Here is a 115,343-nt window from a genome sequence, read left to right as displayed (position 1 = left end):
CCGACCGCCTCCTCGACCTGATCATCAACAACGAGGTCACCCCCGCGGTCAACCAGATCGAGACCCACCCGTTCTTCCAGCGCGCCGACTACCAGGAGCTCATGCGCGAGCACGGTGTACAGATCCAGTCCTGGGGCGGCTTCGCCGAAGGAAAGAACGACCTGTTCACCAACCCGCTGCTCACCGAGATCGGCAAGGAGCACGGCAAGTCCGTCGCGCAGGTCGTCCTGCGCTGGCTCACACAGCGCGGCGTCGTCGCCATCCCCAAGTCCGTGCGGGCCGAGCGGATGGCGGAGAACCTGGACGTCCTCGACTTCGAGCTCACCGACGAGCAGATGGCGCGGATCGCCACCCTGGACACCGGCGCCTCGCTCTTCTTCGACCACCACGACCCGGAGATCGTCGCCTGGATCTCGGGGCGCCGCCTCGAAGCGTGAGCACCGGGCCGCGGCTCAGGCGGGCAGCCGGTCGAGCAGCGCCGTGAAGTCGGTGCCGGGCGGCAGCGTGCCGAAGGCCAGACCCTGGTCGCCGGCGAGGCGCGACGCGCAGAACGCGTCGGCGACCGCCGCCGGGGCGTGCCGTACGAGCAGCGAGCCCTGCAGGACGAGAGCCGCGCGCTCGATCACGCGCCGGGCGCGCAGCGGGGCGTCCTCGGTCAGCACGAGCTGGTCGCTCAACTCCCGCCAGGCGGCGTCCAGTCGGGGGTCGGCACCGGACGCCGCCTCGATCTCCGTGCGGAACGCCGCCAGGGACTCGGGTTCGCGGGCCAGCGCCCGGAGCATGTCCAGGGCGTTGACGTTCCCCGAGCCCTCCCAGATGCCGTTGAGCGGGGCCTCCCGGTACAGGCGCGGCATGCCGGACGCCTCGTCGTACCCGTTGCCGCCGAGGCATTCAAGGGTCTCGGCGACCACGGCGGGCTGCCGCTTGCACACCCAGTACTTGGAGACGGCCGTGGCCAGGCGCAGGAAGGCCCGTTCGGCCGCGTCCCCGCGCTGGGCCCGGTCGACGGCACCGGCCAGGCGCAGGCCGAGGGTGGTCGCGGCCTCCGACTCCAGGGCGAGGTCACCGAGCACGTTGCGCATCAGCGGCTGGTCGATGAGCTTGGCGCCGAACACCGCGCGGTGCCGGGTGTGGTGCGCGGCCTGCGCGAGCGCCTCGCGGACGTGGCCCGCGGAGCCGAGGACGCAGTCGAGCCGCGTCATCGTCACCATGTCGATGATGGTGCGCACGCCCTTGCCCTCGTCGCCGACCAGCCAGGCGACCGTGTCGTCGAACTCGGGCTCGCTGGAGGCGTTGGAGCGGTTGCCGAGCTTGTCCTTGAGGCGCTGGATGCGGAAGGTGTTGCGGCTCCCGTCCGGCAGGACGCGCGGCACCAGGAAGCAGGAGAGCCCGCCGGGCGCCTGCGCGAGCACGAGGAAGAGGTCGTTCATGGGGGCGCTGGTGAACCACTTGTGGCCCCTCAACCGCCAGGTCCCGTCGGCCTGTTCGACCGCGGCCGTGGTGTTGGCGCGCACGTCGGTGCCGCCCTGCTTCTCCGTCATGCCCATCCCGGCGAGCAGCCCGCGCTTGTCGGCGGGCGTGCGCAGACCGGGGTCGTAGACCGTGCTGGTGAGCAGCGGCTCGTACGTCTTGGCGAGCTCGGGGGCGCGGCGCAGCGCGGGCACGACGGCGTACGTCATGGAGACCGGGCACATGTGGCCCTGTTCCATCATGGTTGCCACCATGAACGTGGCGGCGCGCGCCACGTGCGCCCCCGGCCGCGCGTCGGCCCACGCGGAACCGGCGGCGCCCGCACCGACGGTGGCGGTCATCAGGGAGTGGTACGCCGGGTGGAAGTCGACCTCGTCGATGCGGTTGCCGTACCGGTCGTGCGTGCGCAGTTCGGGCTCGAAGCGGTTGGCCTGATCCGCCCAGGTGCGGGCCTCCTCGCTGCCGGCGAAGCGCCCGAAGCCGTGCAGGTCGTCGAGGTGCCAGGCGGCGCCCTCGCGGCGCACCCCCTCGATCAGCACCGGGTCGTCGGCGGCGTCGTGACCGGTCAACGGCGGTGCCTGGTTGGTCACTTCATGGGTGACGAAGCCGGTGCCTGACATGGGGCCTCCTTGCGGGGGAGAGGTGGGTGCATCAGTCGGTGGGGGCGCCCGCGCAGCGCAGCGCGGCGGCGGTGAGCTCGGTCAGGAGCCCGTCGGTGGCGTACTCGTCCGTGCCGCCGAGCGGGTCGACGAGGACCTCGCCGACCGCACCGGTGAGCGCGGCCGCGGTGATCTCGCCGTCCTGCGGCGGCAGTTGGCCCGCCGCCATGCCCTCGCGCACGACCTCGGCGAACAGGGCGCGGTAGCGGCGGCGGAAGTCGAGCCGCTCGGCGCCGACCGCGGGCTCGGCGGGCGCGGCGAGCAGGGCGTACGCGAGGCCCCGGTTCTCCAGGGCGCGGCGGGCGAAGACCTCGACGCCGCGGGTGAGGCGCTCGACGGGGTCGCCCGGGCCGTGGAGGACCTCGCCGAGGACCTCCACCTCGTGGCCCGCGGCGCGCCGGAAGACCTCCACGGCGAGCGCGGCCTTGGACGGGAAGTGCTGGTAGACCGAACCGGCCGCGATCCCGGCCGAGTCGGCGACAGCGGTCACGGATGCCTGGGACCAGCCCACTTCGGCGACGACCGAGGTGGCGCAGGCGACGAGGTGTTCGCGGGCGGCTTCGAGACGGCGGATCTCGGCGGGGGTCTTGCGGTAGGCCATCCAAGCAGTGAACCACTATTCAGAACTTCGCACCATGGCCGGTCGCGACGAACCGGCCGACGAACCGTCCGGCGAACAGGTCAACGGGGCGGTCGACGGGCGGTCGATGTGCCGGTCGGCGAACCGGTCAACTGGTCGGCGCGCGCGAAGTGTTGACAGGCCTGGGGGGCTTCCTATCATCGAGCCTGTCCGTAATCGCGACCCTTGTTCGAAACTCCGAACGTTATGCATGTCATGTGCATGACTTGTCGCATTCAATCCGGGAGCCCGCTCATGTCAGTGAGACCGGTTCGTTCCACGGCGGCCAGGCCGCTCGCTCTGTTGGCGCTCGTCCTGGCCATGGCCGCGGCCCTGCTCGGCGGTCAGGTGTCCGCCGGTGGCAGGGCCACGGCCGCCGGGTCGCTGCCCTGTGACCTGTACGCCGCCGGGGGCACGCCCTGCGTGGCCGCGCACAGCACGACCCGCGCCCTGTACTCCGCCTACGGCGGCCGCCTCTATCAGGTCAAGCGCGCCTCGGACGGTGCCACGCGCGACATCGGCGCCCTCGCCGCGGGCGGCTACGCGGACGCCGCCGCGCAGGACGCCTTCTGCGCCGGGACGAGCTGCCTCATCACCGTCCTCTACGACCAGTCGGGACGCGGCAACCACCTCACCCAGGCGCCGCCCGGCGGGTTCTCGGGGCCCGCGGCCGGCGGATACGACAACCTCGCGGAAGCCTCCGCCGCGCCCGTCACCGTCGGCGGCCACAAGGCGTACGGCGTCTTCATCGCCCCCGGGACCGGCTACCGCAACAACAGCACCCACGGCATCGCGACCGGCGACCAGCCGGAAGGCATGTACGCCATCCTCGACGGCACGCACTACAACGGCGGTTGCTGCTTCGACTACGGCAACGCCGAGACCAACAGCCGGGACAACGGCAACGGCACCATGGAGGCCATCTACTTCGGCAACATCAAGGTCTGGGGCTACGGGACGGGCAACGGCCCCTGGGTCATGGCGGACCTCGAGAACGGCCTGTTCTCCGGGGTCAACCCCGGCTACAACGCGAACGACCCCAGCGTCGGCCACCGGTTCCTCACCTCGATCGTCAAGGGCGGCGCGAACCACTGGGCGATCCGGGGCGGCGATGCCCGGTCCGGCGGCCTGTCCACGTTCTACGACGGCCCGCGCCCCAACGCCTCCGGCTACAACCCGATGAAGAAGGAAGGGGCCATCATCCTCGGCATCGGCGGTGACAACAGCAACGGCTCCGCCGGCACCTTCTACGAGGGCGTCATGACCTCCGGCTATCCGACGGACGCCACCGAGAACGCCGTACAGGCGAACATCAACGCCGCCGGATACACCACGGCCCCGGTGGCGGGCGCCCCCGCCGTGGGCTCCCGGATCTCGCTGCGCGCCACCACCGGGTGCTGCACGAGCGACTACCTGCGCCACAACACCGCGGACACCAACGCCGTCATCGCGGCGACCTCCTCGTCCAGTTCGGCCGCCGACAGGGCCGCCGCCACCTGGATCGTGCGCGCGGGCCTGGGCGACGCGTCGTGCGTGTCCTTCGAGTCCGCCGACAAGCCCGGGCAGTACCTGCGCCACTACGACTTCCGGCTGCGCGTGGAGACCATCGCCAACAGCGCGGTGGCCCGGCAGGACGCCACGTTCTGCCCCCAGGCCGGGCACAACGGGCAGGGCGTCGCGCTCCGGTCCGCCAACTATCCCAGCGACTTCGTCCGCCACTACAACTACGGTGCCTACGTCGCCGCGGACGGCGGCGCGAACGCCTGGGACAGCGCCACCTCCTGGGCCGACGACACGAGTTGGGTCGTGACCTCACCCTGGGCCTGAGGCTCATCAGCGCCCCCTGAGCGGCGCCCGGCCCGGCCCGAGCCGCGGCCGGGCGCCGCGAGCGCGCGGGAGGCGCCGCGGCAGCCGTATAGCCTGGGACGATGCTTGCCGATCTCGCAGCGACCCGCTACGTCGCCCCCCTGCGCGAGGGGGGATCCCTGCCAGGACTCGTCGAGGCGGACGACCTGCGCGCGTACGTCATGAAGTTCACCGGCGCAGGCCAGGGCCGCAAGACGCTCGTCGCCGAGGTGATCTGCGGGCAGCTCGCGCGGGCGCTCGGGTTCCGGGTGCCGGAGCTCGTCGCGCTCGACCTGGACCCGGTCATCGGGCTCGGCGAACCGGACCCGGAGGTGCAGGAGCTGCTGAAGTCGAGCGGCGGCACGAACCTGGGCATGCGGTTCCTGTCGGGCGCGCTCGGCTTCGACCCGCTCGCGTACGCCGTCACCTCGCGCGAGGCGGGCCGGATCGTCTGGTTCGACGCGCTGATCAACAACGTCGACCGGTCCTGGCGCAACCCCAACATGCTGGTCCACCGCGGCGAGTTGTGGCTGATCGACCACGGCGCCAGCATGATCTGGCACCACAACTGGCGCGGGGCCGCCGCCTGGGCGAACAAGCCGTACGACGCGACCGGCCACGCCCTCGCCCTGTCCGGGCCCGACGTCGCGGCGGCCGCGGCCGAGCTCGCGCCGCGCGTCACCGAGGAGGTGCTGGCGACGGCCGCCGCCGACGTGCCCGACGCCTGGCTCGTCGACGAGCCGGGGTTCGACGACCCCGACGCGGTGCGGCGCGCGTACGTGGAGACCCTGCTCGACCGCGCGGCCTCCGTCCATGAACGCATCGCGCTGCCGGAGGGCGGCGCGGACCCGGCCGGGCGCACCCCGGGCTGGATCGTCGAGGGAGCAGGCCGGTGAGCGAGCGCCACGTCTTCGAATACGCGCTGTTGCGGGTCGTGCCCCGCATCGAGCGCGGCGAGCAGATCAACGCCGGGGTCGTCGTGTACTGCCGCGCCAAGTCCTACGTCGGCGCGCTCACGCACCTCGACGAGGCACGGCTGCTCGCGCTCGACCCGGAGGCCGACGTGGTGGGCGTACGGGCCCTGCTGGGGGCCGTCGAGCGGCACTGCGGCGGTGGTGCGGGGGCCGGGCAGGCCGCGGCCGACGACGCCGGGCGGCGCTACCGCTGGCTGATCGCGCCGCGCTCGACGGTGGTGCAGCCGGGCCCCGTGCACACCGGTCTGACGGCGGATCCGGCTGCCGAGGCGGAGCGGTTGCTCGCGCTTTTGGTGCGCTGAGTGATCAGGGGCACCCGGTGGGTACGTTGACACCGGGTGCCAGGGCTTCTAGCGTCACCCGCACAGGGTACTAAGCGGTCGCTCACCCGCACCGGAGCGAAGCGGCCGCCCTCTAGGGCGAGGAGACTCAAGAGCATGTCCACCACTGAGCAGCGCGTAGCCATCGTCACGGGAGCCGCGCGCGGCATCGGCGCCGCGACCGCGATCCGTCTGGCCGCTGAGGGCCGCGCCGTCGCCGTGATCGACCTCGACGAGGCCGCCTGCAAGGACACCGTCGAGCAGATCACCGCCGCCGGTGGCAAGGCCCTTGCCGTCGGCTGCGACGTCGCCGACGAGGCGCAGGTCGAGGCGGCCGTCGCGCGCATCGCCGAGGAGCTCGGCGCGCCGACGATCCTCGTGAACAACGCGGGCGTGCTCCGCGACAACCTGCTGTTCAAGATGAGCGCCCTGGACTGGGACACCGTCATGAACGTGCACCTGCGCGGTGCGTTCCTGATGGCCAAGGCCGTCCAGAAGCACATGGTGGACGCGGGGTTCGGCCGCATCGTCAACCTGTCGTCGTCCTCGGCGCTCGGCAACCGCGGCCAGGCCAACTACGCCACCGCCAAGGCCGGTCTGCAGGGCTTCACCAAGACCCTGGCCAAGGAGCTCGGCAAGTTCGGCATCACCGCCAACGCCGTCGCCCCCGGCTTCATCGTCACCGAGATGACCAAGGCCACCGCCGAGCGCGTCGGCATGGGCTTCGAGGAGTTCCAGGCCGCGGCCGCCACCCAGATCCCGGTGCAGCGCGTGGGCCGCCCCGACGACATCGCCAACACCATCGCCTTCTTCACGGGCGAAGCGGCCGGCTTCGTCTCCGGCCAGGTCATGTACGTGGCCGGCGGACCGCTCAACTAGGGCCGGGGGACACGGACATGAGCACCACGGAACTCCCGCCCCTCTCCGGCAACGTCGCCCTCGTCACCGGCGCCAGCCGCGGCATCGGCTACGGCATCGCCGAGGCCCTCGTCGCGCGCGGCGACCGCGTCTGCATCACCGGACGCGGCGAGGACGCCCTCAAGGAGGCCGTCGAGAGCCTCGGCTCCGAGCGCGTCATCCACGTAGCGGGCAAGGCGCACGACGAGGCGCACCAGGCCGCCGCGGTCGAGCGCACCATGGAGGCCTTCGGACGCGTCGACTTCCTGGTCAACAACGCCGGTACGAACCCGGTGTTCGGCCCGATCGCCGAGCTCGACCTGAACGTGGCGCGCAAGGTCTTCGAGACCAACGTCGTCTCCGCGCTCGGCTTCGCGCAGCAGACGTACAAGGCGTGGCAGAAGGAGAACGGCGGCGCGATCGTCAACATCGCCTCCGTCGCCGGCGTCTCCGCCTCGCCGTTCATCGGCGCGTACGGCATGAGCAAGGCCGCCATGGTCAACCTCACGCTGCAGCTCGCGCACGAGTTCGCGCCGAAGGTGCGGGTCAACTCGATCGCCCCGGCGGTCGTGAAGACCAAGTTCGCGCAGGCCCTGTACGAGGGCCGCGAGGCCGAGGCCGCGGCCGCCTACCCGCTGGGCCGGCTCGGGGTGCCCGAGGACATCGGCGGTGCCGCAGCCTTCCTCACCTCGCACCAGGCCGACTGGATCACCGGGCAGACGCTCGTCGTCGACGGCGGCATCTTCCTCAACGCGGGCGTCGGGTGACGGACGAAATTCCGGGCGTCGTCTGACAAACGCCTCGCGCTTCAAATGCCCCGCCGGATCAGCCAGTTGACCCGGCGGGGCACTGCGATAAGGTCTGCCGATCCCTGGCATGGCCGATCGAGGAGCGTGCGCGTGTTCAGACGGTTGCTTGCCCCGCGGGCGTTGGCGGCGACTGCGGCCATAGCCCTGCTCGCCGGGTGCGGCCTGGTGTCGTCCGGCGACCCGGGGGACGAGAAGGCGATCGTGGTCGGCACCACCAGTGCGCCGAGCACCCTCGACCCGGCGGCCTCCTGGGACGGCTCCTGGGAGCTGTTCCGCAACGTGTACCAGACCCTCGTCGCCTTCCCCTCCGGCGCGGCGGAGCCCGAGGCGGACGCCGCCACCTGCTCCTTCAAGGACACGGCCAACCGCGTCTACCACTGCGAGCTGCGCGAGGACATGAAGTTCTCCGACGGGGACACGCTCGACGCCAAGGCCGTGAAGTACTCGATCGACCGGATCCGGAAGATCGCCGTCAAGGGCGGTCCGGCCGGACTCCTCGGCAGCCTCGACCGGGTGAGCGCCGACAGTGACCGGGACGTCACGTTCCACCTGAAGAAGCCCGACGCCACGTTCCCGTTCGTGCTCGCGACCCCGGCGATGTCGATCGTCGACCCGGACGACTACCCGGCGGACAAGCTGCGCACGGACGCGACGGTCACCGGCTCCGGGCCGTACGCACTGCAGGCCTACGAGGACGGCGACCGGGCCGAACTCGTCGGGAACACGCACTACAAGGGGTTCGCGGACCGCAAGAACAGTGCCGTGACGATTCGCTACTTCTCCTCGTCCTCCGAGATGGTCGCCGCCCTGAAGGCGAAGCAGATCGACGCGACCTTCCGGGGGCTCGCGGCCGAGGATGTCGTCCACCTGCAGGGCAAGGACGACAGCGAGGGCCTGCAGCTCGTCGAGGGCGCGGGCACCGAGATCAGCTACCTGGTGTTCAATCCGAAGGACCCCTGGGCGGGCAAGCGCTCCGTGCGCAGGGCCGTCGCCCAGGTCGTGGACCGCGGGGCCATCGCCCACGAGGTCTACAAGGACACCGTCGAACCGCTGTACTCGATGGTCCCCAAGGGGCTCGTCGGGCACACCACGGACTTCTTCGACGACTTCGGGGAGCCGAGCGCCGCGAAGGCCGCCGAGATCCTCTCCAAGGACGGCGTGACCGCCCCCGTACCGCTCACCCTCTGGTACACCACCGACCGCTACGGCTCGGCGACGGAACCCGAATTCGCCGCCCTCAAGCGGCAGTTGGAGGCCTCGAAGCTGTTCAGGGTGACGCTCAAGAGCCGGCCCTGGAAGACGTACGAACAGGGGTACCGCAAGGGCGAGTACCCGGTCTTCGGACGCGGCTGGTTCCCCGACTTCCCGGACGCCGACAACTTCATCGCGCCCTTCGTCGGCAAGGAGAACGCGGTGAGCACGCCCTATCTGTCGCCGGAGATCACCGACCGGCTGCTGCCGCAGTCGCGCCGGGAGGACGACCGGGGCACCGTGGTCCGGCAGTTCGAGCGGGCCCAGCAGATCATGACGGACGACGCACGGCTGCTGCCGCTGTGGCAGGGCAAGCAGTACATCGCGGCGAGCGAGGAGATCTCGGGCGGCGAACGCGCCCTCGACCCGTCGACGATCATGATGATGTGGGAGCTGCACCGCAAGACCAGCTGGTGAGGGGCCGGGCGGCGCGGTCCGTGGCGTCGATTGTCAGTGGCCGCCGGTAGGTTCTTGGGTGTCGAAGCGGCCGTGCTTCTTTCCGAAGGGGAGCGCGGCCGTGCAAGTGCCCGTACCCCGGAGGTTGTTGACGTGACCGACACCGCGATGCTGCCCGAGTCCTGGCGCGGCGTCCTCGGCGAGGAGCTGGACAAGCCCTACTTCAAGGAGCTCACCGAGTTCGTCGAGGAGGAGCGCGCCAAGGGTCCCGTCTATCCGCCGCGCGAGCAGGTCTTCGCCGCGCTCGAGGCGACGCCGTACGACAAGGTCAAGGTCCTCGTCCTCGGCCAGGACCCGTACCACGGCGAGGGCCAGGGGCACGGCCTGTGCTTCTCGGTGCGGCCGGGCGTGAAGACGCCGCCGTCGCTGCGCAACATCTACAAGGAGATGCAGGCCGAGCTCGGCACGCCGATCCCGGACAACGGGTACCTGATGCCGTGGGCCGAGCAGGGTGTGCTGCTGCTGAACGCGGTGCTGACGGTGCGCGCGGGCGAGGCCAACTCGCACAAGGGCAAGGGCTGGGAGAAGTTCACGGACGCCGTGATCCGCGCCGTCGCCGACCGTCCCGACCCGGCGGTCTTCGTCCTGTGGGGCAACTACGCGCAGAAGAAGCTGCCCCTCATCGACGAGGAGCGGCACACGGTGGTCAAGGGCGCGCACCCCTCGCCGCTGTCCGCGCGCAAGTTCTTCGGCTCGCAGCCGTTCACGCAGATCGACGCGGCCGTCGCGGCGCAGGGGCACGAGGCGATCGACTGGCGCATCCCGGATCTGGGCTGAGCCGTGCCTGACCCGGTTTGTCCCCGGCGGCCGTTAGCGTCGTCGGTGGCCGACCGGTCGGTGAGCTTGGAGGAGCCAGTGGCACAGCAGCGCGAACAGGCGGCGGACGACGCCATGATGACCCGCATCGGGCAGGTGGTCATGCTGGCGCACGCCGGGGACCGTGAGGAGGCGCAGAGCCGTTTCCTCGGTCTGTGGTCGGAGATCGGCGAGGACGGGGACCCGCTGCATCGCTGCACGCTCGCGCACTACATGGCCGACACCCAGGACGACCCCGACGACGAGTTGGCCTGGGACCTTCGGGCGCTGTCCGCCGCCGACGGCCTGACGGGGGAGCGGCTCGCCGCGCACGAGGAGTCCCTCGCGCTGCGGGCCCTGTACCCCTCGCTGCACCTCAACCTCGCCGCGGACTACGTGAAACTGGGCCGCCCCGGTGCGGCCCGCACGCATCTGACGCGGGCCCGCGCGGCCGTCGGAGCCCTCGGGGACGACGGGTACGGGGACGGGGTGCGGGCCGCGCTCACCCGGCTCGAGCAGCGGGTCGCAGGACTGCCGGGCGGAGCCGATGACGGGGACCCGGGCGGGGGCGGCCACCCGGGGGGCGAGCCGCTCGGACCGCCGCGGCGCAGCTCCTGAGGCCAGGACGGCGAGACCGGGACGGGGAGACCAGGACGGCGGGACCGGGACGGGGAGACCAGGACGGCGGGACCGGGGCGGGGAGGCCGGGGCGCGGGCTCAACTCCCGTACGCGCCCCGGCAGATGACGGCCTGCGGGCTGTCCGGGTCCCAGCCCCCGTACTGGCGGCCCAGCGCGCAGACATCGGTCTGGGCCGGGACCTCGGGGGCCACGGACGGCGCGCGGCGCGGCGCGGCGGTGCGGGGCTCGGAGTGCTGCGCCGCACGGCGGGGCGGCACCGCCTCGCGCGGGGCCGGAGGCTGCGCGGCCCGGCTGCGCGCGACGGAGGGTGCGGAAGGGGTAGAGGAGGCGGAGGAGGCGGAGCGCGGCGAGGGCCCGGTGCGTTCCAGGGCCTCGCGGGCCGGACCCTGGACCAGCGGGCGGTCGGCATGACCGTCCGGGCGGGGGTGCGGGGCACCGGCGGACGGCGAGGACACCGCCGGGGCTGCCGGGGTGTGGACGCTGACGCATCCGGTCCCGGTGACGGCGCCGACGGCGGCGGCCGCCGTCAGCAGGAGCGCGGCTGAGCTGGACTTTCTGGGCACCCGGGCCACTCTGGCGGATGCGGCGGCCGACTGGGAACCGTAGCGCGGGAGGTTGCCCCGCACGGGTGACGGCGCAGGGTCAGGAGCGGCCCGTGCCGAGCATCCCGTGCAGCAACTCCCCGTACCCCTTGCGCAGTTCCGCGAGACTCGGCACCGCCGTGTGGAACGAGCCCGCCACGCACGAGAACATCATTCCCTCGGTCCACGCCACCAGCGTCAGGGTGTGCCGCTCGGGGTCCTGCGAGCCCGCTGCCCGCAGGAGTGCGGTGAGCGGGCGGTGGAACTGCCGCCCCGTCTCGTCGAAGAACGCCCGCAGCTCGGGGCGGCGCGTCGCCTCCAGCGCCAATTCGTAGCGGCTGACGAGCAGTTGGGGGTTGAGCGTGAGGTAGCGGTGCAGGGCGAGCGCCATGCCGTCGACGAGCGCGGGCAGATCGCCCGTGGGGCGCGGCAGTTCATCCATCGCGAGCACGCTGCTCTCGCGCACCGCGAGCCGCCGCACCGCCGCTTCCAGCAGGGCGAGCCGCGTGCGGGCGTGGTTCGACGTCGAGCCCTGCGGCAGATGGGCGGCCTCGTCGACCGCGCGATGCGTCAGGCCGCGCATGCCGCGCTCGGCGAGCAGCACGAGGGCGGCGTCGGCGATCCGGTCGGGGCGGGAAACGGCGGGGGCGTCGGTGCGAGCGGTGTGACCCATGGGGGCAATCTATCGCGGCTACTACAGGCGTAGTGACAGGCGCACTACGCCTGTAGTACGTTCTTCTCGTTCGAGCACTACAGATGTAGTAACTCAGTGATCTGTGTTGTGTTCTGTGTGCTCTGTGTCCTGTGTTCTGTGTTCCAGGGAGGCGTCATGGCATCGGCCGCGCACACGCACCAGCCCAGGGCCGTCGTGGTCGGCGGCGGGATCGGCGGGCTCACCGCCGCTCTCGCGTTGCAGCTGCGCGGCTGGCGGGTCACCGTCCTCGAGCGGGCGCGCGAGCTGAAGCCCGTCGGAGCCGGGATCTCCCTCGCGCCGAACGCCCAGCGCGCCCTCGACGTGGTCGGACTCGGTGACGAGATCCGCTCCCTCGCCGCCTGGGAGGGCGACGGCGGGCTGCTCACGCCGCGGGGCCGCTGGCTGTCCCGGGCGAATCCGCGGCTCGCGACCGAGCGGTTCGGCGACTCCCTCGTCCTGCTGCACCGCGCGACCCTGGTCGACCTGCTCGCCGGCCGGCTCGTCGGCGACGTCGTGCGGACGGCGTCCGACGCGCGTCTGACCGACCCCGGCGATCCCTCGGACCCGGCCCGCCCCGCCCGGGTCACCACCCCGGAGGGCGAACTGGAGGCGGAGCTCGTCGTCGGCGCCGACGGGATCCGCTCGGCGGTGCGCGGTGCGCTGTTTCCCGAGCACCCCGGCACCGCGTACTCCGGCTTCACCACCTGGCGCGTCCTCGTGCCGCCGCTCGACCGCCCCTTCACGCAGCACGAGACGTGGGGTCCCGGACACCTGTGGGGCACGCACCCCTTCGCCGACGGCACGATCTACGCGTACGCGGCGGCCATGACCCCGGCAGGGGGCCGGGCTCCGGACGGCGACGAGAAGGCGGAACTCCTTCGCCGGTACGGGAGTTGGCACGACCCGATCCCCGCGATCCTCGACGCGGTCCGGCCCGGGCAGGTGCTGCGGCACGACGTCCACCACATCGCCGAACCGCTGCCCGCCTTCCACCGGGGCCGCGTCGCGCTCCTCGGTGACGCCGCCCACGCCATGGCCCCGACCCTCGGCCAGGGCGGCAACCAGGCCGTCGAGGACGCGATCGTCCTCGCCCACCACGCGGCCCCCGACGCCCCGCTCGACCTGGCCGGATACACCGGCGTACGACAGCCTCGTACGACGATGGTCGCGCGCAGGGCGATGGCGGTGAGCCGCATGAACATGCTCGGCAACCGGCCGGGGATCGCCTTGCGCAACACCGCGATCCGCGCCGTCGGCCTCCTCGGGCCCGCGCTCCTGCTGCGCGGCATGGACGGCATCGCGGACTGGCACCCGCCGCAGCCGCACCCGTACGCGGAGCAGGTCGAGCAGGTGTAGCCGCCGGGCCCGTATGCTGCCCGGACGCGACGGGGGCTCGGCAACAGAGGAGTACAGGAACGTGAAGGTCGGCTGCATCGGACTCGGGGACATCGCGCAGAAGGCGTACCTGCCCGTCCTCACCACGCAGGCGGAGGTCGAGCTGCACCTGCAGACGCGGACGCCCGCGACGCTCGACCGGGTCGCCGAGCAGTTCCACATCCCGCGGGCGCAGCGCCACACCGACCTCGACGCGCTGCTCGCGCAGGGGCTCGACGCGGCGTTCGTGCACGCGCCGACCGCCGTGCACCCCGAGATCGTCACGCGTCTGCTCGAGGCGGGCGTCGCCACGTACGTCGACAAGCCGCTCGCCTATGAACTCGCCGACTCCGAGCGGCTGGTGAGCCTCGCCGAGGAGCGCGGCGTGAGCCTCGCCGTCGGCTTCAACCGGCGGTTCGCGCCCGGCTACGCGCAGTGCGTCGAGCATCCGCGCGAGCTGATCCTCATGCAGAAGAACCGGGTCGGGCTGCCCGAGGAGCCGCGCTCGATGATCCTCGACGACTTCATCCACGTCGTCGACACCCTGCGCTTCCTCGCGCCCGCCGCGATCGACGACGTCACCGTCCGCGCCCGCGTCCAGGACGGCCTGCTGCACCACGTCGTGCTCCAGCTCGCCGGTGACGGTTTCACCGCGCTCGGCGTCATGAACCGGCTCAGCGGTTCGACCGAGGAGATCCTGGAGATCTCCGGGCAGGACACCAAGCGGCAGGTGGTCAACCTCGCCGACGTCATCGACCACAAGGGCCAGCCGACCGTGCGCCGCCGCGGCGACTGGGTCCCCGTCGCCCGCCAGCGCGGCATCGAGCAGGTCGTGCTCGCGTTCCTCGACGCGGTGCGGGCGGGGAAGGTGGTCGGTGCGCGGGACGCGCTGGCCACGCACGAGCTGTGCGAGCGGGTCGTGCGGGAGGTTGTGCGGGGCAGGGTCTGAGCGGTCGCACCGTTGCCGGTCGGGGTTCGTCTCCGAGTGTCGGCCGGCGGGGCTGTATCAGGTCGCGCCCATGCCGTCAGGGGCGCGGAGAACTGCGCGGCCAGCCCCCACCGGTGTGCACATGCCCGGCGACCGCCCTGCGCCGCAGCCACCGCAGCGTCTCCGCCGCCGCAAGGACCACCAGCACGCCGAAGGCCGTATGCACCGGCCAGTCGCCGAAGCGGACGTACAGCGTGGTGCCGTGGGCCGTCGGTACGTCGTACACGCGGGCCGCGCTCGCCGACGTACCGAGCCAGGAACCCGCGCGGGCGCCGTCCGGGCCGTACACCGCCGACACCCCGGTCAGCGTCGCGTGCACCATCGGCCGGCCCGTCTCCGCGGCGCGCACCGCGGCGAGCGACGCGTGCTGCTCGGGGGCCCAGGTGTGCTGGAACGTCGACGTCGAGGACTGCGCGAGCAGCACCCGCGCCCCGTCCCGCGTCAGCTTCCGCGTCATGTCGGGGAACGCCGACTCGAAGCACACCAGCGGCCCGACGCGCAGGTCCTCGCCTTCATGGCGTACGTCCATGACGACCTGCCGCGTGCCGCGCATCCGGTCCTCGCCCGCCGCCTTGCCGACCGACGTCGCCCAGCCGAGCAGTGAGCGCGCGGGCACGTACTCGCCGAAGGGGACCAGGCGCATCTTGTCGTAGCGCGGGCCCGTCGGTCCTGTCGGGCCGATCAGCACGGAGCTCTTGTAGATGCCCTGCCCGCCGCCGTCGGAGGCGGGGCGGCGCGCGTCCACGTTCACCAGGACGTCCGCGCCGACCGCGGCCGAGAGCGCGGCGATCCGCCGGGTCAGGTCCGGGCGCTCGGCGAGGTCGAAGCCGACGCTGCTCTCGCCCCAGACCACGAGATCGACGTCCTGCCCCGCCAGTTCACGGGTCAGCGCCTCCTCGCGGGCGAAGCGCCGCATCCCGCTGTCGTCGCCGTCGATCACCCCCGGCTGCACCGCGGCGATGCGCACCTGCCCGTCCGTCTGGGGGCGCGGCGCCCACGCCCAGGCCGCGCCGGTCACCGCGAGGGTCGCGACGAGGCAGGCCACCGCGGGCGTACGGGCGCCGCGCGCGACCACGAGGAGCGTGAACCCCGTGTTCACCGCGACCACCAGCAGGCTCACCAGCCACACCCCGCCCACCGACGCGAGCCGCAGCGCGGGCACCACCTGCCACTGGCTGGACCCGAGCAGCCCCCACGGGCCGCCCAACCCCTGCCAGGAACGGACCAGTTCGACCATCAGCCAGGCCGAGGGCACCGCCACGAGCGCGGCCACCGCCTGGCCCGCCGACGGCACGCCGTGCAGCAGCCGGCGCAGCAGCCACCCCCACGGCGCCCACAGCGCACCGAGCAGCGCCGCGATGACCACGGTGAACACGTGCAGGCTCGGCAGCAGCCAGTGGTGCACCGCCAGCATGAAACCGAGGCCGCCGAGCCAGCCGTCGAGGGCCGCGCGGCGCGGCGTACCCGCCGAGCGCGCGAGGAGCATCCACGGCACGAGGGCGACGTACGCGAACCACCACAGGGACGGCGCCGGGAACGCGAGCGCGGGCAGCGCGCCTGCGCCGACCGCCGCGGCGCCCCGCCACCACGGCGACGAGTCGAGCCGCTGCCGCCATCGCTCCATGCCCTCAGTGTGCGCGCCGGAAGCGATCAACGACAGTGGGCACTGGGCGGGATGGGGGAGTGGAGTGCCGTGCGCGCCACCCCTGCCACCCGCGTCATGCCTCGGCCGGTGCCTTCTGCGGCGTGCGCCGCCACTTTTCGTGCACGGTCACCCGGTGCAGCCGCCAGCCACCGGGCGTGCGGACGAGGGAGAAGGCGTACCGGCCGCCGCACACGAAGTCCGGTGCCGTGCCCTCGCCCGCGAAGCGCATCGGATTGACGTAGTCGGCCTGGACCTGGGCCGTGTCGCCGACCTCCCGGTCGACGGAGTCGAACCGCACCAGCCGGTTCACGATCAGATGCTGGCGCATCGGGAACAGCTCCATCGTGGAGGACATCCAGCTGGTGATCTCGTCCGCGCTGCCCTCCACACCGCCCGCCGCGCGGTAGTCGGCGCGGCCGCCGGGCGCGAACAGGGCGCGGTACGCCGCCCAGTCGCCGTCGTCCACGGCCACCGCGTACCCGGTCACCAACTCGTCCACCGCGAGCCGGTCCAGGACGGTCGCGAGTTCCACACGCTGCGTCATCGGCTCAGTGTCGAGCCCCCGGTGCGCACAGCCAAGAGGCGTGCGCGACCTTGCTGCACGCGCGTACCATGCGGCTGTCGAACAATCGGTCAACTCCCCCTGATTCGGAGGCTGTTGGTGAAGAACGCCGATCGCAGGGCCGCGTACGAGCGGCAGACCGACCGCAAGGAACTGACACCGCGCCAGCGGCGCAGGCTCGCCAAGAAGGCGGGTCAGGGCAAGGGCTGAGCGGCGGGGCGAAATTCCCGGGGCGGCCGGACCGATCGCTGTTACGGTCGCCCCATGTCGTCTTCCTCGCTCTCCGTATCAGCAGATCAGAGCCCCGGCCCGGTCACCGGCGACGACGTCGCGCAGGCGGTCGACGTGGCCGTGGCCGCGTTGCGCCCCGCCGTGGACGCCGACTGGGACGTCCCCGCCGGATCGCTGGAGTGGACGTGCTGGGAGACCGGCGAGCACCTCGCCGACGACCTGTTCTGGTACGCCGCGCACATCGGGACGCTCCGCGAGAAGACCGAGGGCGACCTGCCGTTCGGATACGCCAGTCGCCGCCCCCAGGGCCCGGCGAACACCGTCACCGCCGACCGCGACGCGGGACCGCTCGCGCTGTTCGAGGTGATGGAGGCCTGCGGCGGGATCCTCGCCGCCGTCGTGCGCGCGACCCCGCCCACCGCCCGCGGCCATCACGTGTACGGCGTCTCCGACCCCGAGGGCTTCGCGGCGATGGGCATCGTCGAGACGCTGCTGCACGCCCACGACATCGCGCTCGGCGTCGGCGTGGACTTCGAGGCGCCCGCCGACCTGTGCGCCCGCGTCCTGCACCGCCTCTTCCCCGACGCCCCCGACGACGCCGCGCCCTGGCCCGCCCTGCTGTGGGTGAGCGGCCGCGGCGACCTCCCCGGACGTGAGCGCGTCGGGAAATGGCGCTGGTACGGTGCCCCTCGCGCGACATGATCACCGTCCGGGAGGACACTTGACCCGCCCCATCACGCTCGTCACCGGCGGCAGCCGAGGCATCGGCGCCGCGACCGCGCTGCGCCTCGCACGCGACGGACACGACATCGCGCTCTCCTACGTCCATGACGCGGACGCCGCGATCCGCACCGCCGAGGCCGTCGTCGCGGCGGGTGCCCGCTGCGTCGTGCTGCGGGCCGACACCTCCCAAGAGGCCGACGTGGAGGCGATGTTCGACGCGGCACAGGAGCAACTCGGGCCGCTCACCGGCCTGGTGAACAACGGGGGCGTCACCTCCGCGCTCGGCCCGCTCGCCGAGACGAGCACCGAGGACCTGCGCCGCGTCGTCGACGTCAACGTCCTCGGGGTCCTGCTCTGCTGCCGCCGCGCCGCCCGCGACATGACCGCGGGCGGCGCGGGCGCCATCGTCAACCTGTCCTCGGCCGCGGCCAGCCTCGGCAGCCCCGGCGACTACGTCCACTACGCAGCCTCCAAGGCCGCCGTCGACACCCTCACCCTGGGGCTCGCCAAGGAACTCGGCCCGGCGGGCGTGCGGGTCAACGCCGTGGCGCCCGGCATCATCGACACCGAGATCCACGCGGCGAGCGGCGCGCCCGACCGGGCCGCACGGCTCGGCCCCGGCGTTCCGCTGGGACGCCCCGGCACCGCCGACGAGGTGGCCGCGGCGATCGCCTGGCTGCTGTCGGACGACGCCGCGTACACGACGGGCACGGTCCTGCGGGTGGCGGGCGGGCGCTGAACCCGCCCTGATCCAGGGCCTGTCGAGCGTGGTCTCAGGCCGCTTCGACGACCTCGGCGCGGACCGCGTCGGCCCACTCCGTCACCAACAGCTCGTACTGCGCGCGCTGCTCGGCGGTGAGCCGCCCGCCCGCGCGCAGCCACAGGCCCCGGATCTGCTCGTTCACCTCGTCGGCAGACCGCGCGGAACCAGACATCACAGGCGGCATGCGCCAAGGCTACGGGCGCGACGACCGGTTGGGAACCCTGAGCGAGCGACCGGCTGCACCAAGTGATCGATTCTGTAAGGGAATTGAGGCCGGGCCTGCTCACGGGGCCCGGGTCAGCGCGGGGACCGTGGTGGTGGCCAGCAGGGTCAGCCGGTCCGCGTCCGGCGTGCCGGGCTCGGCCGTGTAGACCATGAAGCGCAGATCGTCGCCCGCGACCGTGAGGATGTCGCAGTCGAGCGCGAGCGGGCCGACGTCGGGGTGGTCCACCGTCTTGCGCGCGGCCTCGTGGTGCCCGACGGCCCCGGACTCCCACAGCTCGGCGAACCGGGGGCTGTCGGCGCGCAGTTCGGCCACCAGCTCGCGCAGCCGGGCGTCCGCCGGGTAGCGGCCCGCGGTCGTGCGCAGATCGCCGACCAGGGCCGCCTCCATCGCGCGCCGCGCCTCGGCGCTCTGGCGCACCCGCCCCGGCGGGCCGAGGAACGTCCACCACACGCCGTTGCGGCCGTGGCCCCGCCAGTCCGGGCGTTCCCCCATCAGCGCCGTGTACAGCGGGTTCGCCAGGAGCAGCGTCCACGCCGCGTCGAACACGGCGACGGGGGTGCCGGCCAGCCGGTCGAGGAGGCGGTGGACGCTCGGCGTGAGCGCGGCGGGCACCGTGTCGCGGCCCGGCGGCGCGAGACCGGCGAGCCGGAACAGGTGCGCGCGCTCGGCCGCGGACAGCCGCAGGGCCCGCGCGAGCGCCTCCACCACCTGGTCCGAGGGGTGCGTGGCTCGGCCCTGCTCGAGCCGCGTGACGTAGTCCGCCGAGATGCCCGCGAGCAGCGCCAGCTCCTCGCGGCGCAGGCCCGCCGCGCGCCGGGGCCCGATCGAACTGAGCCCCGCCGCCTCGGGCGGGACCCGGTCCCGCCAGCGCCGTACCGCGTCTGCGAAGGAACCGAAGCCGCCGGGAGATCCGGATTCCGTGCTCACCATGCCCCCACTGTGCCCGCTCCCGTACGGATCTTCCTGGTACCGGCAGTCCCAGGAAGACGGGACGCCTGGCTGCTCCCGCATTCCGGAAGGAACCTGGACACATGACCACCACACTGATCACCGGGGCCAACAAGGGCCTCGGCCGCGAAACCGCCCGCCGCCTCGTCGGGGCCGGCCACACCGTCTACCTCGGCAGCCGCGATGCCGAGCGCGGCCGCCGCGCCGCCGAGGAGCTCGGCGCCCGGCACGTCGTCATCGACGTCACCGACGAGGCGTCCGTCGCCGCCGCGGCGGCCGTCATCGAGGCCGACGGCGGCCTGGACGTCCTCGTCAACAACGCCGGCATCGAGGGCCGCGCCGCGGGCAACGGCATCGTCGCCCCCGCCGACGAGACCGTCGACACCCTGCGCCCGCTCTTCGAGACGAACGTCTTCGGCACGCTGCGCGTCACCCACGCGTTCCTGCCCCTGCTCAGCCGCTCCGCCGCGCCCGTCATCGTCAACGTCAGCAGCGGCCTCGGCTCGATGGCCCTGGTCACCGACCCGACGGCCCCGGCGTACGGCTACCCCGGCATCGCCTACCCGGCCTCGAAGACCGCGGTGAACATGCTCACCGTGCAGTACGCGAAGGCGTTCCCGGCGTTCCGGATCAACTCCGTGGAGCCGGGCTTCACCAAGACCGACCTCAACGGCAACACCGGCGTCCAGACCGTCGAGGAGGGCGCCGAGATCATCGTGCGGATGGCGCAGATCGGACCCGACGGGCCGACCGGCGGCTACTTCTCCGCCGAGGGTCCCCTCGGCTGGTGACGCCGGGCCCGGCGGGGATGATGGGCGGTATGCGCATCCGCATCGAGGCGACCGACCTCCCGGGCCGTACCTGCGCCGCGCCCGCAGCCGAGGGCGTCACCGCGTACCCGAACGTCCACGTGGGCGTGCAACGCCGGGGGCGCCCGGGCGAGTTGCTCGGGCTGCAACCCGGCGACGCCCCGGCCGCGACCTGGACCCTGGACACCACGGCGGAGCAGACCCCGGCCGGCACGGACGTGCGCGGGCCCTACGTCCAGGGCGGCCCCGGCAGACGCTTCGTCCACCTTTCGTGGGGCTCGGTCGACGACGCCGGTGCCTTCGCCGTGTTCCGCCGGGCGAAGCTGCTGCTCGACGCGGTGCCCGCCGACGTGCTCGCCGCCGCGGCCCGCACGGGGCTGCTGGTGGGCCGCCTGGGTCTGACCGATGCGCGCGGTATGCCGCTGTGCGCACGGGTCGTACCGCCGGTCGTCACGTGGACGGCCGGGGCCGACCGGTGACGCAGGGGCCGGCTGCTATCCGGCCGACTCCGCCGCGTGCGGGCTCAGCACGCCCACCGTCACCAGCACGATCAGCGCGACGCCGAGCGCGATCCGGTAGTAGACGAACGGCATGAAGCTCTTGCTGGAGATGTACTTCATGAGCCAGGCGATGACCGCGTAGCCCACACCGAACGCGATCAGCGTCGCGAAGACCGTCGGCCCCCACGACACGTGGCCGCCCTCGGTCGCGTCCTTGAGCTCGAAGACGCCGGAGGCGAGGACCGCGGGGATGGCCAGCAGGAACGAGTAACGGGCCGCCGATTCACGGGTGTAGCCGAGGAAGAGGCCGCCGCTGATCGTCGCGCCGGACCGGGAGACGCCGGGGATCAGGGCCAGCGCCTGGCACAGACCGTAGATCAGACCGTCCTTGACGGAGAGGTCCTTGAGTTCCTTGCGGGAGCGGACCGCGCGGTGCCTGCCGCCCAGTTCGTCACGGGCCGCGCGGCGGTCGGCGATGCCGAGGACCACGCCCATCACGATGAGCGTCGTCGCCGTGAGACGCAGATCGCGGAACGGGCCCTCGATCTGGTCCTTGAAGGCGACCCCGAGCACGCCGATCGGGATCGAACCCACGATGACGAGCCAGCCCATCTGGGCGTCGTGGTCGCCGCGCATCGTCTTGTCCGTCAGCGACCGGAACCACGCCGAGATGATCCGCGCGATGTCCTTGCGGAAGAAGATCACCACCGCGGTCTCGGTACCGAGCTGGGTGATCGCGGTGAAGGCGGCCCCCGGGTCGTTCCACCCCGCGAAGGCGGCGGTCAGGCGGAGGTGGGCGCTCGACGAGATCGGGAGGAACTCCGTCAGTCCCTGGACGAGTCCGAGAATGAATGATTCGAACCAAGACATGGGGAGATTCGCGATCCAGGATGCGGGCGGAACCGGCCGCGAACGCGTCCGGACAGGGGTCTGCGCACCCTCGGGGTGTGGCCCCGGGGGCGTGCGTGGGCAGCGTAGCGCCCGAAAGTGACGAGGCGGCCACGGGGGTTCGATGACCGGCTCTCAGGACCCGGGTTCCCGCTGCGCCGCCAGGAGGGTGTCCGCGGCGGGCGTCCGGTAATAGAGGACCGAGCGGCCCGCGCGGCGGCGCCGGACGAGACGCGCGTCGAGCAGCACCCTCAGGTGGCGTCCCACGGAACCGAGCCCCTGGCCCGTCAACGCCACCAACTGCGTGGTCGTCAGCGGCTGTTCGAGGAGCGTGAGGACCTGTGCCCGGGCCGTGCCGAGCAGCGTCGCGAGGCCCGCGGGCGGCGCGGCGCCGCCGGTGTCCGCGAGGGCGCCCGCGCAGGGGTAGACCACCGCGTACCGGTCCGCGGGCTCCGGCCAGGACACCCAGCCCTGCTCGGGGGTGACGGGCACGAAGAGGAGTGCGGCCCCGGAGATGTCCCGCGGCGGGTAGTCGTGCGCGTTGATCCGTAACTGCCCGTCGCCGAGCCAGCGCATCGCCGGCCGCATCCCGCCGAAGGCCGCCGCCCAGCCCCCGACCGTCAACTCCCGCGTCCGCGCGACGACATCGGCCTCGAGGACCCGGCGCCGCCGCGCCCAGTCGGGGCGCACGGTCTCCTGCCACGTCCACTCCAGCAGGGCCGCGGTGCGCTCGGCGAGGTCGTCGGCGCGGGCCAGGGGCGCGGGGAGCGGGCCGGGGGAGGCGACGGCGAGGTGGGCGCGCACGGCGTCCGGGGGCGTGGCGCGGACGAGGGCGAGACCGTCGGCCAGGTCGAGTTCGTGCTCCCCGGTAGGAGTGGGCGTGACGAAGTCGGCGATCCAGGACGCCCCGAACGCGGTGTCCACCAGCAGCGCCGTCACCGGCTCCGCGGCGAGAAGCGCACGATAGGCGGGCAGATACGCGTCCAGCCAACGCCGCTCTCCGGGATGCGCGGCCCTCGGATCCGCCAGCTTCTTCAGGCTCGCCGTCGTCTCGGCGAGCTGCGACACGATGAAGCGGCTGCCCGCGAGGGTGTCCGCGTCGACCTGCCAGATGCCCACGGGTCCCCTTCGCCGAGTTTCGCCGGTCCGCGAAACATTAACGGCCGGGCCCGTGGACCCCGCAGCCTCCCCGCATGCGTACCTACCGCGATCTGTTCCGCGCTCCGGAATACCCGCCCTTCTTCCTCGCCTGCTCCCTCCAGATCGCGGCGCAGACGGTCGCGGGACTCGCCCTCGGCTCGCTCGTCTACGCCTCGACGGGCTCGGCGCTGCTCTCGGCCCTCGCGATGTTCGGGCCCTCGCTGGCCCAAGTGGTGGGCGCGTTCACGCTGTTGTCGGCCGCGGACCGGCTGCCGCCCCGCGCCGCCCTCGCCGCGCTCGCGCTCTTCGCCGCCCTCGTCAGCGCCGTGCAGGCCGCCCCCGGGCTGCCCACCGCGGCCGCGCTCGCCCTCGTCCTCGCGCAGGGCGTGCCCGCGGCGCTCGGCGGCGGCGTCCGCTACGGCCTGCTCACCGACATCCTCGACAAGGACGGCTTCCTGCTCGGCCGGTCCGTCCTCAACATGAGCACCGGCACCTGCCAGATCCTCGGATACGCGGTCGGCGGCGTCCTCGTCCAGGCGTTGTCGCCGCGCGGCACCCTGCTCATCGCCGCGGGCCTGTCCGTACTGGCGGCGGCCGCGGCCCGCTTCGGCCTCGCCCGCCGGGCACCGCGCGCCACGGGCAGGGTGTCGGTCGCCGAGACGCTGCGGGGCAACGCCGCGTTGTGGTCGTCGCCCGCACGCCGCACCGTCTATCTCGCCCTGTGGGTGCCGAACGGACTGATCGTCGGCTGCGAAGCACTCTTCATCCCCTACGCTCCCGAACGCGCGGGCCTGCTGCTGGCCGCGGCCGCGCTCGGCATGCTCGCGGGCGACACACTCGCCGGCCGCTTCGTGCCACCCCGCTGGCGCACCCGCCTGGGCGCCCCCCTGCGGTTGCTGCTGGCCGCGCCCTACCTGCTGTTCGCGATGGGCCCGGCGGTGCCCCTGGCCGCCGTCGTGGTAGCCGTCGCCTCCGTCGGGTACGCGGCGAGCCTGTTCCTGCAAGAGCAACTCGTGGCGCTCACCCCGGACGAACTCGGCGGCCACGCCCTGGGGTTGCACACGGCCGGGATGCTGACGATGCAGGGGGTGGGGGCGCTGGTGGCCGGAGCGCTGGCCCAGGTCACGTCACCGGGGGCGGCGATGGTGGTGTTGGCGGGGGCGTCGCTGGCGGTGACGCTGCGGCTGGGGCCGGGACTCAGGTACGCGGGCGGGGTTTGCGGATGATGCGGTCGGGCGGGAAGTGTTCGGCGCCGGTGACTTCGCGCGCGTCCGAGATCTCGACGGTGAGGTCGGGGAGGTGGCGGACGGGGGTCAGATCGACGTGCCTGGTCTTCGACTGGCAGACGATCTGAAGGCGGGTGAGGCCCGGACAGGCCGCGGCGACGTGGGCGAGGTCGTCGTCGCCGTCCACCGTTCCCAGCCACAGACGCCGGACGGTGGGCAAGGGAGGAACGTTCGCCAGCATGTGGGCTCCGGCACCGAGTTGAAGGACCAGGTCGTCGAGGTTCGGCAGGGTGGCAGCCGGCGACAGGTCGTCGAAGTGGCCGTACAGGTTGAGCGTGGTCAGGCTGGGCCACCGTTCGACCCCGGCCAGCGAGGTGAGTTCCCTACTGGCCCCGGAGCCGAGAGTGAGGCCTCGCAAGGTGGCATCCAGGTGCAGGGTGGTGAACTCCCGGGCTGAGAGCGGTCGGTGAAGCCCCAGGTGCGTCAGCCCGGTGTGGTGCCGCAGGCCCTCAAGACGTGCCTGCGCGTCGTACAGATGAAGGTTCGTGACGGCGCTCTCGGCCAGACAGGTGAGGTCGACGACGCCGGGGCAGTTCCGGAGACCAAGGTAGGACAGGCGCTTCCAGGACGTGAGGAAATCCAGACGGTCGAGCGTCGTGTTGTCGTTCAGGTCCAGCGATCGTACGGAGGACGTATCGACGGCGTGGGCGATCGCGTGCACGCCGTGATCGCCGTACAGCACAAGAGCATCGGGCGTCGGTAGGCCGGCCACGAGGTCCAACTGCTCAGGCGTACGCACAATGAGACGGGACGACCCGGCACGGTACAGGATCTCGCGAGCGTAGTCGGAGGCGTCGAACCTGTCCCAACTCACATGCATCGCCCATGCCACGCTGGGCTCGGGGTGCCCCAGGAACCGCTTCATCACCGTGAGCGCCGCATCCCCGCCCACGAACCCGGCTGTACGTACCACCGCCTGCGCCTCATCGTCCTCCAGCCTCTCAGGCCCAGGCAGCAGATCCAGAATGACCGGCCCCACCGCCGCCAGCGCACGTGCCTCATCCACGCTGCGCGGCGGCAACAACGCCGCGGCCCGGCCCTCGACCTCCTCCCTGACGGCAGGATCCAGCTCCGTCGCGTGTTCCAGGCACGCCGTCGCCAGCAGGTGCAGCCGCGTACGGTGCCGGGCCGTGCGGTCGCCGCGGGCGATGAGGCGCCGCAGGAGTCCGGCCCGCTCGGCCGGGCGCGCATGGGCCACGGCCATGCGGATCACGTCCTCCCACTGGTCGTCGTGGGCATTGCGCACGAGCAGCGGGATGTCGCGGGCCTCGACGGCGGCCTTGGCCCCCAAGTAGTCCTGGAACGTGCGGTGGACGAAGTCGATCGTCTCTGCCGTGGGCTGCCGCAACAGCCCGCAGCGCGCGAGGAGATGAGTGAGGACGGCGTCGGCATCCGCGTCGGCCTGCCGTGCGACCTGGGGCATGGCAGGCAGCGCGTCCTCGACCAGATCCCGTGCCATGGCGTACTCGAGCTCCGTCTGTCCGTTGCGGACCAACCAGTACGCGAGGCGCTGCAGCAGCTGGACGCTGTGGTGCGTGGACAGGGCGATGCCCTCGGGGGTGCCGATGTCGCGCTCCTGGTCCCTGCGGTGCAGCAGCATGGACAGGGCCGCCTCGTACAACTCCATCCGGCCGTGCGGCAGATGGCCGCGGCGGTCGCGGTGCAGTGCGCAGACCAGGGCGCAGAGCAGGGGAGTGGTGGCCAGCTGGGCCAGGTCCCGCTGCGAGCGCACCGTGTCCTGCAACGCCTCTTGCAGGACGGGGAGTTGATCCTGATCCTGTGCGGTTCCGGCGAGCGCGGCGGCTCTGTGCCACCGCTCGACGAACACCGCCACGTCCCTGGCGCCCATGGGCCGCACGGCCAGTTCGGTGAAGCCGCCGTCCGCGAGCCAGCCCTCCGGGACCGCTGAGGGACGCGTTGTGATCACGTAGGAGGCGTCGGGGTAGGCGGCGAGCAGCTCGCGCAACCACTCGCCGGTCCTGGCGCGTTGAGCCTGGGGCACCTCGTCGAGGCCGTCCACCAGGAGCAGGGCGCGCCCCTCCGTGAGGGCCCGGTCCGCCCAGCCGTCCGGCTGGGCGCCCGCCCGAGGGCAGCCCGCCGCGGCCAGGAAGTCCTGCGCCGCGGGCAGTTCCCCGCGGCGGACCAGGGTCCGCAGCGGCAGCACGAACGGCACGCAGTCGGCGAGATGGGCCAGCTCGGCCGGGAGGCGACGGCGGGCCGTGGCCACGGCGAGCCACTGCAGCAGGGTGGTCTTGCCGCTGCCGGCCAGACCCCGGATCAGCATGCGCCGCCGCCCGGCGAGCGCCTGCTCGGCCCGCTCCACCCGCACCTGCGGCCCTGCGTCGGGGCCGCCCTCCGGGGCGATCCCGTGGGCGGCCGTCGAGAATTCCAGGCTCAGATAGGCGGCGTCCAGCGGCCAGCAGGCGCGGTCGGGCCGGGACAGGTCAAGGCCGATCACGGACAACCGCCCGTGACGCTCCTCGACGTACTTGCGGTACCAGGCGTCGAAGGGCTCCTGCGGCCCGGCGCCGGGGGCGCGAGCGGACGGGGGCAGCGCCTCCGCCCGCAGTCGCAGGAGCGGTCCGGCATCGACGCCCAGGGCCCGGGCGAGCGCCGCCACGGTCGCCTCGCTGGGCAGCCCCGTGCCGTTGAGGGCCTGGCTGACCGTGGTCCGGCTGAGGCCCGCCCGCGCTGCCAGACCCGCCATCGAAAGGCGCCGCTTGAGCCGCAGGGCCCTTAATCGAGCCGCCACTTCGACCAATTGAGCCGCCGCTTCGACGAACGACTGCTGCCTGTTCCGATCCGTCACCGCGGGTTCCCCGTCTCCGGTCCGCCGCCCCGGCGTGACCCTGTTCAGTCCCGTTCATCTTGGGCCAACTGAACACCGCTGTACGCGACTTCGGTGAACCTCGGCCGCATGCCGACACCGCTGCTCGTCCTCGTTCTGGCCCTCGTCCTCGTCGTCATCGGACTCGTCTCCGTACTCGGCGCCGTCCTCGCCGTTCTGCTCGCGCGGTGGGACGGCGCCACCCTGCCCGCCGCCCTGCTGCGCGGGGGCGTCTGCTGCGGCTCCACGGCCACGGTCCTGACGGCCGTGCTGGCGCTGACCGTCAGCGTGCTCACGTGAGAGAACTCCGTGGCGACGCCCTGTTGACCCCCTCGCCCCCGCCCGCTTAGCGTCACCCGGGGGAAAGCGCTTGCTATGGCCTGGCCGTGGCGGCGCCGCCCCCACCCGGCCCCGTCACCGCACCCCGATGGAGTGTTGATCGCGCCCATGCGCACCGCACCCGCCCCCGACCGCTCGGGACCCCGTACCCACCGCCTCAGGGCCGCCCTCGTCGGCACCGGCGCCATCGCCGCCGGCGGGCACCTGCCTGCCCTTCAACGGCTCGTCGCCGAAGGGGAGTTGGAGATCGCCGCGGCCGTCGACATCGACGACGACGCCGTGCGGCGCTTCTGCGCCGAGCACGGCATCCCGCAGCCGTACACCGATCTCGCCCGCATGCTCGACGAGCAGCGGCCCGACCTCGTCAGCATCTGTACGCCGCCGACGCTGCACCGCGAACAGACCGTCGCCGCCCTGGAGTCGGGCGCCTGGGTGTGGTGCGAGAAGCCGCCGTGTCCGTCCCTGGAGGAGTTCGACTCCATCGAGGCGGCGGAGGGGAAGGACGGCGGGCCGTACGCGGCCGTCGTGTTCCAGCACCGGTTCGGGTCCGGGGCGCGGCACGTGCGCGAGCTGCTTGCCGAGGGCGGCCTCGGGCGGCCGCTCGTCGCCCACTGCCAGACCACCTGGTACCGGGACACCGCCTACTACTCCGTGCCCTGGCGCGGGCGTTGGGCCACCGAGGGCGGCGGTCCGGCCATGGGGCACGGCATCCACCAGATGGATCTGCTGCTCGACATCCTCGGGCCGTGGACCGAGGTGCGCGCCATGGCGGGGCGTCTCGTGCACGACGTGGAGACCGAGGACGTGTCGACCGCCCTCGTGCGGTTCGCGAGCGGGGCGATGGCCACCGTCGTCAACAGCGTCCTCAGCCCCGACGAAGTCAGTCGCATCCGCATCGACTGCGAGCGCGCGACCCTCGAACTGACCCACCTGTACGGGTACGGGAACGGGGACTGGGCGATCACCCCCGCCCGCGACGTCCCCGCCGAACTGGCCGACAGGTGGCGGGACTTCGGGCCCGACGTGCCCAGCTCCCACCTCGCCCAGCTGCGTGAGCTCGTCGCCTCGATGCGCGCGGGCGAGCGGCCGCGCGCCAGCGGTCCCGACGGGCGCACCAGCCTCGAGCTGATCGCCGCGCTGTACAAGTCCGCGTTCGCCGACGTCACCGTCCGCGCCGGGGAGATCGGCCCCGGCGACCCGTACTACACCGCCCTGCACGGGGGCGCTCCCGGCTGGGCGCCCCGCCAGGAGGCCGGCGCATGAGCGACCTGCGGATCGTCCACACCCACGGCGACCGGATCACCGTCGTCGAACCCGTCACGGGCGTCGAGTTGGTCGCGTACGTCTACCGGCCCGAGGCCGCCTGGGAGGCCCCGAAGCCGTATCTGCACCCGATCAGGACCCTCGCCGGAGACGTCGTCACCGACTACCGGCCGAACGACCACCGCTGGCACAAGGGCCTGCAGATGACCGCCTCGCACCTGTCGGGGCAGAACCTGTGGGGCGGCAACTCCTATGTCCACGGCGAGGGTTACCTGGCGCTGCCCGAGCGCGTCGGCTCCATGGCGCACCTCGGCTTCGACCTCGTCCGCGCGGACGGCGGGGGCGTGATCATCGCCGAGCGCCTCAGCTGGCACCCGTACGACGGGGAGCTGTGGGCCGACGAGCAGCGCCGCATCGAGGTCCGTGACGTCGACCAGGACACCGGCGCCTGGACGCTGACCTGGACCAGCGCGATCACCAACCGGCGCGCCGAGCCCCTGCGCTTCGGCAGCCCCACCACGCACGGCCGTGAACTCGCGGGCTACACCGGCCTGTTCTGGCGCGGCCCGCGCGCCTTCCGCGACGGCCGCATCCAGACCGCCGACGACGAGGGCCCGGGGATCATGGGCACGCAGGCACCCTGGCTCGCGTACAGCGGCGAGCACGACGGCGCCGACGGGCATGCCACCCTCGTCTTCGAGCACGCCCCGGAGAACGACCACTCGGGGGAGGCGGGGAGTCATCCGGCCCACTGGTTCGTGCGCAACGAGCCGTTCGCCGCGGTCGCCCCCTCCTTCGCGTACTACGACGAGCTCGTCCTGGCGCCCGGCGCCACGCTCACCCGCCGCTACCGCGTCGTCGTCGCCGACGGCGCCTGGGAGCGCGAACGCATCGCCAAGTACCTTGCGGAGCACCCGTGGTGAGTCCGTACGCGGGCCTGCCCGGCGGGGTCGCCGTCTCGCACCTGTCGGTGTACGACTGGCCCGCCGCGGACGGCCTGTGCGGCGGCACCCCGCACATGCACCTCACCTGCAGCGAGGGCTACGTCGTGACGGCGGGCCGCGGCGCCGTCCAGACGCTGACGGCCGCCGGGTTCGCGCACACGCCCCTGGAGCCGGGCACCGTCGCCTGGTTCACGCCGGGCACCATTCATCGCCTCGTCAACGAGGACGGGGCCCTGCGCATCGTCGTGCTGATGCAGAACAGCGGGCTGCCCGAGGCCGGTGACGCCGTGCTCACGCTGCCGCCCGCGCACCTGACCGACCCCGACACCTACGCGGCGGCCACGGCGATCCCCGCCGACGCCCCGGAGGAGGAGCAGGAACGGGTGGCACGGGCCCGTCGCGACCTCGCTGTCCAGGGCTATCTGCGGCTGCGCGAGGAGCCGGAGGAACTCGCCGCCTTCCACGAGGCGGCGGCCGCGCTCGTACGCCATCGGCTCGACGCCTGGCGCACCCGCTGGGAGCGGGGTGCGGCCGCCGCGGCCGCCGCGACCGGGCGCCAGCTCGACCGGCTCGCGGCCGGGGACGCCGGGCATCTCGCGGAGGCGGTGGTGCAGTCCGAAGTCCCTTCCGCGTACGGGAAGTTCGGGATGTGCGGCCGCTTGGACGTGTACCGGACCGACAGGCCCCAGGGCATCCTCCCCTCCGTGCTCCCACCGTCTTGACACAAGGGTGAGTGTTCACTCACCCTTGGTGTGAGCAGGGGTGAGTGAGTACTCACCAACCTGTCTTGTCCATCATGCCTTCATCATGCCGAACGTGTCGCGAGGGGAAGTTCCGAAGATGGCCGACTTGCAGAGCCTGGACCCGAATACGCCGATGTTCGCCCAGTTCAAGGAGGAGACCGGGCCCGTCGTCCTGGCCAACACCTTTGTCGTTCCGAAGGCGAGGACCGAATCGTTCCTGGCTCTCTTCCGCAGGCAGGCCGAGTTCATGAGGGTCCAACCGGGCTTCGTCTCCCTGCAGTTGCACCAGGGAACGGCAGGCAGTGAGCTTCTGATGAACGTCGCGGTCTGGGAGTCTACGGAGGCGCTCGCCGCGGCGTTCGGCAACCCGGAGTTCCAGCGTGTGGCTGCCGAGTTCGGGGACGACATCGTGTCGTACCCGCACATCTTCGAGCGGATCGACGTGTGACGCCGCGGCTGCAGCCCTGAGGAGGAGTCACCATGACCGTGGAACTGAACCACACCATCGTGCCCGCCCGTGACCCGCAGGCCTCGGCGCGGTTCCTGGCCGACATCCTCGGCCTGAGTGTCGATCCGCCGGTGGCGCACTTCACGCCGGTCACGCTGAACAACCACGTCAGCCTGGACTATGACCAGGTGGACGACTTCGAGCCGCACCACTACGCGTTCATGGTCGGCGAGGAGGAGTTCGACGCCGCCTTCGCCCGCATCCAGAGCGGTGGAATCACCTACTACGGCGATCCCGCCTGTCGGGAGATCGGGCAGATCTACCACAGCAAGCACGTCGAAGGGCGCAGGGGCACCTACTTCCGCGACCCCAGCGGACACCTCATGGAAATACTCACCGCGGGGCGCCGGGACTAAGGCCTGTCCTCGGGTCCCGCCGTCGTCCAGCCCGGGGCCTGGGGGTGGGCCGTGAGGTCCGAGTGGTGCACTTCCTCGCCGCAGGCGCCGCAGGTCACCACGGGCCGCAGATCGTGCCCGCACTTGTGCTCGACCACCATGGGGCGGTCGCCGTCGCGCAGATGGCGGTCGCCCCAGGCCATGAGCGTCATCAGGACCGGTTCGAGTTCGAGGCCCGCTCGCGTCGGCCGGTACTCGAAGCGCTGCGGCCGGTCCTGGTAGGCGACCTTCTCCAGGATTCCCGCCTCCACGAGGCGCTTCAGCCGGGTCGCCAGGATGTCGCGCGGCGCCCCGATGTTGCGCACGAGCCGGTCGAAGCGGCCGTTGCCCAGGCACACCTCGCGCAGCACGAGCAGCGAGTACTTCTCCCCGACGACGGCCAGGGTGTCGGCGATCGAGCAGGGGCGCGGGTCCTTGGCGGCAGCGGGCATGCGCCCAGTGTAGGGGCCTGATCAGGAGAGGGTTTGTTTTTCCAATGCGCGGAGCTATGGTGAGTTTGAAATTCCTACTCGTGCGTAACCCTCACCTGCCCCGGAGGCCGGAGCCATGCGTGACGCCGTCGTCGTCGAAGCCGTACGCACCCCCGTCGGGAAGGGCAAGCCGAACGGCGCCCTAGCCCAGGTCCATCCCGTCCAGCTCCTCGCGCACACGCTGCGCACCCTCGTCGACCGGGCCGGCGTCGACCCCGGGCTCGTCGACGACGTGATCGGCGGCACCGTCGACCAGGTCGGCGAGCAGGCCATGAACACCACGCGGTACGCGGTCCTGTCCGCCGGGTTCCCCGAGTCCGTGCCCGCGACCACCATCGACCGGCAGTGCGGCTCCTCGCAGCAGGCCGTGCACTTCGCGGCGCAGGGCGTCATCTCCGGCGCGTACGACATGGTCGTCGCCTGCGGGGTCGAGTCGATGAGCCGCGTCCCGATGTGGTCCAACGTGCCCGAGGGCAAGGACCCGTTCGGGCCCGGCATCGCCGAGCGCTACCCCGAGGGCCTCGCGCCGCAGGGCGTCAGCGCCGAACTCATCGCCGCCAAGTGGTCGCTCACCCGCGAGCAGATGGACACGTACGCCGTCGGCTCGCACCGCAAGGCCGCGGCCGCCTGGGACGCCGGGCTCTTCGGCGCGGAGGTCGCCCCGCTGGAAGGACTGACCCGGGACGAGTCGGTGCGGCCCGGCACGTCCCTGGAGGTGCTCGGCGGGCTCAAGTCGGCGTACTACGACGCGGGATTCGCCGAGCGCTTCCCTCAGATCGAGTGGAACGTGACCGCGGGCAACGCGAGCCCCGTCAACGACGGCGCCTCCGCCGTGCTCATCACCACCAGCGAGAACGCGGCCCGCCTCGGCCTGCGCCCGCTGGCCCGGCTGCACTCCTTCGCCGTCACCGGGTCCGATCCGCTGCTCATGCTGACAGGCGTGATCCCCGCGACCGAGAAGGTCCTGCGGCGGGCCGGTCTCTCGCTCGGTGACATCGACCTGTTCGAGGTCAACGAGGCGTTCGCCTCCGTGGTGCTGGCCTGGCTGCAGGAGACCGGCGCGGACCCGTCCCGGGTGAACGTCCACGGTGGGGCCATCGCGCTCGGGCATCCGCTCGGGGCGAGCGGGACGCGGCTGATGACGACACTGGTGCACGCGATGCGCGAACGCGGCGCCCGCTACGGGCTGCAGACCATGTGCGAGGCGGGCGGACTGGCGAACGCGACGGTTCTCGAAGCGATGTGAAACTCCCGCAGGTCGGTCCGAGCGGATCGGGCCGAGCGGGGCGCGGTGTCAGGCGTGGCCGCGGAGCTTGTGCCGCTTCAGCCACGCCACCGCCGCGCCCGCCACCCCCGTGACCGCGATGAACCCCATCGCGATCAGGAACGCCGGGGACGTCGGTGTCGAGGCACGCGCGCCGGCCACCACGTACGCCGCCGTGTTCGGGATCGAGCCGAGCGCCGTCGCCAGCAGGAACGGGGCCCAGCCCATGCGGGAGATGGACGCGCAGTAGTTCGCCGCCCAGAACGGGACGCCGGGGAAGAGGCGGGCCGCCAGCATCGAGCGGAAGCCGTGCCTGCTCAGCTGGCCGTCCGCCGCCTTCAGCCAGCGGCCGCGCAGCAGCGGGCGCAGCGCGTCCTGGCCTAGCAGCCGGCCCAGGCCGAAGGCGATGCCGGCGCCGAGGACCGTGCCGACGAACGCCCCGAGCAGGCCGAGCTGGGAGCCGAAGAGCGCCCCCGCCGCCAGATTGAGCAGCGGTCTCGGCACGAACGCCACCGTGCAGACCCCGTACGCCACCGCGAACAGCACCACCGCGGCCGCGCCGCCCACCTCGGGCGGCCACCCGTCGGAGAGGATCCGCTGCGGCTCGAAGAGCAGGACGGACGTCGCGCCCGCGGCCAGCAGCAGGACCAGCAGCGACAGCCGGGACCAGGGCGACAGCAGGGCCCTGGTGCAGCGCGCGGCGAGGCCTGCGGGGCGGGCGGCGACGGGTTCGAACATCCGGGGAGACTAACCGACTGATACGTAAGATCGCCGTAGGTTGTGTCTCACTTTCCCTGCTGTTCGCCTCACTTTCCCGCAGGAAGCCCCGCCGGGGTTCCGTAGCGAGTTCCATAACGCGTTACGGAACGCGTTCCGTAGCGAGTTCCGTAACGAGGAGGGTCACGTGCCCGTCATCGCGCCGCCGCCCAGCGCACTCGCCGACACCGTCCTCTCCCGGCTCCCCGCCGTCTACGGCGCCGCGGCCGACCCGGAGCGGGCCGCGGCGATGCGCGCCTACATGAAGGACGTCGCCCCCTTCCTCGGGCTTCCCTCGCCCGTCCGCAAGGAGCTGACCAAGGCCGTCCTCGACGGGACACCGCGGCCCGACGAGGCCGACCTGACCGCCGTCGCGCTGCGCTGCTGGGCGCTGCCCGAGCGCGAGTACGCGTACTTCGCCGTCGACTACCTGCGCCGACACGTGCGCCGCCTGTCGTCCGGCTTCCTGCCCGTCGCCCGGCACCTGGTCACGACCGGGCCCTGGTGGGACACCGTCGACCTGCTCGCCGCACACGTGGTGGGCGGGCTCGTCGCCGCCGATCCGAAGCTGACGGCGGACATGGACGCCTGGATCGAGGACCCCGACCTGTGGGTCGCCCGCACCGCGCTCCTTCACCAGCTGCGCCACAAGGACGCGACGGACGAGCAGCGGCTGTTCGCGTACTGCCTGCGGCAGGCCGGGCACCAGGACTTCTTCGTCCGCAAGGCGATCGGCTGGGCCCTGCGCGAGTACGCCAAGACCGATCCCGCCGCCGTACGTGCCTTCGTCGCCGGCCACCGGGACGTGCTCGCGCCGCTCTCGGTGCGCGAGGCCCTGAAGAACGTAGGACCGTGAACGGCTGAGCAGGCCGGTCAGCTGCCGTGCGGGGCGCGGAAAACCATTCGACGTGCCGCGGTGCGTCGGCGATGATCTGCCTCATGTTCCGGCACGCCTTCCTCGCAGCTCCGTCCGCAGTCGCGGACGCTGCTCAGGCTGCCGTTTTCCTCGCCGCAGCCGCTGACGGCGCGCGAAGCTGACCCTCTCCGGACATTCCGGCAGACCCCGCAGGGGGAGGGTCGGTACCGCTCAGGGGTCCCCGCCTCCCGAAGGAGGCCACCACTTGTTCTGACGTTCCGGAAGGGACCACCCAGCCATGCCCAAGACGGCATACGTGCGCACCAAGCCGCACCTCAACATCGGCACCATGGGCCACGTCGACCACGGCAAGACGACCCTGACCGCCGCCATCACCAAGGTCCTCGCCGCGCGCGGGGCGAGCAGTTTCGTGCCGTTCGACCGGATCGACAAGGCGCCCGAGGAGGCGCAGCGCGGCATCACCATCAACATCGCGCACGTCGAGTACGAGACCGACACCCGGCACTACGCCCACGTGGACATGCCGGGTCACGCCGACTACGTGAAGAACATGGTCACGGGCGCGGCCCAGCTCGACGGGGCGATCCTCGTCGTCTCCGCGCTCGACGGGATCATGCCGCAGACCGCCGAGCACGTGCTGCTCGCGCGGCAGGTCGGCGTCGACCACATCGTCGTCGCGCTCAACAAGGCCGACGCCGGTGACGAGGAACTCACCGACCTCGTCGAGCTCGAGGTGCGCGAGCTGCTCTCCGCGCACGGCTACGGAGGCGACTCCGTACCCGTGGTGCGGGTGTCCGGGCTCAAGGCCCTTGAGGGGGACCCGCGTTGGGAGGCGGCCGTCGAGGCGCTGCTCGACGCGGTGGACACCTACGTCCCGATGCCGGAGCGGTACGTGGACGCGCCGTTCCTGTTGTCGGTCGAGAACGTCATGACCATCAGCGGCCGCGGCACCGTCGTCACCGGCGCCGTCGAGCGCGGGCGGATCCGGGTCGGAGACCGGGTGCGTGTGTACGGGGTCGCCGAGGACGGCAAGGACGCCGAGACTGTCGTGACCGGGCTCGAGACCTTCGGCAAGCCGATGGACGAGGCGCAGGCCGGGGACAACGTGGCGCTGCTGCTGCGCGGCGTCCCCCGTGACGCGGTGCGCCGCGGGCACGTCGTCGCCGAGCCCGGCAGCGTACGGCCCGCGCGGCGCTTCACCGCGCAGGTGTACGTCCTGTCGGCGGCGGAGGGCGGCCGCAGCACACCGGTCGCCACCGGGTACCGGCCACAGTTCTACCTGCGCACCGCGGACGTCGTCGGCGACGTCGACCTCGGCGCCGCCGCCGTCGCCCGGCCGGGCGACACCGTCACCATGACGGTCGAGCTCGGCCGTGACGTGCCGCTGGAGTCGGGGCTCGGCTTCGCGATCCGCGAGGGCGGGCGGACCGTCGGCGCGGGCACGGTGACGTCGGTGGAATGAGCAAGTCGTGTGGCCGGGACCCCGGGGTCCCGGCCACACGGGCGTACGCCACACTGAGCCCCGACACGACGTACTCGACGGAGGTCGCGGTGACGGGCAGAGCACTCGTACTCGGTGGCGGCGGCCTCGCCGGCATCGGCTGGATCTCCGGGATCCTGCACGGCCTCGCCGAGGCCGGCGCCGACCTGTGGGACGCCGACACCGTCATCGGCACCTCGGCGGGCGCGGTCGTCGGCGCCCAGCTCACCTCGGGCAAGCTGACGCCCCTGAGTCTCTACGAGCGTCAACTCGCCGCGCCAGTGAAGGAGTTGACCGCATCCTTCGGGGCGAGCGCCACCTTCCGCTACGCGCGCGCCGCCCTGTCCTCGCGCTCCATCGAGGCGTACGGGCGCAAGCTCGGGCGGATGGCGCTCGCCGCCCGCACCCCCGACGAGGCGGAGCGGCGCGCGGTGATCGCGGGCCGGCTCGTCTCGCACGACTGGCCGTCGCGACGGCTGCTGGTCACCGCGGTGCAGGCGAGCACGGGGGAGTTCCGCGTCTTCGACGGCAGCTGCGGCGTCGGCCTCGTGGACGCCGTCGCGGCGAGCTGCGCGGTGCCCGGTGTCTGGCCGCCGGTGACCATCGACGGTGTCCGCTGGATCGACGGCGGCACCCGTTCCCCGGCCAACGCCCAGCTCGCCGAGGGACACGAGCGGATCGTCGTCGTCGCGCCCATCGCGGCGGGCGGCGGCGTCCTGCACGCGGCCCGTACCCAGGCGGCCCGGCTCGCCGCCGACGGCGCCCACGTCACCCTCATCACCCCGGACCGGGCCGCCCGCCGTGCGTTCGGCGGCAACAGCCTCGACCCCGAGCGCCGCGCACCCGCCGCCCGCGCGGGCCTGGAGCAGGCCGCGGCGTGCGCGCAGGCGGTGGCCCGCACCTGGGCGCGGCCCTGACCGGCCCCGGCACAATGGCGTACGTGAACACACCCGACCCCGAGCCGATACCGGTCACCCGCACCGTCGACCACGGCACCGCCAAACTCCTGCCCGACGTCGACCGACGGCGGGCCTGGCTGCTCACCGTCGACGGGGCACCCCAGTCGTACGTCGACCTCGACGAGCCGACCCACCTGGAGTTCGAGTACGCCCGGCGGCTCGGGCACGTCCTGGACTGCGTGGCCCCCGACGGGCGGCCCCTGGACGTGCTGCACCTCGGCGGCGGCGCACTGATGCTGCCCCGGTACGTCGCGGCGACGCGGCCCGGGTCCCGGCAGGACGTCGTCGAGGCGGACCGCGGGCTGCTGGCCCTGGTCGCCGAACACCTGCCGCTGCCCGGCGGCGCGGGTGTCGCGGTGCACGGCGGCGACGCCCGGCAGTGGCTGGAGGCGGCGCCCGACGACGCGGTGGACGTCCTCGTGGCCGATGTGTTCGGCGGGTCGAGGGTGCCCGCGCACCTGACGACCGAGGCGTACGCGCGTGAGGCGGACCGGGTCCTGCGGCCCGGCGGCACCTACGCGGCGAACCTCGCGGACGGCGCCCCCTTCACGTTCCTGCGCTCCCAACTGGCCACGTTCCGCGAGGTGTTCGCCGAGGTCGCCCTGATCGCCGAGCCCGCGGTGCTGCGCGGACGCCGCTTCGGCAACGCGGTGCTGGTCGCCTCGCAGAGCGCGCTCGACGTGGCGGAGTTCGCCCGGCGCACCGCCCGCGACGCGTTCCCCGCACGGGTCGAGCACGGCGAGGGGCTGCGCCGCTTCATCGGCGACGCGAAGAGCGTCACGGACGCGGACGCGGTGCCTTCGCCGCAGCCGCCCGGGGGTTCGTTCAGCGTCGGCTGAGGCACCGCTACTCGGCCGGGGTGCGCCCGAGCACAGGTGTTTCGGCCAGGGGGCTGGGCGCCGGGACCGGCTCCGGGGACTCCGCGACCTGCACCGCTTCCTTGCGGCGCAGATTGCGTACGTCCGGGACGAACAGCACCGCGGACGTGGCCAGGACGACGAGCGCCGCACAGCCCCACAGCGCCGGGGTCCGGCCGAACGCCGACTCCGCCGGACCGGCGAGCGCCGTGGCCAGCGGCACCATCGCCACCGAGCCGAACCAGTCGTAGGCCGAGACGCGCGAGAGCTTCTCCTCGGGGATCTCCTGGTGCAGCGCGGTGATCCAGGAGACGCCGAATATCTCGATCGTGACGCCGCTGACGAACATCACGGCGACCAGGACCGGCAGCGCCACGGGGATCGCGAGCGCGGCCGACGGCAGGGCCAGCGAGAACACCGAGAGGGTCGCCGCGAAGAGCAGCCGCCGCGGTTTCCAGCGCATCATCAGCAGGCCGCCGAGGATCGTGCCGACGCCGAACGCGCCGAGGGCGAGCCCCCAGGGCCCCGCGCCGCCGAGCTCGTCGCGCGCGACCAGCGGCCCGAACACCGACTCGGCGGCGCCCACCACGGCGACCACCACCGAGAACTGGGCGACGATCGTCCACAGCCACGGGCGTCCGATGAACTCCCGCCAGCCGTCGCGCATGTCGGACAGCAGCCCGCCGCCGGGCTCGCGCGGTGCGATGTGGCTCACGTCGAGGAACGAGCGCAGGGCGCCGGCCACCGCGAACGCCGCCGCGTCCACCGCGAGGACCCAGCCGGGGCCGATCGCCGCGACCATCGCCCCGCCGAGCGCGGCCCCGCCCACCGCGGCGCCTGACATGCCCATCCGGAACATCGCGAAGGCGCGGCTCGCCTGCTCACCGGAGACCGAGGACATGAGCATGCCCTCGGCGGCCGGATTGAAGAACGCCTGACCCGTGCCGCCCAGGGCGCTGAGCGCCATCATCTGCCACAGCTTCGGCTCGCCCTGCAGGACGAGGAGCGCGAAGGCGCCCTGCGAAAGGAAGTTGAGGGCGTTGGCCGCGACCATCACGCGGTGGCGCGGCAGCCGGTCGGCGACCGCGCCGCCGACCAGCAGGAAGATCACCAGGAACAGGGTGCGGGCCGCGGCCACCAGGCCCACGTCGCCGCCGGAGCCGCCCGCGTCGAGGACGGCGAACGCGGACGCGATGAGCGCACCGTGTGCCCCGAGCGTCGTGATGAACGCCGCCACGGCGAGGAGGGTGTAGTTGCGTCCGGCCCACGCGGGCCTGCGGCGTGGGCGTATCGGTGACGGGGAGGCGGCGGCTGAGTTCACCGGGGAACTATCCGCCGCCGCACGCCCGTTTGCCAAACCGTTTACTCGCTCACCCGGTCAGGACGCGGTCGGGTCCTTGTAGTAGCGGACCGAGCTGAGGATCTTGTTGATCGTCGCGTCGTCCAGCTCGTCCTTGACGCCCTTGGCGCCCCACAGGTCCCAGGACACGAAGTCCCCGGCCTCGTTCTGGAACGCGAAGACGACTGCCTTGCCGTCGCTCGCGCACTTGCCCTTCTGCGGCGTCTTCACCGAGTTCGCCTTGATGAGGCTGCCCGAGACGCCCTGCGCGTTGGTGAAGTTCGTGGGCTTGCCGACCTTCACCGACTTGATGTCGGGCTCGGTGTAGCCGCCGTAGATCCACCACGGCACCCGGTTCTCCGCGGCCTCCGCCGCGGTCTTGGCGCCGTCCTCGCCGCGCGTGCCGACACCGGCGAGCGAGGTGTCCTCCTTGCGCCCGTCCTTGTCGTTGTCGTCCGTGCACCACTTGGACTTGTACTCGGCAGGAGCGGACACGGTCGTCATGCCGTGTGTCTTCTTGCCCTTCTTGTCCTTGTAGTCGTACTCGAACCCGATGATCTGGTCCGAGCCGCCCGTGCTGACCTCCCAGCCCTGCGGCACGTCGAACACCGTCTTGTGCTTGACGTTGACCACCGGCTGCCAGCCCGCGATGACGGGCTTGACCGCGTTCTCGTCGCCGCGCGGGTTGGCGCCGGTCGACGCGGAGGCGCTCGGCTTCTCGCTCGCGGACTGCGAGGCGGCGGGGGACTTCTTGTCGCCGCCCTTCGCGTCGTCGTCCTTGTCCCCGCCGAGCACGAGGAATCCGGTCACCCCGGCCGCGACGACGACGGCGGACGCCGCGACGATCGCGACGATCTTCGTCCGGTTGTCCCCGCCGCCCTTGTTCGGCGCCTGCGGAGGGCCGAGCGGCGTCGTCGGCGGCGTGTTCCAACCAGGCTGCTGCTGATACGGGTTCGGCTGCTGGTACCCCGGCTGCTGGTAGGGGTTCGGCTGCTGGTAGCCCGGCTGCTGGTACGGATTCGGCGTCGGCGGATTGTTCGGGTAGTTGGGGTTGTTCGGGTCCTGCGGGTTCTGCTCGCCCCCGGGCGGCTGCTGTCCTGGCCACATGGCCGTAAACGATAGAGGGTCGTGGGGTCTCCGGGATCCCCGCCCTGTACCGGACGTGCAACGGTTCCGCTCCTGGGGCGAGGATGGCCAAGTTTGCTACTCGCGGGTAACGTGCGGTTCATGAGCGCAGACCAGATGTCGATCGGCGAGATGCTCGCCGCCACGGTGCCGATGGCCCGGACCCTGAACCTCGAGTTCCTCGAGACCACCGCCGACAAGGCGGTCGTCGCACTGCCGGACCAGGCCGAGTACCACAACCACGTCGGCGGCCCGCACGCCGGCGCGATGTTCACGCTCGCCGAGTCCGCGAGCGGCGCCATCGTGCTCGCCGCCTTCGGCGACCAGCTCTCCCGCGCCGTGCCGCTCGCCGTGAGCGCCGAGATCGCGTACAAGAAGCTGGCCATGGGCCCCGTCACGGCCACGGCGACGCTCGGCCGCCCGGCCGCCGACGTGGTCGCGCAGCTGGACGCGGGGGAGCGCCCCGAGTTCCCGGTGGCCATCGAGATCCGGCGCGAGGACGGCGCCGTCACCGGCGAGATGACGGTGGTGTGGACCCTGCGGCCCAACGGCTGACGGGTTCCCGCGTACGCAGGGGCGGATGCCGCCGACCGGTCGGGTCGGCGGCATCCGCCTTTCTTTGTTCAAGGCGTTGACACGAGTCAACGACGGTCATAGTTTCCGGTTCGATTCCGCAGTGTCTAACGGTGTGTCAAGTCCGGTTTGTCGCATAGTGCGTTCACGTGTCGAACAAAGGAAGTGACAGTCCATGCCCGACGGGATGTCCAGAAGATCGGCCCTGCGGCGGATGGGCGGCGCTGTCGTGGTCGCCGCTGCCGCCACCACCGGCCTGCCCTCTCTCGCCCACGCGGCCCCGCCCGTCGCGGCCGTCCGGGGCGCCGGGCGCCGGGTCGAGTCCCTGCTCGGCAGGCTCACCCTCGACGAGAAGCTCACCTTCCTGCACGGCGCCACCGACCCCAAGGCCCTCGGCCAGGCCGGATACGTTCCCGGTGTGCCGCGCCTGAACATTCCCGAGCTGCGCCTCGCCGACGGCCCGGCAGGCGTCCGCGTCACCGCCCGCGCCACCGCGCTGCCCGCCCCCGTCCTGCTCGCCTCCGCCTTCGACCCGGACCTCGCCCGCCGCTACGGCCGCGTCATCGGCCACGAGGGCCGCGCCCTCGGCCAGGACGTCCTGCTCTCCCCGATGGTCAACCTGATCCGCACCCCGTACGCGGGCCGCAACTTCGAGACGTTCTCCGAGGACCCCCTGCTCGCCTCCGACCTCGTCGCCGAGGAGATCAAGGGCATCCAGGGCGAGGGCCTGATCGCCACCGTCAAGCACTTCGCGCTCAACAACCAGGAGCAGGACCGCATGTCGATCGACGTGCGGGCCGACGAGCAGACCATGCACGAGCTGGAGCTGCGCGGCTTCCGCGCCGCCGTCCGGGCCGGTGCCGGATCGGTCATGGGCTCGTACAACAAGGTCAACGGCACCTTCGCCTGCGAGAACAAGGCGCTGCTCACCGACATACTCCGCGATCAGTGGCACTTCACCGGCTGGGTGATGACCGACTGGTTCGCCGTGCACACCACCGTCACCGGGATCGCCGCCGGGCTCGACATGGAGATGCCGGGCGAGCTCGCGTTCGGCGCCGCGCTGAAGAAGGCCGTGCAGGACGGCACGGTGCCCGAGGCGCACGTCGACCGCGCCGTGCGCCGCATCCTCTCCGTGATGGACCGGTTCGACCTGCTCGGCGGGAAGGTGCCCGCACGGCCCGCGCGCGACGCGAAGGCCGGGGCCGCGGTGGCGCTCGAGGTCGCCAAGGCCGGGGCCACGCTGCTGCACAACGCGCACGGCACACTGCCCCTGCGCGCGCACCGCTCCGTCGCCGTCGTCGGCCCCACCGGGCGCGTCCCGTTCGTCAGCGGCGGCGGCAGCGCCCATGTGATCCCCGACCACGCCGACAGTCCGTACGACGCCATCAAGTCCCGGGCAGGGCACGGCAGTTCGGTCAGCTACGCGCTCGGCGAGGACATCTACGGCAAGGCGCTGCCCGCGAAGGCGCTCACCCCGGCCGTCGACCTGGAGGAGTGCAAGGTCGGCGCCGGACAGACCTGGACCTACGAGGGCACCCTGGCCGTCGACCCAGAAGAAGGGGACGACGACTGGACCTTCGTCATCCACTACTCCGGCACCCGCCCCAAGGTCGTGCTCGACGGCGTCGAACTCTTCCCGGTGCTGCCCGGCTTCGGCGAGTACTTCACGGGCGGCCTGCTCTCCGCCGCGCCCGACGGGCTGCTCCTGCGGCACAAGTCCCTCGGCCTGAAAGCCGGTTCGCACACGCTGCAGATCACGGCGAAGGGCGGCGGCACGGGCCAGACGTTCCGGCTGCGGCGCGTCACCGGCGCCACCCGCGCGGCCGACGTCGCCGAGGCGGTGCGCGCGGCGAAGGCCGCGGACAGCGTCGTCCTGTTCGCGTACGAGGACGCGACCGAAGGCATGGACCGCACGTCGCTCGCGCTGCCCGGGCACCAGGAGGCGCTGATCGCGGCCGTGGCACAGGCCAATCCCCGTACGGCAGTTGTCCTCAACACGTCGTCCGCGACGACCATGCCGTGGCTCGACCGGGTAGGCGCCGTGCTCCAGATGTACTACCCCGGTCAGGAGGGCGCGGCCGCCACCGCCGCCGTCCTGTACGGCGACTGCGACCCCGGCGGCCGGCTCACCCAGTCCTTCCCGACGTCCGAGGCCACCCACCCGATGTCCGGCGACCCGCGCCGCTACCCCGGCGTGAACGGGGTCGAGGAGTACTCGGAGGGCATCCACCTCGGCTACCGCTGGTACGACGACCGACGCGTCGCGCCGCTCTTCCCGTTCGGGCACGGCCTGTCGTACACCACGTTCGCCTACGAGGGCCTGTCGGTGCGCTGGACCGGGCGCGAGGCCGAGGTCTCCTTCACCGTGCGCAACACGGGCAAGAGGGCCGGGATCGACGTGGCCCAGGTCTATGTCGGCAAGTCCCCTGATCTCCAAGCCGACCAGTCCGTACGGGTGTTGGGCGGCTACCGGCGGGTGAAGCTGCGTGCGGGGGAGCGGCGCCGGGTCACCGTCGCCGTCGCGCGCGAGACCCTCTCCTCCTGGGACACCGGGCGCCACGGCTTCGTGCTCGGCACCGGACGCCGCACCGTCTGGGTGGGCTCCAGTGCACGCGACCTGAAGCTGCACCGCGACCTCGTCGTCGGGGGTCACTGACATGAGGACTGAGCGCAGCGAACGAAGCGGGCGAATACGCACCCTCGTCGCCGCCGCGGTGACGACTCTGGCCGCCGCCCTGCTCCCTGCCGCGGCCGCCCACGCGACCCCGCACCACGACACCCTGGTCCGCACCGGATCGGGGTGGGTGCGGGGTCAACAGACCGACGAGGGGCGGCAGTTCCTCGGCATTCCCTACGCGCAGCCGCCCGTCGGCGCCCTGCGCTGGCGCGAACCCCGCCCCGCGCAGGCCTGGCACGGGGTGCGTGACGCCACGGACTTCGGCAACAGGTGCGTCCAGACCGCGAGTTGGGACCCGGGGTACGAGGATCCGACGTACACCGAGGACTGCCTGGACCTGAACGTGTACGCGCCCGACGGATCCGCCGGGCGGCCCGTCCTCGTCTGGCTGCACGGCGGCGGGCTCACCGCGGGCGCGGGCGCCGACATCGTCCCCGACACCTTCGCCCGCACCACCGGCACGGTCGTCGTCACCGTCAACTACCGCCTCGGCGCGATGGGGTTCCTCGCCGCGGCCGGTCTCGACCGGGAGGCCGGATCAGGAGGGGACGGCGTTTCCGGCAACTTCGGCCTCCAGGACCAGCAGCTGGCGCTGCGCTGGGTGCGGGCCAACGTCGGGCGGTTCGGCGGCGACCCGTCCCGCGTCACCATCGCGGGCGAGTCCGCCGGCGGCCGCTCGGTGTGCACCCAGCTCGCCTCGCCGACCGGGCGCGGCCTGTTCCGCGCCGGGATCATCGAGTCGGGCGCGTACGGGGACTGCGCGGCCCGCGCCCACGGTGACGCGGCCGCCTCGGGCGCGGCCTTCGCGCGGAAGCTCGGCTGCACGTCGGGCGACGTGGTGGGCTGTCTGCGGCGCAAGTCCGCCAAGGAGGTCCTCGAGGCGCAGTCCGGGTTCGACTGGGCACCGGTCGTGGGCGGCGCGTTCCTGCCGGAGCAGCCGTCGGCCGCGATCGCCGCGGGGCGCTCCGCGCGCGTGCCCGTGCTGAACGGGGCCAACGAGGACGAGGGGCGCCTGTTCGCGTACGGCGCGTACGACGGACAGGGCAAGCCGCTCACCGCGGCCGCGTACCCGAAGGCGCTGACGGACGCGTTCGGCGAGGAGGCGGGGCGGCGCGCACGCGCCGCGTACCCGCTGCGCGACTACCGCTCCCCGACGTACGCGTACGCCACCGCGGTCGGTGACCAGCTGATGGCCTGCTCCGCGCTGCGCCTGGACCGGACGCTCGCGCGCAGCGGACTGCCCGTGTACGCCTACGAGTTCGCCGACCGCACCTCGCCGCCGTTCGCGTCGATCAGGGAAGCGGGGAAGACCTTCGACTTCGGGGCCACTCACGTGAACGAAGTGCAGTACCTGTTCAAGCACTTCGGGCTCGTCACGCCGCTCGACGCGGAGCAGCGCGTGCTGGCCCGGCAGATGGTGCAGTACTGGGGCTCGTTCGTGCACGGCTCGGCGCCGCGTGCGGACGGGGTGCCCGCGATGCCGGACCAGCGGGTGTCGAACGGGCAGGTGCTGTCCCTGCGTACCGCCTCCGTGGGCGGGATCACGCTCTCTCCGGCAATTCACCGGGACCACCGATGCACCTTGTGGGACGCGGCGGCGTCATAGGGAGCAGGTAGGCTGCCCGGCGTGCGCGCGCAGAGGGGGAGCGCACGCCGGGCACACGGATGTATTGGGTACGGGAGGCGACCGCGTTGCACGTCCAGGAATGGCTCGACACGATTCCGGCGGTCGCCATCTATGCCTTGGTGGCCGGGGTCATCGGCCTCGAGAGCCTCGGCATTCCGCTGCCCGGCGAGGTCGTCCTCATCTCGGCCGCGCTGCTCGCCTCCCAGCACGGTGACATCAACCCGGTCGTGCTCGGGGTGTGCGCCACCGCCGGTGCGGTGATCGGTGACTCCATCGGGTACGCGATCGGGCGCAAGGGCGGGCGGACGCTGCTCGCCAAGATGGGGCGGAAGTTCCCACGGCACTTCGGGCCCGCGCACGTCGCCACGGCGGAGCGGTCGTTCGAGAAGTGGGGCATGTGGGCCGTCTTCTTCGGGCGGTTCATCGCGCTGCTGCGGATCTTCGCGGGGCCGCTCGCGGGTGTGCTGCACATGCCGTACTGGAAGTTCCTCACCGCGAACTTCCTCGGCGGTGTGGTGTGGGCCGGCGGCACGACCGCCGTCATCTACTACGTCGGGGTCGTCGCCGAGGACTGGCTGAAGAGGTTCTCGTACATCGGGCTCGGGGCGGCGGTGCTGATCGGGCTCGCGTCGATGCTCTTCGTGAAGCGGCGGGCGGCGAAGGCCGCGGCCGCGCATGAGGCCGAGCCGGAAGGTGCGGTCGCGGCGGAGTAGGGCTCGGGTCTGTTCGGCCGCTCTTTCGCCGTAACTCCGGTGCGTTTCCGGGCGACCGCGGGCCGGTGGGGCTTCTCGCGCCCCGCGGCGGAGCCGCATATCGGCACAGCCCCGCGCCCCTGAAGGCACGCGGGGAACTGCGCGAGAAGCCCCGCTCGCGCGAGCCCGCCGACGATACGCGCAGCCCTACGGCGAGACAGTCACTGATGCGCCTCGCGGTGCGTGCGGGCCAGGTCGACGTAGACCGTGCCGTTCAGGGTGACCCCGGCCCGCTCCTCCTCCGTCAGTTCGCGCCGCACCTTCGCGGGGACGCCCGCCACCAGGGAGCCGGGCGGGACCACCATGCCCTGCGGGACCAGGGCCTGGGCCGCGACCAGGGAACCCGCGCCGATCACCGCGCCGTTGAGGACCGTCGCGCCCATGCCGATCAGGCAGTCGTCCTCGATGGTGCAGCCGTGCAGGACCGCGTTGTGGCCGACCGAGACGCGCTCGCCGATCGTCACGGGGAAACCGAGGTCGACGTGCACGGTGCAGTTGTCCTGGATGTTGCTGTCGGCGCCGAGCACGATCGGCTCGAACTCGGCGCGCAGCACCGCCCCGTACCAAAGGCTCGCGCCCGCGTGCAGCGTCACGTCGCCGATCGCCACCGACATGGGTGCCACGAAGGCCTCCGGGTCGATCTTGGGTTCCTTGCCGCCGATGCCGGTGACGAGTGCCTCGTGAGCCATGGGTCCTTGCTCCCTACGTTCGTGCGTCGTGGCCGCGCTCGAGCGAACCGTACCTGTGGGGTGAAGATCACAGGCCACCGAGGTGGGGGCGGACGGTACGCGTGGGTAACGTGGCGCCGTGCCGATGAACTGGAACGTGTTCTCGCCGGGTGGGCGGTCCGTGAAGGGCCCGCTCGCCCATCGCGTCGTGCAGTGGGGCTGGCGCCGGGTGCAGCGGGCGGGCGCGGTCACCGCGGAGCAGCCCGGCGGGCACCGGTTCGGCGCGATCGGCCCCGGGACGAAGCTCGCGTTCCCGCAGGGGACCGTGTTCGGGGAGCCGTGGATCCGGCTCGGTGAGCACTGCATCATCGGCGAGCAGGTGACGCTGACGGCGGGCATGATGCCGGATCTGGACCTGGGGTCCGAGCCGATCCTGACCATCGGGGACGGCGTCGTCATCGGCCGCGGCAGCCATGTCATCGCCGACACGACCGTGCGCATCGGGCGCGACGTGTACATGGGTCCGTACGTCTACATCACCTCGACCAATCACTCGTACGACGATCCGCACCAGCCCATCGGCAAGCAGTGGCCCCGGATGGAGCCCGTCGAGATCGGGCCCGGGTGCTGGATCGGCACGGGCGCGGTGATCCTTCCCGGGGCCAGGATCGGGCGGAACGTCGTCGTCGCCGCCGGGGCCGTCGTGCGCGGCGAGGTGCCGGACCACGCGGTCGTGGCCGGGGCGCCGGCCCGCGTCGTACGGACCTGGGACGCGCAGGCGGGCTGGCAGCCACCGCTGCGCACCCCGGCCCCGCAGCCCATTCCCGAGGACATCACGCCCGAACAGCTCCTTGCCCTGGCCGAGTTTGAAGACACGCCCTAGTCGCGCAGCGCGTCGGCGGCCGTCTCGATCACCGCGTCCGCCACCGCCGCGAGCGCGGGGGAGTCGAGCTTCCACTGCTGCCAGTACAGCGGGACGTCGACGGGGCGATCCGGGGCGAGGGCGACGAGGCGGCCCGCGCGCAGCAGGGGTCCTGCCTGCGACTCGGGCACCATGCCCCAGCCGAGGCCGAGCACGATGGACTCGACGAAGCCCTCCGACGTCGGGACCGCGTGCCGGACCGCGCTCGCTCGTGCGCGGCCGCGGGTCAACTTCCTCACGAACGCGTCCTGATGGTCGTCACTGCGGTCGAAGGTCAGGACCGGCGCGTGCGCGAGCACGTCCTCGAGGGGGCCGCCGAGGTGGCGTTCGGCGAAGGCGGGGCTCGCCATCGCCTCGTAGCGCAGCTTGCCGAGCCTGCGCACCGAGCAGCCCGCCACGGCGTCCGGCGACGAGGTCACCGCCGCCATCACCAGACCCTCGCGCAGCAGGCTCGCCGTGCGCGTCTCGTCCTCGCGGCGCAACTCGAAGCAGATGCGCGGCTGTTGGGAGACCTTGGCGAGCGCGCCGAGGAGCCAGGTCGCCAGCGAGTCCGCGTTCACGGCGACCGACACCCTGGTCGCCCCGTCGTCCGGGCTCATGCCCAACTCGGCCTGCGCGTCCCGCTCGAGGCGGCCGAGCTGGCGGGCGAAGCGCACGACGACCTCGCCGGACTCGGTCGGCCGCACCGGCTTCGTGCGGACGAGGAGCACGCGGCCCGTGCGCTGCTCCAGGGCCTTCACGCGCTGGCTGACCGCGGACGGCGTCACGTGCAGCGCGGCGGCGGCCGCGTCGAAGGTGCCCTCGTCGACCACCGCGAGGAGGGTCCGTACGAGGTCGAGGGGCAGCTCGGGGAGTGCGGGAATCTTCACGAGCGCTAAGGATACGTAAAAATCTTTAGCTGTACTCCTGTCGATCTTGTCCTTAGCGTCGAGGACATGACTGCTGCACTCGCCTCCGCTGCCACGGGCTTCGGCACCGGCCTCTCGCTCATCGTCGCCATCGGCGCCCAGAACGCCTTCGTCCTGCGCCAGGGCGCCCGACGCCAGGCCGTGCTCGCCGTCGTCGGCATCTGCGCGCTGTCCGATGCCCTGCTCATCGCGCTCGGCGTCGGCGGGCTCGGCGCCGTGGTGGTGGCGTGGCCGGGTGCGCTCACCGCGGTCGGCTGGATCGGCGGCGCCTTCCTGATCGGTTACGGCGTGCTCGCCGCGCGCCGGGTGGCCAGGCCTGCCGGGGCCCTGCGTGCGACGGGCGAGGCGACCGGGTCACGGCGGCGGGCGGTGCTCACCTGCCTGGCCATGACGTGGCTGAACCCGCACGTCTACCTCGACACCGTCTTCCTGCTCGGCTCCGTCGCCGCCGGACAGGGCTCGCTGCGCTGGACGTTCGGGCTCGGCGCGATGCTCGCCAGCCTGTGCTGGTTCACCGCGCTCGGCTTCGGCGCCCGGCTGCTCGGGCGCTTCCTCGCCGAGCCGGGTGCCTGGCGGGTCCTCGACGGACTGGTCGCGGCCACCATGATCGTGATGGGGATCCTGCTGATCACGGGCAGTTGACGCCGGTCGTCGGCGGGCTGAGATAGTGAACCCCGGCCCCGATAGATGTAGCGAGCAACCAGGAAGACCGTGGACACGAGCGACACGAGCGATACGAGTGAGAGCAGCAGCGGTACCGGTACTGGTACCAGTACCGAGCCCGCGCCGGCGGTGAGCGAACCGCGGCGCGGCTGGCGCCGGTTCGCGATGGACACCCGTCCGCTGCGCATCCCGGCGTACCGCCGCCTGTGGTCCTCGACCATCGTCACGGCCGTGGGCAGCCAGCTCACCGCGGTCGCCGTGCCCAAGCAGATCTACGACATCACCGGGTCCTCCGCGTGGGTCGGCGCCGCGAGCATGGCGGGTCTGGTGCCGCTGATCGTGTTCGCGCTGTGGGGCGGTGCGGTCGCCGACACGATGGACCGGCGCAAGCTGCTGCTCATCACCAACTGCGGCATCGCCGTGACCTCGGTGCTGTTCTGGCTGCAGGCCGTCGGCGGGCTCGACTCGGTGGCCGTCCTGATGATCCTGCTCGCGCTGCAACAGGCGTTCTGGGGTCTCAACGCGCCCGCGCGCAACGCCTCCATCGCCCGCCTGGTGCCCGAGGGCGAGCTGGCCGCCGCCAACGCGCTCGGCTCGACAGTGATGCAGACCGGCCAGGTCGTCGGGCCGCTCCTCGCCGGTGTCCTCATCCCGGTCATCGGACTGCCCGAGCTGTATCTGATCGACGCCCTGGCGCTGTGCGTCACGGTCTGGGCGGTGTACCGGCTGCCCGCACTGCCGCCGCTCGGCGCCGCCCTGAAGCGGCGGGCCGGGGTGCGCGAGATCGCGGCCGGGTTCCGCTACATCTCCGCGCACAAGGTGCTGCTCCTGTCCTTCCTGGCCGACATCATCGCCATGGTGTTCGGCATGCCCCGCGCCCTGTTCCCGCAGCTCGCCGCCGAGACGTACGCGCCGTACGGCGAAGGGCTCGCCCTGGGGCTGCTGTTCGCGGCGATCCCCATCGGGGCGGTGCTCGGCGGGCTGTTCTCGGGGACGTTCTCGCGGGCGCGGCGGCACGGCTGGATGGTGATCGGGGCGGTCGTCGCGTGGGGCGCGGCGATCACCGGCTTCGGACTGAGCGGCAGCCTCTGGCTCGCCGTGGTGTTCCTCGCCCTCGCCGGGGTCGCCGACATGGTCTCGATGGTCTTCCGCGGGGCGATCCTGCTGTCGGCGGCGACCGACGAGATGCGCGGCCGGATGCAGGGCGTGTTCACGGTGGTCGTCGCGGGCGGGCCGCGCCTGGCCGACGTGCTGCACGGGTCGGCGGGCTCGGCCCTCGGCCCGCGAACGGCCGTGGCCGGCGGGGGACTTCTGGTAGTCGCCCTCATGCTGGGCCTCGCGTTCACGGTGCCCGCGCTGCGCCGCTACCGCATCTGAGGTTCCGTGCGGGCCCCGCTCTCAGCCCGTCGCCAGCAACACCGTGCCGACCAGGGCGAGTCCGGCGCCCGCGGCCTGGAGGCCGCGGAGCCGTTCGCTGAGCAGGCCGCGCGCGGCCACCGCCGTGATCACCGGGTAGAGGGACGCGAGGACCGCGGCCACCGTCACCGGCCCGTGCTGCACGGCCATCGAGTACGTTCCGTTGGCCGCGACATCGGCGAGGCCGACGAAGGCGAGAGCGGGCAGCGACACCCGGATCAGGCGCAGGCCGCCCTCCCACGGCAGCATCGGCGCACCGTTCTTCGCGGAGACCGCGAGGGCGGCGCCGCCCACCGCCACGTTCGTGACCCGCTGCACGAAGAGCGCGAGGAAGAGCCCGGTGAGGGTGGTCGACGCCTCGGCGATCAGGGTCATCACCGCGCCGAAGCCGAACGCCGCGACGACGGTGAGCAGGATCGCCTGCCGCTGCACGGGCGCGCCCCGGAACTGCGGGCCGCCGGCCAGGACCACACCCGCCACCGCGACGAGGATGCCGGTGACCTGGAGCAGACCGGGCCGTTCACCGAGGGCGAGGCCGACGCCCACCGGTACGGCGACGCCGAGCGAGCCGAGCGGGGAGACGACGCCCATCGGGCCGAGGGCGAGGGCCTTGTAGAAGAAGAGCATGGCCGCCGGGCCCACCACGCCCGCGGCGACGGCGAACCACAGCCGGGGTCCGGTCTCGCTCCAGGCGCCCGTCGCCACGACGATCACGCCGAGCACGGCCACGGCGATCGACTGCGAGACGACCACGACCGTGAGGGCCGGGATACGTCGGGCCAGCAGTCCGCCGCCGAAGTCGGACAGGCCGATGAGCAGGCTGGTGGCCAGGGCGAAGAGTGCTGTCACGACGGACCTCGCAGTACAGTTCGGTGAACATTGCCATGCAGTGCACCGCACCGTAGTGCAATGTATTGAATGGTGTCCTCCAAAATATTGCACCGTGCTGGATCTCCGCTGCGCTCGGCGCCCTCACCGATGGACGGAATGTGTCGGATCTCGACCTGTTGACCCAGTCGCTCGCACGCAACGTCAAACACTGGCGCACCGAGCGCGGCTTCACCCTGGACGTGCTCGCCACCCGCGCCGGTGTCAGCCGCGGCATGCTCATCCAGATCGAGCAGGCCCGGACGAACCCGAGCATCGGCACGATCGTGAAGATCGGTGACGCGCTCGGCGTCAGCATCACCACGCTGCTCGACTACGAGCAGGGGCCCACGGTGCGGATCGTGCCCGCGGAGCAGGCCGTGCGGCTGTGGTCGACGGACGCGGGCAGCTACCACCGGCTGCTGGCCGGGACCGAGGCGCCGGGCCCGCTGGAGATGTGGGACTGGTACCTGCAGCCCGGCGAGGGCAGCACGTCCGACCCCCACCCGCCGGGCACCGTGGAGCTCCTCCACGTCACCGAGGGCGAGCTGACCCTCGTCGTGGACGGCATCCCGCACCAGGTGCCCGAGGGGGCGAGCGTCACCTTCGAGGCGGACGCGGCGCACGAGTACCGCAACCACGGGGACGTGCCGACCCGGATCGTCATGGCCGTCTCGGTGCCGTTCGAACGCTGAGACGGCCAACGGGGCTGCGCGCGGCGGCTGTTAGCGTGCCGTCATGCGCGCACCCCTCGGCACCTTCGACCACGTCCTGCCCGCCCCCGAAGCCCTCGAGCTGCTCACCCGCCCCGTCGCCGACGCCGTACGGCACTGGGGCGGCACGGTGCCCGCGCAGGACCTCGTCCACGTCGACACCGACCCGGAGTGGGCGGACACGTCGACGTTCCTCGAGCACTACGGGCCCGAGCTGCTCAACCAGTCGGCGAACTGCGTGGTCGTCGCCGGCAAGCGCGGCGGTGAGTCCACGCTCGCCGCATGCGTCGTCCTGTCCGCGACCAGGGTCGACGTGAACGGTGTCGCCCGCCGCCAACTCGGCGCCCGCAAGGCCTCGTTCGCCTCGATGGACACCGCCACGGGGGAGAGCGGCATGGAGTACGGCGGCATCACCCCGATCGGCCTGCCCGCCGACTGGCCGGTCCTCGTGGACGCGGCCGTCGCCGATCTGCCGTACGTCCTCATCGGTAGCGGCACCCGCCGCGGCAAACTGATCGTCCCGGGCAAGGCCCTGGCGGAACTGCCGGGCGCCGTGGTGCTCGAAGGGCTCGGGGTCGCGGTCTGAGGGCGAGCGCGGACCGGCTCCGTCGCGGCGGTCACGCGCAGCACGCCGGGTTTCCCGGCCGGGCCCAACTGGGCGTGCTCCTCGGTGACTTGGGCGTCGGCGCGAGCGTCATGCCGTTCCGCCGCACCGTCTGCGGAGAGCGCCTCGCCCACGCCTGCGCCTCCGTCGACGCGGGCCGGCGGGGGCCTCGCACGGGCTACCCCCGAGGCGCGGGCCCCGTGCTCTCCCGCACCACGAGCCGCGTCGGCACCAGCGTCGTCCCCCGCTCGCTCTCGCCCTGCCGCACCTGCCGCAGCGCGCTCTCGACGCAGCGGCGGCCGACCTCCGCGAAGTCCTGGTGGACCGTCGTCAGCGGCGGGAGGAACGAACCGGACTCGGGGATGTCGTCGAAGCCGATCACCGAGACGTCCTCGGGGACGCGGCGGCCGCGCTGGTGCAGGGCGCGCAGCAGGCCGAGGGCCATCTGGTCGTTCGCCGCGAACACCGCGGTGCACTCCGGCCGTTCGGCGAGCTCCAGGCCCGCGCGGTAGCCCGACTCGGCCGACCAGTCGCCGCGGACCAGGGCGGGCACCGGCCGACCCGCCTCCTCAAGTGCCGTGCGCCAGGCGTCCGTTCGGCGCTGGGCCGCGTACGAGTCCGAGGGGCCGGCCAGGTGCCAGACCGTCTCGTGGCCGAGGCCGAGCAGATGGCGGACCGCGTCGCGGGTGCCGCCCGCCTGGTCCGTGTCGACGACCGCGAAGCGGTCCCCGGCGTCCGAGTCCACGACCACCACCTGGACGTGCGGCGGCAGCGTGAGGCGCCCGGAGTCGAGGAGGTGGACCTCCATGATGACGATCACCGCGTCGACCGCGAGCTCGCCGAGCCGTGAGAACGCGCCGCGCACCTCGTCCTGCGTGGGCACCGCCACCGGCAGCAGCGTGACCGCGTACCCCTCCTGGGCGGCCGAGGTCGCGATGCCCTCCAGGGTGCGGACGTTGCCCGTCGTCGACAGCGTGAACGTGATCACGCCGATGGTGTGGAACTTCCCGCGCTTGAGGGCCCGCGCCGCGCTGTTGGGCCGGTAGTCGAGCTCCTTCATGGCAGCCAGGACCCGCACCCGGGTCTCCTCGTTGACGCCGGGGAAGCCGTTCGAGACGCGCGAGACCGTCTGCGAGGAGACCCCCGCGACCCGGGCGACGTCCGCCATCGACGCGTTCTGCCTGCGGCGCCGACTGCCGGTCCCGCCGTGCGCCGCGGCGCTGTCCGTTGCTCCCACCGTCTTCCTCACCAGCCGTGTCGTTCGCCGTCGTTCGGTCGCCGGACGACTCTTGACCGTCCTCCGCAGGGCAGTGTAGACATGCCGCCACCGAATGTTTACGTAAACATAACAGCCGCCGCAGCCTCTTCGCTCGTCGTGATGTTTACGCAAACATCTCGGGGCACCGCACGCGAGGACGTACGAGCGAGGGACGCGAGATGACGACGCTTCAACCGTCGGCCGCCAGGGGCCGGCGCCCAGCCCGGCCACCGGCGCGCCGGACGCGCCGATCGTGGACGGGGTGGGGGTTCATCGGCCCCTTCGTGCTCGTCTTCGCGCTGGTCTTCCTGGCGCCGCTCGCGTACTCGGTCTATCTGAGCCTGTTCCGTACGCAACTCATCGGCGGCACCCACTTCGTGGGGTTCGACAACTACCAACAGGCCCTGCAGGACCACCAGTTCTGGGACGGCGTCACCCGCGTCGGGCTCTTCCTGCTCGTCCAGGTGCCGATCATGCTGGGCATCGCCCTGCTGGTCGCCCTCGCGATCGACAGCGGCCGCCTGTACGGCAAGGACTTCTTCCGGATATCCGTCTTCCTGCCCTACGCCGTGCCCGCCGTCGTCGCCACCCTGATGTGGGGCTTCATGTACGGGCCGCGCTTCGGCCTGGTCGGCGACATCAACGACGCGTTCGGCATCTCGCTGCCCGACCCGCTCTCCTCTGACCTCATCCTGGCGTCCATCGGCAACATCGTGACCTGGGAGTTCGTCGGCTACAACATGCTGATCTTCTACTCCGCGCTGCGCGTCATCCCGCACTCCCTGTACGAGGCCGCGGAGATCGACGGCGCGGGCCAGTGGCGCGTCATCTCGGCGATCAAGCTCCCCGCGATCCGGGGCGCGTTGGTCATCGCCACGATCTTCTCGATCATCGGCAGCTTCCAGCTCTTCAACGAGCCCGCGATCCTCCAGAAGCTCGCGCCGAACGCGATCACCACCGACTACACCCCGAACTACTACACGTACTCGCTGTCCTTCTCCGGCCAGCAGCACAACTACTCCGCGACGGTCGCCATCGTCATGGGCGTGATCACCATGGTCGTCGCCTACGTCGTCCAGCTGCGCGGCATGCGCAAGGGAGCGTGACCGACATGAGCACCACCGCCTCGCGGCCCGCGACGCCCCCGAAGTCCGCCGCCCCGCGCCTGCGTTCACCGCGCCGCCCGCACACCCCGAGCCGCCCGCGGCGCAGCGTCCTGCTGACCGTGCTCACCGGCGTCGCGCTCCTGTACTCGCTGCTGCCGCTGCTGTGGCTGGTGATCAGCGCCACCAAGTCGCAGGAAGGACTTGCCCGTTCGTTCGGGCTCTGGTTCGACCGCGACTTCGACCTGTGGCACAACATCAGCGAGACCTTCACCTACCAGGACGGCGTCTTCGTCCGCTGGCTGCTCAACACCCTGATGTACGTGGTGGTGGGCGCGGGCGGCGCGACCTTCCTGGCCGTGCTCGGCGGGTACGCGCTCGCCAAGTTCCAATTCCCGGGCAAGCGGGCCGTGTTCGCGGTCGTCATCGGGGCGGTCGCGGTGCCGACGACGGCGCTCGCCGTGCCCACCTTCCTGATGTTCAGCAAGATGGGCCTGACCGACACGCCCTGGGCCGTCATCATCCCCTCGCTGATCTCGCCCTTCGGCCTGTACCTGATGTGGGTCTTCGCCACCGAGGCGATCCCGGCCGAGCTGATGGAGGCCGCCCGCATCGACGGCGCGAGCGAGCTGCGCACCTTCTTCCAGGTCGCGCTCCCGCTGCTCGCCCCCGGCACGGTCACCGTGCTGCTCTTCACCACGGTCGCGACGTGGAACAACTACTTCCTGCCGCTGATCATGCTGAAGGACCCCGACTGGTACCCGCTGACCCTCGGCCTCGACGCCTGGAACAAGCAGGCCCAGACCGCCGGCGGCGAGGCCGTCTTCAACCTGGTCGTCACCGGTTCGCTGCTCACCATCGTGCCGCTGATCGCCGCGTTCCTCTCGCTCCAGAAGTACTGGCAGTCGGGCCTGTCCGCCGGAAGCGTCAAGGAGTAGGAGCCACCCCGCAGTTCAGTACGGCCCTCGTACGACAACCCTCCGTAGAACCACGACGAAGTGGAAGCATCACCATGCCCAAGCACACCCGCCGCCTGCTGCGCGGCATAGGCCTCGTCGCCGCTCTCACGCTCGGCGCGACCGCCTGTGGCGGCTCCGACGACGACGGCGGCTCCCAGAAGCCGGTCGGTGCCGCCGACATCCAGGCAGCCTTGAAGAAGGGCGGCACGGTCACCGTGTGGGCGTGGGACCCCACGGTGAAGGACGTCGCCGCCCAGTTCGAGAAGAAGTACCCGAACGTCACCGTCAAGGTGGTCAACGCGGGCACCGGCAACGACCAGTACAAGGCCCTGACGAACGCCATCTCGGCGAAGAAGGGCGTGCCCGACGTCGCACAGGTCGAGTACTACGCGATCGGCCAGTACGCGCTCACCAAGGGCATCACGGACCTCAAGGCCTACGGCGCGGACAAGCTGGACGGCAGTTACTCGCCCGGGCCGTGGAACTCGGTGCAGTCCGGCGGCGGCATCTACGGCCTGCCGATGGACTCGGGCCCGATGGCGCTCTTCTACAACAAGAAGGTCTTCGACAAGTACAAGATCGCCGTGCCGACGACGTGGGAGGAGTACGTCGAGGCCGGGCGCAAGCTGCACAAGGCGAACCCCAAGGCGTACATCTCCAGCGACGTCGGCGACGCGGGCCTGACCACCAGCCTGCTGTGGCAGGCGGGTTCGCGCCCGTACAAGGTCGACGGCACGAAGGTCGGCATCGACTTCTCCGACGCGGGGGCCAAGAAGTACACCGACACCTGGCAGAAGCTGATCGACGAGAAGCTGTTCGCGCCCGTCACCCCCTGGACCGACGACTGGTACAAGGGCCTCGGCGACGGCACGATCGCCGCGCTGCCCACCGGCGCGTGGATGCCTAACAACTTCGTCACCGGCGTCAAGAACGCCTCCGGTGACTGGCGCGTCGCCCCCATGCCGCAGTGGGAGAAAGGCGCGAACGTCAGCGCCGAGAACGGCGGCAGCTCGCTCGCGATGCCCACGCTCGGCAAGAACAAGGAACTGGCCTACGCCTTCACCGAGTTCACCGCCGCGGGTGCGGGCGTGCAGACCCGCATCGGCAAGGGGGCGTTCCCCGCGACCGTGAAGGACCTGAACTCCCCGAAGTTCCAGGACACGCCCTTCCCGTACTTCGGCGGCCAGAAGGCCAACAAGATCTTCGCCGCGTCCGCGAAGAGCGTGCCCACCGACTGGAAGTACCTGCCCTACCAGGTGTACGCGAACTCGATCTTCAACGACACCGTCGGCAAGGCCTACATCTCCGGCACGAAGCTCACCGACGGCCTGAAGTCGTGGCAGGACGCCTCCGTCAAGTACGGCAACGAGCAGGGCTTCACCGTCGAGAAGTAGCCCGCCGCGCACGGACCACACCGCATCACCGGAAGGACCTTGATGACCTCCCCCCGCACCACCCGCTTCCCGTACGCGAAGGGCTCCGACGGCGGCCGTCGCCTCGGCTACGGCGCCGACTACAACCCCGAGCAGTGGCCGCGGGAGGTGTGGGATGAGGACATCAGGCTGATGCGCGCGGCCGGGGTGAACGTCGTCTCCCTGGCGATCTTCTCCTGGGCCCGGCTCCAACCCACCGCGGACACCTGGGACTTCGGCTGGCTCGACGAGGTGATGGACCTGTTGCACGCGGGCGGCATCGGCGTCGACCTCGCCACCGCCACCGCGTCCCCGCCGCCGTGGCTGACCACCGCGCACCCCGAGATCCTGCCGGTCACCGCGACCGGCGAGACGCTGTGGCCCGGCGCGCGCCAGCACTGGCGGCCCACGTCGCCCGTCTTCCGCGAGCACGCGCTGCGCCTGGTACGGGAGTTGGCGACGCGCTACGCCGGCCACCCGGCCCTCGTCGCCTGGCACGTCAACAACGAGCTGGGCTGTCACAACGTCTACGACTACTCCGACGACGCCGCCCGCGCCTTCCGCACCTGGCTGCGCCGCCGCTACACCACGCTCGACGCCCTCAACCACGCCTGGGGCACGGCGTTCTGGTCCCAGCGCTACAGCGACTTCGAGCAGATCCTGCCGCCCCGACTTGCCGCCTCGCACCCCAATCCGACGCAGCAGCTCGACTTCAAGCGGTTCTCCTCGGACGCCCTGAAGGACCATCTGCTCGCCGAGCGCGCGGTGCTGCGCGAGCTGACCCCTGACGTGCCGGTCACCACCAACTTCATGGTGATGGGCGGCACCAAGGGCATGGACTACGCGGACTGGGCCGCCGAGGTGGACTTCGTCGCCAACGACCACTACGTGATCCCGGGCCCGCAGGACCGCGACGAGCTCTCCTTCTCCGCCAACCTCACGAGCGGCATCGCGGGTCACCGGCCGTGGTTCCTGATGGAGCACTCGACGAGCGCCGTGAACTGGCAGCCCGTCAACCTGGCCAAGAAAACGGGGGAGTTGGCGCGCGACTCGCTGCTGCACGTGGCGCACGGCGCCGACGCCGTCTGCTTCTTCCAGTGGCGCCAGTCCGCGGCGGGCGCCGAGAAGTACCACTCGGCGATGGTGCCGCACGCGGGCGAGGACAGTGAACTCTTCCGCGGCGTCGTGCAGTTGGGCCGCACCCTGGAAGCCCTCGCACCGCTCGCCGGGACCGCACGTGAAGCCGCCCGCGTGGCCATCCTGTTCGACTGGAACTCCTGGTGGACCAGCGAGCACGACTCCCATCCCACCGCGCGCCTCGACTACCACCGCGAGGCCCTCGACTGGTACTCCGCGCTGCTCCGCCTCGGCGTCCGCGCCGACATCGTGCCCGTCGGCGGCACCGACCTGTCCGCGTACGACGTCGTGATCGCGCCCGTCCTGCACGTGGTGCCGCAGCCGCTCGCCAAGGAGCTGACGCGGTACGTCGAATGCGGCGGCCACCTCGTGACCACGTACTTCTCGGCGATCGTCGACGAGAACGACCACATCCACCTCGGTGGGTACCCGGGTGCGCTGCGCGACCTGCTCGGCATCCGCATCGAGGAGTTCGGGCCGCTGCTCGACGGTGTCGCCGTCGACCTCGACAACGGCACGTCCGGCAGTCTGTGGACCGACCGGATCGCCGTCGCGGGACCCGACGTCGAGGTGCTCGCCCGCTACCGGACCGGCGCGTACGCCGCACGCCCCGCCGTCACCCGCCGCGGCTCCGGCCGGGGTTCGGCCGCGTACGTCTCCACGCGCCTCGGCGTCGACGGCCTCGCCGCGCTGCTGCCGGAGCTCCTCGCACCCGCCGGTGTGACCAGTGAACTCCCGCAAGGGGCACGGGGGTTGGTGGAGCTGGCCGTACGCCGGGACGCGGACAGCCGCTATCTGTTCCTGGTCAACCGGAGCGAGCAGGCCGTGCCGCTGCCCGGCCTCTCCGGCGACGTGCTCGTCGGCCCGGACGGCCCGGACGGCGCGTTCGACGGACTCGTGCTCCCGCCGCGCGAGGTCGCCGTGCTGCGCGTACCCGCCACCTGAGCCGCACCACCGCACCACACCCCGCACCATCACTCCACCTCAACGCACCACCCACACAACGACGTTGGGAGCACACGTTGGCGCGCTTCACCCGCAGGCGGTTCATCGGGTTCGTCGGGGCCACGGCCGTGGTCGCAGGGACGGAGCTGTCCGCCGCGCAGCTCGTCCAGGCCGCGACCTCGACGGTCACGGTCACCCCCGATCCGTCCTACCTGCACGAGGAGTTCGAGGGCTGGGGCACCAGCCTCGTCTGGTTCGCGAACGCCACGGGCCACTACCCGGACGAGATCCGCGAGAAGATAGCCGACCTCGTCTTCGGCCGCGACGGGCTCCGCCTGAACATCGCCCGCTACAACATCGGCGGCGGCAACGCCCCTGGCGTGAAGGACTACTTGAGGGCGGGCGGCGCCGTCGAGGGCTGGTGGAAGGCGCCCGCGGGCACCACACGGAACGACACCGGCTGGTGGGACCCGGACAACAAGGACCACTGGAACGACGACGCCGACGCCACGCAGCGCTGGTGGGTCGACCGGATCAAGAAGGACATCACCCACTGGGAGACGTTCAGCAACTCGCCGCCGTACTTCATGACGGTCAGCGGCTACGTCTCCGGCGGCTTCGACGCCTCCAAGGACCAGCTGAAGACCGAGTCCATCGAGGACTTCGCCGCCTACCTGGCGGGCGCGACGAAACGCCTCGAAAGGGCGCACGGCATCAGGGTCGACACGGTCGACCCGTTCAACGAGCCCAACACCACCTACTGGAAGACCACGCTCGGCGCCGACGGCGAACCGACCGGCGGCCGCCAGGAGGGCGCCCACATCGGCCCCGAGCTCCAGCGGCAGGTCGTCCCGGTGCTCGCCGACGCCCTGCGCAAGGTCCGGACCGGCGCCCGTGTCGCGGCGATGGACGAGACCAACCCGACCACGTTCGCCACGGACTGGGCCGCCTACCCCGACGACGTCCGCCGCATCGTCGGGCAGATGAACGTCCACACGTACGGCACGGGCGGCCGCACCACCGTGCGCGACCTCGCCAAGGCGGCCGACAAGCCGCTGTGGATGAGCGAGGTCGAGGGCGACTGGGGCGACGGCCAGTCCTTCACCGACATGCGCCCGGGGCTCGGACTCGCCCAGCAGATCGTCGACGACCTGCGCGAACTCGAGCCCACCGCCTGGGTGTTCTGGCAGCCGGTCGAGGACAACGACAACATGAAGCCCGGCGGTGAGTCGGCCAAGGGCGGCAACTGGGGCGAGATCCAGGTCTCGTTCAGCGCCACCGCCGAGGACACCCTCGAGACCTGCCCCGTGTACACCAACACGAAGTTCGACACCGCCCGGAACTTCACGCACCACATCCGGCCGGGCGACCGCCTGATCAAGGTCGACGACACCAGCAGCGCGGCGGCCGTCTCGCAGTCCGGCGACGGCGCCACCGTCGTGCACGTCAACCGCACCACGGACGCCCGCGCGCTGACGCTCGACCTGTCGAAGTTCGGCCACGTGCGCCGCGGCGCGACCGTCACACCGATCGTGACCAGCGCCGACGGCAAGCTGGCCGAGCAGGACGCCGTCCCCGTCAGCGACCGGCAGGCCACCGTCACGGTGCCCGCGCAGTCGGTGACGACGTTCGTGATCAAGGGCGTGTCGGGGGTCGCCGACGACGCCGCGGCCGTGCGGGAAGGACGTACGTACCAGGTGACCGGCGTGCAGAGCGGCAAGGACCTGACCGCCGCCGACGACGGCGGGACGCTCGTCATCAGGGCGGGCGCGGGCGCGGCGGGACAGCGCTGGCATCTGCGGCGGGCCGGGGGAGACGGCAACCGTGCGCGGTACGTGGTCACGAGCGCGGCGAGCGGTCTGCGCCTGGCCGTACGGGACGGCGCGGCGGTCCTCGAAGCCGCCGGCGGGCGGCGCGACGCCGCCGCCCAGTGGATCCTGTCGACCACGGGCAACGGCACGTACACGCTCGTCAACGCCGGGACCGGCAGGCTCCTGGAGGTCGGCGGGCAGGCCACGAACGACGGCGCCGCGGTCACCACGTGGCCGCCCAACTCCGGAGCTAACCAGCGCTGGAGGGTCACCGATGTGACCGCGTAGTGCGCGGTTGCGGACGTCACGCCCCCACGGAGACGATCCGTGGGGGCGTCATGCGCGTCACGTTCCCGCCGCCCGCCGCCTGCCGGACCTGATCGACACTGCCGTGCCCTCTCGTGGACGTGCTGGTGCGCCTGCTGAACCCCTGATCCACCGAGGGGCGCGGGCGCGGCCCGGCGGCCGTATTCTGTGCGCGATCACGCCAGGGGGGGAGCGCGATTCTTCTCTGCGTGCAGCCACGTGCCCGCACGGAACGGAGAACCGGACATGTCCGAACAAGCCGCCGCCCCCCTCGCATTGACGCACGATCAGATCGACGACACCTCCCACGGGTACGACGCCCCGCTGCTGCGCGTCACGCTGCCGCAGACGCAGACCCCGGTGTGGCTCGCCACCCGCTACGACGTCGTCAAAGCGGTGCTCGCCGACAGCCGGTTCGTCCGGGACCTCGCCAAGGTGCCGGGCTCCGAGGGCGGTGGCATCGGAGCCGAACTGCTCGACGACGCGGGCCTGCCGCCCGAGTACCGGCTGTACCTCGAGATCCTGGTCATGGTCGACGGCCCTGAGCACACCCGGCTGCGCTCCCACGTGCTGCGCGCCTTCGCGCCGCGCCGGATCGCCGCGCTGCGGCCGCGCATCGAGCGCCGCGTGGCCGAACTCGCCGACGAACTCACTGCCAAGGGCGAGGAGTTCGAGTTCCTGAGCGCCTTCGCCTACCCGGTCATGACCGACGTCATCTGCGACATCATCGGCGTCGACGAGGACGACCGGGACAAGGTCGCCGGCTGGATCCGCGACTACGAGTCCGGCGAACCGGACCGCTTCCTGCCCGGCATCGACCACCTCGCCTCCTACATCGACGCGCTCCTCGACCGCCGCGCACAGGCCCCCGCCGAGGACCTCGCCTCGGACCTGCTGCGTGCGGACGCCGAGGCCGCCGAGGGGCAGCGGCTGACCCGGCGCGAGATGATCGCGCTCGTCTTCCTCCTGATCAACACCGGGATCGCACCGCCCGCCCTGTTCAACACCGACGCCGTGCTCACGCTGCTCGACCACCCCGACCAGACGGCCCTGCTGCGCGCCGAACCTGCCCTACTGCCGCGCGCCGTACAGGAGTTGCTGCGCCACGTCTCCGCCGTGCACGTCGGCGCGACGATGTACGCCACCGAGGACGTGGAACTCGGCGGAGTCCTGGTGCGCCGCGGCGAGGGCGTCACGAGCGGGCTGCTCGCCGCCAACCGCGACCCCGGCACGTTCCCCGAGCCCGCCCGTCTCGACCTCACCCGCGAGGCGGCCCGCGGCGCCGGACACATCGCGTACGGGCACGGCGCCCACCGCTGCATCGGCGCCGCCCTCGCCAATCTGCAGACCGAGGTGCTCGTCGAGGAACTGTTCCTCAAGCGAGACGGGCTCACCCTCGCGGGCGGCCGGGACGCACTGCAGCGCATCGGGTTCGCCGGGGACGGCACGTATCTGGTGGGGCTGCCGGTGCGGTTCTGAGGGTGGGGCAGATGAGATGAGTGGAGCGGGTCGAGCGGGCGGCGCAGTGAGGCCGGGTGGCGCGGGCGTGGGCGGTGCGCGTCAGGCCTGTGGCGGGCGGCGCACATAATCGCGGGCGGGAGCGCGACGGGGCCCGTAGCGTGTCGCGGATGACCGATCCGACGTACCAGACGGCTCGCCCCGACCACGAGCGCGACCGACTGCGCCGCACGTTCACCCAGGACGCCGAACTCTACGACCGCATGCGCCCCGGCTATCCGGCGCGGATGTACGACGACCTCGCGGCACACGCCGGGGTCGGACCGGGCTGCCGGGTCCTCGAAGTGGGGCCCGGCACCGGGCAGGCGACCGTGCCGCTCGCCGAACGGGGCTGCCGGATCGTCGCCGTCGAACTCGGCGCGGAACAGGCGCAGGTGGCCCGGCGACGGCTCGCGGACCACCCCGGCGTAGACGTGGTCGTCGCCGACTTCGAACAGTGGCCGCTGCCGCCCGAGCCGTTCGACCTGCTGCTTGCGGCGACGTCCTGGCACTGGATCGACCCGCACGCCCGCGTGGCCAGGGCCGCCGCCGCCCTGCGCCCCGGCGGCACCCTCGCCACCGTGTTCACGCACCACATCAAGGGCGGCACCGAGGAGTTCTTCGCCGCGTCCCAGGCCTGCTACGAGCGCTACGACCCGACGACCCCGCCCGGCATCACCCTGCGACCGGCCTCCGAAATCCCTTACGACGGTACAGAGTTGGCGGCGTCGGCCGCCTTCGGTGCCCCCACCTTCCACCGCTACGAGTGGGACGCGACCTACACCACCGACCAGTACCTCGACCTGATCTCCACCTACTCCGGGCACCGCGACCTCGACGCCGTTGCCCGCGCCGCGCTGTACGACTGCCTCGCCGCACTCATCGACCACCGGCACGGCGGCCGCATCACCAAGCGCCATCTCACCGAGCTCAGGCTGGCCCGCCGCCTCGGCTGAGCCCTCGGCCCGTCCCGCGTCTAAGATCAACAACCAACAGCCCCACCAGGAGAGTTGACGCAACCATGAGTGACAAGCCGACGGTCAGTGTCCTCGGGACCGGAATCATGGGCGCGGCGATGGCCAGGAACATCGCCCGGGCCGGACACTCCGTCCGCGCCTGGAACCGCAGCCGCGCCAAGGCCGAACCGCTGGCCGCGGACGGCGTGCAGATCGCCGACACCCCGGCCGAGGCCGTGGCGGAGGCCGATGTCGTCGTGACCATGCTGTACGACGGCCCCGCCGCCCTCGACGTCATGCGACAGGCCGCCGACGGGCTGCGCCCCGGCACCGCCTGGGTGCAGTCGACCACCGCGGGCCTCGACGGCCTCGGCGAACTGGCCGCCTTCGCCGCCGCCCACGACCTGGTGCTCTTCGACGCGCCCGTGCTCGGCACCCGCCAGCCCGCCGAAGCCGGGCAACTGCTGGTCCTCGCCGCGGGTCCTGCCGCCCACCGCGACACCGTCACGCCCGTCCTCGACGCGGTCGGGGCGCGCACCGTGTGGACCGGGGAGGACGCGGCGGCGGGCTCCGCGACCCGGCTCAAGCTCGTCGCCAACAGCTGGGTGCTGGCCACCACGAACGCGGCCGGCGAGGTGCTCGCCCTGTCCCAGGCACTCGGCGTCGACCCCCAGCTCTTCTTCGACGCCATCGCGGGAGGCGGCCTCGACCTGCCCTACCTGCGCCTGAAGGCGGGCCTCGTCCTGGAGGACCGGCTGACCCCGGCCCAGTTCGCCGTGGACACCGCGGTGAAGGACGCCCGCCTCATCGTCGAGGCAGGACGGCAGCACGGGGTGCGCCTCGACGTGGCCGAGGCAAGCGCGGCCCGCCTCGCCCGCGCCGCCGAACAGGGCCACGGCGACGAGGACATGGCGGCCGCCTACTTCGCGTCCTTCGACGAGCCCGCGACCTGATCCCGCCCCGTGAACTGCCTCTAAGCTAAGGGCAGTTGATCAGAACGCAGGACAGAGGAGCACAGCGTGGGACAGGACGGTTTCCGAGCCGGGGAGATCGACACCAGCAAGCCGCACCCCGCCCGCGTCTACGACTACCTCCTGGGCGGCAAGGACAACTACGCGGTGGACCGCGAGGCCGGCGAGGCGCTGGCCGCCGCGGCCCCCGAGGCCCGTATCGGCGTACGCGCCAACCGCGCCTTCCTGCAGCGCGCCGTCCGCCACGTCGTCGCCGCCGGCGTCCGCCAGATCCTCGACATCGGCACCGGACTGCCCACGCCGCCGAACGTCCACGACACGGCCCGCACGATCGCGCCCGACGTGCGCGTCGCGTACGTGGACAACGACCCGATCGTCAGCGCACACGCCGACGCCCTCCTCGGTCACTCGGGCGCGACCGGCGTCGCCCTGGCCGACCTGCGCGACCCGCAGGCGGTACTCGACCACCCCGAGGTCCGCCGGGTCATCGACTTCGACCGGCCGGTCGCGCTGCTCCTGGTCGCCGTCCTGCACTTCCTCACCGACGCGGAGGACCCCGGCGGCATCGTCGCCACCCTGCGCGACGCGCTGCCCGACGGCAGCTACCTGGTCCTCACGCACGCCACGGACGACTTCGCCGACCGCAGCGCGGCCCGCGCCGTCTACTCCAAGGCCACCGCGACACTGAACCTGCGCTCCCGCCCCGAGATAGAACGCTTCTTCACCGGCTTCGACCTCATCGAACCGGGCCTGTCGCAGGTCCCGTTCTGGCACCCCGACACCCCGCCTCCGCCGGGCTCGGACGAGATCGGCTTCTACGGGGGAGTGGGGCGCAAGGGGTAGGGCCTGACGCTGGGCTCAGCCGAGGCGGGGGATCTCGATGGCCGGGCACCGGAGGTATAAACCCCTATGTCGACGTGGGCACGGTAACGACCCGGCTGACGTGGGCATATAGGGGACTGTCGCCCGACCCGCGAAGCGGAACCCGATTCGTGGGCGGTGCACATGAAGCGCGCAGATGACGCGGCACTCCAACAACTCGGCCTCTCGGAGGCGGAACGTGCGGAGCTCGGGCTGGAGGACCCAGCACCCGGCGCCCCGGAGGACCTTGTCGATGTCTACATCCGCAGGTCCAAGAAGAGGGAGGACCTGACCACCCTCCGCGCCCACCTCAGGGACATCGCACGCTGGGCCGTCGCGCACGAGCTCAGGATTCGGCATGTCTGGTTCGAGCAGCTCAGCGCCAGCAAATCCTTCGTGCGCCGCGATGAGTTCGAGAAGGCCAAGGACGCCGTGCTGCAGGGCAAGTCGAAGACCCTCGCGGTCTGGAAGACGGACCGGCTCGACCGGCGGGGCATGGGGGCCGTAGGCGCGCTCTTGGACGAGCTCGGACGACGCAGAGCGCGCCTCGTCTCCGTACACGAAGGGCTGGACAGCAGCCGCGGCGGCAGGATCGTCTTCGCGATCCTGTCCGAGCGGGCGCGGGACGAGGCGAAGGACATCTCTGAACGAGTACAGATCGGCCTGGACTCGCACCGGGCCCAGGGACGTGCTCCCGGCGGACGACCACCGTTCGGAGTCATGCACGGCGCCGACGGCAAGGTCGTCCCGGACCCTGACGAGTATCCGCTGGCGAGGCGCATCGCGGAGGCGCTGCTCAAAGGGGAGGCGTCGACGACACTGGCCCATCGCCTCACTGCGGAGGGAGCCCGTACGCGCACCGGGCGGCACTGGTCGGCCAACGCGATCTGCCGCATGGTGCACTCGCCGCTGTGGGCGGGACTCGTTCCCCACCGGCAGCGGCACACAGACGAGTTCGGCAACCCGATCGACAAGTGGGGCTGGCGCGCCGAGCCCTTGATCGGGGCCGATGGGGCGCCGGTCTCGTGCGGCGCAGGCGTCGTGTCCCCGGCCGAGTGGTACGTGATCAAGGGCAAGCTGGCCGAACGAACAACCAGGTCCTTCGGCCAGAAGCACGGGCATCGAAGGGTGCAGAACCTGCTCACGGGAATTCTGCGCTGCGGCATCTGCGAAGTCCCGATGGTCACCGCGGGCGTCTCCGGAGGGAAACGCTCGTATCGGTGCCGTACGCGTAGCGAGGGAGGTCTGACGGCCTGTCCTGGAGTGCGTACGTGGGCGGAGAGGGCCGAGGACGCCGTCGCCGACCGGTGGATCCACCATGTGTCGAGCCTGGAACCGGGAGACCCGGTCTTGCGCGAGATCGCACGCCGGTGGCTCTCGTATCAAGACCCCGAACGCGATGAGCGCTTGAGGCACGTCACCGCAGCGGAAGAGGGTGCGCGGCGCAGGCGGGGCGAACTGGAGGACGCCTACTTCGTCCACGGCACGATGCAGAGGGAGCGCTATGAGCAACTCGCCGCTGCGCTGCGGGACCAACTGGCCGCGATGGGAGAGGAACTGACCCAGCTGCAGCGCGGCTCGGACCTCACCCCGCTGCTTGATGGCGTGCTGCTGCAGGAGGCATGGCAGGGCGCCGATCTGGCCGACCGGCAGATGCTGCTCCGCTGCGCGCTGCGACGAGTCACGATCACGCCCGCCAAGCGACGCGGGGACCGTACTCCGATCATGGACCGGCTGCGATTCGAGTGGGTTGGTGCGGAGGCGGGCGGTGACGAGGAGTGTTGAGAACCCATCTCTGCGCCTCAGTTGACCTCGTACACACACCTCCGCCATGGGCACCTCGTTCGGAGGCGGAACCACGGCACCCTCGCCCCTGCGTCCTGCCACGGCCGAACGCGCTGATAGAACGCCGTCATGACGTACCGATTCACTGCTCGTGTCGCCACAACCGAGATCGACCCTGACGGCTACTTCACCGAAGCTGCTCTTGCCGAGTGCGAGGACGGAAGCGGATTCGTCTTGATGTTCATGGCGGGCGAGGACGACTCACGGGCCGCGTCCTCCGCGTCTCGCTCCGCCCTGAAGCACTGGAGGACCTGCGGCTGAGCGATGGCGAGATCGAGGCGGTCATTGAAGCGCCGGCCGAGGACGTCGTCCTGTTCCGCGAAGTCCTCGCCCGGGTGCTCGCCTACGGACGGGCGGACGCAGCGCCCACTCGTGTGGCCCTCTGAGCGGGCCGCCATCTCGTACGTGACCTGGTTGCCGAGTTCGCTCTCAACCCTGCTGGTGCCGTTGACCAGGGTCGTGAGAACGCCGCCAACTCCGTTGGAGAAGGCCCCGCATAGGGTGGCTCCTTGATCACCGGAAGAAATATCCGGAGTGCACTCAGTGATGGTGGGGGTCGAGATGCCCTGGTGGAACAGGATGCCCGCAGAGCGGGCTCAGTGGGTGCTTGATCCCCTGGCCGGGGTGGGACCGTTGCGGTTCGGGATGAACTCGGACCAGGTGGCAGCAGCGCTGGACGGAGCGGTCGCCCACGTCTCCCAGGGGCTGGGAGAAGGGATGGGCTGGGGCACTTACAGCGAGTGGGGCGTGACCGGGATCTATGGGGCGGATGCGGGCCTTGTCGCGGTGGCAATCGATCCCATGGAAGGGCCCCTGGTGCGGCTGAGGGGCATCGAGCTCATTGCCCGGGTTCCCTCCGAGGTGCGCGCGGATCTTCAGGACCTCGCCCGCCGCGAAGGGGCTACCGTGCGGGTGAACTGGAGCGGTGATCCGGAGATTGAGGCGTGGGGCGTGTCCATGGGCGCCGGACAAGAAATTGATCTGTCGCCCGGTGCGCATGGGCAGCGGCAGAACACGGTGATCACCAAGGCGCTGTTCGTCAGCGGTGAGCTGGCACAGGATCCGTACCGGTCTGAGCCGGTCGTCCACTGGCACGACATCAGCATGGAGCGGCCGAATCCGGGTGCATGGCCCGTGAAAGCGGAGCAGGACCGCCCGTACTGGGACTGGACACCGGTGCAGAGCATCGGTCCTCTCCGGTTCGGAATGGGCCCGCACGAGGTGGCGCGTGCGCTGGGTGAGAAGCCGGCGGCCCGTCTCGGCCGGTATCCCCTCGGACCGCCGTGGGAAGGGCCCGGGGAGTGGCTCCTGCGTCACGACTGGTTCGACCGGACCGGCGTGACCGCCCACTACGAAAGCGGCAACGGCCACCTTCCCGCCCTCGGTGCCGTCACCGTTGACGGATGCACCGGGCCACAGGTGGAGTTCGACGGCATCCCGCTGATCGGCAGACCGGTCGAGACCGTGGACACGTCCGTGATCCAGCATGTGGAGAAGCACGGTATGGGCCTGATCTTCGGCCTCGGAGGAGGTCCAGGTCCGCCGGACCTCAGCATGTACGTAGAAGCGACCCGAGCCGGTGACACCATGATCAGCGGGGCCCTGTTCGGTCAAGCGGAGTGGGGCATGCACGGCTGACCGTGCCGACGCTTGGGCATCCTGGACGGATTGGGGTACGGAGTCTGCGTGGGGGTGCGGACGGCCCTTTCGCGGGGTTGTGCGCCTTCCGCATTCCGGCGCGTGGCGGCTCGTCGCTCCTCCTGCCCCTCTCATGGAATTGCCTGCGCCCTTCAGTCGGGGACCGACCTCTGTCATGCCTCTGGACGTGGGCGCCATCGTTCCCGCGAACGTTGCTGCAAACATGCCGAAGGTGGTCGCCGGGGCATCGGTGACCCGTCCGACAGGCGGTTTTCTATCACCCGAGATCGCCCTTGGCAAAAGCACTACGCCGCGTCGCCGGTGCGTCTAAGGTCCCTGCCCTGTAAGGAAGTTGGGCCTTGGCCCCACTCTGTAAGGAGCAAGGTGAAACACGTAGTCATAGCCTTCATTGCGGTCGGAACCCTCGTGACCGCGGGCCTCTGCGCTGCCCCGATCGGTCCCGGGCAGTGGATGTGGAGCACGTCAGCCGGGTCGGGCGCAGCCGTCGACGTCTGACCCGGCCGGGGTCCTGGCCGCGCCGCAGCCGGCGCGGTGTGGTCAGGACCCCGTCACCCCGTGGTCGCGCGCTCGTTCCGCGCGTGCCAGCCCGTCCAGGGCCTGGGTCGGGGACAGGCCCACCTCCTGGGCCACCGCCAGCGCTGTCGCGTACAGGCGTTGCGCGGGTTGGCGACGGCCCGCCGTCAGCTGAACGTCCGCCATGGCGAGCAGGGCCCGTTGTCGCTCGTAGGAGTTGCCGATGGATCGCGCCGCCTGCTCGGCCCGGGTGAGATGAAGCAGCGCTTCGCCCCGGCGTCCGGTCGCCGCGTATGCGGTGCCCATGCTGATCAATACGTTGACCTCGCCGAGGGTGTCGCCCGAGTCCTGGTGGCAGGCCAGGGCTCTGCGGAAGTAGTCCAGTGCGGTTTCGGGGCGGCCGGTCGCCTGGTGCACGGCGCCCAGATTGGTGTCGAGGATGCTGAGATCTTGACGGCCGCCGTGGAGCCGTGCCAGGCAGAGGGCGCGCTCGTAGTGGTGCCGCGCCTCGTCGAACCGCCCCTGGAGGAAGCTCAGTTCGCCCAGGTTGTTCCAGGCCCGCATGCTGCCGTGGCCGTCGCCCAGTTCGTCGTACAGGCTCAGGACGTCGGTCACCGCGTGGAGCGCAGGGGCGTGGCGGCCCGCGTAGTGATGGGCGAGCCCTTGGACGTTGCGGCAGGCCGCCTGTCCGGCCCGGTCGTCGATCGCGCGGTAGAGGGCCAGGGCCTCGTCCAGGTCGGTGAGTGCGGTGTCCGCCCGGCCCGCTGCCAGATGGGCGCGGCCCGACTGCAACAGGGCGTCGGCGCGTCCGTGCGTGTCGCCGAGTCCCGTGAACAGGGAGAGCGACTCCTCGGCGAGTCGTAGCGCCCGATGGTGGTCCTTCTGGGCCCAGACGTCGGCGAGTTCGACCAAGGTGTGCGCAAGGAGCGCGGGGTCATCTGCCCGGCCGCGCAGGGCGTCGGCGGCGGCGTCGTACAGCTCGACCGCGGTCTCCCGCAGCCCCCACAGCTTCAGGGACGGGCCAAGCGCATGGGGCAGAAGGAGGGCCTGCTCGTGGGCTGAGGCGGGCACCGTGCACGAGGCTGCGGCCGTGCGGGCCAGGGCCAGAAGATTGGCGCGTTCCAGGGACAGCCAGGGTGCCGCCTCGTCCGGGCCGGCGAAGTGGGGTGCATGGGGGCAGGTGCGCCGGGGCGGCAGGGGCAGGGGGTGTCGGTGCGGGTGCAGCGACCGGTCGGCGCGGTGCGCGGCAGTCAGGTAGTGGTCGAGGAGCCGGTCGAGTGCCGCACGACTGGACTCGGGAGTGTCCTCCCGGTGTCCGGCCAGGAGGCTGAAGGCGCGGGTGAGGTCGTGCAAGCGGTAGCGGTCGCGCGCGGACTCTTCGAGGAGGTTGCGGTCGAGCAGTTCCTCCAGGCTGCGACGGACGTGGCGTACGTGCTCGTCCGAGGAGATTCCCGGTGCGCGACGGGCGAGTGCGGCGGCCGCGTCGGTCGTGATGTCGGGCCCTGGATGCAGGGCGATCGTACGCAGCAACTCCCTTTGTCCGAGGTCGAGTTCGTTGTACGAGAGTTGGAACGACACGGTGAGTGCGGGGTCGAACGAGTGGGGAGTGCGGCGGAGCCGGGCGAGATGATCCGCGAGGTCGTCCAAGGCCCAGGCGGTCCGGTGGCGCAGGTGTCCCGCGAGCAGATGCAGGGCGAGAGGATGGCGGCCGCAGGCGTCCACGATGCGTGCGAGGGCGCCATCGGCGTCTGCCGGGCGGCCGGGGCCAAGCACACGCTGGAACAGCGTCGTGGCTTCGGTCGCAGACAGGACGTCGAGGTGGAGCGGTACCGCGCCGCCGAGGTCGGCGATGCGGTGCCGGCTGGTCACCAGGACCCGGCACGTGGCCGAGCCCGGCAGCAACGGGCCTACCTGTGTGGCGTCGCGCGCGTTGTCGAGGACGACCAGGACGCGGCGCCGGGCGGTCCACTCGCGCCAGCGGGCGGCTCGTTCGTCGGCTGTCCCGGGCAGCGGGTCAGGAATCCCGGCCGTGTGCAGAAGGGCGCCGAGTGCCTCAGGGGTGGTGCTGGGCGGTTGCCCACTGTAGCCGCGCAGATCCAGGTGGAACGCCCCGTCGGGATAGGCCTCGCGCAACTGGTGTGCGGCGTGCACCACCAGGGCCGTTTTCCCTACGCCCGGCATGCCGTGCACGACGGTCACGGGCAAGGCATCCTTGCGGGGCGGGGTCAGCAGGATGCGTAACTCGGCTGTGCGGCCGGTGAATTCTCCGATGTCGCGGGGGAGAGTGTCCGGTGCCGCGCGGGCGGGTTCTCGCGGCGCGGGCGTCCTGGTGGCCACTGGCGGGAGCAGAAGTCCGGGGTCCTGACCCAGGATGCGGTGGTGCAGCGCGCGGAGCTCGGTCCCGGGCTCGATGCCCTGGGATTCCTGCAGTCGGCGGCGTGCGGTGCGGTACACCGCCAAGGCTTCGTCGTGCCGTCCGCAGCGGTAGAGCGCCAGCATCAGCGAGGCGAGTGCCGTCTGTGCCAGTGGGTTGCGCGCCACCAATTCGCGTAGCTCGCCCAGGACATCGGCGTGCCGCCCGGCCTCGAGCTCCAGGCGGATCCGTTCCTCCCGCACCCGCCGGTGGTCCTCGACGAGCCGGTCGCGCAGGGACGCGGTCCACGAGCCCGTGAACTCCGCGAGCGGATCTCCGCGCCACAGTGCCTCGGCGGTGTGCAGCAGCCCGATCGCCAGATCGGCACGTCCCTCGTCGAGTGCTCGCGCCGCGTCCTCGCGCAGCCGGGCGAGGCGCAGCAGGTCGAGGTCCTCGGGGTCCATGCGCAGTCGGTACGCGCGAGGCGAAGGCCGTTCCACCAGGATCTGGCTGCCTACCGCACGCTTCAGGTGCCCGCGCAGCCGCGACAGGTAACTGTGCAGCGTGTCCAGGGCGGTGCGCGGCGGCTCGCCGTCCCAGACCCGGTCCATGAGGGTCTCGGCGGTGACCGTTCCGCCGCGAGCGTGGACCAGTACGGCCAGTACACAGCGCTCTTTGACGGAGCCGAGGTCGTGCTGGCGCCCGTCCTGCCACAGTTCCAGAGGTCCCAGAGCAAGAAGTTCCACGATCGCCCCGTCCGGGTGCGCTTCTTGTCGCCGCAGTTGGCATCTCCCGTACATCTGTACGGAATTGGAGGTGCGGGCGCCACGGGTGCGCAGGGGGCGGAAAGGGGCGCAACGGAGCGAGAAGGGCGCGCGGGGGCGCGTTCAGCGAGGCGTACAGGAACCGCGCACGGAATGCAGGCTTCCTGCAAGCTCCGTGTCAGGAGTAGGGGACATGTCCTCGGTTCACCCACCCGACCGAGAACCATGACGACGGGGGACCGACCTTGATGAGCGAGACCGAACTGAACCCGCACAATCCGCCCGTACCGGTGCGCCTGGACGCCGACCGATGGGCCAGCCGCACCATCCGCAAGCGCATCCTGGCCGTGGTGCACACCGTGACCAGCGGGCAGCGGCTGATGGAGGCCGTCCGGCTACTGGAGGGCGACGCTCGCGTCCAGGTGTGCTTCACGGCGGCGCCGGACGTCTTCGGCCACGGCGTCGACGCCTTCCTGGAGGGGATCGACGGGCTGGTGCTGCCGTGGGACAGGGCCGTGCAGACACCGTTCGACTTGGCGCTCGCCGCCGCGTACGGCGGACTGCACGAACTGCACGCACCCGTGGTCGTACTGCCGCACGGGGCAGGCCACAACAAGGTCGTCTCCCGAGCCCGCCCAGGACACCTGCGTGCGAACCCCGCCGCCTACGGCCTCAACCGACAGACCCTGCTCCACGACGGCGCGGTCGTGCCGCGCGCCATCGTCCTCGCCCACCACGACGAACTGACCCGCCTGGGGCGAGAATGCCCGGAGGCTCTGCCGGCGGCCGAGGTTGTGGGGGACCCGGTGTGCGATCGCGTCGCGGCCAGCCTGTCCTGCCGCGCCCTGTACCGCAAAGCACTGGGTGCCCGCCCCGGACAGCAGCTCGTGCTCGTCACGTCCACCTGGGGGCCCCACTCACTCGTCGCCCACGACTGGGACCTGCTGGCGCGCCTGCTCACCGAACTGCCTCGCGAGGAGTACCGCGTCGCGCTCACCCTGCACCCCAACGTCTGGAACGCGCACGGCAGTTGGCAGATCCGCAGCTGGCTCGCCGGCCTGGCCCGCGCGGGCCTTGTTCTCGTGGACCAGCACGCGCAGTGGGAGGGCGCCCTGGTGGCCGCGGACCACATCGTCGGCGACCACGGATCGGTGACGCTCTACGGCGTTCTGACCGGGGCGCCCGTCTTGTTCGCCGGAGCTGCCGACGCGGTCCTGGACCCCGCCTCGCCGCTGGCCGAACTCCGAGCCGTCGCACCGGGGTTGCGTGCCGGACGCCCTCTGCGGGCCCAGTTGCGTCGAGCCACTGTGACGTACGACCGGCAGGCCCATGAGCGCGTGGCCGCCCGGCTCACCTCTCACCCTGGGGCGTTCGCCGCGCGCATGCGCACGCTGATGTACCGCACGCTCCGATTACGCGCCCAGAGCGGAACGCCTGCCCCCGAACCGGCGAGCCTGCCGCGCACAGTGGCCTATGGCGAGCCAGGCAGCGTCCTGTCGTGACGCCGCGCGCGCCACACGCCCTGCGGCGGATTCGACTGACGTTCGTGCACTCCGGCAGCGGCTCCGTGATCCATGACGAGCACCTGCGCGCCGACCCGGGCACCGCGCACCGGTGGGCGTCGCTCGCGGACGTGGTCCTGGGCGAGGAGGGCGACTTCGCCGCGCTGGCCGCGTACCCGGGAGCGCTGGTCGTCGCGGTACCCCGACGCGACCAGTGCTGGATGCGACTCGGCGGTACGGGCGCGACCTCGGAGACGGTGCACCTCACTGCGGCCGCGCACGGCGCAACGGTGTGCTGGGCGACATGTGCCTCCGTGGCTCACGCGTGGCTGATCGCAGCGGGGACCGACGTGTCAGTCCGGCGATGCCCCTTGTTCACGTAGGCGCTCGAGGCGCTCGAGGCGCTCGAGGCGTTCGAGGCGTTCGAGGCGTTCGTGTGCCGCTCGCGCCTCTGGTACGTCGAGGCGGCCGACGGTGCCGAAGAGGTCAAGGGCCTCCTGGCTGTGGCGTGCGGCGGCTTCGGGCTCGCCGCGCCGCTCGGCCAGCGCGGCCTGAGCCTCCAGGGCACGGGCCGTCTCGTAGTGGGCGCCCATGCCGCGGAGCACGTCGATCGCCGAGGCGAGCTGATGCCGCGCCTGGTCGAGCCGGTCGTTGGCGAGTTGGGCGCGGCCCGCGAGCAGCGCGGCGCGGGCCGCGTTGTACGCATCTCCGACGTCGTCCAGCTGTCGACGTGCGACATCCGCATCTCTGGCGGCAGTCGCGTACTGGGCGCGCTCGAGTGCGACATCGGCGAGGTTGAGCCGGGCCAGCGCCCCGGCCCGCACGTCGCCACAACCGGGCAAGAGCCGTGCGGCGAGGGTGAAGTGGGCGACGGCCTCGTCGAGCCGGCCCAGACGCTGGCACGCCAGGCCACGGTAGTTGAGCGTACGGGCATGACCCAGGGCGTCACCCGTGCGCAAGAACAAGGCCGCCGCCTGCTCGAACATGCCCAAGGCGACCTCCGGACGCGACCGGCCGAGCGCGCCGATCCCTCCCGAAGTGAGCATGCGGCACTCCCCGGCGATGTCGCCCGCCTCGCGCGCCGCGGAGAGGCCCTCCTCGTGGGCCACGGCCTCGCTGTCGTAGAACTTGCGCCGGATGAACAGCGGCCACAGGGCGTCAGCGAGCTGCCAGGCCACGCTCGGCCAGCCGGCACCACGCGCGGACCGAATGACGGCGATGAGATTGGGGAGCTCCAACTCCTGCCAGTTCAGGGCGCGTTCAGGGTCATCACCCAGATCGGCGAGAAGGAGCGGCTGCGACTCCGCGTAGTCGCGCGGCAAGCCACGGTGCTGGGGTTCGACGATCTCTTCCGCGCGCGTGGCTGTGGCGAGAAAGCTGTCTGTGACACGACGCAGAGCGGCCGACCGCTCGGCCACGCCTTCGTCCCGCTCGGCCACTTCGCGCGCGTGCAGCCGTACGAGGTCGTGCATGCGGTAGCGGTCGTCGGATCCGGCAGCGGACAGCAGATGCGCGTCGTAGAGGACGTCGAGTGCGCCGAGCGCATCGGCCGAGCCGAGAGTCGCCATGGCCGTCGTCGCACCGAACTCCGTACCCGGATACAGGCCGAGCAGTCGGTACAGACGGGCGGCCTGCGGAGGGAGGGCGGCGTAGGCGAGTTCGAGCGTGGCCCGCACGTCGTGGTCGTCGTCCTCGATGGCCAGAGCGGAGAGTCGGCGGTGCGCGTCGGCGAGCGCGTCGACCATTACGCCCAGGCGCCGCCGGGGCCGCGCGGCGAGCCGGGCACCGGCCACCCGGACCGCGAGCGGCAGTCCCGCGCACAACTCGGCCAGGGCGAAGGCGTCGTCGGGCTGTTCGGCCACGCGGGCGTCGCCAAGGGTCGCGTCAAGCAGCTCCACGGCCGCCTCCATTGGCAGTGGATCGAGCTCGACGGCCACAGCGCCGTCCACGACGAGTCCCGGCATACGGCGCCGTCCGGTCACCGCGGTCACGCTCGTCCCGCCCGGCAGCAGGGGTCTGACCTGAGCCGCGCTGAACGCGTCGTCGAGCAGCACGGCGACCCGGAGCTCCGCCGTCAACGACCGGTAGAGCGCGGCACGTTCACCGGTCGAGGCGGGTACGGCCTCGTGCGGCACGCCCAAGGAACGCAGAAATTGCCCGAGCGCGCTGCCGGGGTCCATCGGCCCACTCGGCGCGTGCCCGCCGAGGTCCGCGTACAACTGGCCGTCCGGACAGTCCTCGTACAACCGATGCAGCCACGAGAGGGCTGTGGCGGTCTTCCCCACTCCGCCGAGACCACTGAGCGCGATCACGATGGGGCGCTGCGCCTGGAGGGCCTGCAGCCGGTGCCGCTCCAGCACCTCCAGTTCCGTCAACCGATCGACCACCAGGCCAGAGGCGGGCAACTGCCGTGGCAGAGGCGGGCGTTGGCGAGGGACACCGAGATAGATACTGCCCTGCACGCTCCCGGCTTGGACGACCCCGCCATGTACGGTGCCACCCACTTCGTTGCGCACGCGAGCCTCGTGCTCCGCCATTGGTCCCCCGTCCCGAGCGTCAACGTGCCGCTGACGGCATCTTTTCCGTACGGGTGATCGATATCCGTGGTGGGGCGACGCGGGGCGGAGACTGGCTGGATCGTGCGCTGTGGATGTGGTGATGCCCGTGTGCCCGTGAGGGTGGGGCTCGGTGCCTCGCTGATCGATCGAGTACGTCGGTCTGATGGCGGGGCAGTGCAGCGGATCTGAATGGCTGTGGGTGATGAGTGGCCGGGGTTGGGGTCGGGTGTTCTTCTTGCCGGGCAAGTCACCTCTGCAGTAAGCGGGCGTGGGGAACCAGCGGTAGAGATCCCGGCGTACAGCCCGACTCGTCTGCTTTTACGGCCCTGACCTGGGTGTTTGCCTAGGTGGGGGCCGTAGTGCACCTGTCTCTCATGATCAGGAATCCGTGCACTCCGGCCACCGAGGGCAGGTCAACGCTTTGCACATCCGGGTTGGCGTAGGCATATGCCCACCTGTTCCCCGGCTCCAGCTCACCCCCGCTGCGCGGGGACCTCGAACTGCCCGGCCTCATCGAACTGGACCGAATCGGTTCACCCCCGCTGCGCGGGGACCTCCCCCTCGGCTGCGGAGACGCGGGTGACGCGCGCGGTTCACCCCCGCTGCGCGGGGACCTCCCCCTCGGCTGCGGAGACGCGGGTGACGCGCGCGGTTCACCCCCGCTGCGCGGGGACCTCGTCTGATCGGCCGGGCGCGGGCCTCGCTCGATCGGTTCACCCCCGCTGCGCGGGGACCTCGGCTCCCTCGTGAAGGGCATCCTCGCCAGAGCCGGTTCACCCCCGCTGCGCGGGGACCTCGGCACCAGCGCACGCCAGCATCTGCTCGGCGACGGTTCACCCCCGCTGCGCGGGGACCTCACCGACGGCCTCTGGTACCCGTACGTCGAACGCGGTTCACCCCCGCTGCGCGGGGACCTCGCCCAGGAGCCCAACCGGCTCACCCAGCTCCGCGGTTCACCCCCGCTGCGCGGGGACCTCGGTGCGCGGGGCGAGCGTGGGGGTGGTCACGGCGGTTCACCCCCGCTGCGCGGGGACCTCACCGAGTACCTCGATGAGGGTGTGCGCATCGCCGGTTCACCCCCGCTGCGCGGGGACCTCGGCGTCGGCCTGGACCTGCGCCCAGTCCTCGTCGGTTCACCCCCGCTGCGCGGGGACCTCGCGAGGAGCTGCCGCGCCTCCTCGCCGACCGGCGGTTCACCCCCGCTGCGCGGGGACCTCTGTTCATCGGGCACCCTCCGGGCGGGGCATGGCGGTTCATCCCCGCTGCGCGGGGACCTCTCCGCGATGTCCGCCGCGATCGGGACGTGCAGCGGTTCACCCCCGCTGCGCGGGGACCTCACTGCGTCCGGGGCACGGACCTCGTCGGGCCACGGTTCACCCCCGCTGCGCGGGGACCTCGGCGCGGCCGTTCGTTACAGAGCGTGACGCCGCGGTTCACCCCCGCTGCGCGGGGACCTCGGCCAGGCGCACGCCCCAGCCGCCGTCGACGGCGGTTCACCCCCGCTGCGCGGGGACCTCATTACCACCCGAGTCCAGCGCAACACGCCGAACGGTTCACCCCCGCTGCGCGGGGACCTCCCGAAGCAGCGCGGCGACGACCGCCGCTTCGACGGTTCACCCCCGCTGCGCGGGGACCTCGGTGACGCCCTCGGCGACCCGAGGGCAGTCGACGGTTCACCCCCGCTGCGCGGGGACCTCCGCATGCTCGCGTCGTCGGCGACCGAAGCAACCGGTTCACCCCCGCTGCGCGGGGACCTCGTCGGCTACGTGGACTCTCCCGCCGGGAACAACGGTTCACCCCCGCTGCGCGGGGACCTCGACCCGAGCACACCGTTACGGGCGCGGCCCGACGGTTCACCCCCGCTGCGCGGGGACCTCCGCGTCACCGCGTACGGCATCGCACACACCGCCGGTTCACCCCCGCTGCGCGGGGACCTCATGTTCAGCGTCGGCTTGAACCACCCGGCTGACGGTTCACCCCCGCTGCGCGGGGACCTCTGGAACCGGGCGGTGGCGTAGCCGAGGTTGATCGGTTCACCCCCGCTGCGCGGGGACCTCGTGGGCCTGCTCGGGGCTGGTGACGTAGGAGACGGTTCACCCCCGCTGCGCGGGGACCTCCCCTCGCTCTCGTGCGTGTAGATCCACGTCACCGGTTCACCCCCGCTGCGCGGGGACCTCGGCAGAAGCGCCCTCGTCGCCCGCGCGCTCGGCGGTTCACCCCCGCTGCGCGGGGACCTCCGGGTCGGGTGCCGCGGGGGTTTTGCCTGCGGCGGTTCACCCCCGCTGCGCGGGGACCTCCGCCACCACGCCGACATCAACGGCGCCACAACCGGTTCACCCCCGCTGCGCGGGGACCTCCTCGTCGCCCCCGGCGGCGCCTTCGTCAACGGCGGTTCACCCCCGCTGCGCGGGGACCTCCGTTCCGTGTCGGGAACCTGCGGTGACCTGGACGGTTCACCCCCGCTGCGCGGGGACCTCCTCGCGGACATCCGCGGCGATTTCATGGCCACCGGTTCACCCCCGCTGCGCGGGGACCTCCCGCGGATGCGGTCGACGGAGACACCCTTTCGCGGTTCACCCCCGCTGCGCGGGGACCTCCCCACGCTCCGGCGCTCCGAGACTCACGCCGCCGGTTCACCCCCGCTGCGCGGGGACCTCCCACGCGCGTGCGGCTTGCCGCATCCGCTGAACGGTTCACCCCCGCTGCGCGGGGACCTCGAGTTCAACCTCGCCGAGAAGCTCCGCGGCAGCGGTTCACCCCCGCTGCGCGGGGACCTCGACACCTTCGGCAGCGACGCCGACATCACCGGCGGTTCACCCCCGCTGCGCGGGGACCTCGTGGACAGGGTGCCGACGGGCTCACGCACGGTCGGTTCACCCCCGCTGCGCGGGGACCTCGTCGCCTCGCCCGCCGTGCGCTTGTCCAGATCCGGTTCACCCCCGCTGCGCGGGGACCTCAAGGTCAAGGAGATGTACGCCGCGGGCTACACCGGTTCACCCCCGCTGCGCGGGGACCTCCAGTCGGCTCAGGACAGGGCCCAGTCGGAGGGCGGTTCACCCCCGCTGCGCGGGGACCTCTGCCCGTCGGCGTCGTACACGACGGACGCCCACGGTTCACCCCCGCTGCGCGGGGACCTCACTTAGCAACCTGCACCTTTGCCGGAGGTTATCAATCTGTGACCGAGGAGTAAGGTGCATCCAACTTGTCTGTCCTGCCTGAGGGCAGTCGTTGTCAGTGCCGTGTGCTGAGATGCCTGCCATTGGTTCGTGGCACTTCAGAGTGGGGGCCAGGCCCGCATGGCAGTACCGGATGATCACGACGATTCCTTAGAGGACATCGAGGTCCTGTTGTGGGGCAAGGAGCACGGGTTGCCGAGGCGCTATCCGTTGATCTGTCACCTCCTCGATGCCGCCGCTATGGCCGGCGCATTGTGGGATCGCTTGTTGCCTGCCCAGACCGTGGAACGGCTGAGCGCAGAGGTCGGGCTGAGCCCAACGGAGCTGCGCCAACTGGTGTGCTTCTGGGCTGGGCTGCATGACTTGGGCAAGATCAGTCCGCCTTTCCAGTCCAAGTCCGCAGAGGCGTATGGGCACTTGCTGAGAACCGACCCATCGTATGGCCCCTATCTGGCGGAGAACTTCGAAGGCGAGCTTCGGCACGACGAAGCGACGCACTGGGCGCTGGTGTCGATCTTCCAGGAATTCGGGTATCCACAAGCGGCCCGTGGCCTGCATCGCGGCGTGGGGCATCAGGTGGCGCAGATGCTTGGCGGGCACCACGGTTGGTTCTGGCGGGCGCTCACCTCGAGGGAGGTGGCGCAGCCTCGGCGTTACCGTCGGCAACTCGGCGGCGAGGCATGGGAGAAGCAGTGCCGTGCGCATGCTGCGGCGGTTCGGCGCGTCACGGGCGCCTCGGCGGTCCCGCAGCAGCCCCTTCCTTCCGCGGTGGCGGTCCTGATCTCGGGCCTTGTGATCGTTGCTGACTGGCTGGCGAGTCAGGAGTCCTTCATCGGCCCTCGGCTGCCGGAGCAGGGCTGGGCTACCAGCGAGTCGGCGCTTCGCGCGCATTGGGACCGGTCGGTGAAACATGCCCCAAAGGTCGTGAAGGAAGCGGGACTTGGAGTCGCCGTCCTGCGGGACCTCTCCTTCTCCGAGATGTTCGGCTTCGAGCCGAACATCCTTCAGGCTTCGCTGGTCAGGGATCTGCCGGGACTGGTGCGAGGGCCCGGCATGTTGCTGGTGACGGCGCCGCCCGGGGACGGGAAGACGGAGGCCGCCCTGTTCGCGGCCAGTGTCCTCATGCGTGCGGTGGGGGCCAGTGGCCTCTCGTTCTCCTTGCCGACGATGGCGACGACCGATGCCATGTACAAGCGGGTCCGGGAATTCGCACGACGGGCGCTGGAAGAAGACGCGGCGCTGACCCGGGTGCACAGCATGGCCTGGCTGAGCAGCACCTCAGCGAAGGAATCGGCCTCGGCCGCTGCCGTAGCCGACTCGGTGCTATCGAGCGTGCAAGCCTCGGTGGAGGCGGCGAAATGGCTGTACGCCAGGCGGCGCGGAATGCTCGCTCCGTTGAGCGTATTCACCATCGACCAGGCGCTCGCAGGAGTGTTGCCGCTGCGCTACAACGTGCTCAGGCTGTTGGCGCTGTCCGGCAAGGTCTTGGTGATCGACGAGGTACACGCGTACGGGCCGTGGATGCACGCGCTTCTGGTGCGGCTGCTGGAGTGGCTTGGCGCGATGAAGGCGCCGGTCGTGGTGTTGTCGGCCACGCTGACTGGTGCAGCGGCGAGTTCGCTGGTGGCGGCCTACCAGCGGGGGTGCGGCACGGACGAAGACGTCCTGGCCGCTGACGTGCAGCCGAGCTATCCCGGCTGGCTCTTTGTCGACGGGACGAGCGGCGTGGTGAGCGAGCCCCGGGCCGTGGCCAGCGAGCGCGAGCGCAGCCTGCGCTTTGAGGTACGCCCGGTACGCCGGGACGTACCCGCCTCCGAGGACTCGCATCGTCTGGCGGTGACCAAGGAGTTGCTGCGGAACCTCGTGGAGAGCTGTCGCGGTACGGCACTGGTGTGCTGCACAACGGTCGCCGAGGCTCAGGAAACGGCCGAAGCTGTGCGGTCGTGGTTGCGCGAGCAGGAGGCGGCCGGTAAGCCCGTTCCTCGGTTGCGCCTGTTGCACTCCCGCTTCCGGACGCGTGATCGGCGCACGATCACGGAAGAGTGCGAGACCGCCTTCGGTAAAGATGGACCGCGCCCGCAGGCTTCGATCTTGATTGCCACGCAGATCGTAGAGCAAAGCCTTGACCTCGACTTTGACCTACTGATCACGGACCTGGCTCCCATTGCCCTGATCATCCAGCGGGCCGGGCGGTGTCAGCGTCACAAGGGGCCGACGCACGATCTCCACTGTGACCATCGGCCGGCTTGGGCGGCAGGGGATCCCCGGATCGTGGTGCTGGACCCGGTGGACGATGAAGGCCGCTTCCAGCTTCCCCGCGCATGGGGAGACGTCTACTACGAGTCGCTGCTACGCGCGACCAGCGCGCTGCTCGAGGAGCGCGCGGACGGCGTCGTTCAGGTTCCGGGCAATGTGCAGGAGCTTGTGGACGCCGTCTACGCCGAGGAGTTCACCGGGAACCTGGACGACAAGGCGCAGGCGGAACTTCGCGCAGCTGACATCAAAAGGCGCGCACAAGAGGCAGCTGAATCCCAACTTGCCGATTTTGTAAGGATCAAGGCGCCTCAAGACGTCGGGCGGAACCTTCACCACCTCAGCGATACCCCCGTGCCAGTGGACGAAGATCTGGTCGCCACCCGCCTCGGCGCCGACTCTGCGCGCGCTGTATGCGCCTATGAACAAGCAGACGGGCTCTGGACGCTGGATGAGGCTGGACAGACTCCGGTGCCGGGTGTGAATGAGGACCTGGCCAGAAGTAAGCGTCTGGGGCGCGCGGACGCGGAGCGCGTCGCCGACTACATGATCCCTGTGCCCGGCCGGTGGTTCGGCGAGCGCGCCGAGCTGCTTGAGCTGCCCGCCGCCTGGAGGGCCAACTCCGTACTGCGCGAATGGAAGTTGATTCCGATGCGCCAGCAGTCGGACGGAACATGGCGAGGGAAGGTACACCAAGGATGCGTCACATACGGCCAGTTCGGGCTATCTAGTGACTAACGCTCCCTCTCTTCCTGTGGTGCTCTACCGTCGTGATCTGTAGCCGAGAGCCAGGCAGCAGTGGCGCCCCCGCCTTCGCGGGGATCGGGTCTTCACGATAGCCAGCGCAGCTTTCACGCTACCTCTCGGCTCACCCCCGCAGCGCGGGGAACTCCGCCCGACACTACCCAACCACCCACTACGAGATGGCTTGGCGGTTACGGCACATGGATCACGAGCCGCACGGAGACCTGTTAACGACCCCCATCGCGGACTGCCTGCGCGCCGAGGACGCAGAGGCCCCCGATCAGGTCGGTACGCGGGTCGGGATTCGTCAACTGCTCCTGGAAGCACCGCAGATCAAGTCTCTCACCATCGGCCCACCTCCCGCGCTCTCGGCCTTTTACCGCATCCTGTACGCGCTCGCCGCGCGCGTCACCGGTCTCGATGAGGCCCGCAAAGGTCCTGATGAATGGAACGAGCGTCGGGTTGATCTGCTCGAGAACGGCGTTGACGTTGATGCCGTCGATGCGTACTTCGCGAAGTACCCAGGCCGCTTCGAGATGTTCAACTCTCAGCGCCCCTTTCTGCAGGACCCGCGGCTCGCGGAGCAGTGCCCCAAGTCCTCGGGCGTGAACAAGCTGGCTCTGGGGCGACCGGCGGGCAACAATCCCGCATGGTTTGGCCACCACTTCGACGAGGCCCCTGAGCCCCTACGCTCTCACGAAGCCCTTCTTCACCTGCTGATGTGGCTGTACTACGGCCCTGCCGGGCGATGCGCGACCCGCACCGTGGGGCACACATCGGAAGCCAACTCCGCGGCAGGACCACTGCGTTCAAGCATCTCTTTCCACCCTGAGGGTGTCACTCTGTGGGAGACGCTGCTGGCCGGCCTCACTCCGCCCGAGACCACGGTGCGCCGTGAACAGGACCTGTGCCCCTGGGAGACGGACGAGCTCGACGACCCGGTCTCCGCTGCGAAGCCCTATGCCGGTCCGTTGTCTCGGCTGACCGGGGGCTGGCAGCACGCCCTGCTGCTGATCCCCGACAATACCGGCCGACTTGTCACTGACGCCTACATCACCTGGGGACACCGCGGCAAGAAGCCCCTCACCCGCGATGCCTACGTCATCTGGCAGACCAGCAAGGAGGGCAACACCTATGCCCGCCCCGCGAGTTCCGGACGAGCGTTGTGGCGCGACGTGGATGCCCTGCTCCTGAAGGAGCCGAGCGGCTCAACCAAGCCCCAGCGGCCCGAGGTGTTCACTGCGGCCGAGGACCTCGAGGGCGGGGAACAGTTCCGGGTACGGGCTCTGGGATTTGAGCAGGACGGCAAGACCAAGGACATGCAGTTCGTCAGTGGCCTGACCCCGCCTCTATTGGGACTCATGCAGGTTCACCGTCCCGAGGCGGCTCGCCAGATCGGCGACCTGCGAGTGGTCGGCGAACTGTACGGCCACCGGCTCGCGACGGCGGTCAAGCGGGCCTGGGCCGTGATCCACGACGCGAAAATGGCGGACTGTATCTGGTCGGAACAGGCGGCGGCGCACTATTGGCCGCGCGCAGAGGGAGAGTTCTGGAGCCGCGTGCGCAGCGAGAACTTCACTCAGAGCTGGCGGGACTTCCGGCGCCTGGCCGAGGAGTCCTTTGACGCCGTCACGGAAGGGCTCGTCCGCACCGCCAAGGGCGCACGGGCCATCGAGCACGCGCGGCTGGATCTGTACGGCGGGCGCCGGACCAAGGACGTCACCGGCCGGGTCCGGTAGGACGCCCGCACAGCCGCCGCAAACCACGACGGCCCCAATGCGTGCGAGTAGCACCGCAATTCCAGGCACCACAGGACAGGACCCCTACGAAACGACACCCCAAGAGGGCGCCATGACCGACCCCGAATCCACTCCCTCCTCCGCCTCTGCGCACGAATCCCCCTACGCCGACGAGTACCGGTTCGTCGGCCAGGTACTCCGTATCTGCGAGGAGTCGCCCGGGGCCAGGGCCGCCTTGCGCAGCGGGCTGCGCAAGCGCGTTGACGACTGCGAGCGCATGCACTGGGTGATCGCCGGCCTCGTACCAGAGGCACACCGACACTACGAGAACACCGAGCGCGCGTACTACGCGATCGCAGCCATGATCGCCTCCGCCTCCGCCTCGAAGTCGCATGCCGGCACGGCTCCGGAACAGACCGTCCGATCGCGGCGCAACTTCGGGGAGTGCCTCGCCGGGGCCGTGGACGCCGGTCTGCTCCGTGAGAGCAGCGCGGAGGCTCGATTGAGGCTTCTGACCAAACAGAGCGTCGGGGGACTCCACCGTACCCTCCCAGCCAGCGTACGGATCGTGGGTGAGCAGCTGCAGTTCGGCGACTGGGTGCGGCTGCTGGCAGACCTGCGGGCATGGGACCTCGACCGCCCTCGCGTCACCCGCCAGTGGCACCAGTCCTTCTACCGCACACGGCTGCGCAGCGAACGCGAAGCCGCCGACCGCGCGGATGCCACGGAACACAGCGAGGGCGCTGGCGAATAGCCCCTACCGCACCTCACCCCCGCCTCAACCGCCACTTCGCAGAAGGAGACTTCATGTCCCGTCAGCTGGGCTACTTCATCGAAGGCCACATCATCCAAGGCACCCCGTACGCAAACTTGAACCGAGACGACACGAATTCGATCAAAACAGTGCAATGGGGAGGTGTGAATCGCACGCGGGTGAGCAGCCAGAGCTGGAAGCGTGCCATGCGGCTGCGCCTGCAGACCCGCCTCGGCGAGACCTCGTTGCGCACCCGGAGGCTCGCGGAACGGATTGAGCGGCACCTGGTCGAGGAGCGCGCCTGGAGTTCTGAGGCCGGGCGGCGCGCCGCCCGGCATGCGGTCGTCGCCAGCAGTGTCGGCGCCGAGCCGCCCGGCAAGGACAAGGAAGGCGAGCCCTGGTCCTCGGCCGCGATGGTCTACGTCCCCGACACTGCCGTAGCCGAACTTGCCGACCTGTGTGAGGAGTTCCGGCCCGCACTGGAAGCAGCGAAGGACAGCAATGCCCTCAAGCAGAAGGATGCACTGCTGCCCACCGACCGGGTCGACGCTGTCCTGCGCTCCCGCAACGGCATCATCAACCTCTTCGGCCGCATGCTGGCCCAGATCGAAGATGCCAAGGTCGATGGCGCCGTACAGGTCGCTCACCCATTCACTACGCACGAGACCGACACTGAGATCGACTACTTCAGCGCCGTCGATGACGTAACGGACAATTGGGGCGATACGTCAGGTAGTGCCCATATGGGACATGCGGAGCACAGTGCGGGCGTCCTGTACCGCTTCATCGTCGTCGACACCCGCGAACTGCTCAGGAACGTCGACGCTGACATCGCGGCCGCCCATGAGCTGATCGCTGCCTTCCTCGACGCCGCGATCCTCTCCCTGCCCCAGGCGAAGAAGAACTCCACCGCCCCCCACACCGTCCCAGCCCTCGTCCAGCTCACCGTGCGTGAAGACCGCCCTGTCTCCTACGCCGGCGCCTTCGAGAAGCCCGTACGAGCACCGCGCGAGGGCGGACACACGGAGACCTCCATCGCTGAACTCGCCGCATACGCCGAGGCGGTCAACAAACTGCTTGGCAACACCGGCATCCACTTCAACGGCCACGCATCTCTCGTCGCCAAGGACCTCGCCGGTCTCGGTGAGCGCCTCGACTCCTTTGAGGAGCTCATTCAGGGCGCCACCACCGCAGCTCTTTCCAGTGGGGCAGAGCAGTGACAGCTTCCTCCGGCCTTGAGGGCGAAGGGCTGCTCCTGCATCTCGCCGGGCCCTTGCAGTCCTGGGGTGTGGCCTCCCCCTTCAACGAACGTGACACCGCCCTGTCCCCGACTCGGTCCGGATTCATCGGCCTGTTCGCCGCAGCTCTCGGGCTCGCCCGCGAAGAGCCGTTAGGCGAACTGCGGACCCTTCATTTCACTGTGCGCATCGACCGCGCCGGTACCCGGCTGCGTGACTTCCACACCGTCGGTGGCGGTATGCCCCGTCACCTCACCGTCGCCACCTCTGAAGGCAGACGACGCAAAGGTGACACCGCCACCCACGTCTCGAACCGCTACTACCTGCAGGACGCTGCTTTCACTGTGGCCGTCACCTGCGAGGACACCGACCTCCTGCGCAAGTGCGCCAATGCCCTGCGCCGCCCTCGGTGGCCCCTCTACCTGGGCCGCCGCTCCTGCCCACCCACTGGGCCCGTCCTGCTGGCCGAAGCCCGGCGCGGACCCCTGACGCACCTGCTCCGACTCCCTCTTGCCCGCACGCCATCGCGGCAAAAGCGAACCTCCGACCTGCCACTACTGGAGACCGTGGAATTCACGACCGACCTTCCGACCGATGCCCTCGTTCACGCCATGCGCGAGGAGTTTCCCGGACTGGCCGTCCCGCACGCCTTGGAAGAGGAAGTGCGCGACGTCCCCGAAGGGTTCGCTTCGCTGGACCGCCGCTACGGCACTCGCACCCAACGCCGAGTTCCCGTGCAACTTCCCCTGCCTGCATCTCAGTTCGGCGGACACGGCGTCGGCTACCTCCACGCGCTGACCACGTACCTCGACCAAGAACGGGAGACCTTGCGATGAACACCGACCTGTGGCTGACCCGGATCATCCCCAACCCTCACAACCACAGCGCACGCAGCGACATCCGCAGCGCCGTCGGTCTGCACCATCGCGTCATGATGCTCTTCCCTGACGGCCTGGGCGCCAACGCCCGCCACATGGTCGGCGCATTGTTCCGCGTCGACGAGACCCCACTTTGCACCAGCGTCATGATCCAGAGCGCCCTCGCGCCCAACCTCGAACGCCTCGATCCCGCCTACGGCCAGGCCCAAAGCCGCCCGCTCTCCCCCCTGCTCCACAGGCTCACCAAGGGGACGGCCATCCACTACCGGCTGACCGCCAACGCCACGCGAAAGCTGGGTAAGAGGACCATCGCGGGACGTCCGGGCCAAGTCATTCCGTTGCACGACGCTGATGCCGACGTCTGGTGGCAGCGCCAAGCCGAAAAGGCCGGACTGGCTCTCCTCAGCGGCCACAACACCCGCCTGCCCGACGCGCGAGGCTCACGCGGCAGCGACAAGTTCACCGTCACCCACGCGCGAACCCGCTTCGACGGCACCGCCACCGTCACCGACCCCGACGCGCTCCGCCACCATCTCGCCGCCGGATTTGGCCGCGGCAAGTCCTACGGCTGCGGCCTGCTCACCGTCGCCCCCGCCACATGACCAGCCCCACCCATGCCAGGCGCCGACTGGCCGCCCCCACCGCCGCGATGCTCCCGCGCGTCGGCGACTCCTTGTCGTTCCTCTACCTGGACGCCGCTCGTGTCGTCCAGGACGACACTGGAGTCGATGCCGTCATCAAGACCGAGGCGGGCCCCCGGCGCGTCGCCATCCCCACAGCAGCCCTCAGCTGCCTCCTGCTCGGCCCGGGCACCTCCATCACCGCCCGCGCCCTGTCCACCCTCGCCCGGCACGGCACCACCGTCGTGTGTACCGGCGCAGGTGGCGTGCGCTGCTACGCCGCGGCCGTCCCCGACGGTATGCCCAACCGCTGGCTCGAAACCCAAGTCCGGTCCTGGGCCCAGGACACCGCGCGCGCCGACGTCGCCCGCCGTATGTACACCAAACGCTTCGGCAACACTGCACCTGTGGGGGCAACTATCGCCCAGCTGCGCGGCTTTGAAGGACAACGGATGAAGGCGCTATACCGCCTTCTGGCCAAACAGAACCGCCTACGTCCCTTCAAACGCTCCTATGACCCGTCCGACTGGGACAGTCAAGATCCGGTGAACCGGGCGCTCTCCGCAGCCAACACCTGCTTGTACGGAATCGCCCACGCCGCGATCACCGCGATCGGATGCAGCCCCTCCCTCGGCTTCGTGCACACCGGCACCTCGCACTCCTTCGTCTACGACGTGGCCGACCTCTACAAAGCCGAACTCACGCTGCCGCTAGCCTTTTCCATGGCCAATTCCTCTGACCCGGAAGGCGAAGCACGGCGCTCCTTCCGGGAGGAATTGCGCCTCTTCCGCCTCCTTCCGCGCATTGTGGCCGATATTCAGGACCTCCTGGAACCGGGTGACCAGATGCGCCAACAAGACGCCGAGGAAGCGTCCGAGGAACTGGTCCACCTCTGGGACCCCGTCGGCGGAGCCCTGGACGGTGGCCGCAATTACGGCGAGGCCCAGCCGTGACCAACATGACCGTCATCGCCACCACCGCCATCCCAGACAATGTCCGTGGAGCCCTCAGCCGCTGGCTGACCGAGCCGATGCCCGGCCTCTACGTAGGCACCCTCTCTGCGAAAGTCCGCGACGAACTATGGGGCGTGGTCGCGAAATCCGTGGGTGACGGCGCCGCCGTCCTTGCATTCCCCGACAGTAGTGAGCAACGTTTCGCGATCCGCACAGCGGGCCAACGAAGACGCGCTCCCATCGATTTCGACGGCCTCACGCTCATCGCTTTCAACCCGACGGAAACGGACATAGAAACGGTAACGGTCTGAAAGAGGGCAGGTTGGGAAGGGTGATCCCCCGCGCGGCGGGGGTGAACCGACGCGGCGGCGGTAGAGGCCACTGTCCGGGTCGTGATCCCCGCGCGGCGGGGTGAACCGTCGCGGCCATAGGTGGCGACCTGTCGGCGGACGTGATCCCCGCGCGGCGGGGGTGAACCGTTCGGGCCCAACGCCGGAGCCGCCGAACTGATGTGATCCCCGCGCGGCGGGGGTGAACCGGGCGCCAAGACGCCCACGGGCTTCAGCTTGGCGTGATCCCCGCGCGGCGGGGGTGAACCGGCGCCGCGGTCCATGAGGAAGCCGGGTGGGGCGCGATCCCCGCGCAGTGGGTGAACCGCCACCCCCGGCCCGTCCGCGGGCAGTTCCGACGCGATCCCCGCGTAGATGGGGGTGAACCGCCGTGGTGGGGTGTGGGAGCTGTCCGTGGCTGGCAAGGGCATGTTATGAGGCCCAAGGTCCTGCAGGAGATCCACTGGCAGTCCGCAGCGAAACGGCAGCACATTTTCCGCACGGCCCCAGGGACAAGAGCGTCGTGGACGGGGCGCAACTGACAGGCATGTACTTCCGCGAGAACAGCCCAGTACGGGATGCATCCGGGCCACCCCAGCGGTTCAGGTACTCCGGGTCGGTCATGTACCCGTGCCTGCAGCGTCAGCGAGGCGGCGAGGCAGATCATGCCGGTGACGAAGGGCACGGCGCGGGACGTTGGGCGGATGGTGTCGCCAACGCCCGTTGACAACCGGCCAACGAGCAGGGGCAGACGTGATCGGGAAGCGTGTGCCAGTGGGACGTCCAGCAGGGCGCGGTAAGTTCTGCCGCGACCTGTGCGAACGGCTGCGATCCGGTTGCTCGCAACTGGCCCTGAGGTACTTCCAAGGGACCGATCGGTAGTTTGCTTCCCGCCACATTGTCAGCGCTTGCTTTCCATGGCCCCTCAAGTGGCACGGGGGGCAGGTACCTTGCTGTTGTTGCTTGTGTTAAAGGTGGGAGCATCGCGAGGAGCCTTGGCTGACCTAAACAATTACCGAGGCGGCTGTACGGGGAGGGTTAGATCGTGTCTGCCGGCACGGGGGATGCACCAGGGGCTGCAGTCGTGGGTGCCGTGGCAGCGGCTGGCGCGGTTGCCGCAGCGAAGGCCATGCTCGTTGAGGGCGAGACGCTCTCGACGTTCAAGCGTCGGGTCGATGCGCTGCTGCGGGACTTGGAGCAGTCGAAGGCTGCGCCGAAGTCGATCGCGAGCGGGGCGATGCCGGGCGGTCGGCTAGGCGCTTTCGACGAGGCCGATGGACTGCACTCCGCCTACACGAAGGTGCACAGCCAGCTGGAGAACCTGTCCAAGATGTTGGCCCTGCAGATCGAGAGCTTGGTCACCACGGTCGATGCGTCGAAGACGGGTTACGACAACCTGGACGACGACGTGCGTGCCCGCCTGAGCCGTATCCGGTCCCAGGCCGACGCGCTGGTGCACCCGGGCGCGGTATCGCACCACGGCTCCCGTCACGGAAGTGCGGATGCCGCTTCCGGTGGCGAGCCCGCGCCGAAGCCGACGGACGGCGAAGCAGGTGGCCTGTGATGGCATCCCGCACACGTGGTGGAACCACGGCCGCACTCGGCACTGGGACTGGCGTGGTTGAGGGAGGGTACGGGGCATGAGCGACTTGGGTTCCCAGGTGTGGGGCATGGCCAAGTCCTATCGATTCGCCGTGCATAGTCCGGAGGAGCTGTGGGCGATGGTCGAGCCCGCGGACGGCGCGACGGCAGCGGATCTGGGCACGCTGCTGACGTCGGCGGCGCAGACGATCAAGGAGATCGGCGGCGATCTGAAGACCCACAGTGCAGCGGTCGAGTGGGAGGGCGAAGGCGCCGACGCGTTCCGCAAGTGGGTTGATCAAGCGGCTCGGGCGACGCTGAGTCTGGGTGACTACAGCGAGAGCGCCGGGAAGTGGCTGGGGCATGCGGCGGACACGTTGCATGAGGTCAAGCCGCAGATTGAGTCGTTGAAGAACTCGAGCGCCTCGGCGCGCTCGATCCTGGACGCGCACGACGCCGCGGCGACGGACGTCGGCAACCACGACAGCGGGCCGTCGACTTCCTCCGTGAAGACGGCGAAGACGCAGTACGACAACGACCGTGCCGAAGCTTCCCTGTTGATGACGAAGCTGGCGCAGTCGTACTCGGCGTCCACGGAGCAGATCGAGGCGCTGAAGGCGCCGGAGTTCCCGGTACTGCCGGAGCAGTTCGTTCCCCGAGTCAGAGACCGCCATGGTGCCAAGGACGTCTCGTCCTCATCGGACGATCCGTCGAACACCGGGACAGCAGCTGCGGTAGGGGGAGTTGGCGTGGCCGCAGCGGGAGCTGTCGCGCTCAAGGAAGCGGCCCATGGCGCCTCGTTGGCCGGCGGACACCAGTCGACTGCTTCCGCATCCCACCTTCCGAGGCCGACCCCGGATCTGCCATCGGGCGGCACGGGCACCTCTCTTGATCGGGCCGGCACGCTTCCCTCCCCATCCACTTCCACGCCGGCTCTTTCCTCTCCGGCACCTTCGTCGCCTTCGTTGACCGGCGGAACTTCAGGACTCGCCACGCCACCATCCGAAACACCGCCCCTGTTCAGCGGCACGGGGCGGTCCGTTGCTCCGCCACCTGGTTCGGGCAGCGGCCGCGTCCCGTCATCCCCTGGCGTGCGCGGACCGCTCGGCGTTCCACAAGGCACCGGCCGGCCGGGCGGCCCTGGTACTTCCCGTGGAGTGACGCCAGGCCGCGGCCTTCCCGCTGTGGAGCGACCGGGGATTCCGGGTGTCCAGGGCGGCACGGCCTCGCCGGTACGCGGGCCGGGTACCGCGGGTCCGGGACGGCCGACGAACGGGATTGCTGGTGGTCGTCCGGTCTCGCCGCAGCCGGGGCGCGGCGCAAGCTCGGTTCCCCGGGGCACGGTCGTTGGGGGATCGCCCTCCGAGTCGAGAGTCGGAGCCCGAGGTGGCGTGCCGGAGGGTTCGGCACGCACTGCAGTGGGGGCGGGCCGTGGCACCACGGTGGGCACGGGGCGTGGGACGGCTGGACCTGGTGGGCGGTTGCCTGCCAGCTCGGACGGTGTTGTCGGTGGTCAGCCGCAGCAGTCCGCGAAAGTGCGGCGTGCCTCGACGGCGACCGATCGCGCTGCGGCCGGTGCCCGTGGAGCGGCGGTGAGCCGTAGCACCGTGGGGACGCAGCATGCTGGCGGACCCGCACGCGGCTCCTCGGTTGCGGCACGCAAGGACGAGGATCGGCGTGGCCCAGAGGAACGTCCGCTCGATGAGCGGCCGGACCGTGAGGACGCAGGGGACATCGAGGTGCAGCAGCCTGAGCGCGTGGAGCCTGAGCTGCGCCTGCCGGGTCTGCCTCCAACGGCTCGGCGTGACAACTAAGGATGATCATGAGTGCCCGTACCCAGCAGGTCTGCCGATTCCGGCTGGCGTCAGCCGTGGCCGGCGTCGCCCTTGCGTGCGTCGCCGTGACACCCGCACACGCCCAGTCCGTCCGGGGCCAGCAGTGGTACCTGGACGCCATGCAGGCCGAGCAGATGTGGAAGACCAGCACGGGCAAGGGCATCACGGTCGCCATCATCGACACCGGCATCGACCTCAACCTCGCAGACCTGCGCGGCCAGGTACTACCGGGCAAGGACTACTCCCGCGGCTCCGGCGACGAACACACGGACTACGACGGTCACGGCACAAGCATGGGTGTCCTCATCGCCGGCACCGGAGCAAAGGGGCAGGCGACTGGCTCGTACGGTCTTGCTCCGGGCACGAAGGTGCTCCCGATCCGCCTTCCGTACCCCAACGAGCACACGCGCAGCAACGGCAACCCGGACAGCTACCCCACCTATATGTCCAAGGCGATTCGCTACGCGGCGGACTCCGATGCTCAGGTCATCAACATCTCCCAGGGCAGTACCGACAATTCGCCTGAGTTGAACAAGGCCGTCGCCTACGCGCTGTCCAAGGGCAAGCTGATCTTCGCGGGTGTGGGCAATACCGGTGATGGGGCCAACGCGTTGGAGTATCCGGCGGCGACGCCCGGGGTCGTGGGTGTCGGGGCCATCGGCAAGGACCTGAAGAGGACCTCGGAATCCCAGTCCGGACCGCAGGTGGATCTGGTCGCCCCCGGTGCGCAGATGATCGCCGCGTGCACCGGGAAGACCGGCTTGTGCGAATCACACGGCACCAGTGATGCCACCGCCATCGCGTCGGCCTCGGCGGCGTTGATCTGGTCGAAGCATCCGGACTGGACGAACAACCAGGTGCTGCGGGTCATGCTGAACACCGCGAGCGGACCGGTCAGCGGTCAGACGCGCACCGACGAAATCGGCTACGGCGCTGTCCGCCCCCGGATCGCCCTTGCCAACCCCGGCAACCCGGGTCCGGCCGACGAGTACCCGCTGCCGGACTACAAGGCCGCAGGCTCTGCTGCGCCGGGAGGTGTCAGCGCCAAGCCGTCCAGGGGCGCCTCGGCGTCGCCCACCGCGTCTTCCGATGACTCCTCAAGCTCCTTGCCGTGGATTTTGGCGGGTGTCGGCGGGCTCGTGATGGTCGGGGCGGGCGGTGGGGCGCTTGCTGTCCGCGGCCGTCGGCGCCGCGCGGCGCCGGCCGCGCCCGTCCCGCCGGCGCCGCAGCACGGCTGGGCGCAGCCGCCTCACCCCGGCCAGCAGCCAAGCGCAGGGCAGGGCCAGCCGTGGCCTTACCAGGACACCAACCAAACGGGCGGGCAGTGAGATGACGGGGGATCGAGCGGGGCGAGATTCGTGAGCGACATGAACGGGGAACAGCGCGCGGCGGACGGTGCGGTCGGTATGCAGCTGAATCACCTTCCCGACGAATCAGAGTTCGCAGGCGGAAGTCAGCCGGACCTTGCCTCGAGCCCGGCGCAGAAGAAGGCCGCCGCACGGGCCATCGAGCAGCACATCGAGCCGGACACCCGTAAGGCGGGCGACTGGGCGGACGCCGAAACCGGCACGGCCGTCGCGGAGTTCCGCGACGGATGGCTCACCTCGGGCGCTCTGCAGAAGGCCCACAAGGCGTGGGGCGGGCAGGTTCACAACCTGCTGAACAGGCTGTCGTCGGAGAAGACCGCACTGCGCAGCGCCAACAACACGCTCCAGGGCACCGACGGGGAGGTCGGCGCGCGTACACGCGCCCTCTCGCCGCTCGACGGTTTCTGACCCACCGGGCCACGCCCGCCGTTCGACCAGACACCGCAGCAGGAGCACGGGGGAAGCATGCCGACGTACCACGACATCATGACGGTCGACCTGTCCACGCTCACCGCGGCCGCGGACCGTTGGGACGGGATGGCCCAGGAGTTCCATAAGCAGGAGCTCGCCTACGACCGTGATGTGCACGGCATATCCATGGGCTCGACTTGGTCGGGGCTGAGTGCAGATGCCGCCAACCGGAGATTCGACATCACGCTGAAGGAGTTCCAGAAAGCCCAGACGGAAGCCAAGGCGGTCGCCTCCCTGCTGCGGGACGCGCACCACCAGTTCGCCGAGGTACGCAAGCAACTCAAGTCCGCCCGAGCGGACGCCATCAAGGCGGGCATGGCCGTCTCCGCCGAGGGCGCGGTGTCCTTCGACACCACTGATCTCACCGAGGGCGAACGCACCGCCCTCCACCACGACCCCTCGTACCAGGACTCCGTGGGCCAGGCCGTCACGGCCTGGCAGGAGTACCTCGACCAGATCGTCAAGGACGCGGAGAAGACCGACCACTCCGTCCAGACGGCCCTCAATGGCGTGGTCGTCGACTCCGACCCGAGCGACGGCACACCCGCGGGCTTCAACGGCGACGCGAAGGACCACCTCAAGGACTACAAGGCCGCCGCCAAGGACGGCAAGAAGTCCGGCGGCTGGGCGGGCGATTGGAAGTGGAGCCTGGACGAGTGGAAGCGGTCGTTCAGTGCCTCCGCGGATCCGAAGTACGGCAAGGAGGGCTCGATCAAGTCGGGCTTCGACCTCTTCCACCTGGCCGGGAAGGGCGCGCTGACAAACGGCGACTTCGCGCTCGCCGGGGTCTTGGACTTCTCCACTGGTGGGCGTGGCAGCGCGAACTACGGGTTCAGTGAAAAGGGACTGTCGGCCAAGGCCGAGATCTCCGCAGCCTCGCGCGGACTGGCCGAATTCCGGGCTGAGTACGGCGACTACGGTGGTATCTACGAACGGGGTGACGTTTTCGCCGGTGGTGAGGCCGGAGTCACCGCCAAGGCGACCACGGACAACATCGGCCTCAACGCCAAGGCCTTCTACGGGGTGAAGGCCTCTCACAGCACGGGCGTCGAGGTAGCTGGCATCGGCATCGGGGCAACCCAGGAGGTCGGCGCCGGTGAAGGTCTCGAGTACAACTTCGGCATCAAGAAGCGAGAAGACGGTACGTGGAAAGCCAGCATCGGGGGCTTTGCCTCGGAAGTCGTCGGGGCAGGAGCTGGTGTCGAGATCACCTTCGACCCGGGCAAGTTCACCAAGACCGCTGGGGACGTGGCTGACGCCGTCGGTCTCGGTGGTGCGGTTGACGCAGTCGGCCATGGTGCGAAGTCCCTCAAGGACAATGTCACCGGTTGGTTCGACTGATCCCCGATGAAAGGAGTATCGAGTTGCCCGCGCAGCTTCCAACGGCAGTAGATTTCCAACTGCCCGAAGGCTGGTCCCCGGCCTCACCCGAGACATGCGACAGCTTCGGCGTGTCTTTCGCTGCGCTGCACCCTCACCCTGATGACGGGTTCACTGCCAACATCACGCTCGACGGGGAGGTTCCAGCCAGGGACACACCGCTGACCGACCTGGCCGATACCTCCCTGGAACTTCTCGCGCAGACCGCCGAGTCCGTGCACGTGGTGGACCGTCGCGAGGTCGGCCCGGCCGATGCGCCCGCGCTCGTCCAGCGCGTGGTCCTCGAGGCCGCGGTCGAGCACGAGCGGAGAGACCTGGCTCAGACCCAGGTGTACTTGCCCCTTGTGGACACCGACGATCCACACAAATATGCAGTGATCAAACTGGCGCTGACTTCCACCACGGAACAGCACCACGAAGTCCTCGAAGACTTCCAGGCCTTCGTGCGTACCGTGCGCCCGAGTGCACAGGAGGAGAACTAGCAGTGGGCCGCTTCAGCGACTGGCGGACAGGAACCAAGTACCCGGAGGAAGGCGCGGAGCCGCTGCCACGCTCCCACGTGGAAGAGGCCCTGTTTGCGATCAACCATCCGGACAAGCCGTGGCGAGTGCGCGCTGCATTCGCGGAGGAAGATGCCGACGTGGTGGCCGAGTGGCACATGATGGAGCCTGCCTGGGGCAAGGGCATGAGCCGACGACAGACCGAGCGGACGTTCAAGTTCCGTATGCGCCTGGACGGGGCGAGCCACGAGGCGCGGGTCTGCGCGGAGGTCCGGGAGATCACCCGGGCGGGAAAGCCGCCCGGTCGCATCGTGGAGCGCAAGACAGGTAGAGGACCTCGAACCCGCGTGTTCTCCCGGTCGAGCAGCTCGGAGAAGCGGGAGGACGGCAGCCGCGAGCGTGTCTACGACTTCGACTTCGACTCGAACTACATGCGGGCCCCGCTGCAGAAAGTAGTCCTGACATCGGGCTGGACGTGGCGAGGCACGCGCAACCCGTGATCCTCTCAGACGTAAGCAGGACCCCTGCCGCGCTGAACTATGCCGCCCATGGCGTTGCACCGCTAACAGGCGGATTGACTGACTGAGCTTCATCACGTACCGAACGAGGGGAACGGTCGATGAACCAGACAGGTGTCGTCGCAGCCATAACTGCTGCGGCCGCATTGGGCGGTTCGGCAGTGACCTCCCTGGTTGGGTTACGGAGCATTCGCATGCAGAATGCTCATGTACTCAATCTCCGCCGCGAGGAGCAGGCGGATATCAGGGTCAGCGAACTGCGCAGAGCCCGACGTGACGCCTACGTGGCCTTTTTGGATAGAGTGGCCGAAGCGGTGCATCTGATCACCAAGACTCATGACGCGCACTTGAGTAGCGACGAATTCCAAGCTGCATTCACTGAGGCCTGGAATAAGGCCAATTCACTCGTCCCACTCATCAACGTGGTAGCAATTGAGGGTCCAATAGAAGTCTTAGAGTGCGCGCGGGAGCTACGGAAGGCCCTGTACGGCGAGTTGAAGACCGTTCAAGCGGCGCGTCAAGGGCGACAATCACGGGCTGCAGCAACCGAGGCTGCAGATCGGCGACGGCGGGCCGTCAGCGCAACGTCATCCGCAGCTCGAGAAGCTCTCGGCAGCAACATGAGCACACGTTGACCACGAGCGCCGCCCCAGCAGGGCCTCACCACCTTCACGGAACCCGACAGAGGCCTCTTGCCTGCTCTCCAATGCACAGAAACCTCAACTTCACCTCTGAACTTGGGCTATCAAGGATTGCCGCCGTATCGCTGCGGACACCATGCCGCGCATGACGAACATCCCGGCTCTCTCCCTCACTACAGCGGCCGTTGCGCTCATCGCGGCCGGTGTCGCCTACTACAACGCCCGCGCCACCAGCGCGCGATCTGCATTCGAGCTTGCGCGGACTCTCTACAGCGACCTCACCTCACAGGATGTAGCGGCATCGCGAAGCATCCTTGAGTTCTACCGCCGCGCCCCCTCGCGAACTGGCGGGCAGACCAAGGAGGCCATCGACCACTACTTCGTGCTGCTGTGGCAGTTCGAAAAGGTCTACGCCGGGCGCGAGTCCCTGGTTGGGCAGCGCACGATCAACGGAACAGGTGGCGCCATCGCCTTCCTTGACCGAATGATCAAATGGCACGTCGAAGAGTGGTCAGCCCGATGGCTCGATATCCGAGCCAAACTCGAAGCCCACATTGATGAGGTCGATGACTGCCACACTCTGGAGGCCTTCTGTGACCTGGCGGACTCCATGCGAGTCGGCCAAGAACACGTTCCCGCTATCAGAGAAGTCATACAGGCCGCCCGGGACAGTCAGGTGCAGACCGCAGGCTCAACTTCCTCTCAGGACTGAGGCGTTCACCCTCGTGCTGTGACCGGCGAGGGTCGCCGAGTTCGGACTGGCTCCCTGCGGGGCACGGTGCGGGCACTCAGTCCGAAGCCAACCCAGGAGGGATTCCGGGCCGCAGCACTGGACTGACCATTGGCGCGGGGGCGCCCCGGCCTGGAGGACTTCGTGACTCGCCTGCTGCCCACCCGCGCACTGTGCTCGGCCACCGCAAGGACGGCCAGCCCATCCATCCGGTCCTCGGCGCCGATGAGCGCGACTCCTCCAACGACCAGGCGCGTACGTTCACGCAGGACGAGGCGTCCCAGCTCCTGGCCCGCGAGAAGCAGCAGGGCGGCCGGACGGCGGTGAAGGATGTCCTGGCGGACCTGTGCTCGCCGACGGCTTCACACCCGGCCTGGTCACCCGTGCGTCACGAAGCGCTCTCCCCGGCGGGCTCGTCGAAGTGGACGGTGCCGTCCTTGTCGAGGCGGGGGTGGATGACCTCGGGTCCGTGTTCGCTGGTATCGGACGGGCGTGGTCCTTCCGGCCCGTCGGGGCCCCAGCGCAGTAGCCGTCGCGTACGGCCGATCCTGGAGATCGTCCCGTGGACTTCGACCTGGTTGAGGTGCTCGGCACGCAGTCGGTCGGCGGCCGCGGCGAACAGCGCCAGCTCCGCCACCGCGGGGTCCGTGCCCGCGGCGACGACGGTGCGCGCGTCGGTGCCGACGCTGACGTCGGCAGGGTTCGGGGAGATCAGGCCGAGGCTGCGGGGTTCCCACCAGACCAGGAAGAAGTCCAAGGTCCGGCGTGCGTCGTGGGCGGTGGCCAGCAGGCTGCTTGCCGGTTCCCAGGGCTCGTCGCCAGATCGCTGCACGATCCGGAACACCGCGGGCAGGAGCACGACGTCGGGATGGCTCTCCACCGCCTGGGCGGACTCGCGCAGTACGTCGTGGGGGAACCTGGCGCCGGTGTAGGCCAATTCGCGCAGGGCCAGGCGCTCCGCCGCGAGGACGGGGGACAGGGGTGCGTCCGGATCCAGGACCAGGCCGTCGTCCACGCGCGCGTCCCGGGTACTGCGGGTCCAGTCGGGGGTGAGGGGTTCGGGGTCGGTGGCCCGTGGCCCCTCGATGTCGCCGGCGCCGTCCATGACCGCGTACTCCTCGGCCCGTACGACGCGGTATCGGGTGCCGAGGACCGTGAGTTCGTCGACGGGCTCGCGCTCCAGGCGGGCGACCGCGGCCAGCAACGCCCGCCGCTCTGTACGGTCCTCTGCCTCGTCCTTCGCCCGGAACCAGAGCCGGGAGTTGAGACTGTCGCGGGCCTGCTGCGGAGAGCCGTGGGTAATCTCGCTCACCACCCGCCACCGGGGGCCGTCGTCCTTGCTCTGGGCGGCGACCCCGAACAGCGGGCCGCGTACCGCGAGAACATTGTGGTGCGCGGCGGCGTCGACGGCATCGGCCTCCCGCGCGGCCTCCACCGGCTCCGTCGGGACCCTGACCGTTACCGGCCGTTGGGCCGGTCCCACACCTTCTTGGCTCATACCGTCATCCTGGCGGCAACTGCACCGGTCCATCATGGTTTTGTCCGGACCGCCCACCGGCCGCATCGCTTCTCGATCCTGGGGCGGGGGTCCGCTTCAGCTGCCCCTTTGGACCGATGGCAAGTTCGACAGCCGGTGGTCCCCGTAGCCTTCGAGAGCCGACCTGTGACCTTGGAGGGTGACCCCGCATGCCGAAGACCACGCAACTGCGCACCTACACCGTGCGCGAGGGCCTGCTCGACGAGTGGGTTGAGCGGTGGCAGGGTGAAATCGTGCCACTGCGGCTGGAGTTGGGCTTCGAGATCGGCGGAGCCTGGGTGGATCGGGAGCGGAACCAGTTCGTCTGGCTGATCTCGTACGAGGGTCCGGAGACGTTCGCCGAACGCAACGCCCTCTATTGGGCGTCGCCGAAGCGCGAGGCGATGAAGCTCGATCCGGATGACTACCTGGTGTCGACCGATGACCGGACGGTCGAGCCGCAGCAGGTGTGACTACGGGGTGAGCGGCAGCATGTGGAGGCGCCGCTCCTCGTCGCTGAGGGTGTGAAAGACCCGGCCGCGGGCAGTCGCCTCCAGGCGGTCGAAGTCGGGAACGGTCGGCCAGATTCGGGCGGTGCCGTCGTAGGACGCGGTGAGCAGGTGTGTGCCGTCGGGGGACCAGGCGACGGAGGACACCTTGTCCTGGTGGACGCCGACGATTTCCGTCTCCTCGAAAGTCATGGCTGACCACAGGCGTACGGTGCGGTCGTCGGAGACGGTCGCGATGTGGCGGCCGTCGGGGGACCAGGCGATGCCGCGGACGCGGCCCTCGTGGCCTTTGAGGATGTCGAGGCGGCGGCCGGTGGCGACGTCCCAGACGGCGGCGGTCCAGTCGCCGGATGCGGTGGCGACGCGGGTTTCTTCGGGGGACCAGGTGACGTCGTCTACGTAGTTGTCGTGGCCGCGCAGGACGGTGAGTTGCTGGCTGTCCGCGATGTTCCACAGGCGGCAGGTGCGGTCGTCGGAGGCGCTGGCCAGCAGCTGGCCGCTGGGGGACCAGGCGATGCGGCTGATCCAGTCCTGGTGTCCGGTCAGCGTGGTGGTGGGGGCCAGGGTTGTGCTGCCTGCCGGGGCCGACCAGATCTGCACCGCGCCGTCGTGGTCGCCTGTGGCGATCCGGGTGCCGTCCGGGGACCAGGCCGTGCACTCCACCACGGGTCCCTGGCGTACGAGTTCGGTGGCGTGAGCGGGGTCGAGGACGCGCAGGGTTCCGTCGTTGGTGCTGATGGCGAGGCGGTCGTCGAGCGGGGACCAGGAGACGCTCCATACGCGGTCGCCGTGTTCGGCGACCGGGCCGGTGGGGGAGCCGGTGGCGGCGTTCCAGAGGCGGACGGTGGTGTCGTCGGAGGCGGTGGCGATGCGGGTGCCGGTGCCGGTGCGGGACCAGGCGGCCTGGTTGACCGGGCTGCAGTGTCCGTCCAAGACGAGGTGTTCGGCGCCTCGCGGGCGCAGGTCCCAGATGCGGGCGGTGGTGTCGGTGGAGCTGGTGGCGAGCTGGTTGCCGGTGGGGGACCAGGTCACGCCCCAGACGGTGTCGGTGTGGCCGCGAAGAACGGTGATGACCTTGGCGTCCTGCGCGTCGATGACGCGTACGGTGCGGTCGGACGACGCCGAGACGAGGTACTGGCTGTCGGGGGACCAGGCGATGTTCCAGACGTAGTCCGTGTGGCCGCGGACGAGGAGGCGTTGTTCGCCGGTCGCGGCGTCGAAGATGCGCACGGTGTGGTCGCCGGAACCGGTGGCGATCCGCTGTCCGTCCGGGGACCAGGCGATGCCCTCGACGAAGTCGGTGTGGCCGGTGAGCGTCGTGACGGTGGTGGAGGTGGCGAGGTCCCATACGCGGGCGGTCTGGTCGTGGGACGCGGTGGCCAGTCGGGTGCTGTCGGGGGACCAGGTCACGCCCCAGATGTCGTCGCCGTGGCCGTGCAGTTCGTGGGCGAGGGTGCCTTCGGCCGCGTTCCATACGCGGACCGTGTGGTCGCGGAACGTGCCGGCGATCCAGCGTCCGTCGGGGGACCAGGCGACCTGGCGTCCGATGTCGCCGGCGCCGGTCAGCAGGCGCAGAGGCTGGCCGGAGTCCGCGTCCCAGACCCGTACGACGCGGTCGCGGCCCACCGTCGCGAGCCGCGCCGAGTCCGGTGACCACGACACCCCTTCGACCATGACGCCCTCGCATGGCAGGACGTGCGTGCACCGGCCCGAGCGGGCGTCGAAGAGGCGTGCCGTTCCGTCGCGGGATGCTGTGGCCAGTACGCGGCCATCCGGTGACCAGGCGATATGCCGGACGGTATCGGTGTGGCCGTCGAGCTGCGTCCGTAGGTGACTGAAGGCGAGCGCGGTGATCAGGGCCCGGCGGGCGGTCGGCGTGGACGCGCACTCGCCGACCGCTGACAGGGCCAACAGCAGGGCCTGTTCGGGGTGTTGCTCGACGGCGTCGAGCGCGCGCCGGCCGACGTTGTCCGAGACGCGCCGCAGGAACGCGCGGTCGTGCCGCTGCGAGGACTCCACCAGCGACTGCGCGGCGGGGGCCGCCTGGCCGCTCTCTTGCAGGGCGTGCAGCCAGCGCCGGGCTCGGGTGAGGCGTTCGCCGGTGAGGAGGTAGTCGGTGCTGCGGCCGGATCGTTCCCAGTCGTCCGCCCAGCGGTCCAGTTCCGCGCGCTGGCGCAGCTGCTCGGTGCGGGCTTCGACTTCTTGTCGTAGTGGGCCCACTGGCGGAAGAGCGCTTCGTGGGTGACCTGGGCGAACGGCTCCTGGTCGCTGCCCGCGCCCGAGGTCAGCAGGCGGGCGTCGATGAAGGCGTCCACGATGTGCCGCTGCTGCACGGTCAGTTCGGACAGCGGCACCCGGCGCCGGGCGACCTCCTGCCCCTGGACGGTCACGAACTTCAGCAGTACGCCCAGGACGTCGTCGATCCCGATGTCCGCGGAGCCGAGTTCGGCGACGGTGTGGTCGGCCTGCCGGGCGAGCGCACCGGCCACGCCTCCGTGGCTGAGGTAGAGCTCCTCGGTGACCGTCTCGCCGGGGCCGGAGGCGAAGTAGAGCTCCTGGAGCAGGTAGGCGAGCAGCGGTAGGGCGTCGTCGGTTCCGGCCTCGGTGACGATGGCGTCGACGACGCCAGGGGCGTAGGTCATGTCCACCAGTGCGCCCGGCTGTTCCACGGCCTGGGCCAGCTGGCTGCGGCTGAGCGCGCCGATGGCGATTGGGTGCTCGAACAGCTCGGCGTGCCGGGTGGCCAGCAGATGGCCGAGGAAGTCCACGCGTAACGTCACGAGTACGCGTACGCGCGCATCCTGCGTGACACAGGTGCGCAGGGCGTCGAGGAACTGCTCGCGCTCGCGCTGGCCGGCGAGCGTGATGACCTCCTCAAACTGGTCGACCACGACGAGGACTTGACGGAATCTGCCACCGCGCAGCCGGGACAGCTCCGCCACCAGGGCGCCCGGATCCTGCCGCAGTCGGCGCAGGATGGAGATGGCCGCCTCGTGGTCCGTGCGGGCTGCGGCGAGCGTGGCGGCGAGGGCTCCCATGAGGTTGGGGCCGGGCGAGAAGGCGGGGAGCACCGACCAGCGGCGCGTCCGCAGCCGCGGCATGACACCGGCTCGTACCAGGGACGACTTCCCACTGCCGGAGGCGCCCGCGAGGACGACGAATCTCCCGGTGGGTCGCGCCTGCGCTTCGTGCAGCCGCTGGGTCAGTTCGTCGGACTGGGTCCGGCGGCCGAAGAAGACAGGAGCCTCGTCCTCGGTGAAGGCGTCAAGGCCGGGTACGGGACGCGGTCGCGAGGCCAAGCGGTCGGCGGCGGGGCGGGGTTCTCCAGCCGGTAGACGACGACCTGGACGACCATCATCGTGACGATGAGCAGCCCGATCGCGGGGATGGCGGCGCGCTGCAGCACATGCAGCATCCAGGGCGCGTCGTTCTCATTGGTCGCATAGTTGGTGACGATCCCCAGCAGGCTGGCGACGAGCACCAGCATCACCTGGAGCAGAAGTTGCAGCCGATTCCTCATGCCGCACCGGCTCGCCGGTCACCGCGCCGTCGCAGCACTTCCCGCCCCCGCTCAGCCGTCACCGCGCCCGGGCGTCGTCGCCCGAGGCCCTGTGAACATCATCTGCGGTAGGGCAGGCGATCTCAACAGCCCCTGAACAAACGGGACATGGGCCGAGCGGATGAGGCTGAAATCAAGGAGTCAGGTTCGCCCACACCACCTTGCTGCCGTCGCCGTACACGGTCGTCCCCCACGCCGTGCTGAGCGCGGCGACCAGAGTCAGACCCCTGCCGCACTCGGCATCACCGGACGCAGCGGACCTCGGTGCGGGCAGTCCGCGACCGGTGTCACGTACGGCGATGTGCACGCCGTCCGCGTACTCGACGAGGACGCACACATCCGGTGAACTCGCCGCGTGCACCACGGAGTTGGTGACCAGTTCACTGACGACCAGGGGCGCGGTGGCGCACAGGTCGTCACCGGCACCCCAGTGCTCGAGCACCGCGGCGGCGGAGTGCCGGACTTCGGCGACCCGCGCCAGATCGGCGCGAAGGCGAAGACGGCGCGGCGGACCGCGATCTCACAGCGCGGGAGCGGCGGGGCGGGGATCGAGCGGAAGCACAGGTGCTGGGGCGCGAGTGCGGGGAGGTCTTCGGTTCGCGTTCGCGGGGACATGGTCCGTCACCTCACAGAGCGGGCGCGTGATGCGCCGAAGCCGGATACGGGTCGTGCAACGCATCGGCGAGGATCCGCCCGCTCCGGCCGGATCCCAAGCCGCTCCGGTCACCGGTGACGACCGACCGGTGACCACTTCACCGATGACGTCACCGATCGCGTCGATCACCCCCGCTACCTGGTCCGCTCTTGCCCGAGTCGCTCCTACGGTGGCCGTCCCGCCAGCGGTGTCCAACGATCGGGAGGGCGCGGTGAAAATGAGGCATGGCCCCACGTGTGCCGCCGAGCTGCGTCGCCGTGGCGCGTCCGCGCAGTGGCCGGTGAGCCGGATCGTCGAGGAGATCGTGGCGTGCTGCGGAGTCTCCCGGCTGCGTGCGCACCGACAGGCGCGAGGCTGGACCCTGGCCCAAGCCGTCGGTGAATTCCGGGAGTTGTGCACACGGGAGAATCTCCCGTCGCCGCGCATCGACGTCGATCAGCTGCGGGCGTGGGAGACGTCGGGTCGCCGTCCCGTCCCCGGCACCACCGATCTGCTGTGCCGCCTGTACCGCAGCAACCCCCACGACCTCGGCCTCGACATCGCCGCCGACTACACGCCGAGCGGGCCCGACCAGGGGCGACCGAACGCCGGGGGCGGCGGGGCACTGGACGAGGTGCGACGCTGCGTGGACCGCACGCTCGCCGCCGCCACCGTGAGCGGGGACCAACTGGACCTGCTGGAAGAGCGGTTGATGACCCACCGGCGCCGCTACGTCACGATGCCACCGCAGACCATGCTCCCGGACCTGGTCGCGGACCTCGACGACGTACGACTACTCGCCGAGCAGCGGCAACCGGCCGCCACCCAGGCCCGGTTGTCCCGCATGACCGCACTCCTGGCGACCCTGATCGCGGACGCCCTGATGAAGCTCGGCCAGCTCCGGGCGGCCGCCGCCTGGTACGCCACCGCGCGCACTGCCGCCGACGACTCGCGCGACCACACGGCGCAGGCCAGGGTGCGCATCCAAGCGGCCATACTGCCTTACTACTACGGCCTGTTGGACTCCGCGATCCACCTCACCCGCGAGGCCAGACTCATCGCGCCGAGCGACGCCCCGGACGGAACGGAAGCCTTCGGCGCCGTCGCACACGCCCGGGCACTCGCCCGACGCGGAGACGGGCAGGAGGCTGAGAGGGCACTCCGTGCAGCCCAGGAGCACTTCGCCCTGCTGGACCACAGCCAGGAGGCCTCGGACGCTTTCGCCTTCCCCACCCGCCGCTTCCTGCTGTACGCGAGCGGGACCTTGACCTACCTCGGCCGGTCCCGCCAGGCCCGCACCATCCAGCAGGAGGCCCTCGCGCTGTACCCGACTCATGGAGCCGGAATCGATCCCGCGCTGCTGCATCTTGAGGAAGCGATCTGCCTCGCACTCGAACGCGATCTCGCGGGTGCCTGCCGCCTCGCCACGAACACCTACCTCGCTCTGCCCCCGGAACAACGCACCCCGATCGTCGCGGTCCGCATACGACACATCCTCGAAGCGGTACCGGCCCGCATGTGCACAGCCCGCGCCTTCCGTGAACTCGGCGAGATCCTGGCCCTCCCGAAGCCGCGTACGTGACACTGCGCCTGAACGTCGGCCAGCCTGAACCCATGACGCAGACGCGCCCGGCCGGCTTCGACCCCGACGAACTGCGATCCGTCCTCGCGCGCGCCTGCCGCCAAGCGGGGCTCGACGCCAACGGCGCGATGCTGATCCGCGGGCAGACCAATGCGGTGTTCCGGCTTGCGCATGAGCCCGTTCTCGTGAAGGTCGCGCGGCGCGGAACTCCGGTGGGCGAGGTGCGCCGCACGGTGCGACTGGTGCGGTGGCTCGCGGGGCGCGGCATCCCGGTCGCGCCTTTGTACCCGCTGCCCGCGCAGCCCGTCGTGGTGGACGAGGTGGCGGTGACCTTCTGGGACTACCTCGATCAGACCCAGGGCGCGGTTCGTGCGGAGGACCTGGGCAAGCCGCTTCAGGAACTGCACCTGTTGCCGCACCCGCCTGTAGACCTGCCGCCGCTGGATGCGATCGCCGCTATTCGTAGGTCAGTTGAGAGCGCGATGCTGCTGAAGCGGCCTGTGCGCGAGGAGCTGATGCATCGAGCGGAGCTGCTGGCAGCGCGGTTGCGGGATGTCGAGTACGGGCTCCCCGCGGCGGTCCTGCACGCCGACCCACAGCACGGCAACGCCCTCCACGACCATGGCGGAGTCGTCCTGTGCGACTGGGACAGCGCCCGGTGGGGACAGCCGGAATGGGACCTCGTGACGATCGAAGTGCACTGCCGGCGGTTCGGCTACGGGCGGGCTCAGTACCGCGCGTTCGCGGAGGCGTACGGCTGGGACGTCATGCGGTGGAGCGGATACGAGGTACTGCGGGACCTGCGAGAGCTCCGCATGATCACCACCAACGCGCGAAAGGCGTCGTATCTGCCGGACACGTTGCCCGAAGTGCTGCGGCGTGTCCGGCTGTTGCGCGCTGGCGATGCGGAAGGTGCTTGGTCGATCCTCTGACTGGCGTTTCCGTCACTCCGTAGACATCTGGCTACGGGCGCGTCGATCTGCTGCGCACTGACCAACTCTGCTAGTGGAATGTCAGGAGTTCTGTATGACTGTGGTCTCCGCGACATTGATGTGGTGAGGCGGGCTCGGCCTCGGGGCGTGGGGCTGCGCGAAGGTTGTTCCTTCGGGCAGCCCCACGGGCCTGGTGCCGGATCACATGTCGGTGCAGTGCGTGGTCCGCCAGCGAAGGAACTGGTCGGAGCGGTTGGTGATGACGCCGTCGACGCCCCACGAGGTCATGCTCTGCCATTGGGTTTCGCTGTCGATGGTCCAGGTGTACACCTGGACGCCGGCCTGCTGGAGCTGCTTGACGACTTCGGGCCGGGTTGCGAGTGAGGTGGACTGCACGGCGTAGGCGTTCAGTTGGAGCGAGCGGGCGGTGGCGACGGGGTCCGCGTCGAGGGTGGAGCGGAGCAGGGCGACCTTGGTCTGCCAGGGGGAGGTGGCCGCGGCCCGCACGATGTTCTCGTCGAAGGACTGCAGGGTAGTGCGCTCGCTCATGCCGGCGTTGGCGACGAGCTCGAGGACCTTGTCGACTGCCGCGGAGGTCTGGGGGCCCTTCATCTCCAGCAGGAGACGGGCGGTCTTGGGCTTGAGGGAGGTCAGTGCCTGCTGCAGGGTGGGGACGCGGCCGCCGCCGTCGATGGTGAGCTGGGCGATCTGTGCGGCGGTGAGCTGGTCGACGCGTCCGGTGCCGTTGGTCGTGCGGTCCACCGTGTCGTCGTGCATGAGCACCGGCACGCCGTCCTTGGTGAACTGCACGTCGGTCTCGACCCAGTCCGCTCCGTGATCGGCTGCCATCCCGAGGGATGCGACCGTGTTCTCCGGGGCGAGGGTGGGTGCTCCGCGGTGTCCCATCGCATAGGTGTCGGTGCAGCCGAACACGACGGACGTCTTCCACACGCGGATGGTGTCGATGGATCCGGCGAAGTACTCCTGGAAGGTGCCCTGGTAGCGGACGCGGCCGATTTGGAGTCCGCCGGTGGCCTTCCACGGGGTGGTGAAGGCGGCGGCCTTCTGCGGCTGGCCGTTCACGAACAGCTGGACGGTCTTGGCGGTCGCGTCGTAGACGCCGGTGAGCTGGGTCCACACGCCGGTCTCGGCGGTGCTGGTGCTCACGGAGCGGACGATCCCCGTGTCGTCGGTGTCCTTGGCGTGGCGGTTGAACACCCACTTGTCGTAGGCCTTGGAGTAGTACAGCTGGAATCCGCTGGCCCGGCTGCCTGCCTGCGAGAGGAACGTGTAGTTCCTGTCCTTGTTGTCGAGCTTGACCCAGGCGGAGACCGAGAAGGACTGGCTGGTGTCGACCATGGAGCTTGCGGTGGCCGCGTAGGCCGAGTCGCCGTTGAGCTGCAGCGCGGAGCCTGCGTTGCCCGCGACACCTGCCTGGGCGCCGCCCGCCAGCGTCGCGACCGGCCCGGCGCCCATGCCGCCGCTGACCCGGGTGGCGCCCGCGGTCTCATCCAGCGGGAAGGACGCCAACTCCTGCAACCGTGCGGGCAGTTCGCCGCCCGCGGTGGCCGTCGCGTCGGCCGCCGTCATCACCGACTGGACCGTACGCACCTCATCGACGAGGCCGACCGCGTACTCCTGGTAGGTGCCCTGGTAGCGGACCCGGCCGATCTGGAGCCCGCCGGTCGCCTTCCACGGGGTGGTGAACGAAGCGGCGGTCTGGGCCTGCCCGTTGACGAACAACTGGACGGTCTTGGCGGTCGCGTCGTAGACGCCGGTGAGGTGGGTCCACGCGCCGGACTGAGCCGCACTGGTGCTCAGGGAGCGGGCGATGGCGGTGTCGTCGGCGTCCTTGGCATGCCGGTTGAACACCCACTTGTCGTACGCCTTGGAGTAGTACAGCTGGAATCCGCTCGCACGGCTGCCCGCCTGCGACAGGAACGTGTAGTTCTTGTTCTTGTTGTCGAGCTTGACCCAGGCGGAGACCGAGAACGACTGGCTGGTGTCCACCACCGGGCCCGCGGTGGCCGCGTACGCCGTACTGCCGTTCAGCTTCAGCGCCGAACCCGCCTTGCCGACGGCACCCGCCTGCGCGCCGCCCGCCAGAGCCGCCGTGAACTCCTGGGCCTTGCCGCCCAGCAGGTGCCGCGAACCGGCCGCCTCGTCCAGACCGAAAGCGGCGGACTCCTTGAGAGGGGACAACGGGAGAAGGGCCGCGTTCGCCGGTGTCCTCGCCGGCTGGCTGCCTGCCGCGACGGCGACCGAGGGCAGGGCCATGGCTATGGCTGCTGTCCCCGTGAGAGGCAGCACGAATCTGCCGCTGATTTTCATCGATGATCCCTGCTTATCAACCGGTCGGCCATGCAGAGAACAGGTCTCCGCATGGCCGAAAAGGAACCAAGCCCGCTCCATCAGGCCCTGGCGGAACAGGCCGAAAAGGGAAGTCATCCAGCGACCGCCAATTCTTGGCCCGGACACCGGCGTTGAAGATCTCGACCCGAATCACCACGCCCTTGAAGAGCAGTGGCCAACAAAGCTTCAACCCCGTCCCGACAGTTGTCAAAGATCGAAATCGGGCATGCGTGGCCGAATGTCTCCGGGGAGAAATGGTTGCCCTGGGTTGAGTTACGGAGTCATCACGGTGAGGTCACGGATCCGCCGTCAAGTGCCAAGGGTTGTACGCACATGGATCACGAAACGGTAACTATAGAATGCTGGCCGCGGTCTCCGCTCGGTCGCCACCTGCGTATGTGGGCTCTATGCGTGCGCGTACTCCGCGACCATGGCGGCCTTCCGTGTTGAGGCGGACGTCACCCGCTCGGCCAATGGCAGCGTATCGGTCGATGACTGGATTCAGCCAAGTGGCTCCATCTGTGGGCGGTGGCCGGGGTCAGGCTTCTTGGCTGCATCTACTTCCCTTCTGTGCAGTGGGAATGAAGCGGCAGGGCCCTGCCGCCGGCCGTGCCCACTGGGCGTCGCTTTCACGTCGTTCGGCGTTTCATCTGTTGACGCCAACTGGTCTTGACCTGTTGCCTCAAGCCACTTGTGAGCTTTCTGTGAACTCTGGGGTGGGGACTGTGGAGTTGGGGCGGGGTGTGCGGCTGCGCACGCGTGTTTTCGGGCTGGGGCTGGGATCGGTCCTGGTGGCGTCCGCGGGCGTGCTGACGGTGGGGGCACCGCATGCGATGGCAGCGGCCTGTACAGCGGGTACGGGATCGGACTTCAACGGTGACGGCATCCGGGACATGGCGATCGCCGATCCGGAGGCCACGGTCGGCGGGCAGACGGCTGCCGGTCTGGTCCGGATCGTCTTCGGCGGGGGCAAGGGAACTGCGGTGGTGTCGCAGGCCATGAGCTCGGACGGTGCCGATCCGGAGGCGAATGACAAGTTCGGTTTCTCCATCTCCACCTTCGATGTGGATCTCGACGGCTGTACTGATCTTGTTGCGGGAGTGCCGTATGAGGACGTGAGCGTGGCGGGGGTGAACCAGGCCGACGCGGGGGCCGTCTACGTGATCCACGGGCGTCCGGACGGTATCGGCGAGGGCTCAAAGGTCGACAACTGGACGCAAGCGGGCTTCGACAGTGCGACGGCGACCGAGGCGAGCGATCTGTTCGGGTACGCGGTGGCGGCGGGGACCACGTCGGGCAAGCCGTTCTTGGCGATCGGTGCGCCGGGTGAGGCCATCGGGAGCCTGCAGGATGCCGGCTGCATCGAGTACATGCAGGGCACCATGCGTGGGTCCGTGAACCAGGACGACCCCGGGATCGCGGGGGACGCGGAGGCGAACGACCGGTTCGGTGCTTCGCTGGCGGCGACCCCCAAATACTTCGCCGTCGGCGCGCCCGGTGAAGGGATCGGCGCGGAGACGTTCGCCGGCAACGTAGGCCTCTTCACCCACGTGGTCAGCGACGGTCGGCCTACGTTTCTGGGGGCGGCCAGTGAGGACTCGCCTGCGCTGACCTCAGGCACCGCGGAGAGCGGGGACAGGTTCGGCACAGCCCTGTCCATGATCGCGTACCAGCCTGAAGGTGCGGCTTCGGAGACCGACGCTCTGCTGGCGCTGGGCACACCCAACGAAGATGTGGGAAGCGTCAGCGATGCCGGGGCCGTGACGGTGATCCATGTGAAGCCGACCGGGGCGGTCACCGAGATCGCCCTGACCGACCGGCTGTCCCCTGATGTCGAGGGTGAGCCGGTGGTGGGTGACTTCTTCGGCCAGCGCGTGGCGCTCGCGAACACCAAGCCCGGCTCGGTCGGCACCGCTGCCACCATCAAGCTGGCGGTGAGCGTGCCGAACCAGGAAGTCGGTGCGGCGGAGAACGCGGGAGCGGTTCACGTGCTGCCGGGCCTTGGCGCACCGGGTGCCACCGACAAGATCCTCACGCGTGGCGATGGCGTGCTGCCAGAGGCGGCGGGGGCTCGTGACTTCGCGGGCCTGGGGCTGTGGGCGACGTACGGAGAGCTGTACGTGGGTGTCCCGTACAGCAAGAGCGCGAGTTCTCCGAAGGGCGTGGTCTATGCGGCGCCGTGGAGCCTGATCGACGGGGGCACCGGGACCACGCGCACGATCCGGCCGGGGGCGGACGGGATTCCTGACGAGGGCAAGGCCTTCGGTTCGTCGATTCGCTGACTGCGCTCGGGTGCGGGACTAGACAGGGGTGGGGATCATGAGAGGCCGTACTGTGCGGCGAAGAAGTGGGCCGTGGGGCCTGAAGCATCGGGTTGGGACGCTGGCGTGCGTGCTGGCGTCGGTGCTGTCGATCGGCGCGGGCGGCCTCGAGTCCGCCGCGGCGGCGGACGACACGTCGGCGAACTCGATCGACGACAGCCAGGAACGCAAGAAGGCTCCGGTCTCCGCAGTCTCTGCGGCGGCCGCCGTGGATGCGGCGGCTGATGAGGGCAAGCGTGTGGAGATCAGCACGCTGCGGGACGAGCGCAGCCAGACGTTCGCGAATCCGGACGGGACGTTCACCGTCAAGGAGTTCGCGCAGCCGGTACGCACCCGCAAGGACGGCAAGTGGGTCGACATTGACACCACTCTCGTGCGGCAGCCGGGCGGTCGTCTGGTGCCGCGGGCGGCGAGCGCGGCGATGAGCATCTCCGGCGGTGGGGACGCGGCGTTCGCGACGCTGGTCCGGGACGGCAAGACCATGTCGTTCTCCTGGCCGTCCTCCTTGCCGGAGCCGGTGGTCGCGGGGAGCACCGCCACCTACGCGTCGGTGCTGCCGGACGTCGACCTCGTAGTGACCGCACAGGCCGACGGGTTCTCGCATGTACTCGTGGTCAAGTCGGCTGCTGCGGCGGCCAACCCGAAGCTGGCCGAGATCGCGTTGCCGGTCACCACGAAGGGGGTGACGGTCGCCGAGGACGACGACGGCAGTCTCATCGCCAAGGACGTCACCTCGGGCGGCACAGTCTTCGAAGCACCGCAGCCGGTGATGTGGGATTCCAACGGTACTTCGCTGGGCCGGGCCGAGCATCCGGTGCAGGCCGGTCCCGGACCGCCCGAGGGCGCCCAGGTCGCCGATGTCCAACTGGCCATGAAGCACGGCAAGATGCACCTGACCCCAGACGTGGGCCTGCTGCGGGGCAAGCACACCCGCTACCCCGTCTACATCGACCCGGTCGCCAAGACCGCCTCCCGTACCGGGTGGACCTGGGTGTCCTCGGCCAATCCGGGCCTTGAGGGCTGGAAGTTCTCCAACTCGGCCGACGGTGTCGAGTCCGGCAAGGGCGTGGGCCGTTGCCCGGCCGACGTGTCGGTGCGCTGCACCGGATCCAACGATGTGCAGCGTCAGTACTACGCGTTGCCCACCGGCGCCTTCGAGGGCAAGACGATCCTCAAGGCCGAGTTCGCGATCACGCTGGTGCACACCTACAACAGTGATGCCTACGCGGTGGAGCTGCACCGGATGAACAGCTCCGGCGGCAGCGCCATCAACTCGGGCACGAACTGGTCCAACAAGCCGTCCAGCAAGGAGAAGATCACTTCCGAGGCGCCGACGAACCCGACGGGCTCGTGCACGTCCACGAACCAGAACGTGCGGTTCGGGGTGACGGGAACGGTGCAGAAGGCGGCGACCAGCGGCTGGGACACCACCACGTTCGGTCTGCAGGCGGCGAGCGAGGACCTGTACGGCGGGTGGAAGCGGTTCTGCAACAACGCGGCCCTGGAAGTGACGTACAACCGGCCGCCGTACAAGGCCGCGATGAGCGATTTGACGATGAACCCGGGTGGCAAGTGCACCTACGGCGAGGCCACCAAGCACTACACCAAGAAGGTGCCGACCCTGTCAGCGATCTTCTGGGACCCCGACCACGGTGACGTGGGCGGCAACACGGAGAAGCTGAAGGCCCAGTACAACGTCTTCTGGACGGCGAGCGACGGCACTGCCAAGAAGTACACGGTGACCACCGACTACAAGCAGACCAACAGCGACCCGGACAGCTACAGCGGCTGGGAAAGCTTCAAGTACGTCGTGGGCACCGACATTCCCGGGGACGGGACGGCCGCGTTCACCCTCCCTCAGAACACGGTGATCGGCTGGGAGGCGCGGGCCAGCGACGGCACGGCCTGGGGACCGTGGAGCAGTGATGGGGACGCCACCCGCTGCGAGTTCATCCTGGACTCCACCAAGCCCGAGGCGCCCGAGGTGACCTCGACGGAGTATCCGGATGACGACCTGTGGCACGCGGGCGTCGGCGACTACGGCACCTTCTCGCTGTACTCGCCGGGTACCGATGTCGCCAAGTACACCTACCAGTTCACCGGCGAGGCCGAGAAGACGATCGTGCCCGACGAGCCGGGACGCCCGGCGGTGGTGCACTGGATGCCGGGCCGCGAAGGCCCCAAGACCCTGATCGTGTGGGCCGTCGACCAGGCCGGCAACGCCAAGCAGGCCACGTCCGGATACACCTTCCGGGTCTCCAAGGGACGTTCACCGAAGGCCTCATGGGCCCTCGCCGATGCGGCAGGCTCCACCCAGGCGGTCGGGGGCGACGACTCGCCCGCCGCAACGGCCGGTTCGGGCGTCACGTTCGGGACGAAGGGACCGCACGGGTCGGTGCGCACCGCGGCCTCGCTGGACGGCACCGCGAACGCGTACCTGAATGCCGGACAGCACGTCGTGGACACGGACAAGACGTTCTCGGTGGCGGCCTGGGTGATGCTGCCGCAGCTGCCGACCACGTCGATGAGCGTGGTCAGCCAGGACGGCTCGGCACAGTCCGGGTTCTCGCTCGGCTACGACGCGACCTCGCAGAAGTGGTCGTTCCTCGCGCCCGACAGCGAGATCGACTCGATGATCACCTGGCAGGTCCTCGGCCCCAAGCCAGTACCGGGAGAGTGGACCCACCTGGTCGGCGTCTACGACATGAACGACGGCGGCGCGCCCGGCAAGATGCGCATGTACGTCAACGGCACCCTGGTCGCCGGCGACATCCAGGAACGCGCCACCACCTGGAACGCCTCCGGCGCGCTGCAGATCGGCCGGGCCCTGGAACCCTCCGGATATGTGGCGAACCTGAAGGGCACGGTCGCGGACGTGCAGGTCTTCGACCGAGTCGTCGCGGCTGGCGAGAGCGCCAAGCTGGGCGGTGTGCCGCCGCTGGAGTTGGCGTACTGGGACATGGATGAGCTGGCCGAGGGGAAGATCCCGGACCGGGCGAACGGCACCGGCTTGGCCCTGCACGGGTCAACGTCCGTGTACCAGCCGAACGACACCTGCCTCCCGATCGACCCGGACTGCATCCCATCGGAGCAACCGGTGTGGGGTGACGGGCACTTGGCGCTCGGTGGCACGGACGGGTACGCGGATCGACCCGCGGGATTGCTCAAGGCGAAAGCCAGCTTCACCGT

98 protein-coding genes, 1 pseudogene and 1 CRISPR repeat array (2 of these 100 cut by a window edge) are annotated in these 115,343 nt (G+C 70.7%); of the genes and pseudogenes, 70 read left to right on the top strand and 29 right to left on the bottom strand.

Going from position 1 to position 115,343, the window contains the following annotated elements:
* Positions 1–437, top strand: the 3' portion of a protein-coding gene (locus ACIBUY_RS34500) for an aldo/keto reductase (RefSeq protein WP_399154748.1). It extends 415 nt beyond the left edge of the window; the window shows 437 of its 852 coding nt (coding positions 416–852); its start codon lies beyond the left edge, outside the window; the stop codon is at positions 435–437.
* Positions 438–452: 15 nt separating this feature from the next.
* On the opposite strand, the gene ACIBUY_RS34495 is transcribed toward ACIBUY_RS34500, so the two are convergent.
* Positions 453–2,090, bottom strand: coding sequence for an acyl-CoA dehydrogenase family protein (locus ACIBUY_RS34495; protein ID WP_365571361.1), 1,638 nt, complete (start codon positions 2,088–2,090; stop codon positions 453–455).
* Between the two features lie 31 nt (positions 2,091–2,121).
* Complete coding sequence (locus tag ACIBUY_RS34490; protein WP_365571364.1) at positions 2,122–2,730, bottom strand: TetR/AcrR family transcriptional regulator; 609 nt, start codon at positions 2,728–2,730, stop codon at positions 2,122–2,124.
* 273 nt (positions 2,731–3,003) lie between these two features.
* On the opposite strand from ACIBUY_RS34490, the gene ACIBUY_RS34485 reads away from it, so the two are divergent.
* The 8 genes from ACIBUY_RS34485 to ACIBUY_RS34450 all read left to right on the top strand — a co-directional run bounded on the left by ACIBUY_RS34485 (position 3,004) and on the right by ACIBUY_RS34450 (position 10,713).
* A complete protein-coding gene (locus tag ACIBUY_RS34485) occupies positions 3,004–4,575 on the top strand; it encodes an alpha-L-arabinofuranosidase B (RefSeq protein ID WP_399154747.1) in 1,572 nt (523 codons plus the stop codon).
* A gap of 101 nt (positions 4,576–4,676) precedes the next feature.
* Positions 4,677–5,489: a HipA family kinase gene (locus ACIBUY_RS34480; RefSeq protein ID WP_399154746.1), complete on the top strand. Its 813-nt coding sequence runs from the start codon at positions 4,677–4,679 to the stop codon at positions 5,487–5,489.
* On the top strand, positions 5,486–5,869 hold the full coding sequence (locus tag ACIBUY_RS34475) for a DUF3037 domain-containing protein (RefSeq protein ID WP_365571372.1): 384 nt from the start codon (positions 5,486–5,488) through the stop codon (positions 5,867–5,869). The genes ACIBUY_RS34480 and ACIBUY_RS34475 overlap by 4 nt, the downstream gene beginning before the upstream one ends.
* A gap of 135 nt (positions 5,870–6,004) precedes the next feature.
* Positions 6,005–6,766: a 3-oxoacyl-ACP reductase FabG gene (fabG, locus tag ACIBUY_RS34470; RefSeq protein ID WP_365571374.1), complete on the top strand. Its 762-nt coding sequence runs from the start codon at positions 6,005–6,007 to the stop codon at positions 6,764–6,766.
* Between the two features lie 17 nt (positions 6,767–6,783).
* Complete coding sequence (locus tag ACIBUY_RS34465) at positions 6,784–7,551, top strand: SDR family oxidoreductase (protein WP_399154745.1); 768 nt, start codon at positions 6,784–6,786, stop codon at positions 7,549–7,551.
* 132 nt (positions 7,552–7,683) lie between these two features.
* Positions 7,684–9,261: an ABC transporter substrate-binding protein gene (locus ACIBUY_RS34460; protein WP_399154744.1), complete on the top strand. Its 1,578-nt coding sequence runs from the start codon at positions 7,684–7,686 to the stop codon at positions 9,259–9,261.
* 147 nt (positions 9,262–9,408) lie between these two features.
* The gene (gene ung, locus ACIBUY_RS34455; protein ID WP_365571618.1) at positions 9,409–10,077 is read left to right on the top strand and encodes a uracil-DNA glycosylase; all 669 of its coding nucleotides are present in this window, start codon (positions 9,409–9,411) and stop codon (positions 10,075–10,077) included.
* A gap of 78 nt (positions 10,078–10,155) precedes the next feature.
* Positions 10,156–10,713, top strand: coding sequence for a hypothetical protein (locus tag ACIBUY_RS34450; protein WP_365571383.1), 558 nt, complete (start codon positions 10,156–10,158; stop codon positions 10,711–10,713).
* 99 nt (positions 10,714–10,812) lie between these two features.
* Here ACIBUY_RS34450 and ACIBUY_RS34445 read toward each other — a convergent pair whose 3' ends face one another.
* On the bottom strand, positions 10,813–11,298 hold the full coding sequence (locus ACIBUY_RS34445; RefSeq protein WP_365571386.1) for a hypothetical protein: 486 nt from the start codon (positions 11,296–11,298) through the stop codon (positions 10,813–10,815).
* Positions 11,299–11,377: 79 nt separating this feature from the next.
* Positions 11,378–11,989, bottom strand: coding sequence for a TetR/AcrR family transcriptional regulator (locus ACIBUY_RS34440; protein WP_365571389.1), 612 nt, complete (start codon positions 11,987–11,989; stop codon positions 11,378–11,380).
* Positions 11,990–12,145: 156 nt separating this feature from the next.
* Between ACIBUY_RS34440 and ACIBUY_RS34435 the strand changes: the two genes are divergently transcribed.
* Both ACIBUY_RS34435 and ACIBUY_RS34430 read left to right on the top strand, forming a co-directional pair.
* Complete coding sequence (locus ACIBUY_RS34435) at positions 12,146–13,366, top strand: FAD-dependent oxidoreductase (protein WP_399154743.1); 1,221 nt, start codon at positions 12,146–12,148, stop codon at positions 13,364–13,366.
* 61 nt (positions 13,367–13,427) lie between these two features.
* A complete protein-coding gene (locus ACIBUY_RS34430) occupies positions 13,428–14,333 on the top strand; it encodes a Gfo/Idh/MocA family protein (protein ID WP_399154742.1) in 906 nt (301 codons plus the stop codon).
* A 76-nt stretch (positions 14,334–14,409) separates the two neighbouring features.
* On the opposite strand, the gene lnt is transcribed toward ACIBUY_RS34430, so the two are convergent.
* Complete coding sequence (gene lnt / locus ACIBUY_RS34425) at positions 14,410–15,996, bottom strand: apolipoprotein N-acyltransferase (protein WP_399154741.1); 1,587 nt, start codon at positions 15,994–15,996, stop codon at positions 14,410–14,412.
* 94 nt (positions 15,997–16,090) lie between these two features.
* Positions 16,091–16,561, bottom strand: a complete 471-nt coding sequence (locus ACIBUY_RS34420) for a nuclear transport factor 2 family protein (RefSeq protein WP_399154740.1) — start codon at positions 16,559–16,561, stop codon at positions 16,091–16,093.
* Between the two features lie 282 nt (positions 16,562–16,843).
* On the opposite strand from ACIBUY_RS34420, the gene ACIBUY_RS34415 reads away from it, so the two are divergent.
* A complete protein-coding gene (locus ACIBUY_RS34415) occupies positions 16,844–17,512 on the top strand; it encodes a maleylpyruvate isomerase N-terminal domain-containing protein (RefSeq protein ID WP_365571404.1) in 669 nt (222 codons plus the stop codon).
* 19 nt (positions 17,513–17,531) lie between these two features.
* Positions 17,532–18,272 (top strand): SDR family oxidoreductase, encoded by a 741-nt coding sequence (locus ACIBUY_RS34410; RefSeq protein ID WP_399154739.1) that lies wholly within the window; start codon positions 17,532–17,534, stop codon positions 18,270–18,272.
* 34 nt (positions 18,273–18,306) lie between these two features.
* Here the strand turns inward: ACIBUY_RS34410 and ACIBUY_RS34405 are convergent, their stop codons facing one another.
* Positions 18,307–18,480, bottom strand: a complete 174-nt coding sequence (locus ACIBUY_RS34405; protein ID WP_365571409.1) for a hypothetical protein — start codon at positions 18,478–18,480, stop codon at positions 18,307–18,309.
* A gap of 99 nt (positions 18,481–18,579) precedes the next feature.
* Complete coding sequence (locus tag ACIBUY_RS34400) at positions 18,580–19,452, bottom strand: helix-turn-helix transcriptional regulator (RefSeq protein WP_399154738.1); 873 nt, start codon at positions 19,450–19,452, stop codon at positions 18,580–18,582.
* Between the two features lie 101 nt (positions 19,453–19,553).
* Between ACIBUY_RS34400 and ACIBUY_RS34395 the strand changes: the two genes are divergently transcribed.
* Both ACIBUY_RS34395 and ACIBUY_RS34390 read left to right on the top strand, forming a co-directional pair.
* Complete coding sequence (locus ACIBUY_RS34395; RefSeq protein ID WP_399154737.1) at positions 19,554–20,261, top strand: SDR family NAD(P)-dependent oxidoreductase; 708 nt, start codon at positions 19,554–19,556, stop codon at positions 20,259–20,261.
* 29 nt (positions 20,262–20,290) lie between these two features.
* Entirely contained in the window at positions 20,291–20,758 is a 468-nt protein-coding gene (locus tag ACIBUY_RS34390; RefSeq protein WP_399154736.1) for a DUF5990 family protein, read from the top strand.
* Between the two features lie 15 nt (positions 20,759–20,773).
* On the opposite strand, the gene ACIBUY_RS34385 is transcribed toward ACIBUY_RS34390, so the two are convergent.
* Complete coding sequence (locus ACIBUY_RS34385) at positions 20,774–21,649, bottom strand: undecaprenyl-diphosphate phosphatase (RefSeq protein ID WP_365571418.1); 876 nt, start codon at positions 21,647–21,649, stop codon at positions 20,774–20,776.
* Between the two features lie 153 nt (positions 21,650–21,802).
* Positions 21,803–22,786: an ArsR family transcriptional regulator gene (locus ACIBUY_RS34380; RefSeq protein ID WP_399154735.1), complete on the bottom strand. Its 984-nt coding sequence runs from the start codon at positions 22,784–22,786 to the stop codon at positions 21,803–21,805.
* 74 nt (positions 22,787–22,860) lie between these two features.
* Here ACIBUY_RS34380 and ACIBUY_RS34375 point away from each other — a divergent pair, with 74 nt between their 5' ends.
* Positions 22,861–24,033 (top strand): MFS transporter, encoded by a 1,173-nt coding sequence (locus tag ACIBUY_RS34375; RefSeq protein ID WP_365571424.1) that lies wholly within the window; start codon positions 22,861–22,863, stop codon positions 24,031–24,033.
* Here the strand turns inward: ACIBUY_RS34375 and ACIBUY_RS34370 are convergent.
* Positions 24,005–26,902 carry an NACHT domain-containing protein gene (locus ACIBUY_RS34370; RefSeq protein WP_399154734.1) on the bottom strand — a complete coding sequence of 966 codons (2,898 nt, stop codon included), beginning with the start codon at positions 26,900–26,902 and terminating at the stop codon, positions 24,005–24,007. The two genes, ACIBUY_RS34375 and ACIBUY_RS34370, sit on opposite strands and share 29 nt — an antisense overlap.
* 108 nt (positions 26,903–27,010) lie before the next feature.
* Between ACIBUY_RS34370 and ACIBUY_RS34365 the strand changes: the two genes are divergently transcribed.
* From ACIBUY_RS34365 to ACIBUY_RS34340, 6 genes are all read left to right on the top strand, one after another.
* Complete coding sequence (locus tag ACIBUY_RS34365) at positions 27,011–27,220, top strand: hypothetical protein (RefSeq protein WP_365571430.1); 210 nt, start codon at positions 27,011–27,013, stop codon at positions 27,218–27,220.
* A 147-nt stretch (positions 27,221–27,367) separates the two neighbouring features.
* Positions 27,368–28,522: a Gfo/Idh/MocA family protein gene (locus ACIBUY_RS34360; RefSeq protein ID WP_399154733.1), complete on the top strand. Its 1,155-nt coding sequence runs from the start codon at positions 27,368–27,370 to the stop codon at positions 28,520–28,522.
* Positions 28,519–29,445, top strand: a complete 927-nt coding sequence (locus tag ACIBUY_RS34355; protein ID WP_399154732.1) for a PmoA family protein — start codon at positions 28,519–28,521, stop codon at positions 29,443–29,445. The genes ACIBUY_RS34360 and ACIBUY_RS34355 overlap by 4 nt, the downstream gene beginning before the upstream one ends.
* The gene (locus ACIBUY_RS34350; protein WP_399154731.1) at positions 29,439–30,188 is read left to right on the top strand and encodes a cupin domain-containing protein; all 750 of its coding nucleotides are present in this window, start codon (positions 29,439–29,441) and stop codon (positions 30,186–30,188) included. The genes ACIBUY_RS34355 and ACIBUY_RS34350 overlap by 7 nt, the downstream gene beginning before the upstream one ends.
* A gap of 118 nt (positions 30,189–30,306) precedes the next feature.
* Positions 30,307–30,657: an antibiotic biosynthesis monooxygenase family protein gene (locus ACIBUY_RS34345; RefSeq protein WP_365571441.1), complete on the top strand. Its 351-nt coding sequence runs from the start codon at positions 30,307–30,309 to the stop codon at positions 30,655–30,657.
* A 32-nt stretch (positions 30,658–30,689) separates the two neighbouring features.
* Positions 30,690–31,073, top strand: a complete 384-nt coding sequence (locus tag ACIBUY_RS34340; RefSeq protein WP_399154730.1) for a VOC family protein — start codon at positions 30,690–30,692, stop codon at positions 31,071–31,073.
* Here the strand turns inward: ACIBUY_RS34340 and ACIBUY_RS34335 are convergent.
* On the bottom strand, positions 31,070–31,543 hold the full coding sequence (locus tag ACIBUY_RS34335) for a winged helix-turn-helix transcriptional regulator (RefSeq protein ID WP_399154729.1): 474 nt from the start codon (positions 31,541–31,543) through the stop codon (positions 31,070–31,072). The genes ACIBUY_RS34340 and ACIBUY_RS34335 overlap by 4 nt on opposite strands.
* Before the next feature lie 115 nt (positions 31,544–31,658).
* On the opposite strand from ACIBUY_RS34335, the gene ACIBUY_RS34330 reads away from it, so the two are divergent.
* Complete coding sequence (locus ACIBUY_RS34330) at positions 31,659–32,828, top strand: thiolase family protein (protein ID WP_399154728.1); 1,170 nt, start codon at positions 31,659–31,661, stop codon at positions 32,826–32,828.
* A 48-nt stretch (positions 32,829–32,876) separates the two neighbouring features.
* On the opposite strand, the gene ACIBUY_RS34325 is transcribed toward ACIBUY_RS34330, so the two are convergent.
* On the bottom strand, positions 32,877–33,584 hold the full coding sequence (locus ACIBUY_RS34325) for a TVP38/TMEM64 family protein (protein WP_399154727.1): 708 nt from the start codon (positions 33,582–33,584) through the stop codon (positions 32,877–32,879).
* 166 nt (positions 33,585–33,750) lie between these two features.
* Between ACIBUY_RS34325 and ACIBUY_RS34320 the strand changes: the two genes are divergently transcribed.
* From ACIBUY_RS34320 to ACIBUY_RS34305, 4 genes are all read left to right on the top strand, one after another.
* Positions 33,751–34,458 (top strand): DNA alkylation repair protein, encoded by a 708-nt coding sequence (locus ACIBUY_RS34320; protein WP_399154726.1) that lies wholly within the window; start codon positions 33,751–33,753, stop codon positions 34,456–34,458.
* A gap of 298 nt (positions 34,459–34,756) precedes the next feature.
* Positions 34,757–35,941 carry an elongation factor Tu gene (gene tuf, locus ACIBUY_RS34315; RefSeq protein WP_399154725.1) on the top strand — a complete coding sequence of 395 codons (1,185 nt, stop codon included), beginning with the start codon at positions 34,757–34,759 and terminating at the stop codon, positions 35,939–35,941.
* Positions 35,942–36,030: 89 nt separating this feature from the next.
* Positions 36,031–36,876: a patatin-like phospholipase family protein gene (locus tag ACIBUY_RS34310; RefSeq protein ID WP_399154765.1), complete on the top strand. Its 846-nt coding sequence runs from the start codon at positions 36,031–36,033 to the stop codon at positions 36,874–36,876.
* Positions 36,877–36,899: 23 nt separating this feature from the next.
* Positions 36,900–37,757, top strand: a complete 858-nt coding sequence (locus ACIBUY_RS34305) for a spermidine synthase (protein ID WP_399154724.1) — start codon at positions 36,900–36,902, stop codon at positions 37,755–37,757.
* A 7-nt stretch (positions 37,758–37,764) separates the two neighbouring features.
* Here the strand turns inward: ACIBUY_RS34305 and ACIBUY_RS34300 are convergent, their stop codons facing one another.
* The gene (locus ACIBUY_RS34300; RefSeq protein WP_399154723.1) at positions 37,765–39,096 is read right to left on the bottom strand and encodes an MFS transporter; all 1,332 of its coding nucleotides are present in this window, start codon (positions 39,094–39,096) and stop codon (positions 37,765–37,767) included.
* Between the two features lie 57 nt (positions 39,097–39,153).
* On the bottom strand, positions 39,154–40,221 hold the full coding sequence (locus ACIBUY_RS34295; protein ID WP_399154722.1) for a hypothetical protein: 1,068 nt from the start codon (positions 40,219–40,221) through the stop codon (positions 39,154–39,156).
* Positions 40,222–40,356: 135 nt separating this feature from the next.
* Here ACIBUY_RS34295 and ACIBUY_RS34290 point away from each other — a divergent pair, with 135 nt between their 5' ends.
* The 4 genes from ACIBUY_RS34290 to ACIBUY_RS34275 all read left to right on the top strand — a co-directional run bounded on the left by ACIBUY_RS34290 (position 40,357) and on the right by ACIBUY_RS34275 (position 45,832).
* Positions 40,357–40,794: a DUF4442 domain-containing protein gene (locus ACIBUY_RS34290; RefSeq protein WP_365571624.1), complete on the top strand. Its 438-nt coding sequence runs from the start codon at positions 40,357–40,359 to the stop codon at positions 40,792–40,794.
* A gap of 193 nt (positions 40,795–40,987) precedes the next feature.
* Positions 40,988–43,471: a beta-glucosidase gene (locus tag ACIBUY_RS34285; protein ID WP_399154721.1), complete on the top strand. Its 2,484-nt coding sequence runs from the start codon at positions 40,988–40,990 to the stop codon at positions 43,469–43,471.
* A 1-nt stretch (position 43,472) separates the two neighbouring features.
* Positions 43,473–45,098: a carboxylesterase/lipase family protein gene (locus ACIBUY_RS34280; RefSeq protein WP_399154720.1), complete on the top strand. Its 1,626-nt coding sequence runs from the start codon at positions 43,473–43,475 to the stop codon at positions 45,096–45,098.
* Positions 45,099–45,184: 86 nt separating this feature from the next.
* Positions 45,185–45,832 carry a DedA family protein gene (locus tag ACIBUY_RS34275; protein ID WP_365571476.1) on the top strand — a complete coding sequence of 216 codons (648 nt, stop codon included), beginning with the start codon at positions 45,185–45,187 and terminating at the stop codon, positions 45,830–45,832.
* Between the two features lie 200 nt (positions 45,833–46,032).
* Here ACIBUY_RS34275 and ACIBUY_RS34270 read toward each other — a convergent pair whose 3' ends face one another.
* A complete protein-coding gene (locus tag ACIBUY_RS34270; protein ID WP_365571479.1) occupies positions 46,033–46,560 on the bottom strand; it encodes a gamma carbonic anhydrase family protein in 528 nt (175 codons plus the stop codon).
* A gap of 124 nt (positions 46,561–46,684) precedes the next feature.
* Between ACIBUY_RS34270 and ACIBUY_RS34265 the strand changes: the two genes are divergently transcribed.
* Entirely contained in the window at positions 46,685–47,422 is a 738-nt protein-coding gene (locus ACIBUY_RS34265; RefSeq protein WP_365571627.1) for an acyltransferase, read from the top strand.
* Here the strand turns inward: ACIBUY_RS34265 and ACIBUY_RS34260 are convergent.
* Positions 47,419–48,330 (bottom strand): LysR family transcriptional regulator ArgP, encoded by a 912-nt coding sequence (locus ACIBUY_RS34260; RefSeq protein ID WP_399154719.1) that lies wholly within the window; start codon positions 48,328–48,330, stop codon positions 47,419–47,421. The genes ACIBUY_RS34265 and ACIBUY_RS34260 overlap by 4 nt on opposite strands.
* A gap of 66 nt (positions 48,331–48,396) precedes the next feature.
* Here ACIBUY_RS34260 and ACIBUY_RS34255 point away from each other — a divergent pair, with 66 nt between their 5' ends.
* On the top strand, positions 48,397–49,011 hold the full coding sequence (locus ACIBUY_RS34255; protein ID WP_399154718.1) for a LysE/ArgO family amino acid transporter: 615 nt from the start codon (positions 48,397–48,399) through the stop codon (positions 49,009–49,011).
* Between the two features lie 150 nt (positions 49,012–49,161).
* A complete protein-coding gene (locus ACIBUY_RS34250) occupies positions 49,162–50,409 on the top strand; it encodes an MFS transporter (RefSeq protein WP_399154717.1) in 1,248 nt (415 codons plus the stop codon).
* A gap of 21 nt (positions 50,410–50,430) precedes the next feature.
* On the opposite strand, the gene ACIBUY_RS34245 is transcribed toward ACIBUY_RS34250, so the two are convergent.
* Positions 50,431–51,297 (bottom strand): EamA family transporter, encoded by an 867-nt coding sequence (locus ACIBUY_RS34245; RefSeq protein ID WP_399154716.1) that lies wholly within the window; start codon positions 51,295–51,297, stop codon positions 50,431–50,433.
* A 140-nt stretch (positions 51,298–51,437) separates the two neighbouring features.
* Here ACIBUY_RS34245 and ACIBUY_RS34240 point away from each other — a divergent pair, with 140 nt between their 5' ends.
* Positions 51,438–52,010: an XRE family transcriptional regulator gene (locus ACIBUY_RS34240; protein ID WP_365571488.1), complete on the top strand. Its 573-nt coding sequence runs from the start codon at positions 51,438–51,440 to the stop codon at positions 52,008–52,010.
* A 43-nt stretch (positions 52,011–52,053) separates the two neighbouring features.
* Positions 52,054–52,614 (top strand): YbaK/EbsC family protein, encoded by a 561-nt coding sequence (locus ACIBUY_RS34235; RefSeq protein WP_399154715.1) that lies wholly within the window; start codon positions 52,054–52,056, stop codon positions 52,612–52,614.
* Between the two features lie 196 nt (positions 52,615–52,810).
* On the opposite strand, the gene ACIBUY_RS34230 is transcribed toward ACIBUY_RS34235, so the two are convergent.
* Complete coding sequence (locus ACIBUY_RS34230; protein WP_399154764.1) at positions 52,811–53,800, bottom strand: LacI family DNA-binding transcriptional regulator; 990 nt, start codon at positions 53,798–53,800, stop codon at positions 52,811–52,813.
* Positions 53,801–54,069: 269 nt separating this feature from the next.
* Between ACIBUY_RS34230 and ACIBUY_RS34225 the strand changes: the two genes are divergently transcribed.
* The 10 genes from ACIBUY_RS34225 to ACIBUY_RS34180 all read left to right on the top strand — a co-directional run bounded on the left by ACIBUY_RS34225 (position 54,070) and on the right by ACIBUY_RS34180 (position 67,633).
* Positions 54,070–54,996: a carbohydrate ABC transporter permease gene (locus ACIBUY_RS34225; protein ID WP_399154714.1), complete on the top strand. Its 927-nt coding sequence runs from the start codon at positions 54,070–54,072 to the stop codon at positions 54,994–54,996.
* A gap of 5 nt (positions 54,997–55,001) precedes the next feature.
* The gene (locus ACIBUY_RS34220; protein WP_365571498.1) at positions 55,002–55,931 is read left to right on the top strand and encodes a carbohydrate ABC transporter permease; all 930 of its coding nucleotides are present in this window, start codon (positions 55,002–55,004) and stop codon (positions 55,929–55,931) included.
* Positions 55,932–56,005: 74 nt separating this feature from the next.
* Positions 56,006–57,346: an ABC transporter substrate-binding protein gene (locus tag ACIBUY_RS34215; protein WP_399154713.1), complete on the top strand. Its 1,341-nt coding sequence runs from the start codon at positions 56,006–56,008 to the stop codon at positions 57,344–57,346.
* Positions 57,347–57,388: 42 nt separating this feature from the next.
* Positions 57,389–59,446 (top strand): beta-galactosidase, encoded by a 2,058-nt coding sequence (locus ACIBUY_RS34210; RefSeq protein WP_399154712.1) that lies wholly within the window; start codon positions 57,389–57,391, stop codon positions 59,444–59,446.
* A 77-nt stretch (positions 59,447–59,523) separates the two neighbouring features.
* Positions 59,524–61,545, top strand: a complete 2,022-nt coding sequence (locus ACIBUY_RS34205) for an RICIN domain-containing protein (protein WP_399154711.1) — start codon at positions 59,524–59,526, stop codon at positions 61,543–61,545.
* Positions 61,546–61,809: 264 nt separating this feature from the next.
* Positions 61,810–63,042 carry a cytochrome P450 gene (locus tag ACIBUY_RS34200; RefSeq protein ID WP_399154710.1) on the top strand — a complete coding sequence of 411 codons (1,233 nt, stop codon included), beginning with the start codon at positions 61,810–61,812 and terminating at the stop codon, positions 63,040–63,042.
* Between the two features lie 149 nt (positions 63,043–63,191).
* Positions 63,192–64,016, top strand: coding sequence for a class I SAM-dependent methyltransferase (locus tag ACIBUY_RS34195; protein WP_399154709.1), 825 nt, complete (start codon positions 63,192–63,194; stop codon positions 64,014–64,016).
* A 65-nt stretch (positions 64,017–64,081) separates the two neighbouring features.
* Positions 64,082–64,969, top strand: coding sequence for an NAD(P)-dependent oxidoreductase (locus tag ACIBUY_RS34190; protein WP_399154708.1), 888 nt, complete (start codon positions 64,082–64,084; stop codon positions 64,967–64,969).
* A 66-nt stretch (positions 64,970–65,035) separates the two neighbouring features.
* Positions 65,036–65,830 carry an SAM-dependent methyltransferase gene (locus tag ACIBUY_RS34185; RefSeq protein WP_399154707.1) on the top strand — a complete coding sequence of 265 codons (795 nt, stop codon included), beginning with the start codon at positions 65,036–65,038 and terminating at the stop codon, positions 65,828–65,830.
* Positions 65,831–65,992: 162 nt separating this feature from the next.
* On the top strand, positions 65,993–67,633 hold the full coding sequence (locus ACIBUY_RS34180) for a recombinase family protein (RefSeq protein ID WP_399154706.1): 1,641 nt from the start codon (positions 65,993–65,995) through the stop codon (positions 67,631–67,633).
* Between the two features lie 182 nt (positions 67,634–67,815).
* Here ACIBUY_RS34180 and ACIBUY_RS34175 read toward each other — a convergent pair whose 3' ends face one another.
* The gene (locus ACIBUY_RS34175) at positions 67,816–68,091 is read right to left on the bottom strand and encodes a hypothetical protein (RefSeq protein ID WP_399154705.1); all 276 of its coding nucleotides are present in this window, start codon (positions 68,089–68,091) and stop codon (positions 67,816–67,818) included.
* Positions 68,092–68,239: 148 nt separating this feature from the next.
* Between ACIBUY_RS34175 and ACIBUY_RS34170 the strand changes: the two genes are divergently transcribed.
* Complete coding sequence (locus ACIBUY_RS34170; protein WP_399154704.1) at positions 68,240–69,331, top strand: hypothetical protein; 1,092 nt, start codon at positions 68,240–68,242, stop codon at positions 69,329–69,331.
* 558 nt (positions 69,332–69,889) lie between these two features.
* Here the strand turns inward: ACIBUY_RS34170 and ACIBUY_RS34165 are convergent.
* Positions 69,890–72,964 (bottom strand): BTAD domain-containing putative transcriptional regulator, encoded by a 3,075-nt coding sequence (locus tag ACIBUY_RS34165; protein ID WP_399154703.1) that lies wholly within the window; start codon positions 72,962–72,964, stop codon positions 69,890–69,892.
* A 266-nt stretch (positions 72,965–73,230) separates the two neighbouring features.
* On the opposite strand from ACIBUY_RS34165, the gene ACIBUY_RS34160 reads away from it, so the two are divergent.
* Positions 73,231–74,484, top strand: a complete 1,254-nt coding sequence (locus tag ACIBUY_RS34160) for a hypothetical protein (RefSeq protein ID WP_399154702.1) — start codon at positions 73,231–73,233, stop codon at positions 74,482–74,484.
* Positions 74,481–74,867, top strand: a complete 387-nt coding sequence (locus tag ACIBUY_RS34155; protein WP_399154701.1) for a hypothetical protein — start codon at positions 74,481–74,483, stop codon at positions 74,865–74,867. The genes ACIBUY_RS34160 and ACIBUY_RS34155 overlap by 4 nt, the downstream gene beginning before the upstream one ends.
* On the opposite strand, the gene ACIBUY_RS34150 is transcribed toward ACIBUY_RS34155, so the two are convergent.
* Positions 74,838–76,859 carry a regulator gene (locus tag ACIBUY_RS34150; protein ID WP_399154700.1) on the bottom strand — a complete coding sequence of 674 codons (2,022 nt, stop codon included), beginning with the start codon at positions 76,857–76,859 and terminating at the stop codon, positions 74,838–74,840. The two genes, ACIBUY_RS34155 and ACIBUY_RS34150, sit on opposite strands and share 30 nt — an antisense overlap.
* Before the next feature lie 652 nt (positions 76,860–77,511).
* Positions 77,512–80,179: direct repeats of the CRISPR family, unit length 28 nt; unit sequence CGGTTCACCCCCGCTGCGCGGGGACCTC.
* Between the two features lie 159 nt (positions 80,180–80,338).
* On the opposite strand from ACIBUY_RS34150, the gene cas3 reads away from it, so the two are divergent.
* The 9 genes from cas3 (at position 80,339) to ACIBUY_RS34105 (ending at position 91,290) form a co-directional block, all read left to right on the top strand.
* Entirely contained in the window at positions 80,339–83,209 is a 2,871-nt protein-coding gene (gene cas3 / locus ACIBUY_RS34145) for a CRISPR-associated helicase Cas3' (RefSeq protein WP_399154699.1), read from the top strand.
* A gap of 206 nt (positions 83,210–83,415) precedes the next feature.
* Positions 83,416–84,954 carry a type I-E CRISPR-associated protein Cse1/CasA gene (casA, locus tag ACIBUY_RS34140; protein ID WP_399154698.1) on the top strand — a complete coding sequence of 513 codons (1,539 nt, stop codon included), beginning with the start codon at positions 83,416–83,418 and terminating at the stop codon, positions 84,952–84,954.
* Between the two features lie 112 nt (positions 84,955–85,066).
* The gene (gene casB / locus ACIBUY_RS34135) at positions 85,067–85,708 is read left to right on the top strand and encodes a type I-E CRISPR-associated protein Cse2/CasB (RefSeq protein ID WP_399154697.1); all 642 of its coding nucleotides are present in this window, start codon (positions 85,067–85,069) and stop codon (positions 85,706–85,708) included.
* A 53-nt stretch (positions 85,709–85,761) separates the two neighbouring features.
* Positions 85,762–86,928, top strand: coding sequence for a type I-E CRISPR-associated protein Cas7/Cse4/CasC (cas7e, locus tag ACIBUY_RS34130; protein WP_399154696.1), 1,167 nt, complete (start codon positions 85,762–85,764; stop codon positions 86,926–86,928).
* A complete protein-coding gene (gene cas5e / locus ACIBUY_RS34125; RefSeq protein WP_399154695.1) occupies positions 86,925–87,782 on the top strand; it encodes a type I-E CRISPR-associated protein Cas5/CasD in 858 nt (285 codons plus the stop codon). The genes cas7e and cas5e overlap by 4 nt, the downstream gene beginning before the upstream one ends.
* Positions 87,779–88,426 carry a type I-E CRISPR-associated protein Cas6/Cse3/CasE gene (cas6e, locus tag ACIBUY_RS34120; RefSeq protein WP_399154694.1) on the top strand — a complete coding sequence of 216 codons (648 nt, stop codon included), beginning with the start codon at positions 87,779–87,781 and terminating at the stop codon, positions 88,424–88,426. Before cas5e ends, cas6e begins: the two co-directional genes overlap by 4 nt.
* A complete protein-coding gene (gene cas1e, locus ACIBUY_RS34115) occupies positions 88,423–89,397 on the top strand; it encodes a type I-E CRISPR-associated endonuclease Cas1e (RefSeq protein ID WP_399154693.1) in 975 nt (324 codons plus the stop codon). Before cas6e ends, cas1e begins: the two co-directional genes overlap by 4 nt.
* A 5-nt stretch (positions 89,398–89,402) precedes the next feature.
* Complete coding sequence (cas2e, locus tag ACIBUY_RS34110; RefSeq protein WP_399154763.1) at positions 89,403–89,708, top strand: type I-E CRISPR-associated endoribonuclease Cas2e; 306 nt, start codon at positions 89,403–89,405, stop codon at positions 89,706–89,708.
* 1,102 nt (positions 89,709–90,810) lie between these two features.
* On the top strand, positions 90,811–91,290 hold the full coding sequence (locus ACIBUY_RS34105) for a hypothetical protein (protein WP_399154692.1): 480 nt from the start codon (positions 90,811–90,813) through the stop codon (positions 91,288–91,290).
* 348 nt (positions 91,291–91,638) lie between these two features.
* On the opposite strand, the gene ACIBUY_RS34100 is transcribed toward ACIBUY_RS34105, so the two are convergent.
* Positions 91,639–91,902, bottom strand: a complete 264-nt coding sequence (locus ACIBUY_RS34100) for a hypothetical protein (RefSeq protein WP_399154691.1) — start codon at positions 91,900–91,902, stop codon at positions 91,639–91,641.
* Between the two features lie 1,227 nt (positions 91,903–93,129).
* On the opposite strand from ACIBUY_RS34100, the gene mycP reads away from it, so the two are divergent.
* The 7 genes from mycP (at position 93,130) to ACIBUY_RS34065 (ending at position 98,731) form a co-directional block, all read left to right on the top strand.
* Entirely contained in the window at positions 93,130–94,470 is a 1,341-nt protein-coding gene (gene mycP, locus ACIBUY_RS34095; protein ID WP_399154690.1) for a type VII secretion-associated serine protease mycosin, read from the top strand.
* A 39-nt stretch (positions 94,471–94,509) separates the two neighbouring features.
* A complete protein-coding gene (locus ACIBUY_RS34090) occupies positions 94,510–94,917 on the top strand; it encodes a hypothetical protein (RefSeq protein WP_399154762.1) in 408 nt (135 codons plus the stop codon).
* A 129-nt stretch (positions 94,918–95,046) separates the two neighbouring features.
* Positions 95,047–96,321, top strand: coding sequence for a hypothetical protein (locus ACIBUY_RS34085; protein WP_399154689.1), 1,275 nt, complete (start codon positions 95,047–95,049; stop codon positions 96,319–96,321).
* 23 nt (positions 96,322–96,344) lie between these two features.
* A complete protein-coding gene (locus tag ACIBUY_RS34080; protein ID WP_399154688.1) occupies positions 96,345–96,842 on the top strand; it encodes a hypothetical protein in 498 nt (165 codons plus the stop codon).
* Positions 96,843–96,844: 2 nt separating this feature from the next.
* Positions 96,845–97,360 carry a hypothetical protein gene (locus tag ACIBUY_RS34075; protein ID WP_399154687.1) on the top strand — a complete coding sequence of 172 codons (516 nt, stop codon included), beginning with the start codon at positions 96,845–96,847 and terminating at the stop codon, positions 97,358–97,360.
* A 212-nt stretch (positions 97,361–97,572) separates the two neighbouring features.
* Positions 97,573–98,013: a hypothetical protein gene (locus ACIBUY_RS34070; RefSeq protein WP_399154686.1), complete on the top strand. Its 441-nt coding sequence runs from the start codon at positions 97,573–97,575 to the stop codon at positions 98,011–98,013.
* Between the two features lie 151 nt (positions 98,014–98,164).
* Positions 98,165–98,731, top strand: a complete 567-nt coding sequence (locus tag ACIBUY_RS34065; protein WP_399154685.1) for a hypothetical protein — start codon at positions 98,165–98,167, stop codon at positions 98,729–98,731.
* A gap of 406 nt (positions 98,732–99,137) precedes the next feature.
* Here the strand turns inward: ACIBUY_RS34065 and ACIBUY_RS34060 are convergent, their stop codons facing one another.
* Positions 99,138–100,247, bottom strand: a complete 1,110-nt coding sequence (locus ACIBUY_RS34060) for a DUF5954 family protein (protein ID WP_399154684.1) — start codon at positions 100,245–100,247, stop codon at positions 99,138–99,140.
* A gap of 188 nt (positions 100,248–100,435) precedes the next feature.
* Here ACIBUY_RS34060 and ACIBUY_RS34055 point away from each other — a divergent pair, with 188 nt between their 5' ends.
* Positions 100,436–100,738, top strand: coding sequence for an NIPSNAP family protein (locus ACIBUY_RS34055; protein ID WP_399154683.1), 303 nt, complete (start codon positions 100,436–100,438; stop codon positions 100,736–100,738).
* Here the strand turns inward: ACIBUY_RS34055 and ACIBUY_RS34050 are convergent, their stop codons facing one another.
* The 4 genes and pseudogenes from ACIBUY_RS34050 to ACIBUY_RS34035 form a co-directional block, all read right to left on the bottom strand.
* Positions 100,739–102,793: a WD40 repeat domain-containing protein gene (locus tag ACIBUY_RS34050; RefSeq protein WP_399154682.1), complete on the bottom strand. Its 2,055-nt coding sequence runs from the start codon at positions 102,791–102,793 to the stop codon at positions 100,739–100,741. It abuts the gene before it with no gap.
* 251 nt (positions 102,794–103,044) lie between these two features.
* Positions 103,045–104,073 (bottom strand): annotated as a pseudogene (locus ACIBUY_RS34045) (ATP-binding protein); the annotation flags it as partial.
* Entirely contained in the window at positions 103,977–104,261 is a 285-nt protein-coding gene (locus ACIBUY_RS34040; protein WP_399154681.1) for a hypothetical protein, read from the bottom strand. The pseudogene ACIBUY_RS34045 and the gene ACIBUY_RS34040, both read right to left, overlap by 97 nt.
* 205 nt (positions 104,262–104,466) lie before the next feature.
* Positions 104,467–104,814 (bottom strand): ATP-binding protein, encoded by a 348-nt coding sequence (locus ACIBUY_RS34035; protein ID WP_399154761.1) that lies wholly within the window; start codon positions 104,812–104,814, stop codon positions 104,467–104,469.
* A 391-nt stretch (positions 104,815–105,205) separates the two neighbouring features.
* On the opposite strand from ACIBUY_RS34035, the gene ACIBUY_RS34030 reads away from it, so the two are divergent.
* Positions 105,206–106,549: a hypothetical protein gene (locus tag ACIBUY_RS34030; protein WP_399154680.1), complete on the top strand. Its 1,344-nt coding sequence runs from the start codon at positions 105,206–105,208 to the stop codon at positions 106,547–106,549.
* Between the two features lie 32 nt (positions 106,550–106,581).
* The gene (locus ACIBUY_RS34025) at positions 106,582–107,481 is read left to right on the top strand and encodes a phosphotransferase family protein (RefSeq protein ID WP_399154679.1); all 900 of its coding nucleotides are present in this window, start codon (positions 106,582–106,584) and stop codon (positions 107,479–107,481) included.
* Between the two features lie 201 nt (positions 107,482–107,682).
* On the opposite strand, the gene ACIBUY_RS34020 is transcribed toward ACIBUY_RS34025, so the two are convergent.
* Positions 107,683–109,758 (bottom strand): LamG-like jellyroll fold domain-containing protein, encoded by a 2,076-nt coding sequence (locus ACIBUY_RS34020; RefSeq protein WP_399154678.1) that lies wholly within the window; start codon positions 109,756–109,758, stop codon positions 107,683–107,685.
* 818 nt (positions 109,759–110,576) lie between these two features.
* Between ACIBUY_RS34020 and ACIBUY_RS34015 the strand changes: the two genes are divergently transcribed.
* Both ACIBUY_RS34015 and ACIBUY_RS34010 read left to right on the top strand, forming a co-directional pair.
* Complete coding sequence (locus tag ACIBUY_RS34015; protein WP_399154677.1) at positions 110,577–112,115, top strand: VCBS repeat-containing protein; 1,539 nt, start codon at positions 110,577–110,579, stop codon at positions 112,113–112,115.
* A 109-nt stretch (positions 112,116–112,224) separates the two neighbouring features.
* Positions 112,225–115,343, top strand: partial view of a LamG-like jellyroll fold domain-containing protein gene (locus ACIBUY_RS34010; RefSeq protein ID WP_399154676.1) — the 5' portion only. 481 nt of this gene lie beyond the right edge of the window; 3,119 of the gene's 3,600 nt are visible here — the first part of the coding sequence; it begins with the start codon at positions 112,225–112,227; the stop codon falls past the right edge of the window.

Origin of the sequence: Streptomyces sp. NPDC050085, from assembly GCF_044460595.1 — a bacterium.
GTDB lineage: Bacteria > Actinomycetota > Actinomycetes > Streptomycetales > Streptomycetaceae > Streptomyces.
The sequence above is the reverse complement of the archived record's forward strand: the minus strand, read 5'-3'. Positions and strand labels throughout refer to the sequence as shown.

What these genes read in the sequence shown, in the direction of transcription:
- ACIBUY_RS34255 (WP_399154718.1), top strand. Translation starts at nt 48,397, where the DNA reads ATGACTGCTGCACTCGCCTCCGCTGCCACGGGCTTCGGCACCGGCCTC.
- cas2e (WP_399154763.1), top strand. Translation starts at nt 89,403, where the DNA reads ATGACCGTCATCGCCACCACCGCCATCCCAGACAATGTCCGTGGAGCC.
- ACIBUY_RS34175 (WP_399154705.1), bottom strand. Translation starts at nt 68,091, where the DNA reads ATGGCGGCCCGCTCAGAGGGCCACACGAGTGGGCGCTGCGTCCGCCCG.
- ACIBUY_RS34285 (WP_399154721.1), top strand. Translation starts at nt 40,988, where the DNA reads ATGCCCGACGGGATGTCCAGAAGATCGGCCCTGCGGCGGATGGGCGGC.
- ACIBUY_RS34190 (WP_399154708.1), top strand. Translation starts at nt 64,082, where the DNA reads ATGAGTGACAAGCCGACGGTCAGTGTCCTCGGGACCGGAATCATGGGC.
- ACIBUY_RS34195 (WP_399154709.1), top strand. Translation starts at nt 63,192, where the DNA reads ATGACCGATCCGACGTACCAGACGGCTCGCCCCGACCACGAGCGCGAC.
- tuf (WP_399154725.1), top strand. Translation starts at nt 34,757, where the DNA reads ATGCCCAAGACGGCATACGTGCGCACCAAGCCGCACCTCAACATCGGC.
- casB (WP_399154697.1), top strand. Translation starts at nt 85,067, where the DNA reads ATGACCGACCCCGAATCCACTCCCTCCTCCGCCTCTGCGCACGAATCC.
- ACIBUY_RS34090 (WP_399154762.1), top strand. Translation starts at nt 94,510, where the DNA reads ATGAACGGGGAACAGCGCGCGGCGGACGGTGCGGTCGGTATGCAGCTG.
- ACIBUY_RS34025 (WP_399154679.1), top strand. Translation starts at nt 106,582, where the DNA reads ATGACGCAGACGCGCCCGGCCGGCTTCGACCCCGACGAACTGCGATCC.
- fabG (WP_365571374.1), top strand. Translation starts at nt 6,005, where the DNA reads ATGTCCACCACTGAGCAGCGCGTAGCCATCGTCACGGGAGCCGCGCGC.
- ACIBUY_RS34375 (WP_365571424.1), top strand. Translation starts at nt 22,861, where the DNA reads ATGCGTACCTACCGCGATCTGTTCCGCGCTCCGGAATACCCGCCCTTC.
- ACIBUY_RS34440 (WP_365571389.1), bottom strand. Translation starts at nt 11,989, where the DNA reads ATGGGTCACACCGCTCGCACCGACGCCCCCGCCGTTTCCCGCCCCGAC.
- ACIBUY_RS34030 (WP_399154680.1), top strand. Translation starts at nt 105,206, where the DNA reads ATGAGGCATGGCCCCACGTGTGCCGCCGAGCTGCGTCGCCGTGGCGCG.
- ACIBUY_RS34040 (WP_399154681.1), bottom strand. Translation starts at nt 104,261, where the DNA reads ATGCTGGTGCTCGTCGCCAGCCTGCTGGGGATCGTCACCAACTATGCG.
- ACIBUY_RS34345 (WP_365571441.1), top strand. Translation starts at nt 30,307, where the DNA reads ATGGCCGACTTGCAGAGCCTGGACCCGAATACGCCGATGTTCGCCCAG.
- ACIBUY_RS34210 (WP_399154712.1), top strand. Translation starts at nt 57,389, where the DNA reads ATGACCTCCCCCCGCACCACCCGCTTCCCGTACGCGAAGGGCTCCGAC.
- ACIBUY_RS34225 (WP_399154714.1), top strand. Translation starts at nt 54,070, where the DNA reads ATGACGACGCTTCAACCGTCGGCCGCCAGGGGCCGGCGCCCAGCCCGG.
- ACIBUY_RS34395 (WP_399154737.1), top strand. Translation starts at nt 19,554, where the DNA reads ATGACCACCACACTGATCACCGGGGCCAACAAGGGCCTCGGCCGCGAA.
- ACIBUY_RS34365 (WP_365571430.1), top strand. Translation starts at nt 27,011, where the DNA reads ATGCCGACACCGCTGCTCGTCCTCGTTCTGGCCCTCGTCCTCGTCGTC.
- cas1e (WP_399154693.1), top strand. Translation starts at nt 88,423, where the DNA reads ATGACCAGCCCCACCCATGCCAGGCGCCGACTGGCCGCCCCCACCGCC.
- ACIBUY_RS34390 (WP_399154736.1), top strand. Translation starts at nt 20,291, where the DNA reads ATGCGCATCCGCATCGAGGCGACCGACCTCCCGGGCCGTACCTGCGCC.
- ACIBUY_RS34215 (WP_399154713.1), top strand. Translation starts at nt 56,006, where the DNA reads ATGCCCAAGCACACCCGCCGCCTGCTGCGCGGCATAGGCCTCGTCGCC.
- ACIBUY_RS34235 (WP_399154715.1), top strand. Translation starts at nt 52,054, where the DNA reads ATGCGCGCACCCCTCGGCACCTTCGACCACGTCCTGCCCGCCCCCGAA.
- ACIBUY_RS34355 (WP_399154732.1), top strand. Translation starts at nt 28,519, where the DNA reads ATGAGCGACCTGCGGATCGTCCACACCCACGGCGACCGGATCACCGTC.
- ACIBUY_RS34435 (WP_399154743.1), top strand. Translation starts at nt 12,146, where the DNA reads ATGGCATCGGCCGCGCACACGCACCAGCCCAGGGCCGTCGTGGTCGGC.
- ACIBUY_RS34400 (WP_399154738.1), bottom strand. Translation starts at nt 19,452, where the DNA reads ATGGTGAGCACGGAATCCGGATCTCCCGGCGGCTTCGGTTCCTTCGCA.
- mycP (WP_399154690.1), top strand. Translation starts at nt 93,130, where the DNA reads ATGAGTGCCCGTACCCAGCAGGTCTGCCGATTCCGGCTGGCGTCAGCC.
- ACIBUY_RS34085 (WP_399154689.1), top strand. Translation starts at nt 95,047, where the DNA reads ATGGCCCAGGAGTTCCATAAGCAGGAGCTCGCCTACGACCGTGATGTG.
- ACIBUY_RS34180 (WP_399154706.1), top strand. Translation starts at nt 65,993, where the DNA reads ATGAAGCGCGCAGATGACGCGGCACTCCAACAACTCGGCCTCTCGGAG.
- ACIBUY_RS34220 (WP_365571498.1), top strand. Translation starts at nt 55,002, where the DNA reads ATGAGCACCACCGCCTCGCGGCCCGCGACGCCCCCGAAGTCCGCCGCC.
- ACIBUY_RS34465 (WP_399154745.1), top strand. Translation starts at nt 6,784, where the DNA reads ATGAGCACCACGGAACTCCCGCCCCTCTCCGGCAACGTCGCCCTCGTC.
- lnt (WP_399154741.1), bottom strand. Translation starts at nt 15,996, where the DNA reads ATGGAGCGATGGCGGCAGCGGCTCGACTCGTCGCCGTGGTGGCGGGGC.
- ACIBUY_RS34360 (WP_399154733.1), top strand. Translation starts at nt 27,368, where the DNA reads ATGCGCACCGCACCCGCCCCCGACCGCTCGGGACCCCGTACCCACCGC.
- ACIBUY_RS34290 (WP_365571624.1), top strand. Translation starts at nt 40,357, where the DNA reads ATGTCGATCGGCGAGATGCTCGCCGCCACGGTGCCGATGGCCCGGACC.
- ACIBUY_RS34065 (WP_399154685.1), top strand. Translation starts at nt 98,165, where the DNA reads ATGACGAACATCCCGGCTCTCTCCCTCACTACAGCGGCCGTTGCGCTC.
- cas3 (WP_399154699.1), top strand. Translation starts at nt 80,339, where the DNA reads ATGGCAGTACCGGATGATCACGACGATTCCTTAGAGGACATCGAGGTC.
- ACIBUY_RS34280 (WP_399154720.1), top strand. Translation starts at nt 43,473, where the DNA reads ATGAGGACTGAGCGCAGCGAACGAAGCGGGCGAATACGCACCCTCGTC.
- ACIBUY_RS34325 (WP_399154727.1), bottom strand. Translation starts at nt 33,584, where the DNA reads ATGTTCGAACCCGTCGCCGCCCGCCCCGCAGGCCTCGCCGCGCGCTGC.
- cas6e (WP_399154694.1), top strand. Translation starts at nt 87,779, where the DNA reads ATGAACACCGACCTGTGGCTGACCCGGATCATCCCCAACCCTCACAAC.
- ACIBUY_RS34490 (WP_365571364.1), bottom strand. Translation starts at nt 2,730, where the DNA reads ATGGCCTACCGCAAGACCCCCGCCGAGATCCGCCGTCTCGAAGCCGCC.
- ACIBUY_RS34405 (WP_365571409.1), bottom strand. Translation starts at nt 18,480, where the DNA reads ATGCCGCCTGTGATGTCTGGTTCCGCGCGGTCTGCCGACGAGGTGAAC.
- ACIBUY_RS34415 (WP_365571404.1), top strand. Translation starts at nt 16,844, where the DNA reads ATGTCGTCTTCCTCGCTCTCCGTATCAGCAGATCAGAGCCCCGGCCCG.
- ACIBUY_RS34265 (WP_365571627.1), top strand. Translation starts at nt 46,685, where the DNA reads ATGAACTGGAACGTGTTCTCGCCGGGTGGGCGGTCCGTGAAGGGCCCG.
- ACIBUY_RS34170 (WP_399154704.1), top strand. Translation starts at nt 68,240, where the DNA reads ATGGTGGGGGTCGAGATGCCCTGGTGGAACAGGATGCCCGCAGAGCGG.
- ACIBUY_RS34070 (WP_399154686.1), top strand. Translation starts at nt 97,573, where the DNA reads ATGCAGAATGCTCATGTACTCAATCTCCGCCGCGAGGAGCAGGCGGAT.
- cas7e (WP_399154696.1), top strand. Translation starts at nt 85,762, where the DNA reads ATGTCCCGTCAGCTGGGCTACTTCATCGAAGGCCACATCATCCAAGGC.
- ACIBUY_RS34230 (WP_399154764.1), bottom strand. Translation starts at nt 53,800, where the DNA reads ATGGCGGACGTCGCCCGGGTCGCGGGGGTCTCCTCGCAGACGGTCTCG.
- ACIBUY_RS34330 (WP_399154728.1), top strand. Translation starts at nt 31,659, where the DNA reads ATGCGTGACGCCGTCGTCGTCGAAGCCGTACGCACCCCCGTCGGGAAG.
- ACIBUY_RS34385 (WP_365571418.1), bottom strand. Translation starts at nt 21,649, where the DNA reads ATGTCTTGGTTCGAATCATTCATTCTCGGACTCGTCCAGGGACTGACG.
- ACIBUY_RS34335 (WP_399154729.1), bottom strand. Translation starts at nt 31,543, where the DNA reads ATGCCCGCTGCCGCCAAGGACCCGCGCCCCTGCTCGATCGCCGACACC.
- ACIBUY_RS34060 (WP_399154684.1), bottom strand. Translation starts at nt 100,247, where the DNA reads ATGAGCCAAGAAGGTGTGGGACCGGCCCAACGGCCGGTAACGGTCAGG.
- ACIBUY_RS34200 (WP_399154710.1), top strand. Translation starts at nt 61,810, where the DNA reads ATGTCCGAACAAGCCGCCGCCCCCCTCGCATTGACGCACGATCAGATC.
- ung (WP_365571618.1), top strand. Translation starts at nt 9,409, where the DNA reads ATGCTGCCCGAGTCCTGGCGCGGCGTCCTCGGCGAGGAGCTGGACAAG.
- ACIBUY_RS34055 (WP_399154683.1), top strand. Translation starts at nt 100,436, where the DNA reads ATGCCGAAGACCACGCAACTGCGCACCTACACCGTGCGCGAGGGCCTG.
- ACIBUY_RS34295 (WP_399154722.1), bottom strand. Translation starts at nt 40,221, where the DNA reads ATGTGGCCAGGACAGCAGCCGCCCGGGGGCGAGCAGAACCCGCAGGAC.
- ACIBUY_RS34160 (WP_399154702.1), top strand. Translation starts at nt 73,231, where the DNA reads ATGAGCGAGACCGAACTGAACCCGCACAATCCGCCCGTACCGGTGCGC.
- ACIBUY_RS34420 (WP_399154740.1), bottom strand. Translation starts at nt 16,561, where the DNA reads ATGACGCAGCGTGTGGAACTCGCGACCGTCCTGGACCGGCTCGCGGTG.
- ACIBUY_RS34270 (WP_365571479.1), bottom strand. Translation starts at nt 46,560, where the DNA reads ATGGCTCACGAGGCACTCGTCACCGGCATCGGCGGCAAGGAACCCAAG.
- ACIBUY_RS34020 (WP_399154678.1), bottom strand. Translation starts at nt 109,758, where the DNA reads ATGGCCCTGCCCTCGGTCGCCGTCGCGGCAGGCAGCCAGCCGGCGAGG.
- casA (WP_399154698.1), top strand. Translation starts at nt 83,416, where the DNA reads ATGGATCACGAGCCGCACGGAGACCTGTTAACGACCCCCATCGCGGAC.
- ACIBUY_RS34495 (WP_365571361.1), bottom strand. Translation starts at nt 2,090, where the DNA reads ATGTCAGGCACCGGCTTCGTCACCCATGAAGTGACCAACCAGGCACCG.
- ACIBUY_RS34485 (WP_399154747.1), top strand. Translation starts at nt 3,004, where the DNA reads ATGTCAGTGAGACCGGTTCGTTCCACGGCGGCCAGGCCGCTCGCTCTG.
- ACIBUY_RS34480 (WP_399154746.1), top strand. Translation starts at nt 4,677, where the DNA reads ATGCTTGCCGATCTCGCAGCGACCCGCTACGTCGCCCCCCTGCGCGAG.
- ACIBUY_RS34340 (WP_399154730.1), top strand. Translation starts at nt 30,690, where the DNA reads ATGACCGTGGAACTGAACCACACCATCGTGCCCGCCCGTGACCCGCAG.